This window comes from Stenotrophomonas sp. 62841_Sma (assembly GCF_056482945.1).
Genome location: NZ_CM151224.1, coordinates 2281952 through 2394026, shown reverse-complemented (window position 1 = coordinate 2394026; position 112075 = coordinate 2281952). Strand labels below are relative to the sequence as shown.

Sequence of the window (112075 nt, the reverse complement as noted above, 5' to 3'; positions counted from 1 at the left end):
CGATCACGGCAGCTTCCCGGAGGGCGCAACTGCCGTGCGCTTCACCCCGGTTCCCAGGCCTCATCCGAACCGCGGCTGCAGGAAAGGGAGGGGGGAGGGAGTTCCAATTGCAAATGACTCTCACTACACTTGCGGCATCCCACCCCTTCCGCCGCCTATGGCGGCCAGAACTCCGGCTCCCGACGTGAATTCCCCGCCCCACCTGTGCAGACCGCTGGCATTTGCCCTGAGGGTGATGTGTCCACGCTAGGCCGGGGCACGGGCAGCAACGCGGATCGGGCCTCGTCCACGGAGGCGGGCATTCCGGAAGACGCCTCGCCAATGGGCGGGAACCTCCTTGCGAAAGCCTATGCCCGCTGGCGCGGTCCCATTCTGCGCAGCCTTGCGCGTGTCAGAGGTGCGGACGGTGAGGACGCCCTGCACGACGGTGCAGTCAAATGGCTGGCGGCAAACCCTGCACTGGCCTCGTGCGACCAGCAAGGCGCCTATTTCCGGCGAACGGTGATGAACACCGTGGCCGATGAGTATCGTGAGCACACCGCAGGCCGCCGTCTCCAGACCCTGCCACTGGCAGATGCCGAGGATGCGGGCCAGGCCATCACCAGCGATGAATCACAGTGCCCGTTGCAGCTCAGCGCCCAGCGGCAGCGCCTGGAGCGCCTGCGAGAAGCGCTGGCCGAGCTGCCGGAACGTCAACGCGAGGCCTTCGTGCTCTGCCGCTTCGATGGCCTGACCCAGGAGGACGTGGCCGCTCGCATGCAGATCTCCCGCCGCATGGTAGTCAAGCACCTGTCGCGAGCGGTTGCCTACTGCGAAGTGCGGGTACGCTATGCGTCTCTGACACAGATGCAGGAACTGCATCGTCCGACCAAGGCGGGCGAGGCGTTGGCGCCTGCCATCGATGCTGATTTTCCCTGCCGATGACCGATCTCCCTTCTCCCGCAGGTTCCGACCCGTTTGCCCTGCATGAGGCGGCGGCCGCGTGGCTGGTACGGCGGCAGGATGCGGACTGGCAACCGAAGGACGAGGCGGCCCTGCAGCACTGGCTGGCCGGGAGCGAAGCACATCGACAGGCGTTCGCCGATGTGACCAGAACCTGGCAGGACCTTGGCCACCTGTCACGCCCCGTACTGGCCTCGGACGCGCATGCGGTGATCACCCCAGCAGTGCCTGTCATTCAACGGCGGGGCAGGGCGGGGCGGCGCGCGCGCTCGTGGCGCCTGCCCCGCATTGCGGCGGCTGCCGCCGTGGCGATGCTGGCCTTGGGGTACGTCGGCTACGGTTGGTACGCCGCGCCCAGCTACGTACAGGACGTGGCCACCGGCGCGGGCGAGATACGTGATCTGCAATTGCCGGACGGCTCACGGATTTCGCTCAATGCACGCAGCACGCTGGCCGTGCATTTCTATCGATCCCGCCGTGAAGTGGTGCTCAGCCAGGGCGAGGCGTTCTTCGAGGTCGCCCCGGCGGCCGACCGGCCCTTCACCGTCGATGCCCAGCGCAGCCGGGTGACGGTGGTCGGCACGGCCTTCAATGTGCGCAATGGGCCGGGTGAAGTCGTGGTCAAGGTGCTGCATGGGCACGTGCGGGTGCAGCCGGATCGCGCCGAAGGTGCCTCGCCGGTCAGCCTGCGCGCCGAACAGGGCCTGGCCGTTACCACGCTCACCGCTGCTTATCGCCCCATCGCCGCAAGCGCAGACAGCATTGGCGGTTGGCGCAATGGACGCCTGGTGTTCCGGCGCACCCCGCTGGACGAAGTGGCGCAGGAGGTCGGGCAGTATCTGGGCCATCCCGTCACGTTGGGCCAGCCAGGGCTGAAGTTCCTGCCGGTATCCGGCTACGCAGCCACCGATGCGCCGGCCACCTTCCTGGAAGCACTGCCGGATCTGTTGCCGGTGCAGGTGACCCGCAATGCCCAGGGCGGCTATCGCATCGACGAACGGCCTGTGACCCGCTGACGCCGGAGCGAATATTTCTTCCGGCGCGGGTTCTCACCCCACCGCTATTTTCCGTTTATCCCAGTGAGGCCAGTAGCGGCCAAGCATGATGGAGCGGTAATGGGGTACATGAAGATCAAGCGCGCACTTGTTGCTGGCGCGTTCTCTACGGGGGTACACGCCAAGCGGCTGCCGTTGCTGGCACTGTGCATTTCCAGCGCGCTGGCAGCGCCGGCCATTGCACAGTCGCAGCCGGCTGCACGCGTGCAGTTCAATATTCCGGCGCAACCGCTGGATGCCGCACTGCGCCGCTTTTCCGAGCAGTCCCGGCAGCAGGTGCTGTTCAGCGAATCGGCGGTGGCGGGCCGTCGCGCTCCGGCCTTGACCGGCAGTTACACACCGCAGGAAGCACTGGCGCGCCTGCTGGAGGGCAGTGGCGTGCGTGTCAATGCCACCCGTCCGGGCGTGTTCACCCTGGCGCAGGACGCAGCAGCGCCTGCGCGCAGCAAGGATGCCCAGACCACCCTGCAGACGGTGAACGTGACCGCCAATGCCCCAAGCGATGGCGCTTACACGGCACGTGAACTGAGCCTGGGCAAGCTGGGGCAGAGCATCCGCCAGACCCCGCAGTCGGTCAGCGTGATCACCCGCCAGCAGCTGGACGACCGCAACCTCACCACGCTGGACGAGGCCCTGGCGCAGACCACGGGTGTGACCAAGACCGCCCGCAACTTCGGCAACCACAAGTTCTCGATCCGCAGCTTTACCGTGGACGACAGCAACTATCTGGTCGACGGCGTGGCCGGCATCGTCTATGCCCCCGTGGGTTGGCTGCCGATCGACACCGCGGTACTGGAGCGCGTTGAAGTGCTGCGCGGTGCTGGTGGCATGATGCTGGGTGCAGCCGACCCCAGCGGAGCAATCAACATGGTGCGCAAGCGCCCGCGCGACCAGGCTCATCTGGATCTGGCCGCAACCATGGGCTCGTGGGACAACTACCGCGTCGAGGTGGATGGCGGTGGCCCGCTCAATGCTACCGGCAGCGTGCGCGGCCGACTGGTCGCCGCCTACCAGGACCGCGACTACTTCCAGCGGGGCACCTCATCGAAGACGCCGGTGGCCTATGGGGTGATCGATGCCGATCTGGGCACGGATACCACGCTGACCTTCGGCCTGCGCCATCAGGCCAGTGACACCGACGGCTACTGGCTGTTCGGCCTGCCGCGCTACACCGATGGCGGTGCGCTGGACATCAAGCGTTCCACCTCGCTCATCCAGGACTGGAACCGGCAGGAGGGCTCCGTTGACGAAGCCTTTGCAGAGGCGGAGCACCGCTTCAACGAACGCTGGAAAGCGCGCCTGTCGGTGAACCGTACCGAGTCGGACCTGGACCAGCGTGTCGCGGTTCCGCTGGGCGGAGTGGACCGCGCCACCGGCATCGGTTCGCGCTTCTATGACATCTATTTCAACCGCTCGCGCGTGCGTAGTGATGGCATCGACCTGCACACCACCGGCAGTTTCGACGCCTTCGGCCGCAGCCATCAGCTGCTGCTGGGCGCGATGTGGTCGCGCCAGCGTACCCGCCAGAGCTCGGCGGACCTGGCCATCGACGTGCCGATTGATGTCTACGCACCCGACCACAGCGCCATCGCGCAGCCGCTGCAGCCCGCGTGGGACTGGTCAGAAAACGCCCGCGCCCAGCAGAGCGGCGTGTACAGCAACCTGCGCCTGCAGCTGGCAGAACCGCTGCACCTCACGCTGGGTGGCCGGCTGAGCTGGGTAAAGTACCAGTCCAGCGATGGCTTCACCGGCGCCAAGAGCCGCGACTACGAACAGAAGCACGAATTCACCCCGTACGCCGGCCTTGTCTACGACCTGGGTCCGCAATGGTCGGTCTATGCCAGCTACGCCGATACCTTCCAGCCGCAGAGCTCGTACGTCACCGCGTCCGGCTCGGTGCTGGATCCGGCCATCGGCGCCAACTACGAGCTGGGCGTGAAGGGTGAGTTGAACGATGGCCGCCTGAATGTCTCCGCCGCAGTGTTCTCCATCCGCAAGACCGGCAACGCCGTGGTGGACGAATCCGACCCGGGCAGCTGCCGTGGCTCGCTGGCGTCGTCCGATTGCTACCGTAATGGCGGCAAGCTGCGCAGCAAGGGCTTTGAGCTGGAGGCCAGCGGCGAACTGGCGCCGGGCTGGCAGATGATGGCGGGCTATACCCACGTCACCAGCCGCGACGATGAGGGCGCGACCATCAGCGCCGAGACGCCCCGCCACCTGCTGCGCCTGTCGACGTCCTACCAGCTGCCGGGCAAGTGGAACGCGTTCTCTGTGGGCGGTGGTGTATCGGCACAGAGCAGCTACTCCTATCCGGCCTACGACGACCCGGACTGGCGCATGGGCGCAGCGGGACGTGCCGTGTGGGACCTGCGCGCCGGCTACCGGATCAATCCGCGCTGGAGCGTAGGCGTCAACGTGGCCAACCTGTTCGACACCCGCTACTACGCGATGATCAGCCAGATCCGCCGCGGCAACTTCTTTGGCGAACCCCGCAATGTGATGCTGACGCTGCGCGGCTCGCTGTGACCTTCCGCAGCCGGCAGGGCAACGGCCTGCCCGCCACGGGGCAGGCATGAAAGTGGGCTTCCGGCAGAGCATGTCGTGGCTGCACACCTGGTGCGGCCTCACCTGTGGCTGGCTGTTGTGCGCGATCTTCCTGACCGGCACGCTCAGCGTGTTCCGTGAGCCGATCACGCGATGGATGGAGGCCGGCCCCGTGCCGGCCTCCTCGCCGGCGGTGGACACCGCAACGCAGGCGGTACGTGCGCAGCACTGGCTGACAGCAAATGCCGCCGATGCCAGGTCATGGCAGATCCGTTGGCCTGCCCAGGCGGGCTGGCCACTGGAGCTGTCGTGGGAGGATGGCGACGGCACCGCGCACGAACGCTGGGTGGATGCCGGCACAGGCATGCCACAGCCTCCACCTCGCCTTCGGGAAACCGAAGGCGGGCGCCACTTCATGTCCTTCCACTACACCCTGCACGGCGGCATGGCTGGCTACTGGCTGGTGGGCTGGATCACGGCCTGCATGCTGCTGGCACTGGTGTCCGGCGTGGTGGTGCATAAACGCATCTTCAAGGACTTCTTCACCTTTCGCCCGGGCAAGGGACAACGCAGCTGGCTGGATGCGCACAACCTGAGTGCCGTGCTGACCCTGCCGTTCCTGTTCATGATCGGCTACACCGGGCTGACCTTCTTCTACAGCAGCTATCTTCCGTGGCCGGTGCACGCGGCCTATGGCGATGCCGATGATGCCTATGCGCGCTACGAAGCCGAGCTGTCGCCTGCGCAGCCGGCTCCGCCAGGCATCCTGGTATCCACCGCGCAACTGCCAGACCTGCAGCACCTGCTGGCACGCGCGCAGGCCATCAGCGGGCAGCCGCCGGCATTGATCGTGATCCAGGCGCCCGGCACCGTGCACAGCGTAGTGGAGGTGATCGGTCGCAAGCCCGAGGGGGGTGCGGACAGGCATCTGCTGACCGAGGCCAGCCGGGCGGCGTTCGATGCTGCCAGCGGCACGCTGCTGCAACAGCATGGCGTACACCCGCATGCGATTGGCGCGGTGCAGGTGCATGAGACGATCGAAGCACTGCACAAGGCCGATTTCGGCGGCTGGCCGATGAAGTGGCTGTACTTCATCAGCGGCCTGCTCGGCACGGCGATGATCGCCATCGGCACGCTGCTGTTCTCGATCAAGCGGCGCAAGCGCAGCGAGCATGAGTTCGGCGCGGCCACGGCGGGCATCTACCGCTGCGTGGAAGCGTTCAACGTCGCATCGCTGGCTGGGGTGGCGCTGGCAAGCATCGTCTACCTGTATGGCAATCGGTTGCTGCCATTGGAAATGAGCGGTCGCAGTGCGTGGGAAATACGCATTTTCCTTTTGACCTGCGCGGCCTCGGTGCTACACGCACTGTGGCGCCCACCGCGCCTGGCCTGGATCGAGCAGTTGTGGCTGGCCGCAGCACTGTGCCTGGCACTGCCGCTGGTGAATCTGGCAACCGCCGGGCAGGGGCTGCTGATGTATCTGCAGCGGGGCGCATGGCAGCAGGCCGGCGTGGAGCTGGTCGCACTGGCATTCGGGCTGATGCTGGCAAGAATGGCCCTGATGCTGCAGCGCCGTTGGCCCCGGGCGCAGGAGGCGGCGCGCCCTGCCAAGCCTCCGGCCGGGCGGGAACCGGCCTATCGCTGGCAGGTGGCAAGCCGTGTGCTGGCCGCCTCGCTGGGCGGCTACGTGTTCACCGCCGTTACTGCCGCGTCACTGGCGTTGTTGTTGCCTGTGCTGGTGGGGGTAAGGACAGCCGTTTCGGTCCTGGCCAGTTCACTGCTGGGGTTCGTGCTGTTCATTGCCGTTGCTGTGGGCGTTTTCAGCGCCCGCAGTGTTGGGAGGGTATGGCTGAGTCTGGCGGCAGGGAGTGCCCTGATGGGAGTGTGGGTGGCGATGCTTCAGACAGGGTGAGAGCGCTCCCAACAGGGCAGGCGCCTGCGGTTGCTAGTGCGAACGATTTGCATTTGGTATTATTTAACGCGAAATTAACGCCGCCGCAGCTGCCGCCTAGGGCGCACTTCCTACCGTAGGCCCCCAAATGAACAAGATCGCCACTACTTCCCGCGCCCCGAGGCGCTCTCTGTTGTCCGTGTCCGTTGCCCTCATGCTGGCCTTCCCGCTGGCCGGTCACGCTGAAGCACCGCCCTCGCCAGAAGTCCCCGATGGCAGCGCCACCACGCTCGATGCGGTACGCGTCAACGCCTATCGCACAACCACACACACCTCCGGCGCTACCAAGACCGACACGCCGGTTGCGGAAATGGCCAAGTCGGTCTCGGTCATTGCCCGCGAAGAGCTCGATGCCCGCGGTGTGCAGAACCTCAACGAGGCGATGCGCTACGTGGCCGGCGTGGTTCTGGAGAGCGGCGGCATCGACAATCGCGTCGATGACTTCCGCATCCGCGGCTTCGACGCCGGCAGCTGGAGCAACAACGTCACCGTCGACGGCATGCGAGCGCCGCAGGGTGGCCAGTGGAACCGGACCATGGTGGACAGCTGGAACCTGGACCGTGTCGAGGTGCTGAAGGGGCCGTCGGCCGTGATGTATGGTCAGGTGGCTCCGGGGGGCATGGTCAACCAGGTCAGCAAGACCCCCACGCCCGACCAGCAGCAGGTGCTGCAGGTGGGGTTGGACGGCAACGGCCAGTACAGCAGCGCGTTCGACCTGGGCATCGCATCGGACGACAAGCGTCACCTCGGGCGCCTGGTAGGCCTGTATCGCGACGGCGACACCCAGATCAAGCACACCCAGCAGCAGCACTGGTTCCTCGCCCCCAGCTACACCTTCCAGATGGCCGAGCGCACGCGACTGACGCTACTGGGCCTGTACCAGCGCGACGATGGTGGCTCCACGTACCAGTTCCTGCCGATGAAGGGCACGCTCCAGGCCACCCCCTATGGACGTATGAAGAACACCACGTTCATTGGCGAGCCGAACTGGAACACCTACGACCGCACCATCTGGACGGCCGGCTGGCTGTTCGAGCATGCCTTCAACGAGAACTGGACCCTGAGCCAGGGTGCCCGCCGCACCAACGTGGAATCGACCTTCCGCACCGTGGTGACCAATGGTGGCCTGAACCCGGATGGGCGCACCCAGAAGCGGCGCGCCACGTGGGGCGAGGGCGACTCCCAGGGCGACACGATCGACACGCGAGTTACCGGCAAGTTCCAGACCGGCAAAGCCGAGCACACGCTGCTGGTGGGCGTGGACTGGCAGAAGGCCGATTGGGACGCTGCTCGCGGCGGAATGCGCGATCCGGCGCCGATCGACATCTTCAATCCCGTTTACACCGGTTACGTTCCTGTCACCAACAGCATCGGCTACACCGGTGGTGTGAACCGCCAGACGGGCGCCTACCTGCAGGATCAGATCGCACTCGACAAGTGGCGCTTCACCGTGGGTGGCCGCTATGACTGGACCAAGGACAATACCTGGAGCCAGTCCTATACCGTGGCCAGCAACAGCTTTGGGAAATGGGTGCCCAGCCGGATCAGCAACGAGGCCTTCAGTGGCAATGCTGGCATCCTGTACGTGGCTGACAATGGTCTGACGCCGTATCTCAGCTACGCCGAGTCGTTCCAGCCCTCCGGCAGTTCAGCACTGCAGTCGTACGACCGCACGCCCTTTGATCCGGTCACCGGCAAGCAGTGGGAAGCTGGCGTGAAGTATCAGCCCTCCCACTTCGACGGCCTGATCACGCTTTCCGCCTATGACCTGCGCCAGCAGAACATCCTCACCAACGACCCTGGTAAGAATCGGCAGACCTGTGGCAACGACGGGAACAGCCAGTGCCAGGTCCAGGATGGCGAAGGCCGCGTACGTGGCGTAGAGCTGGAAACCCGCATCACCCCCCTCGATGGCTTCAGCGTGATCGGTGCCGCATCGTGGATGGACTCGGAAGTCACCAAGAGCAACAACGGCTATCAGGGCAAGCAGCTGGCGATGGTTCCGGACTGGACCGCTGCGCTGTGGGGTGACTACACCTTCCAGGGCGGGGCACTCGCAGGCCTCAGCCTTGCCGCAGGCGTCCGCTACAACGGCGAAAGCTACGGCGACAGCGCCAATGTCTACCTGATTCCGTCCTACACGATGTGGGATGCGGCTATCCGTTATGACGTCGGTGCGATCGGGAGTGTGGGCACGCAGTTCGCACTGAACGTCAGCAACCTGACCGACAAGCGATTCGTGACCACGTGCAGCGGTGTCTCGTCGTGCTTCTTCGGCACAGGACGCACCGTCACGGCTACTGCCCGGTTCACCTGGTAACCCTTCCGCCCCGTGACAGGCCAGCCAGGTCACGGGGCTTTCCTATGAGACTTCCAGAATGTCAGTCGTGATGGCAGTGCTGGCTTCAGCCGCGGGTGTGGTTGGGGCATGGCTGTTCTATCTGGCGTCGCCGAAGCAGCAGTGGCGGCACGCCGGCCCCTGGCCTGTCCGTGGGAAATGGATTCCCGGCAGCACCTTCTCGCTGGTCTCGCTGGCCATGTTCTTGTCTTTGATGGGAAGCGGTGCGGCCTTCTTCACCTGGCTGACGATTCTGATGCTGGTCTGGTCGGCCGCGCCCTTCCTGGGCGTCTGGCGCGCTCGACAGCGTGGAGGTGCCCATGGCCGGCCCTGACAAGCTGCAGAGCCGGCACTGGTTCGGGAAGACATGTGCCGGTGTACTGCTGGGCTTTGGGCTCTCCCTGGCCCTGTCCGGCCTGTTCGCGTGGTTCGGACCCGGCGGCATTGATGGCGGGGGCGGCAAGGCCCAGTTCAACATGTGGCTGGTCGCGCTGCTGTGGGCGCCGATCCTGTCATTTGTTTTCCTTTTTCGTAGCAGCGCAAGCGCCTGGCTGTGGCTCGGTGCTGCCAACGTGGTCGCCTTTGGCGCGCTCTGGCTGGCGCGCAGCCATCTGGGCTGACTGGACCTCACATGAAGATCCGCAACGACATCATCAAGGTCTACAAGGACGTGCACATCTGGGTCGGCATCTTTGCTGGCCTGATGCTGTTCGTTGCCTTCTATGCCGGCTCGATCACCATGTTCGAGAAGCCGCTGGAGCGATGGGCAACACCCCCGTCTGCGCTGTCTGCGCCGGTCCCGATGGAACGGGCACCTGAACTGCTGGCCGCGGTGCTCAAGGCGCATCCCGAGGCGGCGAAGAACTACAGCGTGATGGTGCAGACGTCGCCTGAAGCGCCTGCCCGGGTGATCTGGCGAGTACGTGGCGACAAGCCACGGCAGTTCACGGAGTTTGGCGCAAGCTTCGACGCGGAAGGGCGGCTCCAGGTGGAGCAGCTGCGAAAGGCACCGGTGGCGCAGCTTGTCGACACCTTGCATCAGTTCGTCGGCCTGCCGTTCCCTGATGCGATTTCGCGCCCCATCATGGGCATCATTGCGCTGATGTATGCTGTGGCATTGATCTCCGGCGTCATCGTTCTGTTGCCGACGTTGGTGAAAGACTTCTTCGCCGTGAGGGTAGGCAAGAACATCAAGCGCATGTGGCTGGATGTGCACAACGCGCTGGGCATTGTCAGCTTGCCATTCCACCTGATCATGGCCGTGACCTGCGTGGTATTCGCGTTCCACGATCAGATCTACGACATCCAGGACAAGGTGGTTTATCCCAACGGCATCCAATGGGGCGAGGAGCACGATGACCGGCCCGCTCCGGGCGCCCAGCCTCTGCCTGCTCCTGCACTGCTGGAAAAGGTAAAGGCACAGCTGCCGGGCTTTGAGGTCTACAGCCTGGGCTTCCAGCAGAAGGGCAGTGTGGTCGAGGGGCGTGTCACCGGCCTGGATATCCGCTACGGGACCCGTGCCCGCACCTACATGAGTACCCATCTCGATCCGTACACTGGCGTGGTGGACACACATGACCTGCCAGGACACATGGGCGGCTGGGATACGGCGGTCAATGCCTTCTTCATGCTGCACTTCGGCAGCTTTGGCGGGAACCCCGTGCGCTGGATGTACCTGCTCCTTGGGCTTGGCGGTGCGATCGTGTTCTACACCGGCAACCTGCTGTGGATCGAGTCACGACGCAAGAAGCAGCGCGATGCCAACCTTCCCGAGCAGAAGCGATCCACCCGTGTGCTGGGATCGCTGACCATCGGTGTGTCCCTGGGCTGTGTCATCGGCATATCGGCAACACTGGCAGCTACCAAGTGGCTGCCTGGGCTGGTTGCCAATGTCCCGGCATGGCACGAAGGCATCTACTATGCGGCCTTCCTGCTGGCAGTGGCCTGGGCATTCCTGCGTGGGGCCGCGCGCTCCGCTTATGAGCTGCTGTACGTTGGCGCAGTAGTGACGGCACTGATCCCGGTCGGCAGCCTTGCGGCGTTGGCTGGCGTCCCTGGCACCTGGAACCATTCAAGTGCCGGGGTGGCCGTGGACGCGACCGCAATTGTCGCTGCTGCCATTTTCTGGCAACTGGCGAGGCGATCCAGGAAGCGCGCAAAGATGGGCCACAAGGACAGCGTTTGGGCCATCGAAGGAAATGCGACCACAAGGGCAGGGCACATCCAAGCGGCCGGGGAGTAGATCCGTCCTGCCTGCCGTTGGCCGGCCACATTGAATGGGCGGCGGCGGACAGCGTGTATCGCCTGAGAAGGTGTTCTGCAGCCAGCAGATCACGCATTGCAGGATCGTCCGTCACCCACATTCACCCCGCAGCAGCGAAAATGCATCATTGGGCGCGCCCTGGCGCGCGCCACTCACTGCCTGCAGGATCGTAACGATGTCCAACACCCCCTTTGGTGAATCGTCATGCGCTGCCGCCGCCAGCGGTTGCGTCGAGGTGCGTGGTGCACGCGAGCACAACCTCAAGAATGTCGACGTCTCCATCCCGCGCAATGCACTGGTGGTGTTCTCCGGCGTATCAGGTTCCGGCAAGTCATCGTTGGCCTTCGGTACCGTCTTTGCAGAGGCGCAGCGGCGCTACTTCGAGTCCGTTGCGCCGTATGCCAGACGCCTGATCGACCAGGCGGGCGTGCCGGACGTGGATGCCATCGACGGGTTGCCGCCGGCAGTAGCGCTGCAGCAGCAGCGCGGCGCCAGCAATGCACGTTCATCGGTGGGCAGCGTGACTACGCTGTCCAGCCTGGTGCGCATGATGTACTCGCGTGCCGGTGCGTACCCGGCCAACCAGCCCATGCTGTACGCCGAGGACTTCTCGCCCAACACGCCACAGGGTGCCTGCAGCACCTGCCATGGCCTGGGGCATGTCTACGAAGTGACCGAAGCGCTGATGGTTCCGGACCCCTCGCTGAGCATCCGCGAGCGCGCCATCGCCTCCTGGCCGCCGGCATGGCATGGCCAGAACCTGCGCGACATCCTGGTCACGCTGGGCTACGACATCGACGTGCCGTGGAAGAAGTTGCCGAAGAAGGATCGGGACTGGATCCTGTTCACCGAGGAAGCGCCCAGCGTGCCGGTCTATGCCGGTTTCACGCCCGCAGAGACCCGTGCCGCACTCAAGCGCAAGCAGGAGCCCAGCTACATGGGCACCTATACCGGCGCACGCCGCTACGTGCTGCACACCTTTGCCAACACCCAGAGCGCGCTGATGCGCAAGCGTGTTTCGCGCTACATGGAAGGCAAGCTGTGCCCGGCCTGCCATGGAAAACGCCTGAAGCCGGAGGCGCTTTCGGTCACCTTTGCCGGCGTGGATATCGGTGAGTTCATGCGGCTGCCGCTGGACCAGCTGGCGGCGCTGCTGGAGCCCATCGCACAAGGTGATTTCGGCGCGCACAGCAAGGGCGCTCGCACCAGCAGGAGCGCGACACCCCGCGATCGCGCCCGGAGGGCCGCGAGTGGCCAGGCGACCCACGAGGGCGCTCCGGACGTGCGCCTGACCTCGGCCTTGTCCGAAGAGAAGCGCCTGGCAGCACAACGACTGGCAGGCGGAGTCATGGCGCGTGTACGCCAGCTGCGTGACCTGGGCCTGGGCTATCTCTCGTTGGATCGGGCCACGCCCACACTGTCGGCCGGCGAACTGCAGCGCCTGCGGCTGGCCACCCAGCTCAGTTCCTTGCTGTTTGGTGTGCTGTACGTGCTCGATGAGCCCTCGGCCGGCCTGCACCCCGCCGACAGCCAGGCCCTGTACGACGCGCTTGAGCGCCTGCGTGACGGCGGAAACTCGGTATTCGTGGTTGAACACGATCTGGAGCTGATGCGCCGCGCGCAGTGGCTGGTGGATGTGGGGCCGCAGGCAGGGGAACACGGCGGGCGCGTGCTCTACAGTGGCGAGCCCGATGGCCTGCGCCACATCCAGGAGTCGCGCACGGCCCTGTATCTGTTCGATCAGGTGCCCGCACCTGCCAGCCGGCAGCGCAACGCCAGCAGCTGGCTGGAATTGAAGGGCATCCACCGCCACAACCTGCAGGGTGTGGACGCGCAGGTACCGCTGGGGCTGCTGACGGCGGTGACCGGTATTTCCGGCTCCGGCAAGTCCAGCCTGATGGCGCAGGCGCTGCCCGAGCTGTTGCTGCTGCACCTCGGGCATGAGCCTGTGGACGACAGCGCCGATAGCACGCCCACCGACGGCCCGACCGTGATTGAAACGACGCGGGGCACATTGGCAGGCGATGTAAATGCGATCCAGCGGGTGGTGCAGGTCGACCAGAAGCCCATCGGCCGCACGCCACGATCCAACCTGGCCACCTATACCGGGTTGTTCGATCACGTGCGCAAGTTGTTCGCCGCGACACCCGCCGCACGCCGCCGTCGTTTCGATGCGGGCCGCTTCTCGTTCAACGTGGCCAAGGGCCGGTGCGAGACCTGCGAAGGCGAGGGCTTCGTCAGTGTCGAACTGCTGTTCATGCCCAGCGTCTATGCACCGTGCCCCACCTGTCATGGCGCCCGCTACAACGAAGCCACGCTGAAAGTGCAGTGGAACGACCGCAACATCGCCGAGGTCCTGCAGATGACGGTCGACCAGGCGCAGGCGTTCTTCAGCGAGGAAGAGGCCATTGCCCGGTCGCTGCAGTTGCTGCAGGAGATCGGCCTGGGCTACCTGCGGTTGGGCCAGCCGGCCACGGAACTTTCAGGCGGTGAAGCCCAGCGGATCAAGCTGGCCACCGAGCTGCAGCGCAGCCAGCGCGGGCGCACGCTGTACGTGCTGGATGAGCCCACCACTGGCCTTCATGCGTCGGACGCGGACCGGCTGCTGGCGCAGCTGCAGCGGCTGGTGGACGCGGGCAATACGGTGGTGATGATCGAGCACGACATGCGCGCGGTTGCACAGGCGGACTGGGTGATTGATGTCGGCCCCGGCGCTGGCGGGGCAGGGGGCACCATCGTCGCGAAGGGAACGCCGCAACAGGTGGCGCACGCCAAAGGCAGCAGGACGGCACCGTTCCTTGCCAGGGAGCTGGCTCTTATGTAGAGCCGAGCCATGCTCGGCTGACGAAGAATCCACGCACGTGGTTCCAGCACTGCACTCATCAACAGATGCGGGCTATGGACAATCAGGGCATCCACTGCAGTGCAGGTTGTACTCAACGGGCTCGGCGGTGATTCCAGACGCATCCTTCAAGGTAATCCGCTCCCTCCAGGTCAACGGGGGAGGGGGAATGACGGGAGGCGGGTAGAGCACGATGGGGTAGAAGCAGGCCCATGTGTAGTTGAGCGGGGAGGGCATCTTGTCCGGCAACGTTTCCGTGGCGGGTTCGCAGGGCCCGCTCGGGCACACCGGGCGCTCCAGCGTCAACTCTATAGGGAACTTCGGAACTCCCTTGTACGCAACCGGAACGGAAAATGGCCTGAAATAATTTTCAGTGCGATCTGCGATGCCGGTAACTTCAAAGGCCTCCGTCAATACGGAAACGCCAAGTGCTGAAACCCGCTCGATGGGCATGTAGAACAGGTCGTTCTCAAATCCCGTGTCTTCACCGCCCCGGCCGTGAATGACGCCGACGGCCGCATTGTTCGAAAAGACCGGCCCACCGCTGTCACCTTCGACGCTGAGAGGGCCTGGAGAAAGGTTGCGTGCACGGATGTACCTGCCTATGGCCCCATTATGATTGGTTCTTCTCCCATGTGAGGGGAGAGGCTCACGGCCGACCCGCTAGATTGTGGTTGTCGAGACTACAAACTGGGGCCGGCCGTGGCCAAGCTGGATTGTATGCCGTTGTTGGGGGACTGGGCGGGGTATCGCCTGGATGGTTGGAGACGCGAGGTTCGTCATGGGGTCTCGTGGCTGGTACTTTCGCTGCTTCCCGATGGACGCCGCAGGCACCGCTGCAGCGGCTGTTCCAAGTGGGTTACCTCCATCCACGACCATGTGATCCGGCGTATCCGTGATCTGCCTGTTTTCGATGAGCCGGTCGAGCTGGAGGTGCAGCGGCAGCGCGTGGCCTGCCCTCGTTGCGGGCCGAAGCTGGAGCATCTGGACTGGCTGGATCGGCACTGCCGGGTCACGCAACGACTCGCAAAGAGCGTTGCACAGATGTGTGCTACCACGTCGATCCATGCCACAGCCAGATGGCACGGACTGGACTGGAAAACCGTCAAGGCGCTTGATTTCAGGCACTTGCAGCAGACGTTGGGACCGGTGGACCTCTCCGGAATCCGTATTCTTGCAATGGACGAATTCGCGATCCAGAAGGGCCATCGCTACGCCACGGTGATAGTAGAGCCGTCCCGCAAACGAGTGCTATGGGTTGGGCGTGGTCGTAGCCGAGCGGATGTTCGCCCCTTTTTCGAGCTGTTGGGCCGGGAGGGCTGCGAACGTATCCAAGCGGTCGCCATGGACATGAATTCGGCATTCGACCTAGAAGTGAAAGCCCAATGCCCAAATGCCGAAGTGGTCTACGACCTGTTCCATGTGGTGGCCAAATACGGCCGGGAGGTCATCGACAGGGTCCGCGTGGATGAAGCCAACAGGCTGCGCCAGGACAAACCTGCTCGGCGTGTGGTGAAGACCTCTCGCTGGCTCTTGCTGCGCAACCGGCAGAATGTCCCGGCAGATCAACGAGTGAAGCTCAAGGAGCTGCTGGCTGCCAACAAGGCACTACTGACGGCCTATGTGCTGAAAGACGACTTGAAGCAGCTCTGGCGCTACCGTAGCCAGGCTTGGGCAGCAAAAGCGTGGAAGAGCTGGCGACAGCGCGCATTGCGTAGCCGCCTGGAGCCCCTGCGAACGTTTGTCCGTCGCCTACAGCCCTATCTGGCAGGCATTCTGGCTCATTGCCGGTGGCCCCTCGGAACGAATCTGGTCGAGGGGATCAACAACAAGATAAAGGTCATAAAGCGCGTCGCCTACGGATACCGGGACGACGCCTATTTCTTCCTCAAAATCCGAGCCGCCTTCCCCGGAGTTGGGTGAAGAACCTTATGATTGGACCTTGAATTCATATCCTCAATGGTCCCGCATGCGTAGTGGCCATGAATTCCACTCTTGCAGATCACATCCCCCACATGCGTCGAACTGGAGGGGAGTGTGCTGGTTATTTCGAACGTCTGCGACGGACCATTGATCAGGGAGATTTCATTTGTCTGCGCGTGGCGCGGGCCCCTGGGCGGCTCTTTATGCCACTGGATATCGTAGTCGCCTACGTTCTGCTCGCTCTGGAAAACGAGGGGCGCGGCAATGCCCTGATAGGTCAGCGTATTGTCACAGTGACCGGCCGTGAGGACGCCAAGCTCACGATCTGCGTCGAAGACGTTGAAGCCAGTAGTGCAACTGAAGGCAGTACCGGTCAACTTATGGCCGCCGGAGATTGCGGTAGTGACAGTAAAGCCTTTCACTTGCTTGATCGCCATGAAATCGACAGCGCCCAGCAATGGCCGGAGTGCGCGTCTAGCGGCCGCTTCGTCCTTCACGTAAAAGGTCACAATGGACCGCTTGATATCAACGCCCGACTCGAACCCAACCTTCTTTGCGAGAAGCTGGGCCTCTGCCTCCGCCTGGGTCGCCAAGAGCATCTCGAGCGATTGAGCGGAAGTGCGGCCGGTAAATACAGGATCCTGCGTGTACTTTGCCAAGGTCTCTTTCGACCTCTTCGTGAACAGCACTACGATCTTGAATTCTGGCTCATGCTCAACGTACAAGCCACCAAACGTATAATGCCAAGGCGTGTCTGGATATTTTTATGCGCAAATTCATCAAGGCTGCTCCTTTGCCTGGCGCATCAAATGAATCGTCATGAGTGGGCCCGTACAGGCAGCCGGAATGGACGCAGCAAGACTCGAACGGAGCAGTTCACCTCCATGCCCCCCTCCGAATGATGCGGCGGTTCCGAATTCCATTATTTCCCCCGATCGCATGTTCTGCACGCCTACGGGAACGCCGCCCTTCATGGCCAGCGAGTAATCGTGCGGCCATGCTGCAAGATATGCCGTGCCACCTGGATCCACGAAGTAGACACAGCCGTTGATTGGCCTCAACACCCCCCTGAGTAGCCCGGTTGCCAGGACCGCCCCCTGCTCAGGTGAGAGTCTGACAAGCACAAGTGATCGGCCCTCTTTGGCGCCAACCGGCATGATCGCGGCGATGCAGGAGGCAATCATCAAATAAAGGAGAGCCGCAAGCTTTGCTGAAGACCTGCAAGATGCCGTGCACATCCCCACCTCCATGTCACAGCTGATTGTTGGCCCGCCCGGAATCCACTCGCATCTTCAACAATGACGTTACAGCGAAATTGAAGGTATTGACTTTCCCTGGACTTAACCGTGACCACCTTCACGAACGCGTGTTTTCAGATTACCCGCTCGCTCCGTGTAAAGCCGAGTTATCTTGCGAACGAGAGGTAAAGAATTACTGCCAGGTGCCGAGGTTCTGGCATGGCCATTTCCACGCCCTTGCAGCCGGGCCCGGATGAAATTCTGCACCGCCCGAATCCGCACCGAGGCGACTCTGACCGGGAACGGACACGCGGCGGGGCAGAAACACTCTGATGTGAGACGGGCTCCGGCGCGATGCCGGAGCCCCGGTTACTCACTTCTCCTGCAGGAAGTTCAGCAGATCCTGGTTGACCTTGTCCTTGTGGGTGTCGGTCAAGCCGTGCGGCGCGCCCGGATAAACAATCAGCTTGGCGCCCTTGATCAGCTTCGCCGACTGGCGGCCAGAGATGTCGATCGGCACGATCTGATCGTCGTCACCGTGGATCACCAGCGTCGGAACGTCGAACTTCTTCAGGTCGGCGCGAAAGTCGGTGGCCGAGAACGCGGCAATCGAATCGTAGGTGTTCTTGTGGCCACCCTGCATGCCCTGTGCCCACCATGCATCGATCAGCCCCTGCGACACCTTCGCGCCCGGGCGATTGAAGCCGTAGAACGGGCCCGACGGGATGTCCTTGTACAGCTGCGCGCGGTTGTCCATCTGCGCCTTGCGGATGCCATCGAACACTTCCATCGGCAGGCCATTGGGGTTGTCGGCGGTCTTCAGCATGAGCGGCGGCACCGAGCTGATCAGCACCGCCTTCTTCACCCGGCCGGTGCCATGGCGGCCGATGTAGCGCGCCACTTCGCCGCCGCCAGTGGAGAAGCCCACCAGGGTGACATCATGCAGGTCGAGCGTGTTGATCACCGTGGCCAGGTCATCGGCGTAGTGATCCATGTCGTTGCCATCCCAAGGCTGGCTGGAACGGCCGTGGCCACGACGGTCATGGGCGATGACGCGGTAGCCGTGGTTGGCCAGGAAGATCATCTGCGATTCCCAGCTGTCCGAGTTCAACGGCCAGCCGTGGCTGAAGGTAACGACCGGGCCGTCCTTCGGGCCCCAGTCCTTGTAGTAGAGCTGCACGCCATCGGCGGTGGTGATGTAGCTGGCGGTGCGCGCGATGCTGGTGACTGCCGCCGGCTTGGCCGGTTCGGCGGCCTGGGCGGACAGACCGGCCTGGACCGAGAGGGCGAGGGCAGCAACGGCCAGGGTACGGGCAAAGGTGTTCATGCGAGGCGTCTCATGGGTGGGTGGTGAGACGTACTTTGCGACCGAAATCGAGCCTCTGGATGATGACATGTACGAATTTCTTGATAGATCGTCCTGAGCGGATGCACGCACCCGGGAGGTCGCGATGCCGCCCGTTGACAAGGTAGAACGATCGTTCTACCTTGGCGCCGTGAGCACAATCACCACCGATACCCAACAGAAGATCCTGGCCACGGCCGAGGCGCTGATCTACCAGAACGGGATCCACGCCACGGGCATGGACCTGCTGGTGAAGACCTCCGGCGTTGCCCGGAAGAGCATCTACCGTCACTTCGAAAACAAGGACCAGGTGACCGCTGCGGCATTGAACGCGCGCGACGTGCGCTGGCTCACCTGGTTCCAGCAGGAGTGCAACAAGGCCGACACCCCGGAAGCACGCATCCTCGGCATGTTCACCGTGCTCAAAGGGTGGTTCCAGTCCGACGGCTATCGCGGCTGTGCCTTCATCAACACCGCAGGCGAGGTCGGCGACGCCGACGATCCGATTCGCCACATCGCCAAACATCACAAGCAGAAGCTGCTGGATTACACGCTGGAACTCACCACGCAACTGGATATCAAGCAGCCGGAAGCACTGGCGCGGCAGCTGCTGGTTCTCATCGAAGGCGCCATCACCGTTTCACGCGTGATGGGCGACTACGACGCCGCAGACACTGCAAGGGATGTTGCAGCGGTGTTGTTGGAGCAGGCCAGGCGCTGACGCCTGAGTGATCAAAACCCGTCGAAGCACCCCGCTCATCCACTTGATTGGAGGCCCCACCGTGTCCACTGAAGCACCCCGTCCGCCACTTCCCCCGTTCACCCGTGAATCCGCCATCGAGAAAGTGCGCCTTGCCGAGGATGGCTGGAACTCCCGCGATGCCGACAAAGTCGCGCTGGCCTATTCACTGGACACCGAGTGGCGCAACCGCGCCGAGTTCACCCATGGCCGCGAGGAAGCGCGGCAGTTCCTGGCCCGCAAGTGGAACAACGAGCTTGAGTACAGGCTGATCAAGGAGCTGTGGGCCTTCACCGACAATCGTATTGCCGTGCGCTACGCCTATGAGTGGCATGACGACTCCGGCAACTGGTTCCGCTCCCATGGAAACGAGAACTGGGAATTCGGTGCGGATGGCCTGATGCAGCGCCGGTTCTCGAGCATCAACGACATGCCGATCAAGGAAAGCGAGCGCAAGTTCCATTGGCCGCTGGGGCGTCGCCCCGATGATCACCCGGGGCTGTCTGATCTGGGTATGTGAGCACGGGTGGCCGACGTTCGCTTCACCCTCCATTGCGTAACCTGCACGCCGCAGCACGTCATGCCTCACGTTGAGGCATGACGCGCGCCAAGGCTAGAATCGAGTGCTTTCACTCGCAGAACAGGAGGCATGACGCGACCGTGAGGGCATTTCCCATCATCATCGCAGCAGCACTGGCCGCGCCATCGCTCGAAGCGCTCGCGGCCGGCGAAGACCACAATGCAGCGCCCCACTTCGATCTCGGTGGCGCAGTTCGATTCAACTATGGCTGGCTCGATTACGGGCCCACCAGCCGCCTGCAGTTGGAGCTGCTTCGCGCCGACATCGATGCCGGCAGCGGGCCTTTCTCCTTCTCCGCCCAGTACCGTTGGTACGATGGCTTCAACGCCATCCATCACGCCTACGCGGGCTGGCAGTTCACCGACGCCACGCAGCTGAAGACCGGTATCCAGCAGGTGCCGTTCGGGCTGCTGCCCACGGTCTCGCAGAGTTTCTGGTTCGGGTCCGGGTATTACCTGGGCATCGAGGATGACTATGATCCAGGCGTTGTGGTGATTCACCAGACCGGCAATACCACCTGGCACCTCGGCTGGTTCTCAGGTGACGAGTACGGAACCGGGGCGCGCTACGACCGCTATTCCTTCGATGTGGCACAGACCGACGCGTTGCCGTATCGCGAACGGCAGCGGTTCAATGCTCGCGTCGAGCAATCGCGCGACTGGGCAGGCGGCGAGCTGCTGATCGGTGCATCGGCCTTCGCAGGCAAGGTGCAGAACACTCGCAACCGCCGCCATCACGACCATCAGGCCGCGGCCGTCCACGCGCAGTGGAAGCGCGATGGCTGGACCACGCAGCTGCAATGGGCGCGGTACCGCTACAACGTGCCCGGCGAACGCATCGCACTGTCGGCGTTCCAGGCCCCGTTTGAAATCGCGGCCGAGGCCGATGTGCCCAGTGCCAACGTTGCCTATTCCTTTGGCCCGCGCGGCTGGCTGGACGACCTGACCTGCTACAACAACCTCAGCATGACGCGCCCGGTCGGGCACAGTAGCGGGGTGCGCGACTCCTGGCAGAACGTCACCGGTTGCAGCCTGCAGAAGGGCGTGATGCTCACCTATGTCGACTGGATTGCCGGCCGCAACATGTGGTTTGCCGGCGGCGATGGCATCGGCATCAACAACGGCGGCCCATCGCGCTGGCATTCGCGGCTGAACCTCAATATCGGTTTCTATTTCTGAGAGCAGCTGTGAGTCGGCTACGATGCTACGGTCGGCATCGTAGCCGGGGCAGGGGACGCAATGGACATGCAGACAGGGGGCGAACTCGATTCGCCGACCAAGACCGATTCACAGGAACTGACCTTCCACTGGCTCTACCAGCGGGTGCAGGGGCTGGTTGAGCACAGCATCTACCCCAAGGCGGGCAGGGTGGAGACGTGGGCGTTTCGCGTTGGTTTGGCCGCCGCGATCGTCGGCATTCTCTGTGGCCAGCTGCCTGATCGGTGGCTACCCGTCAGTGTGGTGTTGCAAGTGGTTGTTGCGTGCCTGTCGATCGAGATCGGAGGCTTCATTCTTGGAGGCGTTCTGGCCGCCCGCAGAGGCATCCGCCAGTTCAGTCAGCCACGGTTGTCGCACGCCATGGAGATGGACGGCGACTTCGCCCATTGGCAAGCCGTGGTTACTGAGCTTCGCAGTTTCCCTCGCATTGAGCGCGAGCGACGCTTGCGCTACGTCAGCACGCTCCGAACCAATATGATCGAGCGCATGGGCCTGATGTACGGCGGACTGCAACGCCTTGGGCCGTTCCCGCTGTTGATTGCGCTCTACCTGCAGTTCCGGGGATGGAAATGGGGCGACTGGGCTGGCGCTTTCGACGTCAGCCTGGTCGGCGCATTGTTGATCTTCGCCATGTTGCTGCTGTACCTGTTGGGCTGGATGCTGATCAGCATGCGCACCCGCCTGGACACTTACGTGGCCTTGCTCGAGGGCTCCATCCACGAACCTGAGCCGCCGCAGCCCGCGCCTCTGTAGAGTCGAGCCATGCTCGACTACCGCGGGCCACATCGCGCCCCATCAGGGACCTCGCCGGCGAGAATCTGCAGCACCCGATCCATAAGAACAGGCTCCGGCACACCAGCCAGCACCTGTTCCAGATAATCCAATGGCTCCAGCTGCCATTGGAGGATTGCCCGCAACTGCAGAACGGCGGGCGCCCGCTGCTCCGCGTCCAGTGAGACCCGCAACAGCACAAGCTGCGAGCGCCTCTCCAGCCACAACACCGGAACGTCTCGGCAATGAATCTGGAACTCGGCATCTCGATGCCGCTCGACGAACTGGAAGCCCTGTCGTGGCCGAGACCCCACGAACTGCATCGCTTGGCGGCGCAGTTGTGAGAATCGATCGTCGTTGATGCTTTGAAACCCGACAGGCGAGGGCACGGGCGGAGCCGGCCACTGCGCCTGCGCTGCGACCACCGCGACGAGACAGAGCGCGGTGGCCGCCCAGCGATGCCGCGTCACTCATCCGTCCGGACGCACCCGTGTACTGGCGTGTGCCACGAGGCCCAGCCCAGCCATGATCAGCCCCTCCATGACGCGCGGGCCGACGTACTGTTCCAGTTCGCCGTTCTCGCGGGCGCGCTGTGCGGCCAGCAGGATCTCCAGCACCACGCGAAGGCCGGCCAGCGAACAGTCGGTGTCGGCGAGGACGAGCCGTCGGCCGGGCATCTGGTGGCGCTCTGGCCAGGGCTGGCCATCGGACGCAGCGCCGGAGCCGATGCTGTGCAGCAGGGCGATGAGCGTGTTTGGATCCAGTGCGGGGCCGTTGTCCGGTGCGTCGCGGATCGGGTGCGGGGCAGGGGAGTGGGGCTGGGTCATGGCTGGCTCCTTGCGTGCAGGCAGAAGCCGCCACCGATAAAGGTGGCGGACGGTGCATGGTTCGAAACCCCGTGTGTGGATGACCGGGCAGGCGCAAGGCCTCCACGCACCGCCCGCCATAGCTGGCCGACGGATTGCCAGCCGACACCGCGCGTAGCGGTGCCGGCTGGCAAGTGCGAGCAACATCCACACAACCGGGGTTTCGAATCCCGACCACCGATGCACGGTGGCACGGCAAGGAATACGCGGACCTATGCGTGATGCCAATGCAGTAAGGCCGATGCCGACACCACTTTCAACATTTTCAGAATCGTTGCAGACGGCGCAATGAGGCTGGAGCGTTGCGCTGCAAGGCTGTCGGCGATGTCGGCGGCATGGGTCTGCGGACTGTCGGCATCCGCCCGGCGAGGCCATGAGCGAGGCGGATGCGACAGGATTGCCAAAGGCTGCCAGGCGTCAGTAGCCTTTCAACGCGGCCTTGGTCCGCTCCAGCCAGGCGGCATTGTGGCTGCGCGCGTGGCGCGACCAGTGCTGCGCATCATCGATGATGCTGGCGAACAGGCTGCGGGCCTGCTCGCGATCGTCGGGCTGCGGCTGTGCCATCAGCCATTCGGCGTACAGGCAGCGAGCGGCCGCATCGTTTCCGCATTCAACGGCGCGCTCGAATGCGGCGCGGGCGCCTGGCGCCTGGGCAGCAGCCAGTGCCTGCGCGTAAAGCAGGGTCTGTTCCGGCTTGCGGCGCACATCCGGATGGCGGGCGAACAGACCGTCCAGCGTCTCCACCGCAAGCGCGGGCTGCCCGGACTCGAGGCGGGCACGGGCAAGGCCGGTCAGAATGTAGGGGTCGTCGCCCAGTGGCGAGCTTGCGGCCTGCTCAAGCAGGGTTCTGGCTTCCTCCGCCTGGCCGGCATCCAGCAGCGTCATGCCAAGACGAACCCGGTTCTGCACGGTGGGCGTTCGCGACAGGTCAGCGCGTGCGTTACGCAGGTCTTGGCCCGGGTCAATGAGCTGCTTGGCGGAGCGGATTGCCTGCCGCGCGCCGCGCGAGTTGCGGGCTTCCGGGAAGTAGATCGCCAGGAAGTAGACGACGCTGCCAAGCAGCGGGAACGAGAAGAGCAGGATCAGCCAGTAGAGGCTCTGGCCCGAGCGGATGGCGTGCACCGCGAAGTAGATGGCTGCCAGTACGTGGAGTCCGATTCCGATGTAGGGCATGTGCGCCGCCTCGTCCTTGTGGGGGTTGGCACTATAGTGGGCGAGGGGTAGCGCGCCAATGGGGTGGGGTGATCGGGCGTGACGCGTCACGATAATGAGCGAACTATGCGGGCAGAGCGCTGTAGGTTGGCGCAGCTTTGGTAGACCTTTGCGCAGTGATCGTACGTCTGTCACCAATACTGCCGGCGACCGTCAAGGACTCACCTTGGCTGATCCATGTTCTGGTGATGCTTGTCCATGCGCCGACTTCTTCGAAATGGCATGGATCTGAGCGGACAAAAAAGATCACTACCAGCGGAAGCCAGCACACTGTCGCTGCTACTGCTGATGAAAGGTTGAGGGGCGGCCTGGGCCTGGTAGATCGACTGGAGGACAACTATTTCCCATGGGATCCGGCGAAGAAGCTCCCGATTCTTGTCCCCGTGACCGCCGTTCTCGGCGAATTCTGAGCACTTCGGAAGGTGGATCACGCTGGATTTCGCTGTGGCGAATGTTTCGGCGACCGGGGCTGCGCGCTTGGCCGTTCCCGTGCGAGCCTAAGTCATCATCGACCGCCATTCTCGGGCGATGTTGCAGGTCAGGGACCACCCGGTCATATCGCATGGTTCAAGCTGATGGCCTTCAGGGGTGAACATGTGACCAGCTTGGAAGCCGAAACCGGCCCAAGGACCGGTCAAGTCGATACGGTAGTGCGGATCGAACCCGATCATGCCGCGACATCATCCTTGGCCGGGAGCCAGGCCGCAGGCAAGAGCCGCCCCAGCACAGGCCCAGCCATTGCCACACGGAGCCGACAAAGGCCCATACTCGACGGATACAGCATTTCGCATAATGTATACAACGTGTGCGTTATCGAAGCCCGGCACGGCCGTCTGAGCCTTGAGGGGCAGGGCAAAGCCAACAGCCAAACATAGGGCCATCGCAGTTGCTGCCAGTTTGCGCCAAACTGCCTTTTCGTCCGAGCTGATCGCCCTGGCTTCGCCGACAATGCCTAGCACTCGCGCCAGTGGGGTGCCTGTGAGCCCCGCCAGAGTTGCGCATACAACGGCATTCGGCAGCGAAACACCCCGCCTGTAGTTGCTTACAGCAGCAGGCTTGATCCCCAAGGCCTTCGCAAGCTCGGAGTCATTGCTCGACTTCGTGGCGGCCTTCGCCGCGTCCAGCAGCGCATCAATGGTTGACATGGTTTTCAAAGCCCCTTGACTTTGGATTACAAGGGGTATTGAATCACGTCCGGATTCAAAGGGTCTTTGAATCCCCCACCACCGGCACCCCAAGGCTGCTGGCGGGTTCCCTTGGGGCAGGGGCTTGGGGAGGGGTAGGGCACATGGATGCACTTGTCACCGCCGCGCTGCTGGGTTCCGTCGCAGCCGTCTCGTTCGGGGTAGTCAAACTGGTTTCGTGGTGCGTCGGCCGGGTAGGGGAGTCATCCCGCCGTGCTGCACGCGAAACCGCCTTTGTGGCCCAGGCACGCGCCGAGCTGGCCGCTACTGGTTGGACCCCCAATCACGAAACCCTCTATCAGGCCGAAATCGCGGCCACCAAGCGCGGTGATCTGCTGGCAGCTGCTCGCTACGTCGAGCAGCGGGAGATGGCCCATGTGTGAAGTGAATCAGGACGCGCTCACCGTGGTCATTGGGTTTGTCGTCGTCATTTGCGCGGGTGCGTTGGTCAGCCTCGGGCTGGAGTTCGCATGGGACGCGCTGCGCACCTACTGGGGGCGTCGCAATGGCCGTTGATCAGCTTCGCGAGTTCCTCAGTGATCCGCTCGTTGTGGCCTTCATCGGCGGTCTTCTGGCGTCGTTCTTGTACATCGCCATTCTTCACGCGCCGATGGGCAAGGGGGCTGGCAATGGCCGGTGATCGCGCGGTGCTGGCCGGGTCGGGACTCCCCTCGTCTAACAGGGGAGTCAGTGAATTCAGGAACCCCGAGGGAACCTTGACGGTCGGCATTGACTGGTTCTCCGCTTCCATCGATCTGCGCGCAGCGCTGGATGAGGTCGCGTTCCGTGATGGCGACAGCTTCGAGGAAGTCCGCCAGTGGATCGAGTTCTCCCCGGATAACGCCCGTATCGCGGCCCTGCAGGTGTTCTGCTGGTTCTTCGCCGGGCTTGGCCTTGAACTGGATGAAGTGGCGGGCGGCGGTCGCTTCTACACGTGGCGAATCAAGATCATCGACGCGGCCAAGAAGTTCGTCGGCATGATCGAACTGGGCGGCGAAGAGTGCCGCCGCGCGGATGGGACGTATACCGCTCGCGTCGAGCTAACCGGTGATGGATGCAAGGCGATAGGCGCAGCGCGCTGCGGCCATGCGCAGCGGTGGCTGGAGCTTCGAGCGAAGCTCGAAAGCTGCGCCGGAAGGATCACCCGTGTCGACGTATGCGCCGATGACCTGGTGGGTGAGTACCCACTGCGTATGGCGCAGAAGTGGTATGCCGCTGGTGAGTTCGACAACCGTGGCCAGCGCCCTAAGGCGCAGTTGGTGGACGACTACGACAGCGGCGACGGCAAGACGTTCTATGTCGGCGGCAAGAAGTCGGAAAAGCAGCTACGAGTCTATGAGAAGGGCAGGGAACAAGGCGACAAGAGTTCGCCGTGGGTGCGCTATGAGGCGCAGTTCCGCAACTCCAACCGCAAGGAACTGCCGCTCGACATTCTGCGTGATCCGGCCTCCTACCTGCTTGGGGCCTACCCGGTCCTGTCCTTTCTGCGCTGTGTTGCCACGCGCATCGAAATCACGAAAGCCGCCGTTGAAGCGACGTGGAAGAGCGTTCGTCGCCACATCCGTCGCCAGTACGGTGCGGCCCTCAATTTCATCGCCAAGAACTGCCCTGACGATCAGGCGTTGCGGGCGGTAGTCGAATCCTGCACTTCGCCATCGCTGCCGAAGTGGGTCACAGGTGAAACAGCAGCGCACTGGCCCGAAATCGCGGCCGTACAACCAACCTCAAAGGGGTAACTACATATGAGCGTCAAGGTCACTGTCCTGAAGAACGAAATCGACGAACGCGGCGGTAGCTTTAAGAACGATGCCGGTGAGAACGTCGAATACACCACCCGCAAGCAGAAGGCCAAGCTCGAAACCGGCGGTTTCGCATACCCGTTCGATGTGCGCCTTGACAAGGGTCAGCCGGGTTACCCCGAAGGCGAGTACGAGCTCGATATCGAATCGATGCTCCAGGTCAACAAGGGCGTTGCCTCGCTGAGCAAGTTCACCGTGTTGCGTCAGGTTCCCAAGCCTGCTGCGCGCCCCGCAGCGCAGGGGTAAGCCGTGCCAGAGCCGGTCTACATCCAGTCGTGTGCGGTCCAGAACATCGGTGCCGATGGCGTCTGCGCTGTGCCGGTCTGGATCGAAAGCCCTCAGCCAGTCCTACCACCGCTCACGCTGGCTGAGGGTACGCAAGTCGCATTCGCCATCGCGTCTTGCTGGGCACTGGGCGTCGTTTTCAGACAGTTCGCCCGTGTGTCGCGTGAGCGTTTCTAACCCAACCAAGAGAGTACAACCATGAAGATGAACAAGATCGCCAGCAACGTCCTCGACTTCGCCCGTTCCACCGCAGGCAAGGTCGCCACCGGCACCACGGCCATGATCGCCAGCGGTGCCGCGCTCGCCAGTGGCGGCCCGGCCGAGGCCATCACTACGGAAATCACCAGCGGCAAGTCCAGTGTCAATGGCATTCTGGTCGTGCTGGCCGGTGTGCTGGGCCTCTTCCTGCTGTGGTCGATGATCAAGCGCGCCAAGTAACCGGGGGCGGGTGTCGTGCCCGTCTTAGTAGCAATCATGGGGTATCTCGCGACGGCTGCTGAGGTCATCGCGGGAATCCTCTCGATTCTCGCAGCGGTGAAGGGGCTGTTTCTGCTGTGGGGGAACATCAAGCAAGCAAAGTAGGGGCGCACGTCGCCCCTGCTTTTTTGGGGGTCCTATGGGCTATTTCGTGATCGTGGCTGTGCTGGGGGCGCTATGGCTCGCTTTCGACACCTGAGTATTGCCAGCTTACTTGCAATGTTCTTCGGCCTTGCCGCGCTCTCAGCGGGCGTCGCATTTCCTGACACGGCGAATGCTCAGTCGAAGGATTGCACTGATACGTCAGGCGGGTGCGATGAAGGCGAGGCATACGCCGCCGCCTGGGAACACGCGCGCGAAGTATCCAAAAATCCGGCGTGGCCGACCCCATGTGTTCGCAAGTCGAATTCCAACACCTATGTTGGTGCGGCCGGTGGTGACAACTGCTCCGGGAACACCATTTCCACAAAGAGCTTCTACTTCATTGCCAGCTGCTCGACGCGGCTTGATGGTGAAGCCGGAATGATCAACGGAACCCTGTACAGCGGCGGCGTGTGCAACAAGGGTTGCAAGATGCAGCCCAACCTTGACCCGGCCGTGAACTTCAGCATCAGTGATTCCGCCAATCCCAATGGCATCCCGATTCGCCGGGGCACGTGGAAAGCGACGGGCGGGGTCTGCGATAGCGACACTCCGCCGCAGCCGGAAAAGAAGGATGAGTATTGCCACCAAGCTGGCAACTACACAGTCTGCAAATCCAAAGACAGGACCTGTGTTAGTACGGCGAGCGGCTTCCGTACGTGCGCTAGTGATACTGCCAACAAGACTGGGCACACGGAAACGAATACACAGCGAACTGAAGCCGCCTCGATCAGTGCGCCCAACACGTCGCCTAATCCGCCGACCAATCGCCCCGGCGAAGACTGGAAGCCAAGTGGCGGCACAACCAATGTCACGAACAATAACAACGGAAACACGACCAACACGTCGAACTACGTCAACAACGGCAAGCCCAATGGCAATCAGCCAACACCCGGCGACGGCTCGGGGCCGGGGCAGGGCGGTAGTAATGGAAACGGCAATGTGCCCGGTGAGGGCGGTAACGAGGGCAATGGCAACAGCGCTGGTGGTGGCGGGGATTGCAAGACGCCTCCAACAACCAGCGGCGATCCGATCCTCGGCATGATTGCCTCGCAGACCTGGGCAACTCGTTGTGCGACGGAGAAGGGCAATTCCGGAACGGTGACCGGCGACGTCGGCAACTGTGACGCACCGTTCTCGGTGACCGGCGACAGCCTGCAGGCCAACCAGTTGCGCGCTCAGCGCGCTCAGTTGTGCCGTGGCGGTCCGGGGCAGGGCGAGGGGAGTAGCGGCAATCCGCATGAGGGTGCTGAGGACGTTGACGGCCCGGGAAAATGGTCGTGGAAGTTCGACGACAAGCTCATTGATAAGACCGGATTTGGCGGGGGTAGCTGCCCTCAGCTGGGGACGATCGATTTCGGCCGTTTTGGCACTGTGTCGCTGGATGGGCAGACGTGGTGGTGCCCTCTCATTTCTGCACTGCGCGCCGTTATGGTGCTGCTGGGCATGTTCATTTCCTTCCGCATCGTCTTTGGGGATTCGTGATGAGTTCTATATGGGAATGGATCACGCGTGGCGTGAATCTTGTTTGGACCGTGCTTTTCGGCGGCATTGGCCGAATCGTGACGAAGGCGCTTTCTACTGCAGGCATTACGCTGGTATCGGTCAATCAGCTTCTCCCTCAGCTGCGATCTGCCATTGCTGATTACTTCAGTGGCTTGCCAGACTGGGCGCATAACTTCATCGGCGCTGTCGGCTTCGACGTGTTCATGAGCATGATCCTGTCGGCGCTGTCCGTGCGTTTCATGTTCAAGATCATCCCCATGCCTACGGCGCAGGCTCAGCAGCTGGGAGTGACCAAGGAATGATCTACTGGTATACGGGCCAGCCTGGACACGGCAAGACGCTGCATGCGATCGATCACGCGATCGACTTCCGCAATGAGGGCCGCTTGGTCTACGTCTGCAACGTGCGCGGTTTCAAGCACGATGAGGCGCGCATGTTGCCTATGACGCCTGAGCAGTTCTGCGACTGGCCCAACTTTCTTCCCGATGGCGCGGTGTGCGTGGTCGATGAGGCATACGAGCATGGCATGTTGCCCAAGCGTCGGCCCGGCTCGGCGGTTCCGCATCACGTTGAACAGCTGGCAAAGCATCGTCATCGCGGCCTCGACTTCATCTTCGTCAGCCAGTCGCCTGACCGGCAGTGCGACGATTTCGCACAGGATTTGATCGAGCGTCACGTCCACGTGCGTCGGCGCTTCGGCCTGCCATTCGCGCATCTGCGCACGTTCGATCGTTACGAAAAGAACCCGGAAAAGGGTCATCCCCTGATCTTGAAGCGGGTCAAGTTGCCAAAGCGACCGATGGGTCTCTATGAGTCCACGGTGATGGATACCAGTGAGAGAGCTATCCCCTGGTACTACCCGGCAGCGGCAGTGCTGCTGCTCGCGGTTATTGGTGGCGCATGGTGGTCCGTGAATCGTGTGCATGCCCAGCTTTCGGGGGAGCTTGAAACGGGTCAATCGGAGGCAAAGGCGCAGCAAGCGGCGGAGAACGGAGCGGGAGCGACGGTCGCAGCCGCGCCGCAAGCCCAACCCCCGACCATTACCCGCAGCAGCGACTACGTGGCTTGGGTGACGCCACGCGTCGCGGGCCAGCCATGGACGGCACCGGCCTACGACAGCCTGTCGATACCGACGAACCAGCCGCCCCGTGTGTACTGCATGGCATCTGGCGATGGACTGGACGCGAATGGCGATCATCAGATTGGACGGTGCAGCTGCAAGACGGAGCAGGGCACCGCGTACGTGATGGATCAGGAGCAGTGCCGCATGGTCGCCATTAACGGCCAGTACGAGCCGTTCCTCGACACCAATCAGGCCGAGGCTCGCCGGATGAATGATCTTCAGCAGTCGGCGCACTACCAGCAGGAAGCGCGGCGTACCCGTGAGGAAGCGGGCGGGGGGGTGATGCAGCACGTTGAGCGGAGCGTCGGCACCTTCCCTGAGTCAGCGGCCCATTCGAGCAGTAGCTACATGACCACGGCGGCGGGGCCGAACAAGCTATGACCAGTAGCGCACGCGAGCTGTTGAAGTGGCTGGCCGTGATTCTCATGACCGGGGATCACGTCGCCAAGGTCATCTACGGCGGCTACGTGCCAGGTCTCAGCGAGGCGGGCAGGGTAGCGTTCCCTCTGTTCGCGCTGGTGATGGCCTATAACCTCGCCCAGCCCGGCGCTGACGTGGTCAAGTCGGTGCGCAGGCTCGGCGCTTGGGGGCTGATCGCACAGCCGGTGCACGCCTTGGCGTTCGGGTACTGGTTGCCCTTGAACATCCTGCTCACGTTCGCCCTGTGTGCCGCCGCTATCTATGCGGCCGGCCAGCGTAAGTGGGTTGTCCTGGCATTCGCCGCGGTGGTGTTGCCGGCATTCGTGGACTACCAGTGGGCGGGGGTAGGGTTCGTGTTGCTGGCGTGGCTGGCATTCCACCGGCGGCAGTATTGGCTGCTGGTCCCGGCGTTCGCCTCGATCTGCTGCTTCAACGGCAACCTGTGGGCGCTTGCGGCGATTCCGGCGGCGATGGGCCTGTCTCGGGTGGCGTGGCCGGTGCAGCGTGCGCGGTGGGCCTTCTACGGCTACTACGTGGGCCATCTGGCTTTCTTTGTGCTGGTCGCCGTTATACTCGCGCCATGAACCTGCGCCGCTACCTCGAAAAGCCAGGACACGGCTGTCTTTGAGGCGGTAAGCTTCGCCCAGCATCAGGGGGAAGTCATGTTCACAAGGATTGCAGCCGGATTGCTGCTGTGTGCACTTGCCGCGCCTGCGGCAGCCCAGCAGATTTACAAGTGCGTCACGAAGGCAGGGACCGAATACCAGTCAACGCCCTGCGCAAATGGCGAGACGGCCAAGACGTGGACGGTTGAGGTCGCACCTCGATCTGAGGGCGTCGTTGAGAATGAGCGCCGCTTGGACACCATTCGACAGCAGAACTCAGCGTCGATCGCACCTCGGCCCGCACCGACGCGGCCGGTCTACCGGAATGGCGGCGGCGGCGCTCGCCTCCACGTCATTTCTCAGTACAGGGATCCGGAGGCCTGCGAAGCCGCCAAGGCCGAGCGTGAGCGGGTCTTTCGGATGTACGGTACTAACCGACCTTTCGAGATCAGTCGCCAGATGGATGACAAGGTCTGGTCGGCCTGCAAATAGAGGCTGATCAGCGGTTGCCGGGGTGTAGGGGCAGCGCCCCTACGGAGTCGCCTCACACGCGCTGGCGGCGTTTCGGCCCCGGTACCGGCAGGACTGCTGCAGGCGGCTCGGCGTCGGGCCCAGCCATCGCCACCGTCGAACGCTGTTTGCGCTGGCTCACAACGTCCCGAAGATTGACCACAGTGGCAGGATGATGGCGAATGCCGGCGTCCCGATTGCGCCCATTTTTAGAACTGCTGATCGTCGGCGCTGAGCGCGCAGCTTCCATCATCCGGCGCCATTCCTGCGCTTGACAGGCGGTCAGCGAGAGCCAGGCCAGATCCTCGGGCAGTAGCTCGCGGCCTTCAGGGGTGATCAGGCGATCACCTAGGAAAGAAAAACCGGCCCAAGGGCCAGTCAAGTCGATACGGTGGTGCGGGTCGAACTCAATCATGCCGCGATCTCATCCTTGGCCGGGGTCTGAGGTCGAAGGCAAGAGCCGAGCCAGAGGCTCAGCCATTGCCATGTGGAGCCGACGAAGGAATACCAGCGCTGTCCAAAGCGCCTGATACCATTTCGCATAATGTATATTATGTTCCGAACAAGATAGCCACCCGAGCGGCCAGAGCCTCCCAGCCCTCAGATCCCAGACCTCACCCTTGGCCACCTTGCCCACTCAATCCCCACAGCGTCGATAGTCAAACGGAATCCGTAGGATCTTCCCATCATCTCCCGGCCCGGAAATGCTCGCCTTCAGTGCAGCGCCATCCCGCCGGTACTCGATGCGTTTCGGGAAGTCATTCTGCGGATTCTCGAACACCACCCAGTTCGCGCCATGGTCAGCAATGACGAACGTGGTTGCCGCCACGCCATTTGGCTGCACATGCAGGCCAGCCGCTTTGCCTGCAGGCACCAGACGCATGTACTCGAATGACTCCATATCGCCGCGGCTCAACGTGCGCGACATACCAAGCAAAGCGCCGCCGGCCTCGGGCAGCCAGACCTCATCAAGCCTGCGTTCCTCGGTACCGCCACACCAATGCCCGGCCAGCCAGTCGAACTCGGCCGGTGCGGCCATAGCCGCGCCACTTCCCAACGCCAGCCCTGCGCCCAGCACCACCAACGTCGACTTCAACATACCCTGACCTCCTGGATCGGTTGGACGCAGGCTAGCGCCCCAGCCCCGGGGACGCTTGTAAAAATGCGCAGGATGACGTCCGATGCGGCATGGACTACCGCGAGCACCCTGCCCCCGACGACCTGCGCCGTCATGTCCAGTGCCTCTGGTGGCTGCGGGACGAAGCCCCAGGCCATGGGGTGCAGGTCATCTATCCCGATGGCCGGTGCGAGTTGCTGGCGGAACTTGGCGTGCCGCTGCATCTGCACGGGGCAGATGGCCGGATCCGTTCCGATCTGCCGTTCTGTTTCGCCGCACAGCAATGCGGCCCGATCCGCCTGCGAGCCGTCGGCCCGGTGTTCTGCATCGGCGTGCGGCTGCAGCCGGCCGCAAGCGCCTTGATCGCCGGTGCCCGCCTGCGCGGGCTTCGCGACCAGGCACCGGACCTGTACACGCTGGATGCCTCCTTTGCTGAGACCTTCAGTGCGGCCGCACGCGCCAGCGCGGCAAGCAGTACGCCCGAGCCGTTATGGCAGGTGCTGCGGGATTGCTGTGCCAGTTTCACCCTGGACGAGCGCATCGAACAGGCCGTTGCGGAGCTGGATGCAGCGGAAGGCGACCTGCGCATCGCCGAACTGGCGCGGCGGCTTGGCATGTCCCTGCGTGGCTTGCAGTCGCGTTTTCTGGCGGCCGTGGGCATGACGCCGAAAGAATATGCCCGGGTATGCAGGCTGCAGGCTCTGTTGCACACGTTGGATGGAGAAGCCACCAGCATCGCCTCCGCCGCTGCGCGCCACGGCTACAGTGACCAGGCCCATGCCACGCATGACCTGGTGCGATGGACCGGCGTCACGCCCGCTCGGCTGGTCCACGCGCTGCGCGGTGATCGCGGCAGCGACGATGCACTGCGGCTGGCTGCCGCCTTCGTGCGCGGAAGCAGTAGCGGCCACGCACGATAGCCGGGCCCCACCCTCCTGCCCTGCTCCAGAGCCGACTCCATCAGCCAGCGCTTCCCGCCACCCGGATCTGCTCCCCCAGCTCCCGGATACGCGCTTCACCTGCCTCCAGTGCCTGCGGGCTGGTATGGACCGAGTAGTAGCCGGTTGCCAGCGGATACGGATGCCGTGCTGCGGTACCGAACACGAACTCGGTGTCCTCGCGGGCGAAGAACGCGACCTCCTGGCCGCCTTCCTCGAAGACCACCAGTTCACCTGCACCGATCGCTTCGGGTACACGCAGCGAGCCCACGCTCACCGCGGTCCAGGCCACGCCATGTCCCGGCGGCGGTTGGAACCGCCACGATTCTCCCGCCCGCAGTTTCACCGAAAAGTAGTTGATCGGTGCCGGGGCATCGATGGGGCTGCGGGCCGTGCCGTACGCTCCCAGCAATACGGTCACCGAGCCTTCGCTGCGGATCTCGCCAGGAGAGAAGTAGCGGCTGAAGGGCGCGCCCAACTCCAGTGCGGGCGGCAGCGCAAGCCACAGCTGGAAACCGCGCAAGCGATCAGAATCACCGAATCCGCCGCCGTGCCACGCGCCACTGCCGGCCTGCATCCATTCCATCCAGCCGGCCTCGATACTGCCTTGGCGGCCCTGGTCGTCTTCATAGTCGACGGCCCCTTCCAGCAGCCAGGTGAGTGTGGCGATGCCCGAATGCGGATGCAGGCCAAGCGCAGAGGCTTCGGCGCGCGAAAGATCGCGGGCATCGATAAGGTCGAGGAAGACGAACGGCTTGAGACGTTCGCCCAGGTCGGAAGGACTCACCAGCCGGGTGATGGGTCCGTGGCTGCGGCCGCGGGTGCGATGCACGATGCGGCGCACGGAGGCGACCGGAGGCATCGCGGTGGATTCGGAGGGGTGGACGGCAAGCATGGCGTGGTCTCCTTGGAAGCGGGTTTCGAACGTCGCGACGACGTCGTACGCCCAAGGTAGGCACTGAGCACTCATGGCAGTAGCCCGCCAGTTCGGATTTCATTCCTCCATCGCTGGAGCAATAGCTGCCACGCGTGGAAGCGGCAGCGCCTCCCACTCAGGTGCTTACCAGTTGCCCTGCATCAGATGGGTCGTGGCGAAGTCGACAAACGCGCTGGCGGCGCGTGGCAACTGCCGCCGGCTCTGGTAGACCACGAACAGCTCCAGGCCATCAATACGGTAGTCGGGCAGCACCTGGACCAGCGTCCCTTCCCGCAATGGCTGCGCCACCATCGCCTCGGTCAGCAGCGCGATGCCCATGCCGGCCACGCAGGCCTTGGTCAAGGCCAAGGCCGAGTTGGCGCTGAATCGCCCGCGCACTTCGACCTCAGCGGGGCCATCCGGCCCCATCAAGCGCCACTGCGTGCGCCCTGAGCCCGAGGGCACGGCGATACAGTCGTGCGTGGACAGGTCCTCCAGTGCGCTGGGCGCTCCCCGTGCCTCCAGGTAGGCCGGGCTGGCCACCAGCACGGCACGGTTGTTGCCCACCCGGCGCGCGATCAGTGTTGGCCCGGTGACTGCACCTGCACGAATCGCAACATCGATGCCGTCAGCGACCAGGTCGGCGCGCGCATCATTGAGCACGAACTCCAGGCGCACCCGCGGATGGGCCTGCAGGAATGACTGCACCCACTCCAGCTGGAACCAGTTGAAGAAGTCCACCGGCGCGGCAACGCGCACCTTGCCCACCGGCACTTCACTACCCTCGGAAAGCTCCAGGGTAGCGTCCGCCAGCGCCTCGATCTGCTCCACGCTGCGCGCGTACAGGCCCTCACCGGCATCGGTCAGGGTCAGCTTGCGGGTGGAACGATGCAGCAGCCGGACACCCAGCTGCTCTTCCAGCTGCTGGATGCGCCGGCTGGCGGTATTGGAGGGCATGCCGATCCGGCGGGCGGCCTCAGCGAAGCTGCCGGCCTTGGCCACCTGTACGAACAGGGCCACATCATTGAGATCGATCACCCGCGGTCTCCATGCAGACGACCCCCGGTACGGAGGCCCCTGCATTGTGTTGCAAATGGTGTCGCCGCGCTCGGCGCAGCGCCCTTCCCTCATCGGGCCTTGCGCGCATCCAGGCTGAACCGGCCTGCGCCGTTGGCGGCCAGCATCAGGAATGCACCAGCAATGGATACATTCTTGAGGAACATGATCATCTGCGTCTGGTCAGCGACGTTGTTGTGGAACAGGAAGGCGGCAGCCAGGGTGAAGCCCGCCAGCAGCACGGCGACGATCCGGGTCTGCCAGCCGGCAATGATCGCCAGCGCGCCACCGATCTCCGCCAGGATCACCAGCGGCAGCATCAGCGCGGGAACACCAACCGAGGCCATGTACCCCGCCGTGGCCTCGTAGGCGCTCAGCTTGCCGAATCCCGACAGCAGGAACAGTGCGACCAGCAGGAGGCGGCCGAGCAGTTCGACTGCGCCCTGCAGGCGGGTGGAGGACGAGGCACCAAAGGTGGTTGTGGAATAAGTGGACATGTCTGCATTTCCTGGAGGCGTTTTGAAAGAAGAGGGTCGGTGGGCAGCGGCAGGAACGACGACATCATCATTGCCAGCGGGACGCACTCTAGGTGCCCCTTCCACCGCCCACTAGCCGCCCCAGGGGGAATTCACCCGTCCATTCATGGACGAATCCACCCACAGCGGGATTGCTCCCATCCGTGGACGAATGAAATCCGCTGCAATCGGCTAGTGGGGCCCAATGCCCCGAAATAGAGTGCAGCCGTGGCCCATGGCAGTGCGTTCGCCGGGCCCGTCCTACCCTCCACTACGAGAACCGCCATGAATCTCCTGCACATTGATTCCAGCATCCTGGGCCAGCAGTCGGTCAGCCGCCAGCTCACCGCCCAGCTCATCGAGGCGGCCCGCCAACAGCATGGCGACGTGAGCGTGACCTACCGCGACCTCGCCCTGGCACCGGTCGACCACCTTGCTCCGCCCCACCTTGCCGCTGCCCAGGGCGCCCCCATCGAAGCCGATGCCCTGCAGCAGGACGTGGCGCTCGGTGCCAACGATCTGGAGTCCTTCCTGCAGGCGGATGTCGTTGTCATCGGGGCACCGATGTACAACTTCAGCATTCCCAGCCAGCTCAAGGCCTGGATCGACCGCATTGCGATTGTCGACAGGACCTTCCGTTACACCGCACAGGGGCCGGAGGGCCTGGCGGGCGGCAAGCGGGTGCTTATCGCCTCCACCCGCGGCGGCATGTACGCCGGTGATGTGCCGGGTGCGGCCATGGACCATCACGAAACCTACCTGACCAGCCTGTTCGGTTTCCTCGGCGTCACCGACCTGCAGTTCATCCGGGCCGAAGGTCTGGCAATGGGCGACGATGCGCGTGCACAGGCACTGCGGCACGCCCAGCAGGACATCGAGCGCGTCTTCGCCTGATAGCTGTGCCGTCGGCGATACACATCGCCACGGCATTTCAATCCCATTCCGCCCGACGCACCGAAGCCGATGGACAGCGATATCGCTGTCTACAGGAACCGGTGCATCACATATACATCAACCAACCCCAGCGACAGATGCTGGAACGCCGCAGGTAGCGTCCCGACCACGGCGAAGCCCAGCTTCCGATACAGCTCAATCGCTGGCGCATTGGTACTGACCACGTAGTTGAACTGCATGGCCAGAAAGCCTTCCGATCTGGCTCGATCAAGACTGTGCTCCACCAGCGCCCGACCAATGCCGCGCCCTTGCGTCAGCGGATCGACCACGTAGGTGGCGCTGGCCACATGCGCCCCCAGGTCCGGGTAGTTGGCGCCCATTTTGTACATTCCGACCACGCGCCCTTCCAGAACGGCCACAAAGGCCGCCTGCACTCCGGACCAATGGCTCCGAAAGGTGCCGACCTCGAAGGTGCCGGCGAACGGAAGCGAATCCTCCATCGCAATGGCCGCCTTGAAAATCGCCCACATGGCGTCAAAGTCACCGTCGGTGGCAGCTCGGATTTCCATGCGATTCCTCGCGGATCGGCGTAGCGGGCAAGGCGGACACTAGCAGAATCCAGCAAGTGCGCCGGCACCCGCTTCACGCGCCACCGCCATCGGTTCGGCAATAGTTGAGTGAATTCCGGCCCTTAGAGCAGTACATGCCCCCTACTTCCGCGCGCATCCCGCACCGGCTCCGCCGATGGCGCGTCGCTGGCTACATCCTGCTGGGCGTGTACGTTCTCTACCTGCTGGCCGGCAACATCTTCCTCAACACCCCGTTGTTCGACCAGGTCACCAACCGCAAGCCGCACAAGTTCGTGATGACGACCGGCCCGGCCATCACGCTGCTGCCGGGCCATGTGATCGCGTGGAACGTGCACATGCGCGGGCACGTCAACCATACCGTCTACGTACTGCACGCCGAGCGTGCCAGCGCTCGCTTGGCGGTCCTGCCCCTGTTCCGCCGAGAAGTGCGGGTTCCGCGATTGCAGGCCACTGGCGTGTCGGCCGAGATCAGTCGCGTCGAGGACGCCATTCCGTCACCGCCGCGTAGCGACCAGGGCTGGACCCTGCGCTTCGACGCCATCCACAGCGACAGCATCCGCAGTGCCCGGCTCGGCAAGCTGCTGATCATCGGCAAAGGCCAGGGCACGGTCGGGTTCCTCAAGCAGCTGCGCGGCGGCCCATCGGAACTGTTCGATTCCGAGGTCTCGTTCAGCAAGGCAGACACCAGCTATGACGGCGTGCAGCTGCTGGGCGACATGGATCTGACCGCGCGCTTCAGCTATCCGCGGCACTATCGCGACCAGGCGCCCGGCCTGGCCAAGTTGAAGCTGTTGCATGCGCAACTTGAGGTGGATGCGCGCAGCCAGGGCCTGCGCATGGATACGGATGCCACAACGCCAAAGATATCCAGCGCGCCCGTGCCCGGACGCCTGCAACTAGCGGTCCACCTGATCGACGGCCAACTGCAACCCGGTGACCGCGCGCTCTGGCAGGTGCCGCTCTTCCTCGGCGATGGCGCGCCCAATCGCGGCGTGCTGGCCCTGCGGCTCAATGTGGCCAACGACCTGCGCCTGCAGGCCCGCCTGCCGCCACGCCCGGATTCGGCCGCCGGCATCGATGCCGACCTGCACATCACCGGGCGCGAGATTCCCTTCCAGCACCCTGCCCAGCTGCTGGAACGCAGCTCCGGCACCGTGCGCGGCGAATGGACGTTCACCTCGCTCAACTGGATCCCTGCCCTGTTCGTGCGCAAGCCGTGGCTGCAGCTGGATGGCGGCGGCACCCTGAAAGCAGATCTGCGCCTGCGCAATGGCGAACTGATCGAAGGCAGTACCGTGGACATCCCTTCGGCTGCCGCCGTGGCCGAGGTCGCTGGCGTGCGGCTGGCCGGCACGGCCAGTGCGCATGGCGAGCTGAAGGCCGGCAGCCCCACTCAGGCACAGCTGGCGATCCGGCTGCCCCGCTTCACCGCTCGCCCAAGCGAAGCGAAGGATGTACGCCTGTTCGACGGTCGCGACCTGGCCGTGGACCTCACCGGCGATGGCCGCCTGCAGGAACTGCGCAAGGGCGTTCGTGCGCGGTTGCGCTTCAGCCAAGCGACCATCCCGGACCTGGCCGCCTACAACCGCTACCTTGGCTCCCAACAGGTGCGACTGCTGCGTGGCACCGGCCGCCTCAGCGGCGACGCCACGCTCGACACCGATGGCCGCGTCGGTCACGGCACCGCGCGGCTGCTGGGTCGCAATGCCAGCGCCAAGGTGGCGGGCCTGGACATGGGCGGCGATGTCGACGTGAACGCGACGCTTCGCCGCGGGGACTTCAACCAGCGTCATTTCGATCTGTCCGGCACCACCGTGGAGCTGCGCAATGTGCAGGTGGCGGGCACCGATTCCAGCAGCGCGTGGAAAGGCCGTGCTGTGTTCAAGCGGGGCCGCATCGACGCGCAGTCCCCGTTCCAGGTGGACGCTACCACCGATCTGACCCTGAGCGATGCTCGCCCCTTGCTGGCCGTGTTCGCCAAGCGCACCGACTACCCGCGCTGGACGCTGTCCCTGCTGGATTCCGGCCAGGTCGATGCACAGGCCACGTTGCGCTGGCGCCCGGGGCATCTGGTGATCGACGGACTTCAGGCCGAGAATGATCGCCTGTCGGTACGTGCGCGGCTGGATCTGCTGGAGCAGCGCAAGCGTGGCGATCTCTATCTGCGCTGGGGGCTGCTGGGCGCGGGCATCGAGCTTGATGGTGATCAGCGCCAATGGCATCTGGCCAAGGCGCGCGAATGGTTCGATCAGCGCCCTTCGCTGTTGCCGGCTGCCGAAGGTGAAAGCGCCGCGGGTTCCTCGGACTGATCGCCACGGGCTGCATCCATTTGCCGCTTCCGTTCGTATGAGCGGGTAAACGCAGGAAGGAGCGATACGGAATGAAGCGGCGTTCACAGGCTCTGGGTCTTCTGGGATGGGGCGTGATCACCTTTGCGGCGGCCGCAGTCGGCGCATGGGCATCGACATCCGCCGCCAGCTTCTACGCCACTCTCGCCCTTCCCGCCTGGGCACCGCCTGCCAGCGTGTTTGGCCCGGTATGGAGCCTGCTCTACGCCATGATGGCCATTGCGGCGTGGCTGGTCTGGCGCGAACGCGGCTGGCGCAACGCGCAACCGGCCCTGGTGCTCTATCTGGTGCAGCTGGCCGTCAATGCCCTCTGGAGCTGGCTGTTCTTCGGCTGGAAGCTGGGCGCGCTGGCCTTCGTCGACATCCTGATACTGATCGCGCTGGTGTGCGCAACGATCGTTGCATTCGCCCGCATCCATCGTGGTGCGGCGGTGATGCTGCTGCCTTACCTGGCCTGGATATCGTTCGCATCCGCGCTGAACTTCACGGTGTGGCGCGCCAATCCCGGGTTGCTGTGACCCCGTATCAGTGCTCTCAGGCCTGTGCGACGCGCTGCGGCTGCCATGCACGCAGCAACGCCGGCTTGAACGCCTGCTGGCCACAGCCTGTTGGGCATCGCACCACGCGCGCGGCGGTGTGGCTGACCAACCCCTGCCCTTCCTCCGCCTTGAACACCGTGTCGCAGCTCATGCACCGCGCAACCAGCGAGTACAGGTGGAGCAGGCGCCCGCTGGCCGGATCCTGCAGGGCATCCACATCCAGCAGCTCAAACTGGCAGCTGTCGGCAAGCATGCGGTATGGCGTTGAAAGCAAGGTCTGCAGGTTCACGGGGCGTAGTCACTCAGGAATGTGCGTTCACCCTAGGCAAGTGGGTGTCGAGCGCGCGTGCAGCGCACATGTACCTTTCGCGAAACATGCAAGTGCTGTTGGAATGCTCAGATGAAGAATTCAGGTTTGAATGAAACGTTCTTCACACGCACGTACTGGTATGCGAATGCACGATTTTGCGTCACCATCCGTGCATGCCGGATGCAACGCTGGGCCATTCCAGCCATCCACGAATCTTGAGTCCCGCCTTTGATGCCTTCTGCCGAGTCCACGCACGACACTGCCCAGTCCCGTTGTGCGCGCGAACCGATTCATACGCCCGGTGCGATCCAGCCCTACGGCGTGCTTCTGGTCGTTGAACCGCAGTCCCTGCGGGTGCGCGAGCGCGCCGTCAGTCATCCCGGCCTGCTGCAGCAGTTCGGCGAACCGTTGATGCAGCATGTCAGCGAGGTACTGGGCGGCGTGCTGGCGCCCTTCCAGGCGCTGTTCCAGCAGGCCACGGTGGGCAGCAGCGCGCATGTCGGCGCCGTGCACCTGGATGGCCACGGCCGCCATCAATTGTTGGTGCATCGCTCCGCCACCGATCTGCTGATCGAGCTGGAGGCACCGGTTCCCGGCCAGCCGGGTTCGCTGGAAGAACTGTATCCGTCGATCCGCGAACTGATGAACGGCATCGAATCGGCCACCACCGTGGAAGATCTGTGCCAGCTGGCGGCCGCGCACATGCGCCGGCTGACCGGCTTCGATCGCACCCTGGTCTACCAGTTCGATCCCGGCTGGAACGGCATCGTGGTCGCCGAGGATGGCAACGGCCTGTTGCCGTCCTACCTGGACCTGCGCTTCCCCGAGTCGGACATTCCTGCGCAGGCCCGCGAGCTGTACCGCCGCAATCGGGTGCGCCTGATCGCGGACAACAGCTATACACCTACCCCGCTGATGCGGGCCGAGGACCATCGCGACGCGCCGGCTACCGACCTGAGCCTGGCCGTGCTGCGCAGCGTTTCGCCCGTGCACCTGCAGTACATGCGCAACATGGGCACTGGCGCGTCGATGTCGGTGTCACTGGTGCACGAGCGCCAGCTGTGGGGTCTGGTGTCCTGCCACACGGTGCAGCCACGCCGCCTGCCCTACCACGTGCGCACTGCCTGCGAGTTCATGGGCCAGATCCTGTCACTGCAGATCGCCCTGAAGGAGCGTGCACGCGCCATCGAAGAGCGCGTGGCGCGCCGTTCGGTGCTGGTCAAGCTGCTGGCACGCATGGCCGGCGACGAGGATTTCATGGCTGCGCTGCGCCACGATGAAGCCAGCCTGCTGTCGCTGACCGGCGCTGCCGGTGCGGCCATCGTGCACAAGGGCGACTGCATGCGCGTGGGTGAGTGCCCACCCGCCAGCGACGTGCTGGCCCTGGCTGATTGGCTGGCTACCCAGCAGACCGGGCAGGAAACGTACTGCAGTGACCATCTGGCAGCCGACTGGGCGCCCGGCGCGCGCCTGTCCGATGTGGCCAGCGGCGTACTGGCGGTGTCCATTTCGCAACTGCACGACAGCTATCTGATGTGGTTCCGCCCGGAAGTGGTGCGCACCGTGCGTTGGGGTGGCGACCCACGCAAAGCGGCGGCGCCCGGCGTGGCACTGTCCCCGCGCAGTTCATTCGAAGCCTGGAAAGAGACCGTACAGCAACGCAGCCTGCCATGGACCGACGCCGACTGCGATGCCGCACACGAAATGCGCACGGCCATCGTCGATATCGTTCTGCGCAAGGCCGAGGAAATGGCCGAGCTCAACGAGCAGCTGGTCCGCAGCAACAAGGAACTCGAAGCGTTTTCCTATTCGGTCAGCCACGACCTGCGCGCGCCGTTCCGCCACATCGTCGGTTATTCGGAGCTGCTGGGCAGCTCGGCCGGCGAACGCCTCAACGATACCGAGCGCCGCTTCCTGGATACGATCGTGGAGTCGGCCAAATCCGCTGGGACACTGGTGGACGATCTGCTGAGCTTCTCGCAGATGGGCCGTTCCACGCTCGGCCGGGTACGGCTGGATATGGCGGCGCTGGCCGAAGATGTGCACCGGAGCCTGGCTTTGGACTACGCCGGACGCGACGTGCAATGGACGCTGGCGCCGCTGCCGGAGGTGGAGGCCGATCCCACGATGTTGCGTCTGGTCTGGCAGAACCTGCTGGCCAACGCGATCAAGTTCACCCGCGAGCGCGAGCAGGCCGTTATCGAGGTCGGTCACGAGCGCAACGTCGACGAAGACCACTTCTTCGTGCGTGACAACGGCTGCGGCTTCGACATGCGCTACGTGGACAAGCTGTTCGGTGTGTTCCAGCGCCTGCATCACGTCGAAGAATTCGAAGGCACCGGCATCGGCCTGGCCAATGTACGCCGCATCATCGGCCGCCATGGCGGCCGTACCTGGGCCGAGGGCGAGCCCGGCAAGGGCGCCACGATTCATTTCACCCTACCCCGTTCCACAGGAGATCTCCCATGAGGGACCTGCGGCCGATCCTCCTGGTGGAGGACAGCCCCAAGGATGCCGAGCTGACGCTGGCCGCGTTGTCGCGCTGCCAGTTGCTGAACGATGTCATCCATGTACGCGATGGTGCCGAGGCGCTGGATTACCTGCGCTGCGAAGGCAAGTTCGCCGGCGCCATGCACGGCGGCCCGGTAGTGGTGCTGCTGGACCTGAAGCTGCCCAAGGTGAATGGCCTGGAGGTTCTGGAGCAGGTCCGTGGCGATTCGAACCTGAGCAGCACGCCGGTGGTGATGCTGACCTCCTCCCGCGAAGAGCAGGATCTGGTGCGCAGTTACGAACTGGGCGTGAACGCATTCGTGGTCAAGCCAGTGGACTTCAAGGAGTTCTTCGACGCCATCCAGGGGCTGGGCATGTTCTGGGGCATCACCAACCAGCCCCCGCCGCATCGGCCCAACGGCTCGGGGCAGCACAATGCGTGATGGATCGCGCCGCAGCGAGCGCCTGCGCATCCTCATGCTGGAGGACAGCGCGCTTGATGCGGAGCTGATCAGCGCACAGCTGCAGCGTGCCGGCCTCGATTTCGAGGCCGAGCGCCTGTGGACCCGCAATGCCTTCATCGAGGCAATTGAGAATCGCGCCTTCGATGTGATCCTGGCCGATCATGTGCTGCCCGGATTCGACGGCGATGCGGCCCTTGCACTGGCACGCGAGCGGATTCCGCAGACCCCTTTCATCTTCGTCTCCGGCACGCTGACCGAAGAACTGGCGGTGCAGGCGCTGACCCGTGGCGCACGCGATTATGTGGTCAAGCAGCGTCTGCAGCGCCTGCCGGATGCGATCCGTCGTGCGCGGCAGGAGGCTCATGAACGCACCCAGCTTGTGCAGGCGCAGGCCGCACTGAACGACAGCCAGGCGCAGTTGCAGCAGGTAACCGATGCCGTCCCTGCGCTGATCGCCCAGCTCGACACGGGGCATCGCTACCGCTTCGCGAACAAGGCGTTTCTGGACTGGCACGGCGTCAGCCTGGCCGAACTGCTGGGTCGCGCGGCACGGGATGTCAGCGGCATTTCCGCCTTCGAGCACGCCCTGCCCAGCCTGGAGCGGGTACTGCAGGGCGAGCGCACCAGTTTCCAGGTCGAACTGGTCCACCGCAGCGGCGAGTCACGATTCGTGCAGATGGACTGCGTACCGGAGCATGCGGCCGATGGCAGCGTGGTCGGCTACATCTGCATGGGCAGCGATGTTTCACTGTTGAAGCAGGCCGAACTGGCGCTGCGCGAGGACAACCAGGTTCTCGAGCGACAGGTGCAGGCACGCACCGCCGAGTTGAGGGCCAGCAAGCGGCGCCTGCAGGCGATCTTCGAATCCAGCTTCCAGCATCAGGTGCTGCTGGATCTGTCCGGACACGTGGTTGATGCCAATGACGCGTCACTGGCCGCGGTGCTTGCGGACAAGAAGGACACCGTTGGCGCGCGCTTCGGCGAATCGCTCTGGTTTGCCACAACCGATGGCATCAGTGCGCTGATCGACCAGGCCGTCGCCGCAGCCGTACAGGGCCGCAGTTCGCTGCATGCACTGGAACTGGAACTGCCGACCGGGCGGCGCAGCTTCGACTTCTCGTTCCGCCCGCTGCTGGATACCGAAGGCGTGGTCACCGCCGTGGTTTCCGAGGCGGTGGAAACCACCGCGCGGCTTCAGGCAGAACACGCACTGCGCCAGTCGCAGAAGATCGAGGCGGTCGGCCAGCTCACCGGCGGCATCGCCCATGATTTCAACAACATCCTGACGGTCATCTCCGGCAACGTCGAGCACGCCATGCTGCTCAACGAACGCGCCGGAGAACCCGGGGCAATGGTCAGCCGTGCACTGGACAATGCACTGAAAGGCGTCGGCCGTGCCGCTAGCCTGACCCAGCGCCTGCTGGCGTTTGCCCGTCGCCAGCCGCTGCACAGCCAGGCCGCCAACCTCAATGAACGCCTGCTGGACATGCACGACATGCTGCAGCGTGCACTGGGTGAGCTGGTGCAGCTGGAGATCCGCAACGCCGAGGACATCTGGTGCGTGGAAATCGACATCAGCCAGCTGGAGGCCTCCGTACTGAACCTGGCGGTCAATGCCCGCGATGCGATGCCGCATGGCGGCCGGCTGGTGATCGAAGTCGACAACAGCCACCTCGACCACGACTACGCCGCCCTGTTTCCCGATGCAACGCCAGGCGAGTACGTGATGTTGCGGGTGCGCGACAATGGCCACGGCATGGACGCAGCGACCCTGGCGCGCGTGTTCGAGCCGTTCTTCACCACCAAACAGGTTGGCCGCGGCACCGGGCTTGGCCTGTCCATGGTGCATGGCTTCGTCAAGCAGTCCGGCGGCCACGTGCTGATCGACTCGGTGGAAGGCGGCGGTACCAGCATCACCATGATGTTCCCGCGCTCTCCGCTGTCCCTGCCCTGCGAAGCACGCACCCCACAGACCGGCCTGGCGGGTTACTCACCGCGCGAGGAAACCATTCTGGTGGCCGAGGACAATGACGATGTCCGTGCCCACACGGTGGATGCGCTGCGGCTGTTCGGCTACCGCGTGCTGGAAGCCCACGACGGCCCCTCCGCACTGCGGCTGCTGGAACGCCCCGATACCAAGGTGGATCTGCTGTTCTCGGACGTGGTGATGCCCGGCATGTCGGGCTGGGAACTGGTGCACGAAGTACGTGAACGCTGGCCGGAAGTCGCCGTCCTGTTCACGTCGGGCTATCCACGCGACCACGACCAGGTGGGCAGCCAGGGACGCGCCGTTTCATTGCTGCCAAAGCCGTTTACCCGCAGTGATCTTGCAGCGGCGGTCCGCACCGCGCTGGAGGCGACGCCGCACTGAGGTCAGGACGCCGGATCGCGCATGCCAGCGGCGATCCGGTTGATGTCCGCGCACTCCACCTTGGCCGGCGGATGCTCCCTGGCGGCCAGTGCAATCATCGCCTGGCCCAGGGCCAGATTGCTGGTCATCAACGAAGGCGCAATCGCACCGGCCAGCTTCATCAACGGCGCGCCGCCCCAGTACAAGGGCTTCAACAGGGCATGACGGGTGCCGGTTCCCGCGACCGGCCTGACGCCCCCCGGGCGCAGCATCACCGAGCGCACCGGCAGGGCCTGCAAAGCAACTTCGGTCTCGCCCTTGACCCTCAGCGGCATCAGCCGGCTCTGAGGGTCTGCACCCGCACCGGATACATACAGAAAGCATCCCTCGGGATTCGCGGCCGCCCAGGCACGGGCCACCGCCAGCGTGGTGTCCACGGTAACGCGTCGGTACTCGGCCTCGGCGGTGCCGACCGGTGGCGCACCGGCGCAGTAGAGGCATGCATCGAACCCGGCAAGCTCCTCCACCCGCTCCTGGATACGCAGAAAGTCCGGGACAATCAGTTCGCTGCCGGTGCCGCTCAGACTGCCGGGGTGACGGACCAGCGCGGTCAGGCGGGAAACCTGTTGTGAGCGCTGGCAGGCCAGCACCACACCCTGCCCGACCAGGCCAGCGGCACCGGTCAACAGAATCCGCAATGCACCCGTCCCGACCATCATCGCACCCGCCTCAGAGTTTCACGAAACGCTGGATCTTCCGCGCCAGCCAACCGCTGAACACCAACGGCGCATCCAACGCAGACACGCAGATGCACGGCACACCCGGCGCGGTCACCGGCTGGTGCTCCACCTCCTCGTCCAGATCCGCAACGTCACCCGGCGCGAACAGCCCCAGCGCGTCGTTGTAGGAACCGCGCAGGATCTGGGTCAGCTCGCTGCGGCCATGGCTGTGCATGGGCAGGCACTTGCCGGGGGCGATCTTCAGCATGATCAGCGAGGGCATCTGTTCGGCCCGGATGCAGTGCACCCCCGGCGCCATCCAGCGCCAGCGCAGGTCACCCAGCGAGGTGCCAAAGTAGGGATGCAGTGACGCCGGCAGATGATCGGGATCGGCCTCGGGCCGCTCCTTCGGCATAGGGCGCAGGGATTCCGCCATGGCCGTCGGGGTTTCCGTGGCCAGCTGCATCAGCATGGCCTCGCGCAACTGTTCGCGCCGCGTGTCGTTTGCAGGCGGCCGGGTCTGCTCCAGCAGCACCGAACCGATCGCCTCAGCATCGCGCAGGCGCTGACGGCAATGCGGGCACTGCTCCAGATGGGCACCGGCCACGATGCTCAACGGCGCCGGCAACGCGCCGGCGGCATAGCTCATCAAGGTGGATTCGTGCAGGTGGTGGTGCGGATTCACAGCACACCTCCCACTTTCGCCTGCAGTTGCAGGAAGGCACGGCGCAGGTGCGATTTGACCGTCCCCAGCGGCATGCCCAGCGCTTCGGCGATTTCGCTGTGGCTCTTGGCTTCGAAATAGGACATCCGCACCAGCCGCGCCTGCACCGCAGGCAGCTCGTTGATGCGCTGGCGCAGACGCGCCTGGTCGGCGAACTGTTCGGCGCTGCTGCGCTCGATCACATCCAGCGTCGCCGCGTCCTCCACCGCTGCCTGCACCTGCATCCAGCTGCGCTCGCGGCGCACTCGATCGATATGCAGGTTGCGGGCGATGCGATACAGCCACGTACTCAGCGCCCCCTGTGCCGGATCGAAATCGGCGGCCCGCAGCCATAGGCGCAACAGGCATTCCTGCGCCAGCTCCTCGGCTACGGCATCGGGTGCGCCCAGGCCGCGCAGGTACACGCACAGCCGCGGCATGAAGTAGTCGTAGATCCGCATGAAACACTCGCGGTCGCGCAGCCGCGCCACGCCGTCCATGTCACCGGCCCAGTTCGTCGGCTCGCTGCTCGGCTGCTGGGAACTGGACACGGTACGTGCGGTATCGAAGTTGAGGAGTGTGCTGGCGGCGTCAGGGTACATCTGCGTTCGCGGCGGGCGGGTGAAGGTCTGTCCTCTGTACGTGCAGGGGCAGCCATTGGATGCAGTCGGCACTGCGCATCCAACCGGGCGCCCCCGCCGTATGACCTGAGAGACCTACCCTTCCGGATGAACACCATGCGCACTGCCTGGCTGCTGCTGTGCCTGCCCCATGCCGCGCTGGCGGCACCCTGGCTGCGAAGTGAGGGTGTGGCCACCTCCGCGCAGGGCGACATCCTCTACCGTGAAGTGCACTGGCGGCGCGAGGCAACGGAGGGTGCCGAACGCTGGGTGCTGTACCAGTGCCCGGATGGCCAGCCCTTCGCCCGCAAGCATCTTCCCGCCAGCGCCCGCCCGCAGGCACGGAGCTATTCGCTGCAGGACCGCCGCAGCGGCCAGACCGCCGAAGTCGACGCCACTGGCCACTCGGTGTCGATTGCCTGGAAGGAAGATGCCGCCAGCCAGCCGCATCAGCGCCGGCTTGAACTGCCGCCGGACGCGGTGATCGATGCAGGGTTCGACGCCGCGGTGCGCCTGCACTGGCCGGCGCTGCTGCGCGGCGAACGCATCAGCCTGCCCTTTCTGGTGCCGGGGCGGCAGCGCTACTTCCCGGTGCAGGTGCGGCGCATCGGTCCGGTACGTTGGCAGGGTATTGATGGCCAGTCGATCGACGTCAGTCTGGACACCTGGTACGGCGGCATCGCCCCGCGTCTGTCACTGGTCTATGCCAGCACCGACCGCCGCCTGCTGGAATTCCGCGGCACCAGCAACCTGCGCGATGCCCGCGGCAGCTACCCGCAGGTGACGGTGCGCTTCAGCTCGCCAGCTGCCGAGCAGACTGCCGCGGAATGGCAGCAGGCCTGGACGCATCCTCTGGTCGACCGCTGCGCCGTGACGCCCAGGTGAAGTCGAGATTCTTCGCGTCGCAGCGCATCCATTGCACGCGCTGCTGCGTACAGGTAGACACGACACCCGCCGAGATCCCCCAATGGCCTCTGTAACGCCCCTCCCCCGTCGACGCTCGCGCCTGCTGCGTACGCTGCAGCGCTGGATCGACACCGGCAACGTCGCAGAGACCACCGGCGAACAGCCCGGCCGCATCGACTGGTTGCGCGCCGTGCCATTCGCACTGATGCACCTGGCCTGCATCGCTGTGCTCTGGGTCGGAATCTCATGGACAGCGGTGATCGTCGCCGCAGTGCTCTATGCGGTGCGCATGTTTGCCATCACGGCGTTCTATCACCGCTATTTCTCGCACCGGACCTTCCAGGCATCGCGGCCGGTGCAGTTCGTGTTCGCTGTCATCGGCGCCTCCAGCGTGCAGCGTGGGCCGCTTTGGTGGGCCGCCCATCATCGCCATCACCATCGGCATGCCGACCAGCCGCTGGATCCGCACTCGCCACGCGAGGGCGGCTTCTGGCGCAGCCACATGGGTTGGTTCCTGACCCGCGAGGCGTTCGCCACCGATCTGTCACGGGTACCGGACCTGGCGCGCTTCCCCGAACTGCGCTGGCTGGACCGTTTCGATACGGCCGTACCGGTACTGCTGGCCGCAGCGCTGTATGCATTGGGCACCGGGTTGGAGCGCTGGGCACCGGGCCTGCACACCTCCGGCCCACAGCTGCTGGTGTGGGGCTTCTTCATCTCCACCATCGTGCTTTTCCATGCCACGGTCACCATCAATTCGCTGGCGCATCGATTCGGCCGCCGCCGCTTCGACACACGCGATGACAGCCGCAACAACCTCTGGCTGGCGCTGCTCACCTTCGGCGAAGGCTGGCACAACAACCACCACTTCTTCCCCGGCACTGTCCGCCAGGGCTTCCGCTGGTGGGAAGTGGATTTGACCTGGTACGGACTGCGCGCGATGGCGGCCCTGGGCCTGGTCAAAGGGCTCAAGCCCATCCCCGAGTGGGTCCTGGCCAAGGCGAGGTACTGACATGCGCATCGCCGTCATCGGCTCGGGTATCGCGGGGCTGGCCAGTGCCTGGTGGCTCGATGGCCAGCACGACGTCACGCTGTTCGAGGCCAACGACTACCTCGGTGGCCATACCCACACGCACGACGTGCAGGTGGATGGCACACGCATGACGGTGGATACCGGGTTCATCGTGTTCAATCCCCAACACTATCCGCTGCTGACCGCGCTCTTCGACGAGCTGGGTGTGGCTTCGCAGCCGACCACGATGAGCTTCTCGATGCACAGCGAGCGCAGCGGCGTGGAGTACAACGCCACCTCGCTGGATGGCCTGTTCTGCCAGCGCCGCAACCTGGTGTCACCTCGATTCTGGGGCATGCTGGCCGACCTGCGCCGGTTCTATCGGGATGCGCCGTTGCTGCTGGCCGAGGAAGACGGCCCCACGCTCGGCGAGTACCTGCGCAGCCAGCGCTATGGCGAGGCCTTCATCGACGAGCACCTGCTGCCGATGGCCTCGGCACTGTGGTCCTCACCGACCGCCACCGTGCAGGACTTCCCGGCGCGCTACCTGGCCCAGTTCATGGCCAATCACCAGATGCTGCAGATGACCGGGCGCCCGAGCTGGCGGGTGGTCAGCGGGGGATCGGCGCGCTACGTGGATGCGCTGCGCCGCCGCTGGCGGGTGCATGAGCGGCTGCAATGCCCGGTCAGGATGGTCGAACGCATGCCCTGGGGTGCACGCGTGCACAGCGCGGCCGGCGCGGAGGCCTTCGACGAAGTGATCCTGGCCTGCCACAGCGACCAGGCGCTGGCGTTGCTGGCCGACGCCGATGCCATCGAGCGTGAGGTCCTCGGCGCCATCCGCTATCAATCCAACGAGGCCGTACTGCACACCGATGCGTCATTGCTGCCGCGCAACCGCAAGGCGTGGGCGGCATGGAACGCGCACGTGCCAGAGGATCGCGCCGCGCCCTGCACGGTCAGCTACTGCATGAACCTGCTGCAGGGCCTGCCCGGCGATACGCCCCTGGTGGTTACCCTCAACCGCAGCGAGGCAATCGATCCGGCCAAAGTACTGCGTACGCTGCGCTACGCCCACCCGGTGCACGACCATGCCGCAGTGCGCGCGCAACAGCGCTGGGCGGAACTGCAGGGCCGTCGCCATACGTGGTTCGCAGGCGCCTATTGGGGCTGGGGCTTCCATGAGGATGGCATCCGCAGCGCCCGCCGCGTGGTCGATGCCCTGCAGGCCTGCGCTCCACATCGGCTGGCATCCGCCGCGGATGAGGTGGCGGCATGAGTGCCAGCGCGCTCTACATCGGGCAGGTGATGCATCGCCGGCATCATCCGCACCCGCATGCCTTCCGTTACCCCATCGCCCAGCTGCTGCTCGATCTGGACGAACTCGATACGGTGTTCGACGGGCGCTGGTTGTGGTCGGTCAATCGCCGCAACCTGGCCGAGTTCCGCCGCAGCGACTACTTCGGCGATCCCGCACGGCCACTGGCCGATGCCATCCGCGATCACGCTGCCCACACGCTTGGCTACCGGCCGACCGGCCCGGTGCGCCTGCTCACGCATCTTCGCTTTGCCGGGCACGTGTTCAACCCGGTCAGTTTCTACTACTGCTACCAGGCCAACGGCAGCACGCTGGACTGCATTGTCGCCGAGATCACCAACACGCCCTGGAAGGAACGGCACGCCTATGTGCTGCCAGTCGCCACCGCCACGCACGAAGGCAGCTCACTGCGTTGGCAGTTCGACAAGTGCTTCCATGTCTCGCCGTTCATGCCGATGGACTGCGGCTACGACTGGCGATTCAACCGCCCCGACCAGGACCTGCGCGTGCACATGCAGGTCTGGCGGGACGGCGTGCGCCAGTTTGATGCCACCCAGGCCATGCAGCGGCGTGCCTTGGATGGCCGCGGGCTGGCCCGGGTCCTGGCCTGCTATCCCCTGATGACCACCCAGGTGGTGGCCGCCATTCACTGGCACGCACTGCGGCTGTGGTTGAAACGCAACCCGGTACACGACCACCCCACTCTTGCCGAGAAACCGCGATGAACTCGATGACTCCCTGGGTTGCCCTGCCGCGCCCCGGCGCCTTGGACGCGTTCCTGCGCCGCCGCCTGCTGGCCCAGCTTGCCCCCATGCGCGACGGCCGGCTGTGCGTGCGCGATGCACTCGGCGAAGTCTGGCTGGGCGATGCCCGTGGTGAACTGCATGTCGCCGTCACCATCGATGACCCGGCGTTCTATCGCAAGGTTGCTGCGCAAGGCAGCGTGGGCGCAGGCGAAAGCTACATCCAGGGCGAGTGGCACTGCGACGATCTGGTGGCACTGATCCGGCTGCTGGTGCGCAATCGCGATCTGCTCGACGGCATGGAGCGTGGCCCGGCCCGCTTGGGTGGGGGGATGCTGCGGGTCTGGAACCGCCTGCGCCGCAACAGCCGTGAAGGCAGCCGCCGCAATATCGCCGCGCACTATGACCTGGGCAACGACTTCTTTGCCCTGTTCCTGTCGCCGGACCTGATGTACTCGTCGGCGATGTTCGACAGCGAATCCGAGTCATTGGAATCCGCCTCGCGGCGCAAGCTGGACCGCATCTGCCAGCAGCTGCAACTCAAGCCAGGCGACCGCGTGGTGGAGATCGGCACCGGCTGGGGCGGTTTCGCGGTACACGCCGCCCAGCACTATGGCTGCCATGTGACCACCACCACCATTTCCGCGGAACAGCATGCGCTCGCCGCCCAACGCGTAGAGGCAGCGGGCCTGCAGGACCAGGTCACGCTGCTGATGCAGGACTACCGCGACCTGCAGGGCCAGTTCGACAAGCTGGTCTCGATCGAGATGATCGAAGCGATCGGCGCCGAGTACCTGGACACCTACATGGCTACGCTGCAACGCCTGCTCAAGCCGGATGGCGTTGCCCTGCTGCAGGCCATCACCATCGAGGACCATCGCTACGAACAGGCCCGGCGCAGCGTCGACTACATCAAGCGCTATGTATTTCCGGGCAGCTTCATCCCATCGATCAACGCGATCATGGCCGCCAAGACCCGATCCAGCGACCTGCAGCTGATCGCCCAGCAGGATTTCGGCCACTCCTACGCACTGACCCTGCGCGCCTGGCGCCAACGTTTCCTGGCCCAGCTGCCTGCGGTGCAGGCGCAGGGCTTTGATGCACGCTTCTGCCGGCTGTGGGAATTCTATCTGGCCTATTGCGAGGGCGGCTTCCTGGAACGTTCGATCGGCGTCTCGCATCTGCTGCTGGCCCGTCCGGACCACCGGCCCGTCCTCGCTGCGGGCGACAGCCGCTGACATGCGCCGGTTCTGGGCCAATCTGCTTGGCAACCAGCTGGTCTGGCTGTGTGCCGTGGCCGGCGCAGGGCGAGGCTGGCAGTGGCCGGCGCTGCTGGCCGCAACGATCTATATCGGCAGCCAGCTGCTGACTTCACCGCACCCTCGACTGGACCTTCGGCTGATGCTGCTGGCGCTGGCCTGCGCGTGGCTGGTCGACGCCAGTGCCGCCGCCAGCGGCGCCGTGCGCTACGCTGCTGCCCCGCTGGGCTGGACTCCGCCCCTTTGGATCATGGCGTTGTGGGCCGCGTTTGCGATGACGCTGACCACTTCGATGCGCTTCCTGCTGCGCCACCCTGCCCTGCCAGCCCTGTTTGGCCTGTTGCTGGCCCCGCTGGCGTATCTCTCCGCAGCGCGCGGTTTCGAGGCGGTCCGTTTCACTGCGCCGCTGTGGCAGGGCCTGCTGGTGCTGGGTGTGGGCTGGAGCATCGCGCTTTCGCTGCTGTGCATGGCCGCTCGTCGCGGCTCCCGCACCCTCCCGCCGCCCTTGGCAGGAGCACCGTCATGATCAATCTGTTGTGGGTCCTGCTGTATGCCGTACTTGTGATGAGCTGGGGTTGGGCCTGGCAGCGCCGCCATCACAACATCGGCGTGGTCGATGTGCTCTGGGCCAAGGGCATGGGCGCGTCAGCCCTGTTGCTGGCGTGGCTCGGCGATGGTGCGGCGGCGCCACGGATGGCGCTCGGCGTGCTCGGTGGCCTGTGGGGCAGTCGACTCGCCTTGCACCTGTGGCACCGGGTCCGCCACGAACAGGAAGACGGCCGCTACCGTTATCTGCGCGAGCACTGGCAGGGGCACCAAGGCAAGATCTTCGGCTTCTTCATGGCCCAGGCGCTGCTGGTCGTGCTGTTCGCCCTGCCCTTCGTCGCGGTGGCGGCCAATCCGCAGACAAGCATGACGTTGTGGATCGTGGCCGCCGCACTTGTCTGGCTGCTGAGCGTCGGCGGCGAGAGCCTGGCCGACCGCCAGTTGGCCCGCTTCCGCGCCGACCCGGCGAACAATGGCCGAACCTGCCGCGAGGGGCTGTGGCGTTACTCCCGCCACCCCAACTACTTCTTCGAGTGGCTGCACTGGTTCAGCTATGTCCTGCTCGCGGTCGGCTCGCCACTGTGGTGGCTGGCCTGGGCCGGCCCGCTGCTGATGTACGTGTTCCTGCGCTATCTCAGCGGCATTCCCTTCACTGAAAAGCAAGCGCTGCGCAGCCGGGGCGACGACTACCGCGCCTACCAGCGCACTACATCGATGTTCTTTCCCTGGTTCCCCCGTTCTTCCAAGGAGCATTCCGCATGAGCGCGATCCCGTCACTGAATCCGGCCGAAGATGCGGAAACCGGGCTGATCGCCTGGGCCGAACGTGGGCTGGTGCCCGATGCGGCGCTGCGTGCGGGCATCCGCCGCTTGTGCGCGCAACGCCTGCATGAGGAAAGCGAAGGCGGCATCGAAGGCCAATCGGCACGCTTCAGCCAGCGCATCGCCGAGCTGGCCGACAGCCCACTCGCGCTGCATACCGAAGCGGCCAACCGCCAGCACTACGAAGTTCCCGCGGCATTCTTCCAGGCCTGCCTGGGCAAGCGGCTGAAGTACAGCAGCTGCTACTACGCCACCGGGCGCGAAACGCTGGACCAGGCCGAGGACGCCATGCTGGAACTGTACGGCCAGCGCGCCGGACTGGCCGATGGCCAGCAGATACTTGAGCTGGGCTGCGGCTGGGGCTCATTGACCCTGTGGATGGCCGAACGTTACCCGCAGGCGCATATCACCGCCGTCTCCAACTCGCACAGCCAACGCCAGTACATCATGGCACAGTGCCAGGCGCGCGGCCTGGGCAACGTCGAGGTGATGACCCGCGACGTCAACCAGCTTGACCTGCCGACGGCCCGGTTCGACCGCTGTGTCTCGGTGGAGATGTTCGAGCACGTACGCAACTACCAGCGCCTGCTGGCAGGCATCGCACGGTGGCTGAAACCGGACGGTGCACTGTTCGTGCACATCTTCGCCCATCGCACACTGATGTATCCGTTCGAGACAGACGGCGGCGACAACTGGATGGGTCGCCACTTCTTTACCGGCGGACTGATGCCGGCGGCCGACACGCTGCTGCATTTCCAGCGCGACTTGCGCCTGGAGCAACGCTGGCTGCTGGACGGCACCCATTACCAGCGCACGGCCGACCACTGGCTGGCCAACCAGGATGCAGCCCGCGAGCAGGTGATGCCGGTGTTGATCGCCACCTATGGCCAGGTTGCAGCGAAGGTCTGGTGGCAGCGCTGGCGGATGTTCTGGATGGCATGCGCCGAGCTGTTCGGCTACGACGACGGCCAGCAGTGGCTGGTGGCCCACTATCTGTTCCGACCCCGCTGAGGTGCCCGATGCGCATGTTTCCGCTGCTTCCCCTGATCGCGGTCGGCCTGTTCGGTTCCGGCTGCAGTTCCAGCGACACCCGCCCGTTGCCGCGTCCACCGTCGGTGGATGTGCCGCGCTTCATGGGCGACTGGTACGTGATCGCGCATATCCCGTCGCGCCCTGAGCGCGAAGCCTTCGACGCCGTGGAGAGCTATGCCCTGCGCCCCGATGGACGCATCCAGACCACCTTCACGTACCGCAAAGGCAGCTTCGAAGCGCCACAGAAGTCCATGCACCCCATCGGTCGTGTCGAGAAGGAAGGCAACGGCGCGGTCTGGGGCATGCAGTTCATCTGGCCGATCCAGGCTGAGTACGTGATCGCCTGGCTCGATGAAAGCTACCGCCAGACCATCGTGGCACGAAGCAAGCGCGATTACGTCTGGTACATGGCCCGCACCCCGCAGGTGTCGGACAGTGACTACCAGCAGGCGGTCGAGCGGATTGCGGCCATGGGTTACGACACCCGCAAGCTGAGGCGGGTGCCGCAATCGGTGCGATGACGCGGCACCTTCTGCCCGGGTCGATCGTCCTGGAGCATCAGTCGATCATCAATCATTGCAACGTGGTGCACTCGCGACGCGCCCTGCAGATACGATGCTGGGCAGGCCAGCAAGGCCGGAACGGATACACGATCGATGAACAGCCCCGCGGACGATGCCATCACAACCTCCTGGAATGGATTCGAAGTCCGGCAGATCCTTCCGTGCGACCTCGACCTCATCTGCGCTCACCGAGAAGCGATGTTCCGTGAAAGCGGCCGGAGCGAAGAGATCCTTCAGCAGATGGCGGCCCCGTTCCGTACCTGGCTCGAACCGCGCCTGGTGTCAGGCGACTACTTCGGCCATGTCCTTTCCGACAATGGACAACCCATCGCAGGCATTGGCCTGATGCTGATCGACTGGCCGCCCCACCCCGCCCATCCAGAGCAGGACACGCGCGGCTACGTACTCAATGTCTACGTGGAGCCCGGCTATCGGCGTCGCGGCATCGCCCGCCAGCTGATGAAACTGGCCGACCATGCATTCGCCGGACGAGCGGTGGCCTACGCGGTGCTGCACGCTACCACCCAAGGGAAACCACTGTATGCGGATCTCGGATGGGCTGCGACCAGCGAAATGGCCCGCGACCTGCGCAGCGCGAGCGAAGTACCCCGAAGCGCGTGATTGGGTACTGACGATCCACCTCATCAATCGGCGGCATTGAATTGATGGGCTTTACGCATCGATTCTTAGGAATAATCGCAAAATTCAAACAAGTTCGATGCTCGACGCGACAGCGGCGCCAGAATGATCGCCACGCCCTGCGGGCGCCGATCACCTCCCTGCGCATGAATGGATATCCTGCACCGCGCCGACTGCGGCTGGCACTCCTCGACGATCACGAAATCGTCCGCCGCGGCACCGCCCTGCACCTGTCCCGCGACGTTCGCTTCAGCATTGTCGCCAGCCACACCCGCAGCGACGAGCTCATCGGCAGCCTCCGCCAGCTGGCAGTCGATGTCGCCATCGTCGATCTCACCCTGGCGCCTGGCGACCGCAGCAGTGATGAGCTGGTTCCCCTGCTGCGCGAGTGTTTTCCACATATCCCCCTGCTCGCCTTCGCCACGCTGACGCCAACCACCCGCATCGACCACCTGCTGGCGAGCGGCATCTCCGGCGTAGTCAGCAAGTCCGAGCCCCTGGAGATGCTGTCTGATGCCATCGTGCGCATCTCTCAAGGGCTGTGCCGCCTCCCTGCTGATTGCCTGTTCCCGGCGTGCCGCGAGGAACTCAGCCGCAATGAACGCGAAGTGCTGGACCTGCTCCTGGCCGGCCTGACTGTCTCGGAGATCGCGCTGCGCCGCCACCGCAGCGTCAAGACGGTCAGCACCCAGAAGGTCGCCGCCCTGCGCAAGCTCGGGTTGCGTAATGACGTGGAGATCTATGCACTGCGGCAGCAGCTGGAGCTCCAATGAGGCGGCGCGTTCGCCTCCGTCTGCGCACGTCGTGCACGTTGTTGCTGGCCCTGATCCTGCTGCCGGCTGCATCGGCCGAGGATGCACAGTTGCGGAGATGGTCCGCCGGCCGCGAAGTGCGGGTTGCCACCGCGCCATCATTGCGACCGCTCCCCCCAACGCTGGCGGATTCAAGCGCACTGCCCACCCTCGCCCATGGCTATGCCACGCTTGTGGCTCGGCATTCCGGCCTGCGCTTCCGCGATCTCAACTACCCCAGCACGAGCGCAGCGGTCGCTGCCGTCTGCCGGGACGAGGCCGACCTGGTGCTGGTCATGGGCAGCCCCTCGCATCACCCGCTTCCCTGTCCCAACCTGAGGGCCTCCGGCGCCTTCCATGGCGGCAAGACGGTATTGGCTGTGCGTAAAGGCGAGCACCCGCCCCGTGACATTACCGGCGTGAGGGCGCAGCTGCTGGCCGTAGTTGAAGGCGGTCCCTATGCCGACTGGCTGACGATCCACCACCCCCGGATCCACCTCCTGCATCTCCCCGACCGCCATGCGGCCCTGGCCGCTGTTGAAAGCGGCAACGCCGATGCTGCGATCGGCCTGGAAGCAACGCTGCACTCGATGATCCGGCAGCACTTCACGGGAAACCTGCAATTGCACCCGTTCGACAGCGGATTCTCCACCGATCTGCACCTGCTTGTCCGCCGGGAGGACCAGCAGCTGCTGGCGCGCATCGATCAGGCGCTGCGCGCCATCACCCTCGAAGAGCACGCAGGCCTGCTGGAGTTGTGGGCGCAGCAGATGCTGCCCACATCCATCGAGAGCGCACTGGATCGGGTGCGTTCCCCGCTCCTGCTCTGGCTGCTGTGTCTGGCCGCGGCACTCATCGGCCTGCCCGTGCTCTGGCAGGCGTTACGCTGGCGAATCGGCCGCGCGGAACAACGCCTCGGGCGCGCGGCGGGAATGATCAGCCATGAAGTGCGCAATTCCGCGCAGACAGTACTGGCTTCGATCGACCTGCTGAGCCAGTCACACCTGCCCAAGGGGCAGCGTGAACTGCTCGCGGCTGCCCTTGCCGCCGGTCACTCGCTGCGCAGGCTGCTCGATCGCTCGCTGGCGTTCTCGCGCCTTGCCAGCGGCAGCTTCAGGCCGCATCCCACGCCCTGCGACGTCGGCCAACTCTGTGCCCGTGCACTGGAAGCAATCCGGCCGGAGGCACTGCGGAGAGGGCTGTCACTCCAGTCGGATCGCGCGCCCGATCCAGCGCCGGTGGTTGTGCTCGATGCTGATGGACTGCGCCAGATTATCGACAACCTGCTGGGCAATGCATTGAAATTCACCGATGTCGGCGGTATCGAGGTGCGCCTGCAACTACAACCCGCCCTGTCTCCCCGGGAGCTGTTGCTGGATGTGATCGACAGCGGCATCGGCATCGCACCCGCTCAACTGGCGCTTCTGTTCCGACCATTCCAGCAGAACGAGGATGGCCAGAGACGTGGCGGCAGCGGGCTTGGCCTGACGATTGCGCACGAACTGGCCGTTGCCATGGGCGGCAACCTGACCGCACACAGCGTGCATGGGCGCGGCAGCCGCTTCACCCTGCGATTGCCGGTCCGCGCCGTTCACGGCGATCAGCCGCCCATCGAGCCGCTGCAGCAGACGCCACTGACCGGCATCGACCTGCTCCTTGTCGAAGATCATGCACTCAGCCGGCATGTCGTCGCAGAGCAACTGCGTCGGCTGGGCGCCGACGTACGCGCGGTTGCCGATGCCGATGCCGCATTGGCCGAGCATGCGCTACGACCGCGCGGCACGGTCGTACTGGATATCGGGCTTCGCGGCTCGGATGGCTATGCACTGGCGCAGCAGCTGCGTGCGCAGGCACAGGCACCTCTGCGAGTGATTGCCCTGTCCGCCCGCATGGGGCGCCGGCACGCGACACGCTGCCGAAGGGCCGGCTTCGACGCCATCCTGGTCAAGCCGCTGCAGGTTGCGAGCCTGCTGCAGGCGCTGGACCTGCCGCCCTCGGCGCACGGCACTGCGCCCGATGACACCCCTGGCGCCGCGCCGGATTACACTGCGGACATTGCCCATGAGCTGGCCAGGATTGAAGAGGCCGTGCAGGACACCGATGCCTCGACACTGCGCCATCATGCTCACCGGCTGCAGGGAACGCTGCAGATGTGCCGGGCAACGGATCAGGCCGGCACAGCGGCCGACCTGTGGGAACTGGGGCATGAGGCCGCGCCTGACTGGGTCGAGGCGCGGCGACTGCTGCGGGGATTGCAGCAGTGGCACGGCTCCCGCGAGGCGGAAGCCGCACCCTTGGCCTGATCAGGCCGCCAGGCGCTCGACCTGGCGACGGGTCAGGTCATTGAAGCGACCCAGCGACATCAGGTGCTGGTGGATCAGCGCCAGCCAGCCGCTGCGGTGCCACTCGACCACGGTCGCTTCCGGCAGCGCCACGAACTTCTCGACGTCCACCACCAGGAAGCCGTTGAGATTGAACTCGCGGCCATCCGGAGTGCGGACGGTGGCGTTGCGCTCGACCAGCAGGCCGTTGTCGATCAGGGCCTTGGAGAAGGCCTGGGTCTGTTCGTGCTCGCGGGTGTACTGGCCGCAGAACTCCAACGCCTGCTGCACCATGTCGGTGGCCTTGCCGTCCACGAACAGCGGCTGACCTTCGTCACCGCCCTTGACCACGCGCGAGCTCTCTTCGTCGATGCCCAGCAGGAAATCGTTGTCCGCACCGGTGTCGATGAAGATGAAGGGGTGGCGACGCAGGTAGGCCGGGATATAGGCCTCGTCTTCCCACAGGCCGTCCTTGATGAACAGGTTCTGGTCGGAAACACCGACGGCGGCCATCGGCACGGCGGTCGGGCCAGCGAACAGGATCGGGAAGTGGTGCAGGGCCAGCGAGAACTCGCCCAGCACCAGCGGAATGGCGTTGTTGCCGGCGGCAAACTCGAGTCTGCCCGGCAGGATGCGCAGATCGGCATGCACATCGGCCTGCAGCGGCACCGGACGGGTGTAGAACAGGGGGGCGCTGCTCGGCGCCGCTTCGGTGGTGGTGTCGCTGGTGGTCGTCATCTTGGGAACCGTTCGATCATGCGCGCCTGCCATCCCGGGCGCGCCAGCGGGAACAACCTGAATCCCGCATTATCAACAAGCTCGATGACAACGGCCACCCCACCGACGGCCTATTTCAACTGCAGGGGGTAGCGCTGCCAGAGGACGTGGACCAGGAACCCGGCCAGCTCGGTGTCGCGCGCGCTCACAGCAGCGCGGATCTTGTCCAGCAGCACCATGTCCGAGCAGGAGCGCACATCGGCGTGGTTGGCCTGCCCGGCCCGGCGCGCGCGGTAGCGCGCTGCGCGCTGCGCGTCACTCATTGCGTACCCGAACTTGGGCGGACGACCGCGCTTTCGCGGCAGGGTCAGCTCCAGGGTTCCGGGGTCTTTGTCATCACGCATGAGAGGGGTGCGGGCGGCGGCGAGCAACGGGGGGTGCGCAATTTATCGTGAGGCATCACTTTAATCCAGCTTTTTCTGCAGTTTTGTTGCGATGCAGTGCATTATCCCGGTGTCGATGCGAATTCATCCACGCATGGCGTGGATCTACTGCAGGGCCTGCAACCCGATCACCCGGTAGATCCACGCCATGCGTGGATGGGCGCTCCCGACGACAAAAAAAGGGAGCCCGCTCACGGGCTCCCCTCGCCTTTCCTCATGCCGCGCGTACCGGCTCGTAACCATGCAGGTGCGCCTCACTGCTGGCCCGCCCCTGGCTGAGAGACCGCAGCGAGGTGGTGTACCCCACCAGCTGCGCCAGCGGTGCGAAACCACTGACCTCGGCACGACCGTCCTGGTCCTCGATGCGGGCAATACGGCCGTGGCGGCGGTTGAGGTCGCCAACCACGTCACCCACCGACGCTGACGGCGAATGCACCGTCACCGCCATCACCGGCTCCAGCAGTTGCGTGCCACCTTCGGCCAGTGCCGCCTTGACCGCTTCGGCACCGGCACGGTGGAACGCCATCTCCGACGAGTCCTTGGCATGGGTCTGGCCATCGACAAGACTGACCTCGATACCGACCACCGGATGGCCCTGCGGACCTTCCGACAGCGCGGCACGCACGCCCTTTTCCACCGCGGCGATGAAGCTGCGCGGCACCACGCCACCGACGATGCGGTCGTTGAACACGACCTGGTCGTCCTCGCGCGGCGATACATCCAGCACCACGTGCGCGAACTGGCCCTGGCCACCGGTCTGCTTGACCAGCCGCCCCACCACGCCGGCCATCGCACGCAGCGGTGTCTCCTGGTAGGCCACGCGCGGCGAACCTACGCCCACCTCGACCTTCCACTCGCTGCGCAGGCGCTCGACCATCACCTCCAGGTGCAGCTCGCCCATGCCCCAGACCAGGGTCTCCGCCGTGTCGCGATCGGTTTCGACGCGGAACGAGGGATCTTCCTGGGCCAGGCTGGCCAGACCCTGCGCCATCCGGATCAGGTCGGCCGCACGCGCCGGCTCCAGCCGCCACGCCAGCACCGGCGCCTGTGCCTGGATGTTCTCCAGGCGCAGCGGCTGCGCACGCCCGCTCAGCGTTTCACCGCTGACGGCATCCTTCCAGCCCAGCACCGCCACAATATCGCCGGCCACGGCCTGTTCGATGTCGTGAGTCTGGTCAGCCTGCACCCGCACCAGGCGACTGACACGTCGACCCTGCGGATGCTGCGAACTAGCCACGGCATCACCGACCTTCAAGGTCCCCGAGTACAGCCGCACGAAGCTCAATGCGCCGTGCTGCTGGTGGGTGATCTTGAACAGCAGGCCCGCCAGCGGACCGTCTGGATCCGGCGGCAGCACCACCTCGCCGCTCTCGCTTTCAGCAGTGACTGCAGGCCGATCCAGCGGCGACGGCAGGTAATCGACCACCGCATCCAGCAGCGTCTCGATGCCCTTGTCCTTGAAGGCCGCACCGGCCAGCACCGGCACGCCTGCACCCGCCAGCGTCGCCCGTCGGATCGCCGCCCGCAGCAGTTCCGCATCGATCACGCGACCCTCCAGCCAGGCATCAGCCAGCAGTTCGTCGTGATCGGCTACGGCTTCGACCAGCGCATCGCGCTCGGCCTGCCACTGGGCCCGCGCGGCGGCGTCCCACGGGGTCACCGCGGTTACGGCGCCATCTTCCCACTGCAGCACGCGCTCATCGACCAGATCGACCCAGCCGTTGAAGTCGCTTTCGCTGCCCAGTGGCACACCGAGCGCCCACGGCCGCGCCCTCAGCTTGTCCTGCAGCTGCTCCAGCACGCGGTCGAACGAAGCGCCGACGCGGTCCATCTTGTTGACGAACGCGATCAGCGGCACGCGATGGCGACGCGCCTGGCGCCACACGGTTTCCGACTGCGGCTGCACGCCATCCACGGCCGAAAACACAGCCACGGCTCCGTCGAGCACGCGCAGCGAACGCTCAACTTCAATGGCGAAGTCGATGTGGCCGGGAGTGTCGATCAGGGTCAGCCGATGCGGCGGCAGGTCGCGTGGCGCCCACTGCGCCTGTACGGCGGCAGCGCCGATGGTGATGCCACGTTCGCGTTCGATCGCCGAGAAATCGGTGGTCGCGTTGCCATCGTGCACTTCGCCGACGCGATGGATCTCGCCGCTTTTCCACAACAGGCGTTCGGTCAGCGTGGTCTTGCCGGCGTCGATGTGGGCAATGATGCCGAGATTGCGACGGCGGGAAAGGACTTGGGTGTTCATGAGAAAGGTTCCTGCAAAGCCAACTTCGGGGGCCGCGCACCCCGGTTGGCGACAGGGTGCGCGGCTAGCGTTCGGTCTCGGCGATCTGGTGCATGGCACGTTCTCCTTGGGTACTGGGTAGGGCCGACTGGGTAGGGTCGACTGGGTAGGGTCGACTGGGTAGAGTCGACTGTTAGTCGACTCACAAGAAACGAAAACGAAAAGAGCGCCCCGGAGGGCGCTCTGTCGAAGGTCCAGCGATGGCCGATTCAACGGCCTCGTGGGGCTCCAGGCAGACACGCCCGTTCCGCGCTTGCGCGGGTCAGGGTGAAAAACTTCAGGAGCGGCATCCGGTTCATGGGGCGCATTCTAGACCTGCCAATCTGGCGCGCAAGTGAATATTACGCACATAAATAGAACGATGAGGCCGGCAATGACCGGGGTCAGATCCCTTTGCCCAATGCAAAGGGCTCTGACCCCAGCTCAGCTCACTTGCACTCATGCAGCTTGCGCGCCTCAGCTACGGTCGCAGCCTGGTCGTCCCCCATCGAGATCCATCCCTTCAACGACATCGCCGGATCCACCTGCGCCTGGCGCGGGCCGCCATGGACCACCACCTCGGTCCAGCTGCCGACCGGCGCCAGCTCCGACAGTCGCGCCGCCTGGTCGTCTTCGGTGCTGAACATGTCGTCCGGCTCCGCAGGCTTGGCCTTGTTCACGGTCTCGGTCTTGCGCGCCCGGATCCGCAGCGCGCCATCGGCCATGCGCTGGGTAGTGACGTCATGGCGTTCCACCCCGTAGGCCCAGCTGCTTTCACCTGCGCGACGGGTCTCGCTGCCGTCGTCTGCCACCACCACCGAATCCCCCGCCGCTTCGGCCACGGTCGCAAGCGAACCCAGGCCGGACATCATTGCCTGATAGGCAATCATCTGCCGCTGTTCAGCGGCCAGCGCAACGTCACCTGCCTTGCCGGCAGGAATCTGCAGGTACACCGCCTCCCTGCACAGCATCAGCACCTGCTGGTCATCCCAGCTGATGAGCACTTCATCACTGGCGAAATAGCGGGTAGTCACCGGAACCACCGGAGCGCCCCCGCCGGCGGAATACCGGCTCTCGATCAGCGAGGCCTGCTCGCCCGCGCTCATCAGCGACACCGGCGAAGTCGATGCCGCATTGGCGGCGCCTGCGGAGGCGGCCATCACGGCCAGCAGCACGCCACGCGAAACATTACAGATCATTGCATCAGTCCATTGAGAAATTCAGATGCACCATGATAAGTCGAGCAAGGCACGATGCGCCCGTGCGGCCCTGATCAGCTCATTTCCCCGTAGGTGCAGCCTACCGTCACCCATCCCGGTGAATACGAAAGATCAACAATCATCCGTACATGTCGATCACCAGGGAGCGTTTTGTACAGATTGAGTCCTTTCCAGCCATACACTCTTTCCATGGCCTCGGCATCCCAGCGCGATGACATACCCCCGATATGGTTCGCAATGGATCTCCCCCGCTCCATCTCTTCTCCAACGGGCACCGGAATTGCAAGAAGCATCTCCTGAACACCCGAAACATGCACAAGCGTCGAGGATTCTCCCCACGCCATGACAGGAGCCCGAGCCTCCCAGAGCATCAGTGCCGCGCCATTACCTTTCTTGCTCTGACTGAAATCCGTCAGGTCGCCCGCTGCAATCCGATCAGTGAAGTTGTCCAATTCCTGGTGAGTCAGCTGGCACTGCAACAAGCGGGACAGGGTCGACGATACATCCTGCTGCGCTTGAGTCGGAAATGAGAGTCCCATTGCCACGCAGAGTACCGCCGCCCGCGTGCCCCACACTTCATTAAACATCACACCCACACTGAGCACCCCTCTCGAATCTTCGGCGAAGGCCAATCAATGAGGCAGAGCATTCAAGAAGTAAAGCCGATGCTCCGCCCGCCGGAGCATCGCCCGTTGGGCGCAATGTAACTGCCAAAGCAGCAAGCCACTAACGCCGGTCCATTTGCGTCAAAATTGAGAGGCGCAACTACGTGCGCCCTCCACCTTCGCAGGCAGTTCCGGACTACGTCACCACCACCAGCGGCACCCCACGCCTTGGATGCTCCAGCACCACCACATCCTGCTGGTAGACCCGCCGCAGGTTTTCTTCAGTCAGCACCTGCAACGGCGTGCCATCGGCTGCCACCCTGCCCTGCTCCAGCAGCACGATGCGGTCGGCATAGCCCGCGGCCAGATTGAGGTCGTGCAGCACCACGATCACGCACGCACCGGCTTCGGCACAGGCGCGCACACTGCGCAGCGTGCGTTCCTGGTGACGCAGATCCAGCGCTGCGGTCGGCTCATCCAGCAGCAGCAGCGGCGTGTCCTGCGCCAGCACGCGCGCGAACGTGGTCCGTGCCGATTCACCGCCCGACAGCTGCTGCACCTCGCGCAGGCGCAGCGCCTGCAGTTCAGCGGCATCGATGGCCGCTTCCACCTGGGCGTCATCCACGGCTGGATCCGGCGGATGCGGAAGCCGCCCCATCGCCACCACTTCTTCCACACTGAACGCGAAGCGCACGCCGTGCTCCTGCGGCATCACCGCGCGCTCGCGCGCCAGTGGCCCGGCCTTGTAGCTGGTCAGCGGCCGGCCCAGCAGACTGACTTCGCCCGCGTCAGCGCGCAGGTCACCGGCGGCGACCGCCAACAACGTGGACTTGCCCGCGCCATTCGGGCCAACCAGTGCGGTGACCGTACCCGGTTCGAACGCCAGCGAGATGCCGTGCAGGATCTCGCGCTGCTGGCGGCGTACCACCACCTCATGCAGCTTCAGCAGCACGCTCATGGCGCGGCCTTGCGGCGCTGCTGCAACACCAGCCAGAGGAAGAACGGCGCACCCAGCGCGGCCGAGAACAGGCCCAGCGGAATCTCCGCCGGGGGATCGAGCGTGCGAGCCGCGGTGTCGGCCACCACGATCAGCAGTGCGCCCAGCAGGCCGGACAACGGCAGCAGCCAGCGATGGCCCGGACCGACCAGCAGGCGCGCTACGTGCGGCACCACCAGGCCGACGAAACTGATCGAACCGGCAAACGCCACCGCTGCGCCCACCAGCAGCGCACTGAACGCCACCAGACGACGCCGCGTGCGGGTCACATCCAGCCCGAGGTGCTGTGCCTGGCGTTCGCCCAGCGCCAGCATGTCCAGCGGCGTGGCCAACCGCTGCAACGCAAACACGCCGATGGCAAACAACGGCACCACGGCCACCACATCGGCCCAGTTGGCGCGCGCCAGCGAGCCCATCTGCCAGAACACCAGCGACTGCAGCTCGCTCTCGCTGGCGATATATGTAAGGAAACCGATCAACGCCGAGCAGAACGCGGCCATCGCGATACCGACCAGCAGCAGCGTGGCGTTGCCCGAGCCCTTGCCGGGCCGAGCCAATGCGTAGGTCAGGCCGATTGCCAGTGCGCCGCCAGCGAACGCGGCCACCGGCACCAGCCAACCGGCCGCACCGGCAGCGCCCAGCACGATGGCGGCAACTGCACCCAGTGCGGCGCCTTGGCTGACACCGACAATGCCAGGATCGGCCAGCGGATTGCCGAACAGGCCCTGCAGGCTGGCACCGGCCATCGCCAGCGACGCACCGACCATCGCGCCCAACAGGGCACGCGGAATACGCAGCTGCCAGACCACAGCAAGGTCGCGGCTGCTGACCGCCTGTGGATCGAGCAGACCCAGCTTCACCGCCAACGCCTGCATCACCTCCAGCGGCGGCAACCGCAACGGACCCACGGCGAACGAGGCCAGCACTGCCCCCAGCAGTGCCAGCAACGCCACCAGCAACATCGTCCGCCCGCGACGGCGGCGCCGATCCGCCGGACTCATGCCTTCGGCAACGCCGCCAGGGCCTTGGCCAGCGCCAGCGCACCGGCACCGGAGCCCACGCTGGTGTACTTCAGCTGCACATCCGGCATCACCCAGACCCGGTTGGCCTGACCGGCCGGGGTCTGCTTCAGCGTCGGGTACGCCTTCCACAGGCCTTCGGCACCGCCGAACAGCTGCAGGTCATGCTCGGTCACCAGGATCACCTCCGGCGCCGCGGCGACCACGCCTTCATTGCTCAGCTGCGAGTAGTTCTTCACCCCCGCCTCGGTGCCGATGTTGACACCACCAGCCAGTGCGATCAGTTGCGCCGACGCACTGTCGGCACCCGCAACGGTGGGTGAGCCACCGGCGCCGGTGGCCGACACGTGGATCAGTCGTGGCGCATGGCCCAGGCCCTTGCCAATCGCTGCAGCCTCATCGAGCTGGCGCTGCACCTGCGTGGCAAGTGCCTGCCCTGCTTCGGCCAGCCCTAGTGCGGCGGCGACCTTGCGCACCTTGTCCGGTGCCGGCTGCAGGTCATCGATGACCACCGCCGGTTCGCCCACCTCACGCAGTTTCTTCGCCAGCTCGGTGTGGCGGCGCAGGCTGTTGCCGAGGAACAGCGACCCCTGCAGGCTCAGCACGCCCTCCACGCCCGTGGTGCGGTTGAACAGGAACTGGTGCGGGGCAGCCAGGCCGGCCTGGGTGGTGGTATTGGTCGGCGCGGCGAACACCTGCTTGTCCAGTCCCAGCGCCTCGATCACCGCGATCACGTCGTCACCACCGGCAATGATGCGGCTGGTATCGGTCACCTCGACGTCGGCGCCGTCATCGGAATGCACCTTGGCCGGCAGCACTGCCTTCTGGTCGCGCACGGCCGGCATATCGGTGCCAGCCACGCGCTGCCAGCCAGCCGGCAACGCGGCTTCGCCAGCCGCGGTTGCGGCGGCGGCGGGCTCAACCGGCTTGCCGCTATCGGAGGGCGTCGATGAACCGCCACAGGCAGCCAGTGCCAGCGAGACAGCCAACGGAAGCGCACACAGGCGCAGACGGGACGCGATGTTCATGCTCGATCTCCTTGCTGGCGGGGCGACGCGCACGCCGCCCCGCCGTGTGACTTACTGCTTCGGGGTGATGCGGGTGATGCGGTCACCCTTCGGGTCTTCGGCGCCACGCGACTTGTTCACCGCAAACACGTTGCCCTTGCCATCGGCACGGACGTGGTTCGGCAGCGTGCCGCCGTCGAGGTTGGCGACCACCTTGCCGTCACCGTTCACCACGGTGACCGTGCCAGCGCCACGGTTGCTGACGTAGGCCAGGCCGGACGCATCATCGAAGGCGACGTTCAGCGCGCCGGCGCCGACCGGTACATCGTGCAGCACCTTGCCGGCAGCCACGTCGACGATCAGCAGGTTGTCGGTGCCCTGCGAGGCCACGTACAGGCGGTTGCGCGCTGCGTCGAAGGCCACGCCCGAGGCACTGATCGAGTTGCCCAGGTCGATGACCTTCTCGACCTTGCCGCTGGCCACGTCGATCACTGCCGCTTCCGGGGTGCCGATGCTGACGGTGAACAGCTTGCCGCCCTTCTCGTCCAGCACCAGGCTCATCGGGGTGAACTTGCCGTCGTCCACGCCGGACTCCAGCGTCACCGCCGGCAGCTCCTTGAGGGTCTTGGCGTCGAATACCGACAGGTGGTCCTCTCCCGTGGCCGAGGCAAACACCTTGCCGTGGGTGCCATCAACCACCACGTCGCGCGCGTGCGGCACGGCATCGACCGGGAACTGATGGACCAGCGACAGGTCCTTCTGGCGGTAGACCGCGATGGAGTTCTGGCGGGTGTTGGTGACCCACACGTTGCCGTTGGTGTCATCCACGCCGACGCCGTAGACCGCGTACACCGCACCATTGGTGCTGCCCGGCACCTGCGCCGGGGTGATCGCCTTGGTCACCTTCAGCGACTTCGGGTCCAGCTTCAGCAGCTGCGACTGGGTCACCGGCGGGCGGCCCACAGCCGAGGTCACGAACACCGCGTTGCTGGCGGCGCTGTAGGCGGACTGGTACAGGCCCGGCACCAGCTTGTTGGACTGAGTGGCGAACTGCGCCTGGCCGGACAGCGGCAACTGCGGCGAGACGCGCAGCTTCAGCACGGTGGCTGCAGCCGGCTGGCTGGCGCGCACCACCACCGGGTGGGTACCCGGCACGGCATCGGCCGGAATGCTCAGCTGGGTCTTGAAGTTGCCATCGGCATCGACCACCAGCGGCTGCGTGTTGAGCACGCTGTCGCCACGCAGCAGGCTGACTTTCTGGCCCGGCACGAAACCGCGACCGACCACGTCGGCAGTGCTGCCGGGAACCACGTTCTCACCGCGCGAGACGACCTCGCCCTTGAAGGTGGCGTTGGCCGGCTGATCGAACACCGGCTGTGCGGTGGCGGTCACGGCCAGCAACAGGCCAGCGGCGAGAGATGTGAGACGGAAAGACGGACGGAACGACATGGAAGGCTCCTTGCACACGTAGGCCGCGCCACGTGACGCGGGATTCATCGGTTGCCTGGGCCGCTGCACATCGGCAGCCTCGCCTGGGTAGTGGGGTCGCACGCCTTGGCATGCGAAGGGATTCATTCGGCGGCGTTGTCACCGCTATTGGGCGCGCCGTCACCGGCACTGCGGTCGGTCACGCCGTACAGTTCATGAAGCGCGGCATGGAACGACGCAGGCAGCATCGGGCCGTGGCCGAGGCCATCGAACTCGCGGTACTGCACGCGCATGCCCGGCACCTTGGCCAACCGCTCGGACAGCTGCATCGCCGCATCCGGGGTGGCACCACCGATGCGGCGCAGGTGCGCGACCACGCGCGGATTGTTCATGTCGCGCTTGCCGCGATCACCGACACGCTCGGCACCGCCCAGCATCAGCCAGAGCTTTGCTGGCTGGCCATGCACGTTCTGCACGAACTGCTGTTCCGGATCACCCAGCGCCGCGCCCTGGCTCCACCACAGCGACGGACTGGCCGCCAGATAGGACTGGAAGGCGGCGGGACGGGTGTACAGCGCATTGAGCACGAACAACCCACCCAGCGAGTGGCCCCAGAGTGCTTGCTGCTGCGTATCAATGCGTGCGCGGCGCTCGACTTCCGGCTTGATGCGGCGTTCGATCACATCCAGGAACGCGGCAGCACCGCCACCGACCGCCTGGGTCGTACCGCTCTCGTCGTCGGCGCGGTCGATCCACGCGGTGTAGTCGCGGGTGCGCGCCTTGGAATCGATGCGCAGGTCGTTGTCATAACCGATCAGCACCAGTACCGGCGGCGCCTTGCGTGCCGCCAGCTCGGCCAGCAACGGCTGATCCAGCACCATCGCCACGGCATTGCCATCCAGCGCGTACAGCACCGGCAGCGGCGCCTTGCTGGCCTTGGCCGGGATCGCCACATTCACCCGCCAGCGGCGTTGCTGGTCAGGGCTGTCCACCACGAAATGCTCGAAGCGATAACTGGCCGCCGGCTCGTCGAGCACGGTGTGGCCGATCTTCTGCAGCGGATTGCGCTGCTGGGCATGGGCGTACGGGGTGGCCAGGAGCAGACCCATCATCAAGGCGACCAGGCCGCGGGCCAGTGGACCACGGCGCGAAGGCGGGACGAAATGCTTCATCAGCGGCGGCAGAAGCGGCTCACGGCCGCCGGTTCACAAGGGACCGCAGTCTACCTTAAACGCGAATGATTATCACATCGATCGAACGTCACACTGTGTATCACGCGCGCATGAGGGCCTTCGGCACGAAACGAGGCAATGGGCAGGCTGGATTCGCGCCACGGCCATACGGCAAGCTAGGCGGTATCAACAAGAACAGGGACTGTCATAGCGTGTACGCCATTTGCCGCAGCCTTGCCCGAAAAGGGCTCGACACGATTCGCCCACACGTCTTCCCCGTGAGCATACCGACCACCGAGAGGCCCGCGTGCAACATCTGCGGTTTCCGCCTGCGAGCATCCCGCGAGGCCATCGCCGAAAGGGAAACCCGCAGCTGTATTGGCTGCGGATCCACTCTGCGCTTCCGTGCCCTCATGGCAGCCCTGCAGTCGGAGATGGACCAAGCGCGGGAGATCCGCGTGCTTGAGCGGATCCCCAGGCGCGGACAGATCAAGGGAATCGGCATGACCGACGCCCATATCTACACTAATGCCCTGCGGCGCAAGTTCGATTACATCAATACCTACTTCCACAAGCGCCCCATGCTGGACATCCGTCACCCAGCCGCACACTACCTGGGAAAATATGACTTTGTTGTCAGCTCAGATGTGCTGGAACACGTGGATGGGCCCTGCGAGCGCACGCTCGGAAACCTGCGTGCATTGCTGAAGCCGGGCGGGCTGCTTGTGCTCACCGTTCCCTATGGATTTCACGAGGTCACGATTGAGCACTTCCCTGAGCTCAACGACTACCGGATCGAGGGCAAAGGTGCGGATCGGGTTCTTGTCAACATCACCAGCGATGGCAGGGAGCAACGATTCTCTGACCTGTCCTTCCATGGTGGTGACGGCTCAACTTTGGAACTGAGGATCTATTCGTATCCTCACCTGGTGCGATTGCTGGGGGAAGCCGGCTTTGTTGACGTCAAGCTGCACGATAGCCAATACCCGCAATGGGGCATCATCCACGACAGCCTGCTGGGCTTGCCTATAACGGCACGCGCGGCGTAGCGCCGGCAGCGGCCCGGAAACAACGAAGCCGGCGCTATGCCGGCTTCCTTGACCTGTTCCGTAGCGTCGGGCCACGCGCGACTCACGCACTGTCAGGGCCCGGACGGCACCGGTCCGTACACGTTCTCCTGCGGCGTGCCCGGCAGCAGCGAGAAGATCATGATCACAATGCCACCGCCCGGCACCAGCGCCAGCAGGAACAGCCAGCCCGACTGGTTGCAGTCATGCAGGCGGCGCACGGTCACGGCAATCAGCGGCACGATCGTGGCCAGCCACATCACGCCCAGCAGCACCACCATGCCGATCAGGATGCCGGCCAGTGCATCGGGACTGTTGCGCAGGAGGATCGCCAGCACACCGGCCAGCAGCATCACCGCGGTTGCGACCAGGAACAGAAACAGCTGGTACATCCAGTACTCGCGGCGGTTGGCGCGGCCCTCGAACTGGGCGTAGCGCTTCAACGGCAGAATCATTTCCTGCACGGCATCGATCCTTGAAAGAGAAGCCGCGCAGTGTGCCAAATGCACGCGCTATGGACAATGTGGCGACGAACCATGCTCGACTGCCATTGCCCCCTGTAGAGTCGAGCCATGCTCGACTACTGTTCCAGAAGGCACCCGTAGTCCGTCAAAGAGCGGAGTCGAGCATGGCTCGACTCTACATGAACCGGGTCAGCGGCCCTTAGCTGCCCTTGCCGCTTCGCGCTCGGCGCGCAGCCGGTCCAGCTTTTCCTTCAGCTTGATTTCCAGGCCGCGCGGCACCGGGTTGTAGTACACGCGCTCGCCCATCGCATCCGGGAAACCGGTCTGGTCCAGTGCGATACCGCCTTCGGCATCATGGTCATATTGGTACTCGGCACCGTAGCCCAGCTCCTTCATCAGCTTGGTCGGCGCATTGCGCAGGTGCAGCGGCACTTCTTCGGTGCCACTCTCGCGCACATCGGCCTTGGCCTGGTTGAAGGCGGCATAGCCGGCATTCGACTTCGCCGTACTGGCCAGGTACAGCACCAACTGAGCGAACGCGAGTTCGCCTTCCGGACTGCCCAGCCGCTCGTAGATGTCCCAGGCCTCCAGCGCCATGCTCTGCGCACGCGGATCGGCCAGGCCGATATCTTCGATGGCCATGCGGGTCAGTCGGCGCGCCAGGTAGGACGGATCGCAGCCGCCATCGAGCATGCGGGTCAGCCAGTACAGCGCGGCATCCGGGTTGGAACTGCGTACCGACTTGTGCAACGCCGAGATCTGGTCGTAGAACTGCTCGCCGCCCTTGTCGAAGCGACGGGTGCGGTCGGCCAGCACCTGGGTCAGGGTCTGCGGGGTGATGCGACCACCCTCCCCGCCCGCCAGCTCAGCAGCGATTTCCAACAGGGTCAGCGCACGGCGCACGTCGCCGTCGGCGGCGGTAGCGATTTCCAGCAGCAGCTCGGGGGCGACCTCGATGCCCTCCTCACCCAGGCCGCGTTCGCGGTCACCCAGCGCACGCTCCAGCGCCTCGACGATGTCGGTAGGCGAAACACCTTCCAGCACATGCACACGGCAGCGCGACAGCAGTGCCGAGTTCAGTTCGAAAGACGGATTCTCGGTGGTGGCACCGACGAACAGAATGGTGCCGCGCTCGATGTGCGGCAGGAATGCATCCTGCTGCGCCTTGTTGAAGCGATGCACCTCGTCCACGAACAGCACGGTGCGGCGACCTTCGGCAAACCGCTGCGCGGCCTCGGCCAGCACCTGGCGCACCTCCGGCAGGCCGGACAGCACGGCGGAGATGGCGCGGAATTCGGCGTCGGAATATTCGGCCAGCAACAGCGCCAGCGTGGTCTTGCCGCAGCCTGGTGGCCCCCACAGGATCATCGAATGCACGCGGCCGGATTCGACCGCGCGACGCAGCGCGCTGTCCGGCGCCAGCAGGCGCTTCTGCCCGACCATTTCGTCGAGGGTGCGTGGGCGCATGCGCTCGGCCAGTGGGCGCAGATGTTCCCGATCGACGCTCAGCAGATCGGGGCCGGGGAAGGAAGTTGAACGGTGTCTTGCCACCCGCTCATTGTACCGCGAGAGCGTGCCAACCAAGGTTGGCACCCACCAGCGCCAGGCCACAGGAATCGGTAGTGCCGGCCGCTGGCCGGCAGATCAGAAGCGTGTCAACCAAGGTTGACACCCACCAAGGCGTTTCCGCCCAGAGATCAGTTACCGATGACGTCGGTGCCCTTCGGCGGGGTGAAGCTGAAGGTGCCGGCAGCAAAGCCCGGGTTGCGCTTCCAGCCACTGAAGCTGATCACGGTGCGCTGGCCGACCGCATCGGTGATTTCCATCTTGGCCAGGCCCTGGGCGTTGAAGCCCAGCGCGGCGTACTGGAAGCTGGCCTCGGTCTCACGCTTCGGCGACAGCGACAGCCACTGCAGGCCGTCGCGCTGCGCGGCCTCTTCACTGACGTCGTACTGCTGCTCCAGCAGCGCCGGGTTGATCAGCGCGGTCAGCGGGCTGTTCTGCTCTTCCTTGCCCTGCTCGCGCACGGTGGCCTGCTCCAGGTCCGGCTCGTACATCCAGACCTTCCTGCCGTCGGCCACGATCAGCTGCTCGTGCGGACGCACGTATTCCCAGCGGAACAGGCGCGGCGCCGACAGGGCCACGCGGCCGCTGGTCGATTCCTTCACCTTGCCGCGGCTGTCGAACACCTGCTGGCTGAACTGGCCATCCAGGCCCTTCAGGCCACTGGTGAAGGTCTTCAGGTCATCGCGGGCGCCAGCCCAGGCGCTGCCGGCGGCGGCGCAGGCCACGGCCAGGGTGGTGGTGGCAAGGAAACGGCGGAAGCGGAAGTTCATGCGGGAATCCTGTGGGCGCGGGCGCCAGGAAAGGTGGTTGCCAGTGTGCCCAAATAAAGATGAATGGGCGATCAGGGCGACATTATGCCGCCCTGAACGTCCATCGGCGATTCAGCCGCCGGAGCCAGGCAGCTTGCCGTACAGCACCTGACCACGGAAGCCACGACGCACTTCGCGGTACAGCGCGCGGAACGCCGGATAGTCCTGCGGCTGGCACAACGCCTCCGGGCCGCGCACCGCGTTCTGCTGCAGGCGGTGATGCACGATCACGTCCTGGCCCTCGCGGCTCCAGTCCACGCGATACTCGCCGGCGGCGTTGGTGAAACGCTGGCTGGCCGGGATGGCGATGATCGGCGCATTGACCGGGAACTGCAGGCGATAGGTTTCCTCGCGCAGGCTGGCATTGCAGTAGAACGGCGTCTCGTTGGCCGGCGCCGACGCGGTGGCGTACAACCCGCGCACCGACTCGCCACCCGGCGGATCGGGTACGGCCATGCCACCGGCCACGCTGAAGTCGGCGTAGTCCTCGGCCTGGAACGCCATGCGATAGCCGAACGGCCGGGTCAGGTCGACCGGCACGCCCTGGATCTGCAGCTGCCCTCGCCCATCGAAACCGGACGCGGCCATGATCTGCTCTTCAGCGCGCGCACGGTTCTGCGCGTTGAGCTGGGAGAACTGGGCGCGCATGCCGATCTCGGCGTTCTCGCCCAGCTTCGGAATCGTCTCACCGCGCAGGTTGCCGTTGGCGTCGAAGGTGAAGCGCACCTCCATCGAGGTGGCATTGCGCTCCGGCGTATTGGCCGGGGTGCGCGCCAGTGAGGCGTCGCGGGTACGCATCACCGGGGCGCCCAGGTCACCTTCCGGCAACTGCCCGAAGCGCGCCCACGCGGTGGTCGAATCCAGGTACAGATCGAATTCGGGGATGTAGGTGATGGCGTGGTTGAAGCGGCCCAGCACCGGGATCTTCGGCAGCGTCGGGCCGCCGCCGGCACCGATCAGCACCGGCGAACTGGCGATGCCCTTGGCTGCCAGCAGCGCCTCGAGGATCGTCACATGGTCCTTGCAGTCACCATAGTGGTTGTCGAGGATGCTCTGCGCGCTGTTCGGCTCAAGGCCGCCGTTGCCCAGGTACACCGCCACATAGCGGATGTTCTGCGCCACCCAGCGGTAGAGCGCATCGGCCTGCTCGCGGCGGTCGCTGATGCCGGCGGTGACCTGGGCGGCCAGCGCCTGCAGCTCCGGCGTGACCTGCGCGGCCGGGCCGGCCTTGAGCTGGTAGGCGCGACCCATCTGCGACCAGTCACGATAGGTGCTGGCCATGATGTTCGGGCCGAACTCCCAGCCTGCCGCCGACCAGTTCTGCGCCGGCATGGCTTCGCGACGCTGGTAGCGCCAGCGCCACTGTGCCTGTCCGTTCTTCACCGTGGGGCGATCACTGCCCTGCACGCCGCGGCTGTCGACGAACATCGGCAGGTTGGCCGGCGCACTCAGGGTGACCTCGGCGTCCTCGTACTCGGTGAAGACATTGAAGGTCTCCCACAGGCCGAAGTAGCCGGGGAAGTACGGCGTGGCCTGGGTGCGGCGCACCTGGTAGAACAGGCGCGTGCCCGGGGCCAGGTTCGGAAACACGATCACCCGCACCTTGCGGTCGGCATACATCGCCGCCGAGGCGCTGGAATAGCTTTCCTGGGTGTAGATGCGGTCAGCCGGCACGTCGCGGCGCTGGCCGTCGGCGGTGATGGTGTAGGCACCGAGTACTTCCAGCGTCTCCATCTTCTCGCTGTAGCTCAGCCGCACCTGGCTGAACTGCTCGACCGAGGCCTTGGTCTTGAGCAGGACTTCGTAGGTTTCGGTCTGCACATTGCCCGCATCCGGCCGCACCTGGTAGTCGGCGCGGTAACGGACAATGCTGAAATTATTGCTGGCTTCGGTATCGCCGCTAGTGGAAGGCGGCGCCGTGGCGGGCGCGGAGGTGGCGGTGTCTGCCAGTGCCGGGCCGGCAGCCAGGAAGGCTGCCAGCGCCAGTGCCAGCGCGCTTGGTACGGGGTGAAGCATGCGTCGGTTCCTTGGACGTCGTGGGGGATACGTCGGGTCTTACTTCGGCGGCGGCGGTGCCAGCACCGTGCGGTCGCCGTTGTGCTCGGGCGGACTGACCACGCCGGCCGCTTCCATGGCCTCGATCAATCGCGCTGCACGGTTGTAGCCGATCTTCAGCCGGCGCTGCACGCCGGAAATCGAGGCACGGCGGGTCTCGGTGACCACCCGCAGCGCTTCGTCATACAACGGGTCGGACTCATCGCCGGCAGAGCTGTTCTCGGGCAGGCCGGTGGCGCCGACGACCACGCCGTCGCCCATCGTCTGCACTTCGTCCAGTACGCCGTCGACGTAGTCGGCCGGGCCCATCGCCTTGAGGTGTTCGACCACGCGATGCACTTCCTCGTCGGAGACGAAGGCGCCGTGCACGCGCTCGGGCATGGCGGTACCCGGCGGCAGGTACAGCATGTCGCCGTGGCCGAGCAGGGTTTCCGCGCCGGACTGGTCGAGGATGGTGCGCGAGTCGATCTTGGAGCTGACCTGGAAGGCGATGCGGGTCGGAATGTTGGCCTTGATCAGGCCGGTGATCACGTCCACCGACGGGCGCTGCGTGGCCAGGATCAGGTGGATGCCGGCCGCACGCGCCTTCTGTGCCAGGCGCGCGATCAGCTCTTCCACCTTCTTGCCGACGATCATCATCATGTCGGCGAATTCGTCGATGAAGATGACGATGAACGGCAGCGTCTCCAGCGGCCGCGGCGCCTCGCCCAGTTCCGGGTTCGGCTTAAACAGCGGGTCCATCAGTGGCTGGCCGGCGTCCTGGGCTTCCTTCACCTTCTTGTTGAAGCCGGCCAGGTTGCGCACGCCCACCGCGCTCATCAGCTTGTAGCGGCGCTCCATCTCGGCCACGCACCAGCGCAGGCCGTTGGCGGCCTCCTTCATGTCGGTGACCACCGGCGCCAGCAGGTGCGGGATGCCCTGGTAGACGCTCAGTTCGAGCATCTTCGGGTCGATCATCAGCATCCGCAGGTCTTTCGGCGAGGCCTTGAACAGCAGGCTCAGCACCATCGCGTTGACCGCCACCGACTTGCCCGAACCGGTGGTACCGGCCACCAGCAGGTGCGGCATGCGTGCCAGGTCGGCCACGGTCGAGCGGCCGGCGATGTCCTTGCCCAGCGCCAGGGTCAGTACGCTGGCCGACTTGTCGTATTCCTTCGAACGCAGCAGCTCGGAGAGGTAGATCATCTCGCGGGTGACGTTGGGAATTTCCAGGCCGATCACCGATTTGCCCGGAATGACGTCGACCACGCGCACCGACTTCACCGACAGGCCGCGCGCGATGTCCTTGTCCAGCGAACTGATCTGGCTGACCTTGATGCCCGGCGCCGGCTCGATCTCGAAGCGGGTAATGACCGGGCCGGGGTTGGCGCCGACCACCTGGGCGTCGATGCGGAAATCCTTCAGCTTGAACTCGATCTGCCGCGACAGCGCGTCCAGGGTTTCCTTGTCGTAGCCCACCGGCTGCGGCTTGGGGTCATCCAGCAGGGCCAGCGGCGGCAGGTCCGAGCCGTCGCCGTTGACGCCACGGAACATCGGGATCTGCGTGTCGCGCTTGGCCCGGTCACTCTTCTCGATCACCGGTTCCGGGCGCGGCTCGATCTTCACCGGCTCGCGCTTGGCGCGCACCTCGGCATCGGCCTTGCGCACTTCCTGGCGCTCCTCGCGCATCACCCGGGTCTGCTGCCACTCGGTGACTTCTTCCTTCTTGCGAGCCAGCAACGGCGCCAGCGACATCACGCCGCGACCGATCTTCTCCATCACCGTGAACCAGGACAGCCCGGTGGCCAGGGTGATCGAGGCCAAGAGCAGCACCAGCACGAACAGGTTCGCGCCCAGCGCACCGAAGCCCACCGTGAGTGAATTGCCGACCAGCTTGCCGAGGATGCCGCCGGCACTGGAGACATCGCCACTGAACAGGCGGACATGCAGGAAGCCGGTGCCGGCGATCAGGAAACCGACCAGGCCGACCAGGCGCAGCGCCGGGTCCAGATCGTTCTCGCCCTTGCTCTCGCGCTTGAGGCCGAACATGGCAATCCACGCCAGCGCGCCCAGCACCACCGGCAGCAGGAAGGCGATGTAGCCGAACAGCTGCAGCAGCACGTCGGCGATCCAGGCGCCGGCGCGGCCGCCGAGGTTGTGCACCGGCGCAACCACGCTGCCGGTGTGCGACCAGCCCGGGTCGGTCGCTGAATAGGTGAACAGACTGGCCGCCAGATACAGCAGCGCCGGCGCGATGGCGATCAGGCCAAGGTCGCGCCAGAGGCGTTGGCGGCGTGGATTGTCGGTCGTCGCCGCCGCGGCCGTGCGACGTGACGCCTTGCTGTCGTCGGACTTGGAGCGTTCGGGGACCTGCTTCGCCACCTTAGACCATACCTTTGGAATGCGCTGTTAGTGATTGATAATAAATGAGACGGCGTCAGTTTTCAGTTATGCGACATCTGACAGGGCAATCAGAGGGCCGGAACCACTGCTGGATGACGGCGTTCTGTTCATCGGCTTGAATCGCCCTGCCCCAGCCGCCACTCTATGACCAGCCACGGATGCTGCGCAAACATCGCCAGCGCCTTGTCCCATCTACCTTTTCGCGAGTCTACATGAGCACCAGCCTGCCCTCCCGCCACCAGCGCCTCGTCATCCTCGGTTCCGGCCCGGCCGGTTGGACCGCCGCCGTCTACGCCGCCCGCGCCAACCTGAAGCCGGTCGTCATCACCGGCCTGCAGCAGGGCGGCCAGCTGATGACCACCACCGAGGTGGACAACTGGCCGGGCGACGCCCACGGCCTGATGGGCCCGGACCTGATGGCGCGCATGCAGGCCCATGCCGAGCGCTTCGAGACCGAAGTCATCTTCGACCACATCCACACCGCCGACGTGTCGCAGCGCCCGTTCAAGCTGATCGGCGACAGCCACGAGTACACCTGCGATGCCCTGATCATCGCCACCGGCGCCACCGCCAAGTACCTGGGCATCCCGACCGAGGACGAGTTCAAGGGCCGCGGCGTGTCTGCCTGCGCCACCTGTGACGGCTTCTTCTACCGCGACCAGGACGTGGTCGTGGTCGGCGGCGGCAACACCGCCGTGGAAGAAGCGCTGTACCTGTCCAACATCGCCCGCAAGGTCTACCTGGTCCACCGCCGCGACACCCTGAAGGCGGAAAAGATCATGCAGGACAAGCTGTTCAAGAAGGTCGCCGAAGGCAAGATCGAGACCGTCTGGCACCACCAGGTGGAAGAAGTGCTGGGCAATGATGCCGGCGTGACCGGCGTGCGCGTGAAGTCCACCCTGGACGGCAGCACCCGCGACATCGACGCCCACGGCTTCTTCGTGGCCATCGGCCACCACCCGAACACCACTCTGTTCGACGGCCAGCTGGCGATGAACAACGGCTACCTGGAAATCCGCTCGGGCCTGGGCGGCAACGCTACTCAGACCTCCGTGGAGGGCGTGTTCGCCGCCGGTGACGTGGCCGACCAGCACTACCGCCAGGCGATCACCTCGGCCGGCTTCGGCTGCATGGCCGCACTGGACGCCGAGCGCTACCTGGACGCACAGGGCAAGGCCAGCTGAGAGGCGAACCTGCATCCGTAGAGTCGAGCCACGCTCGACTCATGCAAAAGGCCGACGCCAGTGCGTCGGCCTTTCTGTTTCATCTGCCCTATCCTTTCCCCATGCCTTCCCCCCGTTTCCTCGACTCCCTGCAGTCCGTTTCCGCCACCGACTGGGATGCCCTGCACGACGGCCGCAACCCCTTCGTCAGTCATGCCTTCCTTTCCGGGCTTGAACAGCACGGCTGCCTGCGCGAGGACTGGGGCTGGCAGCCCCGGCACTTCACACTGTGGGAGGGCGACCACCTGATGGGCGCCATTCCGGGTTACCTGAAGACCAACTCCCACGGCGAATTCGTGTTCGACCATGCCTGGGCCAACGCGTACGCCCGTCATGGCCGCGACTACTATCCGAAGTGGCTGGGCGCGGTGCCGTACTCGCCGGTCACTGGCCCGAGGTTGCTGGCCCGTCACGATTCAGGGCGCGCCACCTTGCTGTCGGCATTGCGCGAGGCGCTGCCGGCACTGGACGTGTCCTCGGCCCATATCAACTTCCACACCGCAGTGGACGAGGCGCTGTTCGGCGATGACTGGCTGCTGCGCGAGGATGTGCAGTTCCAGTGGCAGAACCCGGGCGACTGGTCCACGTTCGAACAGTTCGTCGGCGCGATGGACCACAAGCACCGCAAGAACATCCGCCAGGAACGGGCCAAGGTCACCCGCCAGGGCATCACCTTCCGCGTGGTGCACGGCGACGAGGCCAGTCGCGCCGACCTGCAGGCGATGTACCGCTTCTACCTGCAGACGTTCCTCGAGTACGGCAACGCCCCGGCACTGACTGAGGCCTTCCTGCGCCATCTGGCGATTTCGCTGGGGCGCGGGCTGGTACTGTTCCTGGCCGAACAGGACGGCGAGCCGATTGCCGGCGCGCTATGCCTGCGCGGTGGAGACACGCTGTACGGCCGTTACTGGGGCGGCGCCACGCTGCCTGGCCTGCACTTCGAGGCCTGCTACTACCAAGGCATCGAGTATTGCCTGCGCGAAGGGCTGACCCGCTTCGAGCCGGGCGCACAGGGCGAGCACAAGCTGGCACGCGGTTTCCTGCCGACGCTGGTGCACAGCCGGCACTGGGTGGCCGATCCGGACTTCGCGGAAGCGCTGCAGGAGTGGTGCCGGCAGGAGCGACAGAGTGTGCGGCGCTACCAGCAGGAGCTGCAGGGGCATGGGCCGTTCCGCGTAGAACCGTAGAGGCACGCTTGCTCGATTGGCGCGGTGCCGAAAAGCGTGCCAACCAAGGTTGGCACCTACCAAGGCAATAGCGAGGGCGCTGTGCTCAGGTGCACTGCCAGAAGTGCCCGCTCACCCGGCACTTCGCACACCAGAACGTGTAGAGCATGCCGCCACTGCCCCAGAGCAGCGCGCCTCCACCGGTGGTCGGCAGTGTCGAATCCAGCTGCATCACGAAGGGCATCTCCTCGCCGCAATCGATGCACGCCGGATACCACGCACTCTGCACCCAGCTCGGCGCGCCGCCCACACGCGACAGGTTCTGCCGATGATTGGACTGGCCCCAGTCCTGTTGCTGCCAGCGCGCGCTTTCGAGCGCCACCAGGCCCACCTCGGCCTGCATCAGGTCGCCACTGTCGGTGGGTGTGTTCGGTACCTCACGGTGCTGGCTGGGGTGGCAGCTGGGCAGGCCGGCCGCATCATGACGATAGAAACGCACGGGCGGGTCTTCCCAGCCGCAGCAGTCCAGGCACAGCCCCAGCGTGATCTCGCCCGACGCGCCCGGCTGCAGCGCGGCAGCATCGGTCCGCAGCAGGCGCTGCAGCGGCGCATGGCAGCTGCCACACAGCGCTTCCAGTGGTCCTCCCATCTGCCCGGCGTGATGCACCTGCCCACCATTCCAGGTCGGGTGCAGGCGCCAGATGCGCCTGCGCCAGCTCGGCTCGTCCGCCTGCTGCGCGCGATGCTGTTCGCGGCCGAAGCGGAAGTGCAATGGCCGCTCGCCATGCAGGCGACGCGGCTGCGGACCTTCGGCGACGCCGGCCCAGTGCGCCCAGACCTCGGCATCCAAGCGCCCCCAGTCGACCAGGTAGCCGCGAGCAATGGCGTAGGTTTCGGGCTGGGCGGCGAGCAGCAGCGCCCTGGCCCGCGCCATTTCGCGATCGTCATCGGCTTCGGCCAGGATCTGCGCCCAATGCGCGGCCGTCGCGCTGGGCAGGCCCTGCCAGACCTGCGTGGCCAACTGCACCTCATCCTCACTGGCGACCGCCAGCAATGCCTCCCAATCGTCCTGCAGCACCTGCGGCGCCTGATAGCTGGCGAACTCCATCACGCTCGTCAACACGTCACCGCGCTCGCCCGCGCGATAGCGGCGCCACGCGTCCGCCGCGACCGCGGGCACCGCGTCATCCGGCAGCAGGTCCAGCGCCATGTCGAGGAAGGCCGAGCCCGGCGAAGGCCGCGCCAGCGCCTGCAGCATCAACTCTCCCAGCTGACGCGGCTGTTCAGTGGCCAGCGACAGCAGCATGCCTTGGCTGTCGTTGCGCGTGCGCGGGGCGTCATGCAGGTCGAGGATGGCGCTGATCGAGTCACTCATTCGGAGGCTCCTTGCCGGTGAACAGTGATGGTGCCAGACATCACGAATCACCACGACGAATACAATGGCCCCATGACCCGCCAGCTGCCCTGGCGCCTGGCCGATGCGCCGGACGCCCCCTTCCCTCCGGCCGAGACCGCACTGCGCCAGCCCGATGGCCTGCTGGCGGTGGGCGGCGATCTGCATCCGGTGCGTCTGCTCAATGCCTACGCCGGCGGTATCTTTCCGTGGTTCAGCGAGGGTGAGCCAATCCTGTGGTGGTCGCCGGACCCGCGCATGGTGTTCCGCACCGACGGCGTGCATCTGTCCAGCCGCTTCCGCCGCCAGCTGCGCAGCAGCACGTGGGAGATCACCGCCGACACCGCCTTCAGCCAGGTGATGCGCGCCTGCGCCGCCGCACCACGCCCTGGCCAGGACGGTACGTGGATCAGCCCGGCGATGGTCGAGGCCTACAGCCAACTGCACGACCTTGGCGTCGCCCATTCCTTCGAAGTCTGGGACCGGCAGACGCTGGTCGGCGGCATCTATGGCGTCGCGATCGGTGCCATGTTCTTCGGCGAGAGCATGTTCAGTGGCGCCAGCGGCGGCTCCAAGATCGCCCTGGCCGCGTTGGCAGCCACCCTGCGTGGCTGGGGCTGGGAACTGATCGATGCCCAGGTGGAGAATCCGCACCTGCTGCGGATGGGCGCCGAGCACCTGCCGCGCGCGGACTTTCTGGAGCGCGTCCGCCAGGCCGTACACCGTGACGGCCGTGAAGGCCCCTGGACACAAGGGGTAGGACGCTTGCCAGCACAGCGTTTGGCCGGGGGTTAACACAAACTTTGCAAGCCGGGCCCATCACGCGTAAAATACCGCGCCTTAGGCCCAGCGTGGCCGTTTTCTGAACCGCACAGGACTACATGTCGAAAGACGATTCCATCGAGTTCGAGGGCACCGTCAGCGAGACGCTGCCGAACACCACTTTCCGCGTTCGTCTGGAAAATGGGCACGAAATCATCGCCCACATCTCCGGCCGCATGCGCAAGAACTACATCCGCATCCTCACCGGTGACCGGGTCAAGGTTGAAATGACCCCGTACGACCTGACCAAGGGTCGTATCACCTACCGCATGAAGTAAGCGGTCGGCGCATTGCGCCACTCCGACAGGGCCGGCCTCGCTGCTGGCCCTTTGTCGTGCGCGGAAGAAAGCGACCGGCACCGAGGCCGCTCGGTTTTCGTCCCTGTCCGAAATACCGCATCGCGCCGCGACTCTAGACTCAACGCGTTCTTCACAGAAGGCGTTGCGCGCATGACCTACCTGATCGTCCTGGACCCCCAGTCCGTCACCAGCCGCTGCTACGCCAGCAAGGGCCCGGACGGCACCTGGTTCGGCCAGCCCTGCCTGGTCTGCACCAGCATGGACGCCTCGCACCCGCTGTACCTGGCCGTGCAGCGCGAGATTCCGCATATGGGCAGCACCCTCAAGCAGCGCCTGCACATTCCGCACGAGGCGGTTGCCTTTGTCATCGAAGACGGCGGCGATCAGGGGCGCCAGCAGGGATTCCGTTCGATCGCGGCCTGAGGCGCCAAAGGTCATCGTGACCGATCTCACCGTGGCTTCGGTCAGCCCTGCTTGCGGCAGATTCGCATTTGCAGCGGCGGCGGCATCCTGGGATCCGATCCAGTCCGGATCGCTACCCCCTGCCCCGCCATGAACCTGTCTCCCCTGCTCATCCCCCTGGCTTTGTCTGCCGTCACCCTGCTGGCGTCGTCCGCCCATGCCGCCGACACCGCGCCGGCACAGTGCGTATCACTGACCGGCGAACAGCAGATCGTTCGCGCCGGCGCCGACAAGAACATCCTGCTTCGCTCCGGCGAAGACCACTATGTCGTGCATTTCCGCAACAGCTGCCCTTCTGCCGTACTGGCCACCCGCCTCGGCTTCAAGACCGACGGCAAAGAAGCTGACGAGCTGTGCAGCGAGGGCCGAAGCGCACTGGACACAGGTCGCGGCAGCTGCGAGGTTGCACGCATCGAGCCGATCGATGCCGAGCGATTCAAGCGTGAGGCGCGCCGCCGCAGCCGCTGACCCCAGACAGGACAAGGGCGGCCGAAGCCGCCCTTGTCGCGATATACGTCAACGCGTCGCGGCAACCAGCGACAACACTCTCGGTTGCGCGCGCTGCCGTGCCAACCAGAGATCGTAGCTGGATTGCAGCCCCATCCAGAAAACCGCAGTACTCACCCCCGCCATCTCAAGGCGGATGGCCAGGTCAGGACTGATGCCCGCCTTGCCGTTCAGAACCCGCGAAAGGGCTACCCGCGACATTGCCAGGCGCTCGGCCGCTTCGGTCACAGACAGATCCATTGGATCAAAGACCATTGCCTTGATCGCCTGCCCGGGATGCGGATGGTGATGAATCATGCGCGGCCTCAGTGATAGTCCAGGTAATCCAGCAGCTCCACGTCGCTGCCGGCGAAACGGAAGGTAATCCGCCAGTTTCCATTGACCCATACAGACCAATGCCCTTTCAGGCCGCCCCGGAGCTTATGCAGACGCAATCCAGGCATGGCCAGATCCTCAGGACCCGAAGCAACATCCAGGATCGACAGGATCAACAACACCTTGCTGGCGTGACTGTGGCGGATTCCACTACTACTGCCGGAACGGTAGAGCCGCTCGAGGCCCCTGTGGCGAAAACCGATGATCATCACTGTATCCTGTATCGTTTCGCGATACAAACAGGGCAACACCCCATCGCGACCAGAAGACAGCATTGGCACCTCCGTTCCGTTCAAGCAAGGCCGCGGACGACAGCCCCACTGGAAACAACAAGGGCGGCCGAAGCCGCCCTTGTCATTTCCAGTCTTTCACGCCAAGCCTATGGCATCAGCTCATTCCACCGTGACCGGCAGCAGCCGCTCCGGCTCGGCCTGGGTCTCGACCACCAGCTCGTCGTCGCGAACATCGATGCTGACCTTGCCACCGTTGACCAGCTTGCCGAACAACAGCTCGTCGGCCAGCGGACGCTTGATCTTGTCCTGGATCACGCGGGCCATCGGGCGGGCACCCATCAGCGGGTCGAAACCATGGTGGGCCAGCCAGTCGCGCGCGGTCGGGGTGGCCGACAGGCTGACGTGCTTGTCCTGCAGCAGCATCTCCAGCTCGATCAGGAACTTGTCGACTACGCGCAGGATGTGCTCGAAGCCCAGCGCCTGGAACTGCACCACCGCGTCGAGGCGGTTGCGGAATTCCGGGGTGAAGCTGCGGCGGATGGTCTCCATCGCGTCGGTGGCATGGTCCTGCTTGGTGAAGCCGATCGAACGCCGCGAGGCCTGCGCCGCACCGGCATTGGTGGTCATCACCAGCACGACGTTCTTGAAGTTGGCCTCGCGACCGTTGGTATCGGTCAGCACGCCGCGGTCCATCACCTGCAACAGGATGTTGAAGATGTCCGGGTGCGCCTTCTCGATCTCATCCAGCAGCAGCACGCAGTGCGGCGTCTTGACAATCTTCTCGGTCAACAGGCCGCCCTGGTCAAAGCCGACGTAGCCCGGAGGCGCACCGATCAGGCGGCTGATCGAATGCGGCTCCATGTACTCGGACATGTCGAAGCGGACCAGTTCGATGCCCAGCTGCAGCGCCAGCTGCTTGGTCACCTCGGTCTTGCCGACACCGGTCGGACCGGCGAACAGGAAGTTGCCGATCGGCTTTTCCGGGTTGCCCAGGCCCGAACGGGCCAGCTTGATCGCCGAGGACAGCGTCTCGATGGCCGGGTCCTGGCCAAAGATCACCATCTTCAGGTTGCGCTCCAGGTGCTGCAGCACATCCTTGTCGGTGGCGCTGACCTGCTTGGTCGGGATACGCGCCATCTTGGCGACGATCGCCTCCACTTCCTCGACGTCGATCAGTTCCTTGCGCTGGCCTTCCGGCAGCAGGCGCTGGCGGGCGCCCGCCTCGTCGATCACGTCGATGGCCTTGTCCGGCAGCAGGCGGTCGCCGATGTGCTTCACCGACAGGTCCACCGCCGCCTGCAGCGCCTCGTCGGAATAGGTCACACCGTGGTGCAGCTCGTACTTGGACTTCAGGCCCTGCAGGATCTCGTAGGTCTCGCCGACGGTCGGCTCGACGATGTCGATCTTCTGGAAGCGGCGGGCCAGCGCCCGGTCCTTCTCGAAGATGCCACGGTACTCCTGGAAGGTGGTCGAGCCGATGCAGCGCAGCTCTCCGGACGCCAGCGCCGGCTTGATCAGGTTGGAGGCATCCATGGTGCCGCCCGACGCCGAGCCAGCACCGATGATGGTGTGGATCTCATCGATGAACAGCACCGCATTGGGCACCTTCTTCAGCGCGGTCAGCACGCTCTTCAGGCGCTTCTCGAAGTCGCCGCGGTACTTGGTGCCGGCCACCAGCGCGCCCAGGTCGAGCGAATAGATCACCGCATCGGCCAGAACGTCGGGCACCGAGCCCTCGACGATGCGGCGGGCCAGGCCCTCGGCGATGGCGGTCTTGCCTACGCCCGCCTCACCCACGTACAGCGGGTTGTTCTTGCGGCGGCGGCACAGGACCTGGATGGTGCGCTCGATCTCGTCGGCTCGGCCGACCAGCGGGTCGATGCGACCGGCCCGGGCCTGTTCGTTGAGGTTGCTGGCGAACTCGGTCAGGGCATCACCCTTCGGCTCGCCCTCCCCGCCTTCGATGCGGCCTTCGCCCTCGGAGGAAGACGACGGCTGCTCGCCTTCCTCGCCCAGCTTGGCGATGCCGTGGGACAGGTAATTGACCACATCCAGCCGGGTGACATCCTGCTGGTTGAGGTAGTAGACGGCGTGCGAGTCCTTCTCGCCGAAGATGGCGACCAGCACATTGGCGCCGGTGACCTCCTTCTTGCCCGAGGACTGCACGTGGTAAACGGCCCGCTGCAACACGCGCTGGAAGCCCAGGGTCGGCTGGGTATCGCGGCCGTCATCTTCGGCCAGGCGGGACACGGAGGCCTCGATGGCCTGCTCCAGCTCCTGGCGCAGGCGTTCGGCGTCGGCGCCGCAGGCCTTCAGTACGGCCTGGGCGGACGGGTTGTCGAGCAGTGCCAACAGCAGGTGTTCGACCGTCATGAACTCATGCCGGGCCTCACGGGCGCGCTTGTAGCACTGGCCGATGGTGTGTTCGAGGTCTTTGCTGAACATGGATTACTCCGGCGGCAGATGGGGACAATATGCGGCCTGACTACGCGATTTCCATCACCCTAGCGGATTGCTGCGTTCAGATGGCGTTATCAGTGCGAATCGCTTGATCTTCATTCACTCCAGGACAGCCCACCCGGCATGAGCGAACCCTACCTGAGCCGCTGGCGATTGCGGCGTGATGGCGCAGCCATCGAAACGCCCCATGCCCAGCTCTGGCCGGTGCTGACCGCCGCCGGCGAGCCGGCCATGCTGAAGATCAGCAGCGAAACCGAAGAGCAGAACAGCCATCGCCTACTGCGTTGGTGGGACGGTGACGGCGCCGCCCGCCTGCTGGCCCACGAGGGGCCGGCGATCCTGATCGAACGTGCCGGCGGCGACTCGCTGCGGCAACGTTCGATCAAGGGCGACGATGACACCTGCACCACGGTCCTGTGCCAGGTCCTGCAACGGCTGCACCGGCCACGGGGCGCACCGCCAGCGGAACTGGTCTGCCTGCGAACATGGTTCGCCGACCTGCTGCAGCCAAGGGCTGCGCTGCCGACACTGCTGGAACAGTGCAGTTCACTGGCGGAGGGCCTGCTGCAGCAGGAACAGGAGATCCGGCCGCTGCACGGCGACCTGCACCACGACAACGTGCTGGATTTCGGCGCGCGCGGCTGGTTGGCGATCGACCCGAAGCGGCTGCTGGGCGACCGCGCGTTCGATTACACGACGATGTTCAGCAATCCGGACCTGTGCGGCCCCGGCATCCATGTGGCCACCCGACCCGAGCGGTTTGCCACCCGGCTGGAACAGGTCGGCGCGCTGGCGGGCCTGGAACGCACGCGCCTGCTGCGTTGGATCGCAGCCAGCGCGGGGCTGTCAGCGGTGTGGTTCCGGGATGATGGCGACCCCGCCGAAGTCGACGAGGCGGTGGCGCGGATGGCGCTGGAGGCGTTGGCGGAGGGCTGATCCCGCGCTCTGGTAGATGCCCACCTTGGTGGGCACGCCCCATCCATTATCGATACAGGCCCCTGCCTTGGTAGGTGCCCACCTTGGTGGGCACACCGGGTCCGGAGTCGATGTGCCCGGACGAAAACCGGCAGCCGGTCAGGCCTTTTCCATCGTGCACAGCAGCGGGTGCTGGTTCATCCGCGAGTACTCGTTGACCTGGGCGACCTTGGTCTCGGCCACTTCGCGGGTGAACACCCCGCACACGCCGCGGCCACGGGTATGGACGTGCAGCATCACCTGCGTGGCCTTGTCCAGGTCCATGCTGAAGAACTGCTGCAGCACGTCCACCACGAAATCCATCGGGGTGTAGTCGTCGTTGAGCAGCATCACCTGATAGAACGGCGGCGGCGCCACTTCCGGGCGCGCGGGCTCCACGGCAACGCCGTGCTCGTGATGGGAATCGGGGGAAGACTCATGGGGCATCTGCCCATTATAGAGGCACGGGCCAGCCTGCGTCGGCCTGCCGCAGATTGGACGGCACGCACGCCCACCGTCACAATTGCACCCTCTCTCAACACTGTTTCACAGGATCTTCATGAAAAGGACCCTTCTTCCCGCCCTGCTGATCGCCCTGGCCGCCGCCGGCTCCGCCGCCGCCGAGACCCAGGCCGACAAGGCCGTGGCCCGCCACCTGGACAAGCTGGGCTATACCTACGAGGTCGACGAGGACGGCGACTACCGCATGGTGTTCGACGTCGAGGGTGATCGCACCCAGATGGTCTACGTGCGCTCGTCGGTGGAAGATTTCGGCACCCACAACATCCGCGAGATCTGGTCGCCGGCCTACAACGCCAAGACCAAACAGTTCCCGGTGGCCGTAGCCAACCGCCTGCTGGAAGATTCGCAGGACGCCAAGATGGGCGGCTGGGTGAAGCAGGACACCACCGCCATGTTCGTGGTCAAGATCGACGCCGATGCCACGGCCGACCAGCTCAGCGACGCCATCGATGCGGCCATCCGCACCGCCGACGCCATGGAGCTGGAACTGACCAAGAAGGACGAGTTCTGAGTTGAACACCACGCCGGACCCGCGCTGGGCACCGCACGCCACTGTCGCCACCGTGGTGGTCGACGGTGGCCGCGTGCTGCTGGTCGAGGAGACCATCGACGGCCGCCAGGTGCTGAACCAGCCGGCCGGCCACCTCGAGCCGGGCGAAAGCCTGGCCGAGGCAGCCCTGCGCGAGACCCGCGAGGAAACCGGCTGGACGGTGCAACTGACCCACTTCATAGGCTGCTACCAGTGGACGGCCGGCGACGGCACCACCTTCCTGCGCTTCTGCTATGCGGCGCGTCCGGTCTCGCACGACCCGGCGCAGCCGCTGGACACCGGCATCGATCGCGCGCTGTGGCTGACCCCGGCCGAGCTGCAGGCCGCTACGGAGCGCCTGCGCAGCCCGCTGGTCTGGCAGGTGGTGGCTGATTTCCTGGGTGGCCAGCGCCATCCGCTTTCGCTGGTCCGGGAGGTCGCATGAGCACTCCGCGCGTGATGGTGGGCGTCTCCGGTGGCGTCGACTCCTCGGTCGCCGCCTGGCGGCTGGTGCAGCAGGGCGAGGCCGTAGCCGGTCTGTTCATGCAGAACTGGGCCGACGACGGCAGCGGCGACTGCCGCGCCGAGGACGACCGCCGCGATGCGGTGGCCGTCTGCGGCCTGCTCGGTATCCCGTTCCACTTCCGTGATTTCTCCAACGAGTACTGGCAGGGGGTGTTCGAGCACTTCCTGGCCGAGTACGCGGCCGGCCGCACCCCGAACCCGGACGTTCTGTGCAACCGCGAAGTGAAGTTCAAGCACTTCCTGGATGCCGCCCGCGAGCTGGGCGCCGAACGCATTGCCACCGGCCACTACGCGCGGGTGACCCAGCGCGGCCACCAGTGGCTGCTGCTGCGTGGCGCCGACCGTTCCAAGGACCAGAGCTACTTCCTGCACCAGCTGGGCCAGGCGCAGCTGGCGGCCACCCTGTTCCCGATCGGCGACCTGGAAAAGACCGACCTGCGCCGGATCGCGCGTGACGTCAGCCTGCCGACCCACGCCAAGAAGGACTCCACCGGCATCTGCTTCATCGGTGAGCGCGACTTCCGCGAGTTCCTCGGCCGCTACCTGCCGGCCAAGCCCGGCCAGATCCTCGACCCGGCCGACGGCAGCGTCATCGCCGAACATCCGGGCGTGTTCTATTTCACCCTGGGCCAGCGCGAGGGCCTGAACATCGGCGGCGTGCGCGGCCGCCCGGCCGCGCCGTGGTACGTGGTCGGCAAGGATGTGGCCAGCAACGTGCTGTACGTGGATCAGGACCGCGACAGCAAGTGGATGCTGTCCGACCGCCTGCGTTCGGAAACCGCGCACTGGATTGCCGGCGCGCCGCCGGCACGGCGCTTCGAATGCACCGCCCAGACCCGCTACCGCCAGCCCGACGAGCCGTGTACGGTCGAGGTGCTGGACGATGGCAGCGTGCTGGTCACCTTTGCGCGCCCGCAGCGCGCCGTTACTCCCGGTCAATCACTGGTGCTGTATGACGGTGATGTGTGCCTGGGTGGCGCGGTGATCGCCGCCACCGATGCGCCGCTGGAACAGCGCCTGCGCACCACCCCCTCCCCATTTGAGGTAATCGCTGCATGAGTTTCACTGTCGACGACCGCGTCCTGGCTTTGGCCGGCATTGCCCAGGCCCTGCAGCAGGTACGCCGCATCGCCGATACCGGCCATTCCGACGCCGCCGCTGTGCGCACCGCCGTGGACAGCGTGTTCCGCGTCGATGCCTCTTCGCCGCAGGAGGTGTTCGGTGACCGCCACGCATTGAAGGCTGGGCTGCGCCTGCTGCACAACTACTTCCGCAGCCAGGGCCAGGACCCGATCCTGCCCAAGCTGGCCCTGTCGGTGCTGCAGCTGGAGCGCCGCTTCGTGCAGGACGGCACCACCGTGAACAAGGTCGCCTCGGGCATCGAACGCGCCCAGCGCCAGGCCATCGAGCTGGGCGACAGTGGCCACCCGGACGTGCTGGCCAACCTGGGTGGCCTGTACGCCGACACCATCAGCCACCTGAAGCCGCGGGTGATGGTGCAGGGCAACCCGCATTACCTGGGCCAGGCCGGTGTGGTTGCCGAGATCCGCGCCCTGCTGCTGGCCGCGGTGCGCTCGGCGGTGCTGTGGCGCCAGCTGGGCGGCAGCTACTGGGACTTCCTGTTCAGCCGCAAGGCGATGATCGAGGCCGTGGACCGGCAGCTGGCCTGAGCCTCATGGGGTCGGATCCCTTTCCGGCACGGAAAGGGCTCTGACCCCGAAGCCGCCGAGGCGTCGGAAAACCGGCGCATTCAGAATGCACTTCGAGGCATTTCGACGTTAAAGAGAAAGGGGGTACGGCCGATACATCCTCCGTGCACCTCCCGAGAACGTCCATGTACTCACGCATTTTCATCCGTCTGGCCGCCCCCCTGGCTCTGACCCTGCTGCTCCCCTTCGCCATCGGTTTCGAATGGCCGGCCGCCCTGCGCTGGGCGATCCTGACCACGATGACGCTGAGCTGGCTCGGCTTTGCGTGGTGGACCACCCGCGCCCAGGCGCACCGTTCCCCGGAACACGCCCGTGTCCTGCGTGAGCAGGACCAGCTGCTGACCGAACTGCGCAACTTCGTCGGCAACGAGATCGACGGTTCGCGCGGCGAAGTGGAACGCGCCCGTGACCTGATCCGCCAGGCGGTGTCCAGCCTGGGCGGCAGCTTCGACGCCATGAACCGCAAGTCGCGCCAGCAGAGCCAGGCCCTGTCGCGCATCGTCGATCGTGCCGGTGATGAAGGCAATGCCGGCCTCGACGTTGCCCGTTTCGCCCAGCACGCCAGCAACCGCATGGAACAGCTGGTGGAAGCATTGGAACAGGTGAGCGGCCAGAGCAGCACCACCGTGCAGCACATCGACCAGATGGCACAGCACCTGGATGGCATCTTCGCGCTGCTGGAAGACGTCAAGTCGATCGCCGACCAGACCAACCTGCTGGCACTCAACGCCGCCATCGAAGCCGCGCGTGCCGGTGAAGCCGGTCGTGGCTTCGCGGTGGTCGCCGACGAAGTGCGCAACCTGTCCGAGCGCTCGACCACGTTCAACGAGCAGATCCGCAAGCTGGCGCACAGCTCCAAGGACGCCATTGCCAAGGTGCGCGAGACGGTCTCGCACATGGCCTCGCGTGATATGGACCGCTCCCGCGAAGCGCGCCAGGAAGCGGCGGCGATGCTCGATAACGTCGCGCAGATCAATGCGTCGCTGGGTGATGGCATGCGCGAAGTCTCCGACTGCGCCCGTTCGATCGATGGCAGCGTGGCCGAAGCCGTGCGCGCCCTGCAGTTCGAAGACATCGCCACCCAGGCGCTGGGCGGCGTGCACACCCACCTGGACCGCCTGACCGCGATCAACCGCGAAGCGGTGGCCCTGCAGGAACTGCTGCACCGCAATGGCGGCGTGTTCGACGAAGAGATCGCCACCGCCCTTCAGCGCACCGGCAGCCGCCTGCGGGAACTGCGCAGCGAATGGGAACGCCCGCCGCACAAGCCGGTTGCCCAGCAGAGCATGGGCGCCGGCACCGTCGAGCTGTTCTGATCCTGATGTCCGCTGCCGCCGCCGGCAGCCCGCAAGGCCCCGGTTCGTCCGGGGCCTTTGCCTGTGACCCGCCGTTGGATGCATCCTGTACACGTACCATGACCCTGATCCGCGCCCTGCCCTCCCTCGCCGACACCGAGCGCCCGCGCAACGCGAGCGTGCGTGAGCAGCTGCAGCAGCTGGAAGAGGTGGCACGTGAGGAGATCCGCGAACTGCAGCAGCTGGCCGATGCGCGGCCTGGCCCGTCACGGGCGGATGAGGCGCTGCTGGGACTGGCGTGGGACCTGGGGTTGGATGGGGAAGCCTTGAGGTAGACCCACGCCATGCGTGGATGGCCTTCACCACCACCCGCTCCAAACCCATGGCATGATCCGCCCATGCCACCTACGGCTGGACACGGAGTGTCGTCGCATGAGCACCACGTTCATGACCTGGCTGGGATTTGCTGTAATGGTGTTCATCGCGGTCACCTTCACCTGGCGCCCCGCCTACGCCACTTTGCGGCCACCCCGGCATAGACCTGTCGCATTCCTGTTCGGCAGCCTGCTCTTCATGCTGATGGCCTTTCTATTTGCCTGGGCGCCGGCAACTGCCATCAACACCGGGCATGTTCATCTGAGCCATCACCGGTCCGGCACCATTGATGCATGGCGGGACATCGAGCCGATGACCTTCTGGCTGATCATCATCGCGGAGTACGTGTTCGGGCTGTTGATCGCCAGCTATTCCATTGCAGGCATCGCATTGATGAAACGGTAGATCCACGCCATGCGTGGATGCATGCGATCGCCCTTCCACCCTTTCGGACTTGTTGCATGGTGTGGATCACAGGCCCGGGGCACACTCGTCACTCTCCCTCCCTGGTGGCCGCATGGCATTCAATCCGGAAGAAGCGCGAGAAACCTTCGAACAGTTTCTGATCATCATGGACGATCAGATTGAATGGCTGATCGAACAAGCACAGCTCCGCGGCGTCGACCTTGACGGCAGCCTGGAGAGCCTTGATCGCCTGGAGACGCTGTACACGACGATGGCTGCAACGCAGTCGGAGGACGAACAGGATGGCCTGAGGATTGTGTTTGCACGATATCTGGGCGATGTAGTGTGGGAGCATCACGGCGGCAAATGGACCCTTCCACTGGATGATCCAAAAGACATCAATTTCAACATGCCGGTTATCGTGGGGCACTCATCCTGCCCGTGGCTGGAATTCAATCCCATCCATACGATGCATTGCTATGCCCTACGCCCAAAGGCTGGAATGCTCCGAAGCATCGTCGCGCACAGTGTTGATCCACAGATTCTGGATCTCAGCGATCTGGTGGAAGACGATTGAATCCAGGAGACTGCTCGATTCACTGGACCGCCCCGCGAGGACGGTAGCTGGTTCCGGGCAACATCCACGCACGGCGTGGATCTACTGGCGTGGCGTATTCGCTATGGCATGATGCCCCGGTCCCGTTCATGGAAGACCGATGGCCATCGCCCTGATCGCATTGCTGCTGATCGAAGTCCTGCTGCTTGTGCTGTGGGCGCCGTTCTTCTTCCGCACCGGCATCGTACTGTTCAATCAGCGCATCGCCGCTACGCCGGCAGAGCTGGCGCAGCTTTCGCTGGCCGGGTTGGAGCATGATCTGCCGGCCGATACCTGGCTTCGCCTGGTATTCCGCGCGCTGCCGGACGGCAGTGTAGCCTTTCGCGAGAGCTTCACACCGAGCTTTGGCGGCCGCTACTTTCCGCTGATGCGCGGGCGGGTGATGATCGACGCGCGACGCAGGGAGGTGCGGGTGGTCGGGCTGTGCAGCTGGTTCGCGCTGGGCCTGACAGTGATGCTGGTGCCCATCATCCTGGTCCGCCCGGCTGCGTCGCCGATGCTGGTGGCCCTGCTGCTGTTCTACATGGGCTATTTCATCCAGCGCCGACGCTATGCACGTGTGGTGGAAGCAGTGCGCGCACGGCTTCGCTCCGAATATCCGCAGCGAATGGTTGCCGCATCGCAGTAGATCCACGCCATGCGTGGATGATCGCGAGCACCGGCATCCGTGTCGACCAAGGTCGACACCTACCAGAGCGGTGCGTCGGCGTACGGCGATCCCGCCGGGCAAGGCCCGGCGCCAACTTCAGCGTGCCAGCACGACCTCGCTGGCAGCGTCGGTGCGCCCAGGCGCCGGGTGCTGCTGCCGCAGCCACTGCGCCAGGTCGCGCGGGCTGAGCGGGCGCGAATACAGGTAGCCCTGAATCTCGTCGCAGCCCTGGCGCCGCAGCATGTCTTCTTCCTGGTGCGTTTCCACGCCCTCGGCCACCACCTTCATGCCCAGCGCGTGACCCAGGTGCACGATGGCCTGGGTCACTTCGGCCGTGCCTGAGTCATGCAGCATGCCCTGCACGAAACTGCGGTCGATCTTCAGGCGCCCCACCGGGAAACGGTTGAGGTAGTTCAGATTGGAGAAGCCGGTACCAAAGTCATCCACCGCCAGTGGCACACCATGCCGTTCCAGCACGTCGAAGCAGTGGCGCAGGATGTCGGTGTCACGGATCAGCGCCGACTCGGTCAGCTCCAGTTCCAGCCTCTGCGGCGGCCAGCCATGGGCATGGCAGATCTCGATCACGCGTTCGGCGAAACCGCGGTCGCGCAGCTGCACCGCCGACACATTGACCGCGATGCGGTCGAAACACAGGCCGGCCCGGTCCCAGGCGATCGCCTGGCGGCAGGCTTCATTCAGCACCCAGTCGCCGATGCGCACGATTTCGCCGCACTTCTCTGCAATCGGAATGAACTCGGCCGGGCTGCAGTAGCCGATGCCGGGACGATGCCAGCGCAGCAGTGCCTCGATCGCTGGTGGCTCGCCCTGGTGCGCATGCAGCAGCGGCTGGTAGGCCAGGCTGAACTCTTCGCGTTCGATCGCCCCGTGCAGGGCATGCTCCAACTCGAGCTTGCGCTGGATGCGGGCCAATGCGTCCTGGCTGTAGTACTGGTACGTGTTGCGCCCCGCTTCCTTGGCCGCGTACATCGCGGCGTCGGCGGCACGCAGCAGTGAATCGAAATCGGTCTGCGCATCACCCAGCATCGCGATGCCGACGCTGGCACCGACCTTCAACGTGGTCTCGCCACGGCGTAGCGGCTCGGCCAGCGAAGCGATCAGCTTGCGCGCCACGTGGCCGGCGTCTTCCGGCTCGGCCAGGTCGCGCAACACCACGATGAACTCGTCGCCACTGAAGCGGCCGAACAGGTCGTTGTTGCGAAGGTTCTGGTGCAGGCGGGTGGCGGCAGCCTTCAGCAGCGCATCACCGGTGGCATGACCGAAGCTGTCGTTGATGGTCTTGAAGCCGTCCAGATCAATGAACAGCATCGCCAGCGAGGTGCCGCGGTCGCGCGCTTCCTCGATGGCTTCTGCCGTCTGCTCGCCGAGCAGCACACGATTGGGCAGACCGGTGAGCAGATCGTAGTGCGCCAGCAGCTCGATGCGCTCGTTGGCCTCGCGCTCGCGGGTGATGTCACGGAACAGGACCACGAACCGAGGCGGCAGGCCGTCACGGCGATCCAGCTCGATCAGTACCTGCACCCACACGCGCAGGCCAGACTGGCGGTAGAAGCACAGGTCCAGCTGTTCGGGCAGTCCACCCGCAGCGATCCGGCCCAGCGCCGCCTCGAAGGCATTGCGCGAATCCTCGGTGTACAGCGCCAGCGCCTGGTCGAGGGTGATCGGCTCCTTGCGTAGGCCGTGGATGCGGTAGCACTCCTCGGTCCACTGCATATGCCGGGTCTGCACTTCGATCTCGCAACCGCCGATGCGGCCCAGTGCGGAGACACGGTTCAGCAGCTCGGTGCGCCAGCGGATCAGTGCGTCGGTCTGGTGCTGTTCGGTAATGTTCTGCACCTGGCCGAGCAGGCGCTTGGGCTGGCCATCGGTGTCCAGCAGCGGCTGCATCCACAGCCGCAGATGCTGCGACGGTTCGTTGCCCCGGGTCAGTTCCAGTTCGATGTTGGCGGCCCGGCCATCGCGCCACAAGCGTCGCCATGCTGCGCGTAGCGCACCACGCGAGCGCGGATGCAGCTGCTTCAGCCAGCGCCGCTGGCCGGGTACGGCCCCCTGCTCCAACGCCAGCAGCGAACGCAGCTCCGGCGACCACCAGAAATGACCGCTGTTGGGGTCGAACGACCAGCTGCCCATGCTGGCGATGCGCTGGGCCTCGCTCAGGTGCAGCTGCTGTTCCTGAAGCAGCCCTTCCAGCTGCTTCTGTTGTTCGATATCGGTATGCGTGCCGACCATGCGCAGCGGCTGGCCATCGGCGGTGCGCGCGACCACGCGCCCGCGGTCCAGTACCCAACGCCACTGGCCGTCGCCCTGACGGAAACGGAACTGTGCGCTGTACTGTTCGCTCAAGCCACGCAGATGCTCATCCAGTGCAGCCCGCACCTGTGCGATGTCCTCGCTGTGCACGCGGGCCAGAATCTCGGTAGCGGTTTCATCGCCCAGTGCCGGGGTGCGCACCACACGGTCGCTGGGAATGTCCCAGTCCCAGAGGCTGTGCCCGGCGCTGTCCAGCGCCAGCTCCCAGCGCCCACCGCCGCCGAGCGGCACCGGCTCTGGAATGCTCAGCGTGAAGGCCAGCAGGTTGCCGGCGCCATCATGCACGGCGCGCAGGTGGCCGTCGTAGTGACCGTGCGGGCCACCCGGCAGCGTGCAGGCCACGATGCCGCCATCGGCGGCCATCAGGCGCAGATCTTCCAGCATCGGCGCATACGCAGCCACGGTCGCCGGCAGGCCATGCTCGCGCGCAGCCGGATTGGCCGCCAGCGGGCGGCCCGTGCGGTCGACGATGACCAGCGCCGACGCAAGCGGGTGCTGCAGCAGGCTGGCGATGATCCCTTGGTCCACGCGATCTTGCTCCGGATGACACGCCCGTCAGCGGGGCACGCAGTGGTTAACGGCGCCTGCGGCGGATAATTGAGTGGTCTGGGCGCACCTGCGCGGTAAGATGGCCGGCGCCCCTTTCTTCCGCCCTGTCCATGCCCGCAGAACCGACCGGCAACGCCCCAGTTCCCGACCCGCGGATGGCGCAGGCGCTGAGCCGCGACCGGCGCCGGGTGGTGCTGAGCTACCTGGCGATGGCGCTGGCCTGGATGATCTCCACCGACAGTGCAGTGCAGGCACTGGTGCCCGACCCGCAGCAGGCGGCCTTGTGGCAGGGCCTGAAGGGCTCGTTCTTCGCCCTTGCCAGCGCGGGCCTGCTGTATCTGCTGCTGCGCCCGCTGGCCGAGCATGTGCTGCACACCCATGCACGCCAGCAGGCCTCGGAGCTGCGCCTGCGGCAGATGTTCGAAGGCAACCCCGGCCCGATCCTGGTCTACGACCTCGATACGCTGGCGATCCTCGATGCCAATCCGGCGGCCTGTACGGCCTTCGGCTGGGACCGTGACGAACTGCTGGAGCAGACCATCGATTCGCTGTGGCCGCCAGGCCAGGACCTGGCACTGCAGACCAAGCTGGAGGCGATCCGCGAGGCACCGGAGGAACTGTGCATCCTGCGTACCCAACTGCAGCTGCGCGACGGCTCCCTGCGCCAGATGGAACTTCGCTCCAATGCCATCAGCTATGACGGCCACAACGCCCGCCTGCTGATTGCCATCGACCGCACCGCTGAAGACCTGGCCCAGCTGCGCCGTGACCAGGCGCTGGCGCGGGTCGAAGAAGCCCACGAGCTGGCGCGCATCGGCGCCTGGGAACTGGACCCCTCCACGGGACTTGGCCGCTATTCGAACCAGGTCTATCGCTTGCTCGGTCGCCGCCCGCCCGAGGCGCGGCGCTGGCATCGCTTCGACGAACTGCTGGTGCCGGCCGACCCGGCCACCGCCACCCAGACCGAACAGCTGCTGGCCGAGCTCTGCTCCGGCGAGCCGGTCCAGGTGGACGTGCTGTTGCCGTTGCTGTCGATGGATGGGCGCGCCTTGATGGTGCATCTGCGTGCGGCCAGCGGCATCGACGAGGCCGGCCGCAACCGCGTGCTGGGCACCCTGCAGGACGTGACGGAGCGCGAGCAGTCGCGACGCCTGCTGCGCGAGCGCGAGGAACAGTTCCGCGAGCTGGTACGAGTACTGCCCGACGGCGTGGTCATCCTCTCCGACGAACACGTGCTGTACGCCAACGCCTGGGCCGCCAGCCTGTTCGGCTATGGCAGCCACACCCTGCTGGGCGAACCCCTGTCAGCACTGGTGGACAGCGCCGATCTGGCCCGCGTGCGCAGCCAATTGCGTGCAGGCCAACCACACCTGGGGCCCGGTCACAGCAGCGTGGTGGCGATGCAGCGCGCGGATGGCCGCAGCTTCCATGCCGGCCTGGCGGTGGGCGAAGTGCGTTATGGCGGACGCGACTGCAAGCTGCTGATCGTGCGCGACCTGAGCGATTCCGAACGCACCCGCACTGCACTGGAAACCAGCAACCGTGAGCTGCAGGCGATGGCCGGCCGACTGTTCTCGCTGCAGGAAGACGAACGCCGCGCGATCTCGCGCGACCTGCACGACGACATCGGCCAGGCGATCACAGCGATCAAATTGTCCGCGTATGCCGCTCAGGACGAGGACGATCCTCAGCGCCGCGGCGAAGACCTGGCACAGATCGTCAGCCTGGCCGATACCACGGTGGCCAAGCTGCGCGACATCTCTACCCTGCTGCGCCCGCCACAGTTGGACGCGCTGGGCCTGGAAGCAGCCCTGAGCTGGCAGGCACGGGTGCTGTTCCGTTCCTCGCCGGTGGAACTACTGGCCGAGATCGAACCGCTGCCACAACGTCCTGACAACAGCATCGAGCAGGCCTGCTTCCGCATCGCGCAGGAGAGCCTGACCAATGCCCTGCGCCACGCCCGCGCCAGCCAGGTACAGCTGCAGCTGCGCGATGTCGGCCAGCGCGGCCTGCACCTGCAGATCCGCGACGACGGCGAGGGTTTCGACCCCGATGGTCCGCGCGGGCTGGGCCTGATCGTGATGCGTGAACGTGCGCAGAGCGTCGGTGGCCATGTGCGGATCGAATCCGCGCATGGTGAAGGCACCCTGATCGACGTTCACCTCCCCTACCAGGCGGCCAGCATGGCCGCCGTTGAGTCACCGGACTACTGAGCCTATGTGGAATCCCAACCAGCCCCCGGTCAGCATCGATGATGCGCCTGATCGCCTTGGCGCCGGCAACCCCGAGCTGCAGGCGATGGTCGCCGAGGCGGCCTCGGGCGGCACCGCACTGATGTTGATGCACGTGGACATCGACCACTTCGCCTCGGTCAACGAAAACATGAGCGCCGAGGTGGGTGACCAGGCCCTGGTGCTGGTGGCGCAGCGGTTGCAGTCCTACCTGCGTGGTCGCGGCAAGCTGTGGCGCCACGGCAGCGATGAGTTCCTGATCGCAGTGCCACGCACCGCCGACGTGCCATTGCCGGAGGACTTCGCCGAGGAGATCCGCCAGCAGATGGAGCTGCCGCTGTCGGTGCTGCCGTACACCTTGTTCATGACCGGCAAGCTGGGCGTCAGCCTGTGCCCGGACCATGCCAGCAGCACCTCGCGCCTGCTCGATCACGCCGAGGATGCGCTGTACCAGGCGGCCCGCGAAGGCGGCAACGCGGTGCGCATCCACGCCGTGGATACGCCACCGAGCGCGCACAGCGAAAGCATCATCGCCCGCCAGATCGTGGACGCCATTCCCAACGGCGAACTGAAACTGCGTTACCAGCCGCTGGTCAGCGCCCGCGATGGCCACGTGGTCGGCATGGAAGCGCTGCTGCGCTGGCAGTCACCGACGCTGGGGATGCTGGTGCCGGAGCGCTTCATGCGCACCGCCGAGCGGCTGGGCATCATCGTGCAGATCGGCACCTGGGTGCTGGAAGGCGCACTGAAGCAGGCACGCCTGTGGCGCGACCAGGGCTTCGACGACTTCACCATTGCGGTGAATGTCTCCACGCTGCAGTTGCTGCGGCCCAACTTCTTCGCTGAAGTCATGGGCCTGATCCAGGCCGCGGGCGTGCCGGCACAGATGCTGACGCTGGAGATCAACGAAAGCGCGCTCACCAACAACGTCAACTTCGTGCACGAGACGCTGGCCAATCTGCGCAACGAAGGCATCAGCCTGAGCCTGGACAATTTCGGCACCGGCGATTCCAGCCTGAGTGCACTGGTCCGCTACCCTGTGGACAAGCTCAAGATCGACCGCAGCTTCATCAAGAGCGCGCCGGCCGGCAACCGTGAGGCGGCCATCGCCCGCGCGATCATCGCCATGGGCCACCAGCTGGGCATGACCGTGATCGCCAACGGTGTGGAATCGCAGGCCCAGCTGGGCTTCCTTCGCCGCAACGACTGCGATGTGTTCCAGGGCTATCTGTTCGGCGAACCGATGTCGGCCGATGCCGCCGGCATGACCCTGCGCCGCCGCTACCTGCGTCCGGAAGCCTTTGCCGAGACCCGTCCCGACCGCACGCTGCTATTGCTGGACGACGAAGAGAACGTACTGCGCTCACTGGTGCGCCTGTTCCGTCGCGACGGCTACCGCATCCTGGCCGCCGGCAACGTGCGCGATGCGTTCGACCTGCTGGCAATCAATGACGTGCAGGTGATCCTGTCCGACCAGCGCATGAGCGACATGAGCGGCACCGAGTTCCTGGGCCGGGTGAAGATGCTGTACCCGGACACGATCCGCCTGGTGCTGTCCGGTTACACCGATCTGAACACCGTGACCGACGCGATCAACCGCGGCGCGATCTACCGCTTCCTGACCAAGCCGTGGAACGACGACGAGCTGCGCAAGCACATCCACCAGGCGTTCCGCACCTATGAGGAACAGCGCCGCAGCAACGCCGGTCCGGCGCCGGTGGAAAGCGGAGATGGCGGCGAGGATCGCCCATTGCGGTAACGATCCCCTCTGGTAGCGCCGGCCGCTGGCCGGCTGTTCTGGATGTCGGGTTCAATGAGGTTGCCGGCCAGCGGCCGGCACTACCCGAAGCGCGAATCCAGGTCGGGGACAAGCCCTGGTAGAGCCGGCCGCTGGCCGGCTGCTCTCGATGCCCAGTTCAATGAGGTTGCCGGCCAGCGGCCGGCACTACCCGAAGCGCGAATCCAGGTCGGGGACAAGCCCTGGTAGAGCCGGCCGCTGGCCGGCTGCTCTCGATGCCTGGCTCAAAGGGGTTGCCGGCCAGCGGCCGGCACTACCCGAAGCGCGGACCCGGTCGGGGACAAGCCCTGGTAGAGCCGGCCGCTGGCCGGCTGCTCTCGATGCCGGGTCCAATGAGGTTGCCGGCCAGCGGCCGGCACTACCCTGAGCGGTCAGCGCGGCTGCTTCACCGGCAGCACCACGCGGAAGCGCGAGCCCACGCCCGGGGTGCTATCCAGGTCGATGCGGCCGTGGTGCTTGTTGATGATGCTGTAGGAGATCGACAGGCCCAGGCCGGTGCCGCTGCCGACCGGCTTGGTGGTGAAGAACGGATCGAAGATGCGCTGGCGCAGTTCCGGCGAGATGCCGCCGCCGGTGTCTTCAAACTCGACCCACACGTGATCGCCATCGACGCCGGTGCGCACGGTGATCGTGCCGCGCTCGGCGATGGCGTGGCCGGCGTTGAGCAGCAGGTTCATGTAGACCTGGTTCAATTCCGACGGCAGGCACTCCACCAACGGCAACTGGCCGAACTCCCGCACCAGGGTGACCTTGTACTTCAGCTCGTTCCAGATGATGTTGATGGTCGATTCCAGGCCCGCGTGCAGGTCGACCAGCTTCCACGACTCGTCGCGGCCGGAATACGAGAAGTCCTTCAGATCACGCACGATGCGCGTCACCCGCTCGATGCCTTCGCGCGACTCGGCCATCAGCTGCGGCAGGTCGCGGCTGATGAAATCGATGTCCAGGCGGTCACGGATATCGTCGATCTCCGGGATCAGCGCCTTCGGGTCCGGCGCCCGCAATGCGCGCTCGTAGGCTTCGATCACGGTGAACAGGCTGCGCAGGTACTCCTGCAGGCTGCCCAGGTTGGAGTGCACGTAGCCGATCGGGTTGTTGATCTCGTGCGCGACGCCTGCGGCGAGCTGGCCGATCGAGGCCATTTTCTCTGACTGCAGCAGTTTTTCCTGGGTACCGTTGAGGCGCAGGTAGGCCTGCCGCAGCTCTGCATGACGCTGCTGCAATTCGCGTTCGTAGTCTTCCTGGCCTTCGATATGGCGGAACAACGCCAGGAAGTGCCCCTGGCCGACCGGGCCGTGGTGATACAGATGGGCGATGACCACGCCCTCGCCCAGCGGCAGGCTGCCGTTCCAGTGACCATGCTGGCGCGCCTGCTCCAATGCATCAGGCGGCAGCAGTTCACGCAGGCGCTGCGGCGGTGGCAGGCCGCCGCCCTCACCGCTGGCCAGCAGGTTCTGCGCGGCCGGGTTGGCCAGGGCCACCTGCCCGTCTTCGGTGAACAGCAGCAGCCCTTCGCGCAGGCGCTCAAGCAGCGCCTGCAGCACCGGCTGCGGCGGAAGGGGGGCGGTAACCAGGGCGTTGGCAGCGGACACGGCGACTCGGGGCATTCGAACAGGCGCCCAATATACGCGGTCGTGCGGCGGGCATCAGCCCGCGGGGGTGGGATGTGCGACCGCCGTCGCGTCAGGCGATGGCGAGTGGGCGCCGCGCAGTGACCGTATGCGACTGGCCCTTGGCATCATAGGAGGAGGAGGCCTCGGTACGCCCGAGCTGGCGCAGCGCCCAATCGACCTCGCGGCGCCGGCGCGACAGCAGCACACCATTGGCACGGTTGCGTTCGGCCAGCTCCTGGAGGTGATCCCCCTCACCAAGCGGCGGCGTGCCTTCCAGTGCACGCAGCGCCTCCAGCTTGGCACCGGTCGCCCGGATCAGCGCGTGTACGTCATGATCGACCAGCGCCTGACGTTCAACGTCAAGCGCCTGGGCCAGCCGCTGCAGTTGTTCGCTCATCGGCGCGGTCATCCGTGCAGCTGCTGATCCAGCTCAAGCATGCGCGATGCGATCGCGTCCGGATTGATCTTGTAGGTGCCGTTCTGCAGCGACTCGCGCACTGCGGCCACACGCTGGGCGTCGATTGCCGGGGCGGTGGTCAGCTCACGCTCGATGGCCTGCAGATTGGTGGCCTCGCCGGTCAGGCGCAGGCTGTCGGCCGCTTCGACCGGGCGCGCCGCCGCATCGGTGCTGACGCCGGGCTTGTTGGCCGGGGTCGTCACGCTGCGCAGTGCCTGGGGGACCTGCAGGTTGCCGTCGATTTTCTGGCTCATGGGGTGTCCTGGAGTTGCCGTTCACAAGGGATAACGGCCGCAGGGCCGTGATCTTTAGGGATATTTTGCGGTAAATCAACGCGCCACGATTACGTCACCGGCGGCATCGACCGTGCCCTGCACGATGCGCCGCGAGGACAGGTTCTCCACCGAGACCCGTTCGTTTTCACCGGCATCGCCCATCGCACGGCCTGCAATACGGACCTCGACCGAGCCGCGACGCGAAACCAGGGCCACATTGTCTCCTCGCTTGATGAGACGCTGCACCACCAGATCGTTGTTCGACAGCAGGGCTCCGGCCTGCAACGGACGGCGGGCGATGCGGCCGATCGCTGCATTCGGATCGGCCAGCACCGCACCGGCAATCCGGGCGGCATCACGCTGGGCAGTGGTGATATCGGCGGCGGTGAGGGTTTCTCCAGTGCCGATTCCGCGGTTGAGCACCAGCACGGTCTGGTTGCGCCGCACTTTTACTGGCACGAACAGGCGCCACCCGCCGGCATCGGGGCAGCTGACTTCAACCGTGGTGTTGGCGGTGGGCTGCACCTGCAGCGCGCCACCACACCTGGGCAAGCGCAGCGCATCGGCCACCTGAGCCTCGCCCTCGCTGCCTGCCGGCAGCGTCGACAACGCGGCGGTGCGGATACTGGCCACCGGCTGCCAGTCGGCGGCAACCGCCCACGGCGAGGCCAGGGCCAGCGCGATGGCGAAGAGCGATGTGACCCGGCGCATGGCGCCTCCTGTCGATGGGATCTGGCCCAGGTGCGTGCAAGGGGTGTGCCAGAGGGGCTTGTGTAGAGTCGAGCTTGCTCGACTGCTTTCATGACCAGTCGAGCAAGCTCGACTCTACAGAGGCAGGGTCGAGCATCGCTCGACTCTACAAAAGCGCTCAAGTTCGGCGCCTACCCCGCCGATACAGCAGCCATGTCCCATGACCTGCTCAACCGGATCGACCAGCGGACCCGACTGGCCGGCCACAATCGCCTGGCGCTGCTGCTGTTCCGCCTCGGCGGACGTCAGCTTTTTGGCGTCAATGTCTTCAAGGTGCAGGAAGTCCTGCGCCGCCCGGAGCTGTTCCAGGTGCCCGGACTGCCCAGCCAGTTCGCCGGCGTGGCCGACGTCCGTGGCCGCTCGGTGCCGGTGCTGGACCTGGGCCTGGCCATCGGCCACCCCGAGCGTGAGCCCGATGCGGACACCTCGCCCGGCTACCTGGTCGTCACCGAATTCAACCGTTCGATCCAGGGTTTCCTGGTCAGCGGCGTGGAGCGCATCGTCAACATCGCGGTGGAAGACATCCACCCGCCACCGGAACTGGGCGCCGAATCGAGCTATCTGACGGCGGTGACCCGCTTCCAGGGCGAGTTGATCCAGGTGATCGACGTTGAAAGCGTGCTGGCCGATATCGCCCAGGTACGCGGTGAAGCAGTACTCGACCCGGCGATGGCAATGCCCGCCGACGGCCCGCAGCTGCAGGTGCTGGTGGTGGACGACTCTCGTGTAGCCCGCCAACAGATCCGCAGCGTGCTGGACCAGCTTGGGGTGGGCGCCACCCTGCTTTCCGACGGCAAGCAGGCGCTGGACCACCTGCTGCAGATCCAGGCCTCGGGCGAGAACCCCGCCGAGCGCTACGCCATGGTCATCTCGGACATCGAAATGCCGGCCATGGACGGCTATACGCTGACGACGGAAATCCGGCGCCATCCGGGCCTGTCCGGCCTTTACGTCCTGCTGCATACCTCGCTGTCGGGCGTATTCAACAATGCGATGGTCGAGCGCGTCGGCGCCAACGCCTTCGTCGCCAAGTACTCGCCGCACGAACTGGCCGACTTCGTGCTGGACCGCCTGCGCAAGGTCGCGATGGCGGCCTGAGGCCTCTGATCCGGTAGTGCCGGCCGCTGGCCGGCAACCGCGGACAATCCGGGAAGCCGGCCAGCGGCCGGCACTACCCTCTCGAATTTGGCACACCCCTTGCAGCTTCCCGGGCAACGTTCCTGTGGGAGTGCACCGTGCGCAACCTGATTACCGACTACCTGGGCGTCCACGCCCAGGCCATGCCGTTGCGCGAACAGCGGATGAAGCTGATCGCCAGCAACCTCGGCAATGCCGACACTCCCGGCTACAAGGCCCAGGATCTGGACTTCGATGCCGCCCTGCGCCACGCCCAGGGGCAGGATGCCAATGGCCTGATGGCCACCACCCACGAGCAGCACTACGAGATCAGTAGTGGCCTGAACCCGTTCCAGATCGCGCGCGAAGGCGTGCAACCCAGCCTGGACGGCAACACCGTCGATCCCGATGCCGAGCGTGCCGCCTATGGCCGCGCCGCACTCGAATACCGCGCCTCGCTCAGCTTCGTCGAGAGCAAGGTGCGTTCCATGCTGACTGCGATCACGGGGCAATAAGCCATGAGCAACCTGCCGATCTTCGATATCGCCGGCTCCGCGCTGCAGGCGCAGTCGGTGCGCATGAGCACCATCGCCTCCAACCTCTCCAACGCCGACACCGTCGCCGGTTCCGCCGATGCCGTGTACAAGCCGCTGGAACCGATCTTCCAGGCAGTGACCAGCAAGAACGATCCGAACATCACGTCGGTGAAGGTCAAGGAGATCACCCAGAGCGAAGCCGCGCCGATCAAGCGCTATGAACCGGGCCACCCGCTGGCCGACGGTGATGGCTACATCTACCAGCCCGATGTCGATCCGGTGGCGCAGATGGTCAACCTGATCTCGACTTCGCGCAATTACCAGGCTGGCGTGGAGATGCTGACCACCGCCAAGGAACTGGCCCTGGCGACCTTGACCATGGGCCGCTGAGGCCCGCAGCACCGGATACCACCATGACCACCGCCGTCAACAACCAGACCAACCAGGACGTCTACGCCGCGCTCGGCCTGAACGCCCCGAACAGCAACGCCACCAAGAAGAAGAACACGCTGGACCAGGCCGATTTCCTGCGCCTGATGACCGAGCAGCTGCAGCACCAGGATCCGCTGAAGCCGATGGACAACACGCAGATGGTTGCGCAGATGGCGCAGATGTCCACCGTGCAGGGCATCACCGATCTGAACAAGACGGTGAAGGGTTTCCAGGAATCGATGGCCAGCGACCAGGTGCTGCGCGGTGCCGCTCTGGTTGGCCACCAGGTACTGGTGCCGTCGGAAAAGCTGGTACTGGAAAAGGAAGGCAGCGTCGAAGGCACGGTGGCTGCGCCCTCGGCCGGCATCGTGACCGTCGACATCACCGATGCCAACGGCACCAAGGTCACCTCGCTGAGCGTAGAAGCCAAGGCCGCTGGCGAAACCGCGTTTCAGTGGGACGGCAAGGACGCCAACGGCAAGCGCATGGAACCGGGCAAGTACTCCATCGTCGCCAACCACGTCGACACCGCCGGCAAGAGCACCAAGCTGTCCACCTTCGTGCAGGCCCCGGTGGAGAGCGTGACCGTCGGCTCCGACGGCCTGTACCTGAATCTCAAGGGCCTGGGCACGGCCCCGATCGACTACGTGCTCCGCGTCAGCTGAGCCGCACATTCCGCATCTACCAGGAGCATCCCATGGGCTTCAACGTCTCCCTGTCCGGCATCAATGCCGCCAATACCGACCTGAGCGTCACCGCCAACAACGTCGCCAACGTCAATACCGCCGGCTTCAAGCAATCACGCGCCGAGTTCGCTGACCTGTTCGCCTCCACCAGCTACGGCCTGTCGAAGAACCAGACCGGCTCGGGCGTGCGTGTTTCCAACGTGGCCCAACAATTCATCCAGGGCCACAACGAGCAGACCGGCCGCAGCCTGGACATGGCGATCTCCGGTGAGGGCTTCTTCACCATGAACATGAACGGCTCGCGCGTGTACTCGCGTGCCGGCAACTTCCAGACCGATTCCGCCGGCTACGTGATCAACCCGCAGGGCGCGCGCCTGCAGGTGTTCGCGCCGAACGCCGATGGCACCAACTTCGATGCAGGCCGCCTGGTGGACCTGCAGCTGCTGACTACCGACAGCGCGCCGAAGCAGACCAGCGAAGTGAAGGTCGGTTTCACCCTGCCCGCCAACGCCAAGCAACCGACGGTCACCAATTTCGATCCGACCGACTCGAACAGCTACAACCACTCCAGCGGCGGCATCACCGTGTACGACTCGCTGGGCGTGAGCCACATCCAGGTTTCGTACTTCGTGAAGGGCGCCAACCCCAACGAGTGGACCGTGCGCAACTACGTGGATGGCCAGCCGGCCGGCGCACCGACCCCGGTGACGTTCGACAACAGCGGCAAGCTGACCAATCCTGCCAACGGCAAGGTCAGCCTCGGCACCTTCACCCCGACCACCGGCGCGGGCCAGCTGAACATGACGCTGGATATCAGCGGCTCGACCCAGTACGGCGAGAAGTTCGCGCTGCGCAACACCCAGCAGGATGGCTATGCCGCCGGCAAGCTCAACGAGATCACCGTATCGGAAACCGGCGTGGTCTATGCCCGCTACTCCAACGGCGACGACAAGCCCCTCGGCCAGGTCGCACTGACCACGTTCAACAACACGCAGGGTCTGGAGCAGAAGGGCAACAACCTGTGGGTGGAGACGTTCGAGTCGGGCACCCCGCGCACCGGCATGCCGGACACCTCCAACCTCGGCAAGATCCAGGCCGGCTCGCTGGAAGCATCCACCGTCGACCTCACCGAGCAGCTGGTCAACATGATCACCGCGCAGCGCAACTTCCAGGCCAACGCGCAGATGATCACCACGCAGGACCAGATCACCCAGACCGTCATCAACATCCGTTGATGACCTGCTGACCCCGTCACGGAACTCCCCGCATGGATAAAGCCCTTTACGTGGCGATGACCGGTGCCCGCGCCTCCCTGCAGGCGCAGGGTACGCTCAGCCACAACCTCGCCAACTCCGACACCCCCGGCTTCAAGGAAGCGCTGGCCAACACCGAAGCCTTCCCGATCCGTGGCCCGGGCTTTGCCTCGCGGGTGGATGCGCTGCATGTCGACGCCGGATTCAACCGCACGCCCGGTTCGCAGCACATCACCGGCAAACCGCTGGACCTGTCCCTGCAGACCGGCACCTGGCTGGCCGTGCAGTCCAGTGACGGCAGCGAGGCATACACGCGCGGCGCGGCGTTGTCGGTGACGCCGAACGGCCAGCTGGTGACCTCCAGCGGCCGCCCGGTACTGGATGACAACAACAACCCGATCGCCATTCCGCCCTACCAGGCGATGGAGATCGGTGCCGACGGCACGCTCTCGATCATCCCGCAGGGCGAAGGTCCGCAGACCATGGCGCAGATCGGTCGCATCAAAGTGGTGCAGGCACCGGATGAACGCCTGGAGCGTGGCCTGGATGGCCTGTTCCGCAACACCGACCCGCTACAGCCGTTCGCACCGGCACAGGGCACGGCCGTGCACAGCGGCCAGCTGGAAGGCAGCAACGTGGATGCCGCTGGCGCGCTGGTGCAGATGATCCAGCTGCAGCGCCAGTACGAAATGCAGGTGCAGGTGATCAAGCACGGCGACGAAAACGCGCGCAGCGCCAACAGCATGCTGCGCCTGGGCAACTGACGGAATTCCGGCGCCGGTTGATGCCAGCGCTGGCACACCGCTTGCACACCCGATACCAAGGGCCGCACCACGCGGCCGGCTTCACCAGACAGGACATCGAAGATGAACCAGGCATTGTGGATCGCGAAAACCGGACTGGATGCGCAGCAGATGCGCATGTCGGTGGTTTCCAACAACCTCGCCAACACCAACACCACCGGCTTCAAGCAGGACCGTGCCAGTTTTGAAGACCTGCTGTACCAGCAGGTGCGCCAGCCCGGCGGCTCCTCGTCGGCGCAGACGCAGCTGCCCACCGGCCTGCAGCTGGGTACCGGCGTGCGCGTGGTCGCCACCGCCAAGAACTTTGAACAGGGTGGCCAGCAGCAGACCGGCCGCGCCCTGGACGTGATGGTCAATGGCCGCGGCTTCTTCGAAGTTCAGATGCCTGATGGCAGCTCGGCCTACACCCGTGATGGCTCGTTCAAGATCAATCAGGACAGCGAGCTGGTCACCAACAGCGGCTACCCGGTGCAGCCGGGCATCCAGATTCCCGAAGGCGCGCAGTCGGTGACCATCGGCACCGATGGCACCATCAGCGTGAAGATGGCCGACGGCGCCGCCTCGGTGGAAGTCGGCGCACTGACCCTGACCGACTTCGTCAATCCCGCTGGCCTGCAGGCACGTGGCGAGAACCTGTTCCTGGAGACCACTGCGTCCGGCCCGGCACAGAACGGCAACCCCGGCCTCAACGGCCTCGGCACTGTGGTGCAGGGCGCGCTGGAAGGCAGCAACGTCAACGTGGTGGAAGAGCTGGTGTCGATGATCGAGACCCAGCGCGCCTACGAGATGAACGCCAAGGCGATCTCCACCACCGACTCGATGCTCGGTTATCTCAACAACAAGCTCTGACCGGCCAAACCGGGAAATTGCCATGTCGCCCATTTCCAACTTCGCCCGCACTGCTCTCGCCTGCGCCGTGGCCGCCCTGCTCGGTGGCTGCGTGATCGCGGGCGACGTGCGCCCCTACCCGACGATGGCACCGATCCAGCCGATCATGCCGCCGCAGGCACAGCCGACCGCCGGCGCGATCTACGCTGCCGGCCCGACCCTGCAGCTGTATTCGGACCGGCGCGCGCGCGATGTTGGCGACCTGTTGACCATCACCCTGCTGGA

The 112075-nt window shown here is 65.2% G+C and carries 113 protein-coding genes and 1 pseudogene (2 of these 114 cut by a window edge); 72 read left to right on the top strand and 42 right to left on the bottom strand.

Features of this window, described 5'->3' with window-relative positions; genetic code table 11:
• The 11 genes from ACZK5G_RS11200 to ACZK5G_RS11150 form a co-directional block, all read left to right on the top strand.
• Nucleotides 1-117, top strand: partial view of a DUF3313 family protein gene (locus ACZK5G_RS11200; RefSeq protein ID WP_478466441.1) — the 3' portion only. The gene continues 564 nt to the left of window position 1, outside the view; only the last 117 of its 681 coding nucleotides appear in the window; its start codon lies beyond the left edge, outside the window; the stop codon is at nucleotides 115-117.
• A gap of 120 nt (nucleotides 118-237) precedes the next feature.
• Nucleotides 238-924, top strand: coding sequence for an RNA polymerase sigma factor (locus tag ACZK5G_RS11195; protein ID WP_182266073.1), 687 nt, complete (start codon nucleotides 238-240; stop codon nucleotides 922-924).
• Entirely contained in the window at nucleotides 921-1958 is a 1038-nt protein-coding gene (locus ACZK5G_RS11190) for a FecR family protein (protein WP_478466439.1), read from the top strand. Before ACZK5G_RS11195 ends, ACZK5G_RS11190 begins: the two co-directional genes overlap by 4 nt.
• A 108-nt stretch (nucleotides 1959-2066) precedes the next feature.
• Nucleotides 2067-4523 carry a TonB-dependent siderophore receptor gene (locus ACZK5G_RS11185; RefSeq protein ID WP_478466437.1) on the top strand — a complete coding sequence of 819 codons (2457 nt, stop codon included), beginning with the start codon at nucleotides 2067-2069 and terminating at the stop codon, nucleotides 4521-4523.
• A gap of 46 nt (nucleotides 4524-4569) precedes the next feature.
• Complete coding sequence (locus ACZK5G_RS11180) at nucleotides 4570-6453, top strand: PepSY-associated TM helix domain-containing protein (RefSeq protein WP_478466435.1); 1884 nt, start codon at nucleotides 4570-4572, stop codon at nucleotides 6451-6453.
• Nucleotides 6454-6631: 178 nt separating this feature from the next.
• A complete protein-coding gene (locus ACZK5G_RS11175; RefSeq protein WP_478466433.1) occupies nucleotides 6632-8812 on the top strand; it encodes a TonB-dependent siderophore receptor in 2181 nt (726 codons plus the stop codon).
• A gap of 58 nt (nucleotides 8813-8870) precedes the next feature.
• Entirely contained in the window at nucleotides 8871-9164 is a 294-nt protein-coding gene (locus ACZK5G_RS11170) for a hypothetical protein (protein WP_182266068.1), read from the top strand.
• Nucleotides 9151-9450: a hypothetical protein gene (locus ACZK5G_RS11165; RefSeq protein WP_040007713.1), complete on the top strand. Its 300-nt coding sequence runs from the start codon at nucleotides 9151-9153 to the stop codon at nucleotides 9448-9450. Before ACZK5G_RS11170 ends, ACZK5G_RS11165 begins: the two co-directional genes overlap by 14 nt.
• 11 nt (nucleotides 9451-9461) lie before the next feature.
• Nucleotides 9462-11072: a PepSY-associated TM helix domain-containing protein gene (locus ACZK5G_RS11160; RefSeq protein ID WP_414491875.1), complete on the top strand. Its 1611-nt coding sequence runs from the start codon at nucleotides 9462-9464 to the stop codon at nucleotides 11070-11072.
• A 196-nt stretch (nucleotides 11073-11268) separates the two neighbouring features.
• Nucleotides 11269-13917, top strand: coding sequence for an excinuclease ABC subunit UvrA (locus tag ACZK5G_RS11155; RefSeq protein WP_478466430.1), 2649 nt, complete (start codon nucleotides 11269-11271; stop codon nucleotides 13915-13917).
• A gap of 738 nt (nucleotides 13918-14655) precedes the next feature.
• Nucleotides 14656-15858: an ISL3 family transposase gene (locus tag ACZK5G_RS11150; RefSeq protein WP_049422456.1), complete on the top strand. Its 1203-nt coding sequence runs from the start codon at nucleotides 14656-14658 to the stop codon at nucleotides 15856-15858.
• Here ACZK5G_RS11150 and ACZK5G_RS11145 read toward each other — a convergent pair.
• The gene (locus ACZK5G_RS11145) at nucleotides 15813-16547 is read right to left on the bottom strand and encodes a chymotrypsin family serine protease (RefSeq protein ID WP_478466428.1); all 735 of its coding nucleotides are present in this window, start codon (nucleotides 16545-16547) and stop codon (nucleotides 15813-15815) included. The two genes, ACZK5G_RS11150 and ACZK5G_RS11145, sit on opposite strands and share 46 nt — an antisense overlap.
• Nucleotides 16548-17469: 922 nt before the next feature.
• Nucleotides 17470-18423, bottom strand: coding sequence for an alpha/beta fold hydrolase (locus tag ACZK5G_RS11140; protein WP_478466426.1), 954 nt, complete (start codon nucleotides 18421-18423; stop codon nucleotides 17470-17472).
• 124 nt (nucleotides 18424-18547) lie between these two features.
• On the opposite strand from ACZK5G_RS11140, the gene ACZK5G_RS11135 reads away from it, so the two are divergent.
• The 4 genes from ACZK5G_RS11135 (at nucleotide 18548) to ACZK5G_RS11120 (ending at nucleotide 21730) form a co-directional block, all read left to right on the top strand.
• Complete coding sequence (locus ACZK5G_RS11135; protein WP_478466425.1) at nucleotides 18548-19162, top strand: TetR/AcrR family transcriptional regulator; 615 nt, start codon at nucleotides 18548-18550, stop codon at nucleotides 19160-19162.
• 61 nt (nucleotides 19163-19223) lie between these two features.
• Entirely contained in the window at nucleotides 19224-19700 is a 477-nt protein-coding gene (locus ACZK5G_RS11130) for a nuclear transport factor 2 family protein (RefSeq protein WP_478466423.1), read from the top strand.
• A 77-nt stretch (nucleotides 19701-19777) separates the two neighbouring features.
• Complete coding sequence (locus ACZK5G_RS11125; RefSeq protein ID WP_478466422.1) at nucleotides 19778-20938, top strand: hypothetical protein; 1161 nt, start codon at nucleotides 19778-19780, stop codon at nucleotides 20936-20938.
• A gap of 60 nt (nucleotides 20939-20998) precedes the next feature.
• On the top strand, nucleotides 20999-21730 hold the full coding sequence (locus ACZK5G_RS11120) for a hypothetical protein (RefSeq protein WP_478466420.1): 732 nt from the start codon (nucleotides 20999-21001) through the stop codon (nucleotides 21728-21730).
• Nucleotides 21731-21747: 17 nt separating this feature from the next.
• On the opposite strand, the gene ACZK5G_RS11115 is transcribed toward ACZK5G_RS11120, so the two are convergent.
• The 5 genes and pseudogenes from ACZK5G_RS11115 to ACZK5G_RS11095 form a co-directional block, all read right to left on the bottom strand.
• Nucleotides 21748-22218 carry a hypothetical protein gene (locus ACZK5G_RS11115; RefSeq protein WP_478466418.1) on the bottom strand — a complete coding sequence of 157 codons (471 nt, stop codon included), beginning with the start codon at nucleotides 22216-22218 and terminating at the stop codon, nucleotides 21748-21750.
• Nucleotides 22219-22575, bottom strand: a complete 357-nt coding sequence (locus ACZK5G_RS11110) for a hypothetical protein (RefSeq protein WP_478466416.1) — start codon at nucleotides 22573-22575, stop codon at nucleotides 22219-22221.
• 456 nt (nucleotides 22576-23031) lie between these two features.
• Complete coding sequence (locus tag ACZK5G_RS11105; RefSeq protein WP_182267861.1) at nucleotides 23032-23787, bottom strand: tetratricopeptide repeat protein; 756 nt, start codon at nucleotides 23785-23787, stop codon at nucleotides 23032-23034.
• Nucleotides 23788-24329: 542 nt separating this feature from the next.
• Nucleotides 24330-24497 (bottom strand): annotated as a pseudogene (locus ACZK5G_RS11100) (DUF3653 domain-containing protein); the annotation flags it as partial.
• 9 nt (nucleotides 24498-24506) lie between these two features.
• Nucleotides 24507-24971, bottom strand: coding sequence for a DUF3693 domain-containing protein (locus tag ACZK5G_RS11095; RefSeq protein ID WP_478466415.1), 465 nt, complete (start codon nucleotides 24969-24971; stop codon nucleotides 24507-24509).
• 143 nt (nucleotides 24972-25114) lie between these two features.
• On the opposite strand from ACZK5G_RS11095, the gene ACZK5G_RS11090 reads away from it, so the two are divergent.
• The 11 genes from ACZK5G_RS11090 to ACZK5G_RS11040 all read left to right on the top strand — a co-directional run bounded on the left by ACZK5G_RS11090 (nucleotide 25115) and on the right by ACZK5G_RS11040 (nucleotide 31858).
• Nucleotides 25115-25393, top strand: a complete 279-nt coding sequence (locus ACZK5G_RS11090; RefSeq protein ID WP_478466413.1) for a hypothetical protein — start codon at nucleotides 25115-25117, stop codon at nucleotides 25391-25393.
• A complete protein-coding gene (locus ACZK5G_RS11085; RefSeq protein ID WP_478466411.1) occupies nucleotides 25386-25526 on the top strand; it encodes a hypothetical protein in 141 nt (46 codons plus the stop codon). Before ACZK5G_RS11090 ends, ACZK5G_RS11085 begins: the two co-directional genes overlap by 8 nt.
• The gene (locus tag ACZK5G_RS11080; protein ID WP_478466409.1) at nucleotides 25516-25650 is read left to right on the top strand and encodes a hypothetical protein; all 135 of its coding nucleotides are present in this window, start codon (nucleotides 25516-25518) and stop codon (nucleotides 25648-25650) included. Before ACZK5G_RS11085 ends, ACZK5G_RS11080 begins: the two co-directional genes overlap by 11 nt.
• Nucleotides 25640-26746 carry a replication initiation factor domain-containing protein gene (locus ACZK5G_RS11075; RefSeq protein ID WP_478466407.1) on the top strand — a complete coding sequence of 369 codons (1107 nt, stop codon included), beginning with the start codon at nucleotides 25640-25642 and terminating at the stop codon, nucleotides 26744-26746. Before ACZK5G_RS11080 ends, ACZK5G_RS11075 begins: the two co-directional genes overlap by 11 nt.
• A gap of 6 nt (nucleotides 26747-26752) precedes the next feature.
• Entirely contained in the window at nucleotides 26753-27055 is a 303-nt protein-coding gene (locus ACZK5G_RS11070; RefSeq protein ID WP_478466405.1) for a single-stranded DNA-binding protein, read from the top strand.
• Between the two features lie 237 nt (nucleotides 27056-27292).
• A complete protein-coding gene (locus ACZK5G_RS11065) occupies nucleotides 27293-27532 on the top strand; it encodes a hypothetical protein (RefSeq protein WP_478466403.1) in 240 nt (79 codons plus the stop codon).
• Between the two features lie 258 nt (nucleotides 27533-27790).
• Nucleotides 27791-29197: a hypothetical protein gene (locus tag ACZK5G_RS11060; RefSeq protein WP_478466401.1), complete on the top strand. Its 1407-nt coding sequence runs from the start codon at nucleotides 27791-27793 to the stop codon at nucleotides 29195-29197.
• A 32-nt stretch (nucleotides 29198-29229) separates the two neighbouring features.
• Complete coding sequence (locus ACZK5G_RS11055; protein ID WP_478466399.1) at nucleotides 29230-29520, top strand: DUF2523 family protein; 291 nt, start codon at nucleotides 29230-29232, stop codon at nucleotides 29518-29520.
• The gene (locus ACZK5G_RS11050; RefSeq protein WP_478466397.1) at nucleotides 29517-30722 is read left to right on the top strand and encodes a zonular occludens toxin domain-containing protein; all 1206 of its coding nucleotides are present in this window, start codon (nucleotides 29517-29519) and stop codon (nucleotides 30720-30722) included. The genes ACZK5G_RS11055 and ACZK5G_RS11050 overlap by 4 nt, the downstream gene beginning before the upstream one ends.
• Nucleotides 30719-31345: a TraX family protein gene (locus ACZK5G_RS11045; protein WP_478466395.1), complete on the top strand. Its 627-nt coding sequence runs from the start codon at nucleotides 30719-30721 to the stop codon at nucleotides 31343-31345. The genes ACZK5G_RS11050 and ACZK5G_RS11045 overlap by 4 nt, the downstream gene beginning before the upstream one ends.
• 78 nt (nucleotides 31346-31423) lie before the next feature.
• Nucleotides 31424-31858, top strand: coding sequence for a DUF4124 domain-containing protein (locus ACZK5G_RS11040; protein ID WP_478466393.1), 435 nt, complete (start codon nucleotides 31424-31426; stop codon nucleotides 31856-31858).
• A 52-nt stretch (nucleotides 31859-31910) separates the two neighbouring features.
• Here ACZK5G_RS11040 and ACZK5G_RS11035 read toward each other — a convergent pair whose 3' ends face one another.
• Complete coding sequence (locus ACZK5G_RS11035) at nucleotides 31911-32291, bottom strand: DUF3653 domain-containing protein (protein WP_478466391.1); 381 nt, start codon at nucleotides 32289-32291, stop codon at nucleotides 31911-31913.
• Nucleotides 32292-32513: 222 nt separating this feature from the next.
• Nucleotides 32514-32975 carry a DUF6265 family protein gene (locus tag ACZK5G_RS11030; RefSeq protein WP_478466390.1) on the bottom strand — a complete coding sequence of 154 codons (462 nt, stop codon included), beginning with the start codon at nucleotides 32973-32975 and terminating at the stop codon, nucleotides 32514-32516.
• A gap of 89 nt (nucleotides 32976-33064) precedes the next feature.
• On the opposite strand from ACZK5G_RS11030, the gene ACZK5G_RS11025 reads away from it, so the two are divergent.
• Entirely contained in the window at nucleotides 33065-33913 is an 849-nt protein-coding gene (locus tag ACZK5G_RS11025; protein ID WP_478466388.1) for a helix-turn-helix domain-containing protein, read from the top strand.
• Nucleotides 33914-33953: 40 nt separating this feature from the next.
• Here the strand turns inward: ACZK5G_RS11025 and ACZK5G_RS11020 are convergent, their stop codons facing one another.
• The 3 genes from ACZK5G_RS11020 to ACZK5G_RS11010 all read right to left on the bottom strand — a co-directional run bounded on the left by ACZK5G_RS11020 (nucleotide 33954) and on the right by ACZK5G_RS11010 (nucleotide 36400).
• The gene (locus ACZK5G_RS11020; RefSeq protein WP_478466386.1) at nucleotides 33954-34826 is read right to left on the bottom strand and encodes a pirin family protein; all 873 of its coding nucleotides are present in this window, start codon (nucleotides 34824-34826) and stop codon (nucleotides 33954-33956) included.
• Nucleotides 34827-34991: 165 nt separating this feature from the next.
• A complete protein-coding gene (locus ACZK5G_RS11015) occupies nucleotides 34992-35885 on the bottom strand; it encodes a LysR family transcriptional regulator (RefSeq protein ID WP_478466384.1) in 894 nt (297 codons plus the stop codon).
• Nucleotides 35886-35974: 89 nt separating this feature from the next.
• Nucleotides 35975-36400: a DoxX family protein gene (locus ACZK5G_RS11010; RefSeq protein WP_478466382.1), complete on the bottom strand. Its 426-nt coding sequence runs from the start codon at nucleotides 36398-36400 to the stop codon at nucleotides 35975-35977.
• A 303-nt stretch (nucleotides 36401-36703) separates the two neighbouring features.
• On the opposite strand from ACZK5G_RS11010, the gene ACZK5G_RS11005 reads away from it, so the two are divergent.
• The gene (locus ACZK5G_RS11005) at nucleotides 36704-37312 is read left to right on the top strand and encodes an FMN-dependent NADH-azoreductase (protein ID WP_478466380.1); all 609 of its coding nucleotides are present in this window, start codon (nucleotides 36704-36706) and stop codon (nucleotides 37310-37312) included.
• 89 nt (nucleotides 37313-37401) lie between these two features.
• Here the strand turns inward: ACZK5G_RS11005 and ACZK5G_RS11000 are convergent, their stop codons facing one another.
• Nucleotides 37402-37881, bottom strand: coding sequence for an N-acetyltransferase family protein (locus ACZK5G_RS11000; protein WP_478466378.1), 480 nt, complete (start codon nucleotides 37879-37881; stop codon nucleotides 37402-37404).
• 134 nt (nucleotides 37882-38015) lie between these two features.
• Between ACZK5G_RS11000 and ACZK5G_RS10995 the strand changes: the two genes are divergently transcribed.
• A complete protein-coding gene (locus ACZK5G_RS10995; RefSeq protein ID WP_478466376.1) occupies nucleotides 38016-40211 on the top strand; it encodes an AsmA family protein in 2196 nt (731 codons plus the stop codon).
• Between the two features lie 71 nt (nucleotides 40212-40282).
• Nucleotides 40283-40768 carry a TspO/MBR family protein gene (locus ACZK5G_RS10990; protein ID WP_478466374.1) on the top strand — a complete coding sequence of 162 codons (486 nt, stop codon included), beginning with the start codon at nucleotides 40283-40285 and terminating at the stop codon, nucleotides 40766-40768.
• A gap of 16 nt (nucleotides 40769-40784) precedes the next feature.
• On the opposite strand, the gene ACZK5G_RS10985 is transcribed toward ACZK5G_RS10990, so the two are convergent.
• Entirely contained in the window at nucleotides 40785-41078 is a 294-nt protein-coding gene (locus ACZK5G_RS10985; RefSeq protein WP_121503249.1) for a hypothetical protein, read from the bottom strand.
• Between the two features lie 252 nt (nucleotides 41079-41330).
• Here ACZK5G_RS10985 and ACZK5G_RS10980 point away from each other — a divergent pair, with 252 nt between their 5' ends.
• From ACZK5G_RS10980 to ACZK5G_RS10970, 3 genes are read left to right on the top strand one after another with little or no spacing between them, the layout of a single operon-like run.
• Nucleotides 41331-43568 carry an ATP-binding protein gene (locus ACZK5G_RS10980; RefSeq protein WP_478466372.1) on the top strand — a complete coding sequence of 746 codons (2238 nt, stop codon included), beginning with the start codon at nucleotides 41331-41333 and terminating at the stop codon, nucleotides 43566-43568.
• Nucleotides 43565-44032: a response regulator gene (locus tag ACZK5G_RS10975; RefSeq protein WP_121503247.1), complete on the top strand. Its 468-nt coding sequence runs from the start codon at nucleotides 43565-43567 to the stop codon at nucleotides 44030-44032. The genes ACZK5G_RS10980 and ACZK5G_RS10975 overlap by 4 nt, the downstream gene beginning before the upstream one ends.
• Nucleotides 44025-46424: a response regulator gene (locus tag ACZK5G_RS10970; RefSeq protein WP_478466370.1), complete on the top strand. Its 2400-nt coding sequence runs from the start codon at nucleotides 44025-44027 to the stop codon at nucleotides 46422-46424. Before ACZK5G_RS10975 ends, ACZK5G_RS10970 begins: the two co-directional genes overlap by 8 nt.
• Nucleotides 46425-46426: 2 nt before the next feature.
• Here the strand turns inward: ACZK5G_RS10970 and ACZK5G_RS10965 are convergent, their stop codons facing one another.
• From ACZK5G_RS10965 to ACZK5G_RS10955, 3 genes are read right to left on the bottom strand one after another with little or no spacing between them, the layout of a single operon-like run.
• The gene (locus ACZK5G_RS10965; RefSeq protein WP_478466512.1) at nucleotides 46427-47119 is read right to left on the bottom strand and encodes a Rossmann-fold NAD(P)-binding domain-containing protein; all 693 of its coding nucleotides are present in this window, start codon (nucleotides 47117-47119) and stop codon (nucleotides 46427-46429) included.
• A 13-nt stretch (nucleotides 47120-47132) separates the two neighbouring features.
• The gene (locus ACZK5G_RS10960) at nucleotides 47133-47807 is read right to left on the bottom strand and encodes a ChrR family anti-sigma-E factor (RefSeq protein WP_478466368.1); all 675 of its coding nucleotides are present in this window, start codon (nucleotides 47805-47807) and stop codon (nucleotides 47133-47135) included.
• Nucleotides 47804-48427 (bottom strand): sigma-70 family RNA polymerase sigma factor, encoded by a 624-nt coding sequence (locus ACZK5G_RS10955; protein WP_032127329.1) that lies wholly within the window; start codon nucleotides 48425-48427, stop codon nucleotides 47804-47806. Before ACZK5G_RS10955 ends, ACZK5G_RS10960 begins: the two co-directional genes overlap by 4 nt.
• Nucleotides 48428-48562: 135 nt before the next feature.
• Between ACZK5G_RS10955 and ACZK5G_RS10950 the strand changes: the two genes are divergently transcribed.
• The 12 genes from ACZK5G_RS10950 (at nucleotide 48563) to ACZK5G_RS10895 (ending at nucleotide 60378) form a co-directional block, all read left to right on the top strand.
• The gene (locus ACZK5G_RS10950) at nucleotides 48563-49330 is read left to right on the top strand and encodes a hypothetical protein (protein ID WP_478466366.1); all 768 of its coding nucleotides are present in this window, start codon (nucleotides 48563-48565) and stop codon (nucleotides 49328-49330) included.
• 82 nt (nucleotides 49331-49412) lie between these two features.
• Nucleotides 49413-50363, top strand: a complete 951-nt coding sequence (locus ACZK5G_RS10945; RefSeq protein WP_478466364.1) for an acyl-CoA desaturase — start codon at nucleotides 49413-49415, stop codon at nucleotides 50361-50363.
• Between the two features lies 1 nt (nucleotide 50364).
• The gene (locus tag ACZK5G_RS10940) at nucleotides 50365-51642 is read left to right on the top strand and encodes an NAD(P)/FAD-dependent oxidoreductase (protein WP_478466362.1); all 1278 of its coding nucleotides are present in this window, start codon (nucleotides 50365-50367) and stop codon (nucleotides 51640-51642) included.
• Nucleotides 51639-52406, top strand: coding sequence for a DUF1365 domain-containing protein (locus tag ACZK5G_RS10935; RefSeq protein ID WP_478466361.1), 768 nt, complete (start codon nucleotides 51639-51641; stop codon nucleotides 52404-52406). The genes ACZK5G_RS10940 and ACZK5G_RS10935 overlap by 4 nt, the downstream gene beginning before the upstream one ends.
• Nucleotides 52403-53662: a class I SAM-dependent methyltransferase gene (locus ACZK5G_RS10930; RefSeq protein ID WP_478466360.1), complete on the top strand. Its 1260-nt coding sequence runs from the start codon at nucleotides 52403-52405 to the stop codon at nucleotides 53660-53662. The genes ACZK5G_RS10935 and ACZK5G_RS10930 overlap by 4 nt, the downstream gene beginning before the upstream one ends.
• A gap of 1 nt (nucleotide 53663) precedes the next feature.
• Nucleotides 53664-54209: a DUF2878 domain-containing protein gene (locus ACZK5G_RS10925; protein WP_478466358.1), complete on the top strand. Its 546-nt coding sequence runs from the start codon at nucleotides 53664-53666 to the stop codon at nucleotides 54207-54209.
• Nucleotides 54206-54991, top strand: a complete 786-nt coding sequence (locus ACZK5G_RS10920; protein ID WP_478466356.1) for a DUF1295 domain-containing protein — start codon at nucleotides 54206-54208, stop codon at nucleotides 54989-54991. Before ACZK5G_RS10925 ends, ACZK5G_RS10920 begins: the two co-directional genes overlap by 4 nt.
• A complete protein-coding gene (locus ACZK5G_RS10915; RefSeq protein WP_049399333.1) occupies nucleotides 54988-56061 on the top strand; it encodes an SAM-dependent methyltransferase in 1074 nt (357 codons plus the stop codon). Before ACZK5G_RS10920 ends, ACZK5G_RS10915 begins: the two co-directional genes overlap by 4 nt.
• 8 nt (nucleotides 56062-56069) lie before the next feature.
• Nucleotides 56070-56603: a lipocalin family protein gene (locus ACZK5G_RS10910; RefSeq protein WP_049421983.1), complete on the top strand. Its 534-nt coding sequence runs from the start codon at nucleotides 56070-56072 to the stop codon at nucleotides 56601-56603.
• A gap of 135 nt (nucleotides 56604-56738) precedes the next feature.
• Nucleotides 56739-57266: a GNAT family N-acetyltransferase gene (locus tag ACZK5G_RS10905; RefSeq protein ID WP_032127338.1), complete on the top strand. Its 528-nt coding sequence runs from the start codon at nucleotides 56739-56741 to the stop codon at nucleotides 57264-57266.
• A 44-nt stretch (nucleotides 57267-57310) separates the two neighbouring features.
• Complete coding sequence (locus ACZK5G_RS10900) at nucleotides 57311-58057, top strand: LuxR C-terminal-related transcriptional regulator (protein ID WP_478466354.1); 747 nt, start codon at nucleotides 57311-57313, stop codon at nucleotides 58055-58057.
• Nucleotides 58054-60378 (top strand): ATP-binding protein, encoded by a 2325-nt coding sequence (locus ACZK5G_RS10895; protein WP_478466352.1) that lies wholly within the window; start codon nucleotides 58054-58056, stop codon nucleotides 60376-60378. The genes ACZK5G_RS10900 and ACZK5G_RS10895 overlap by 4 nt, the downstream gene beginning before the upstream one ends.
• Here the strand turns inward: ACZK5G_RS10895 and ACZK5G_RS10890 are convergent, their stop codons facing one another.
• The 10 genes from ACZK5G_RS10890 to ACZK5G_RS10845 form a co-directional block, all read right to left on the bottom strand.
• Nucleotides 60379-61134 (bottom strand): SapC family protein, encoded by a 756-nt coding sequence (locus ACZK5G_RS10890; RefSeq protein WP_279911945.1) that lies wholly within the window; start codon nucleotides 61132-61134, stop codon nucleotides 60379-60381.
• 110 nt (nucleotides 61135-61244) lie between these two features.
• Entirely contained in the window at nucleotides 61245-61517 is a 273-nt protein-coding gene (locus ACZK5G_RS10885) for a hypothetical protein (protein ID WP_005409616.1), read from the bottom strand.
• Nucleotides 61518-61770: 253 nt separating this feature from the next.
• Nucleotides 61771-63807: an elongation factor G gene (fusA, locus tag ACZK5G_RS10880; RefSeq protein WP_478466351.1), complete on the bottom strand. Its 2037-nt coding sequence runs from the start codon at nucleotides 63805-63807 to the stop codon at nucleotides 61771-61773.
• 467 nt (nucleotides 63808-64274) lie between these two features.
• Nucleotides 64275-65024 (bottom strand): hypothetical protein, encoded by a 750-nt coding sequence (locus ACZK5G_RS10875; protein ID WP_164079842.1) that lies wholly within the window; start codon nucleotides 65022-65024, stop codon nucleotides 64275-64277.
• 74 nt (nucleotides 65025-65098) lie between these two features.
• Nucleotides 65099-65677 (bottom strand): hypothetical protein, encoded by a 579-nt coding sequence (locus ACZK5G_RS10870; protein WP_232528340.1) that lies wholly within the window; start codon nucleotides 65675-65677, stop codon nucleotides 65099-65101.
• 169 nt (nucleotides 65678-65846) lie between these two features.
• Entirely contained in the window at nucleotides 65847-66608 is a 762-nt protein-coding gene (locus ACZK5G_RS10865) for a heme ABC transporter ATP-binding protein (protein ID WP_478466349.1), read from the bottom strand.
• Nucleotides 66605-67648, bottom strand: coding sequence for a FecCD family ABC transporter permease (locus ACZK5G_RS10860; RefSeq protein ID WP_478466348.1), 1044 nt, complete (start codon nucleotides 67646-67648; stop codon nucleotides 66605-66607). The genes ACZK5G_RS10865 and ACZK5G_RS10860 overlap by 4 nt, the downstream gene beginning before the upstream one ends.
• Nucleotides 67645-68694, bottom strand: a complete 1050-nt coding sequence (locus ACZK5G_RS10855; protein WP_121503232.1) for a heme/hemin ABC transporter substrate-binding protein — start codon at nucleotides 68692-68694, stop codon at nucleotides 67645-67647. Before ACZK5G_RS10855 ends, ACZK5G_RS10860 begins: the two co-directional genes overlap by 4 nt.
• 51 nt (nucleotides 68695-68745) lie before the next feature.
• Complete coding sequence (locus tag ACZK5G_RS10850; RefSeq protein ID WP_065723255.1) at nucleotides 68746-70122, bottom strand: YncE family protein; 1377 nt, start codon at nucleotides 70120-70122, stop codon at nucleotides 68746-68748.
• A 122-nt stretch (nucleotides 70123-70244) separates the two neighbouring features.
• Nucleotides 70245-71273 carry an alpha/beta hydrolase gene (locus ACZK5G_RS10845; protein WP_478466346.1) on the bottom strand — a complete coding sequence of 343 codons (1029 nt, stop codon included), beginning with the start codon at nucleotides 71271-71273 and terminating at the stop codon, nucleotides 70245-70247.
• A 278-nt stretch (nucleotides 71274-71551) separates the two neighbouring features.
• On the opposite strand from ACZK5G_RS10845, the gene ACZK5G_RS10840 reads away from it, so the two are divergent.
• Nucleotides 71552-72322, top strand: coding sequence for a class I SAM-dependent methyltransferase (locus ACZK5G_RS10840; RefSeq protein ID WP_329893003.1), 771 nt, complete (start codon nucleotides 71552-71554; stop codon nucleotides 72320-72322).
• 92 nt (nucleotides 72323-72414) lie between these two features.
• Here the strand turns inward: ACZK5G_RS10840 and ACZK5G_RS10835 are convergent, their stop codons facing one another.
• The 5 genes from ACZK5G_RS10835 to ACZK5G_RS10815 all read right to left on the bottom strand — a co-directional run bounded on the left by ACZK5G_RS10835 (nucleotide 72415) and on the right by ACZK5G_RS10815 (nucleotide 79595).
• Nucleotides 72415-72804, bottom strand: a complete 390-nt coding sequence (locus ACZK5G_RS10835) for a DUF805 domain-containing protein (protein ID WP_106548556.1) — start codon at nucleotides 72802-72804, stop codon at nucleotides 72415-72417.
• A gap of 189 nt (nucleotides 72805-72993) precedes the next feature.
• Entirely contained in the window at nucleotides 72994-74271 is a 1278-nt protein-coding gene (locus ACZK5G_RS10830) for a replication-associated recombination protein A (RefSeq protein WP_014037159.1), read from the bottom strand.
• Nucleotides 74272-74501: 230 nt separating this feature from the next.
• The gene (lolA, locus tag ACZK5G_RS10825; protein ID WP_024958744.1) at nucleotides 74502-75140 is read right to left on the bottom strand and encodes an outer membrane lipoprotein periplasmic chaperone LolA; all 639 of its coding nucleotides are present in this window, start codon (nucleotides 75138-75140) and stop codon (nucleotides 74502-74504) included.
• A gap of 111 nt (nucleotides 75141-75251) precedes the next feature.
• Entirely contained in the window at nucleotides 75252-77195 is a 1944-nt protein-coding gene (locus ACZK5G_RS10820) for a DUF3857 domain-containing protein (RefSeq protein WP_478466344.1), read from the bottom strand.
• Nucleotides 77196-77234: 39 nt separating this feature from the next.
• On the bottom strand, nucleotides 77235-79595 hold the full coding sequence (locus tag ACZK5G_RS10815; protein WP_032127351.1) for a DNA translocase FtsK: 2361 nt from the start codon (nucleotides 79593-79595) through the stop codon (nucleotides 77235-77237).
• Between the two features lie 233 nt (nucleotides 79596-79828).
• Between ACZK5G_RS10815 and trxB the strand changes: the two genes are divergently transcribed.
• Nucleotides 79829-80800, top strand: a complete 972-nt coding sequence (trxB, locus tag ACZK5G_RS10810; protein ID WP_014037154.1) for a thioredoxin-disulfide reductase — start codon at nucleotides 79829-79831, stop codon at nucleotides 80798-80800.
• Nucleotides 80801-80901: 101 nt separating this feature from the next.
• Complete coding sequence (locus tag ACZK5G_RS10805; RefSeq protein ID WP_478466343.1) at nucleotides 80902-82026, top strand: GNAT family N-acetyltransferase; 1125 nt, start codon at nucleotides 80902-80904, stop codon at nucleotides 82024-82026.
• A gap of 85 nt (nucleotides 82027-82111) precedes the next feature.
• Here ACZK5G_RS10805 and ACZK5G_RS10800 read toward each other — a convergent pair whose 3' ends face one another.
• On the bottom strand, nucleotides 82112-83380 hold the full coding sequence (locus ACZK5G_RS10800) for a hypothetical protein (RefSeq protein ID WP_478466341.1): 1269 nt from the start codon (nucleotides 83378-83380) through the stop codon (nucleotides 82112-82114).
• Nucleotides 83381-83452: 72 nt separating this feature from the next.
• Between ACZK5G_RS10800 and aat the strand changes: the two genes are divergently transcribed.
• From aat to ACZK5G_RS10780, 4 genes are all read left to right on the top strand, one after another.
• Nucleotides 83453-84193, top strand: coding sequence for a leucyl/phenylalanyl-tRNA--protein transferase (aat, locus tag ACZK5G_RS10795; protein ID WP_478466340.1), 741 nt, complete (start codon nucleotides 83453-83455; stop codon nucleotides 84191-84193).
• 86 nt (nucleotides 84194-84279) lie between these two features.
• Nucleotides 84280-84498, top strand: a complete 219-nt coding sequence (gene infA / locus ACZK5G_RS10790) for a translation initiation factor IF-1 (RefSeq protein ID WP_005409596.1) — start codon at nucleotides 84280-84282, stop codon at nucleotides 84496-84498.
• A gap of 171 nt (nucleotides 84499-84669) precedes the next feature.
• Nucleotides 84670-84942: a hypothetical protein gene (locus ACZK5G_RS10785; protein WP_049399363.1), complete on the top strand. Its 273-nt coding sequence runs from the start codon at nucleotides 84670-84672 to the stop codon at nucleotides 84940-84942.
• A gap of 129 nt (nucleotides 84943-85071) precedes the next feature.
• Nucleotides 85072-85449, top strand: a complete 378-nt coding sequence (locus tag ACZK5G_RS10780) for a hypothetical protein (protein ID WP_478466338.1) — start codon at nucleotides 85072-85074, stop codon at nucleotides 85447-85449.
• Between the two features lie 48 nt (nucleotides 85450-85497).
• On the opposite strand, the gene ACZK5G_RS10775 is transcribed toward ACZK5G_RS10780, so the two are convergent.
• The 3 genes from ACZK5G_RS10775 to clpA form a co-directional block, all read right to left on the bottom strand.
• Nucleotides 85498-85785 (bottom strand): HigA family addiction module antitoxin, encoded by a 288-nt coding sequence (locus ACZK5G_RS10775; protein WP_032127356.1) that lies wholly within the window; start codon nucleotides 85783-85785, stop codon nucleotides 85498-85500.
• Nucleotides 85786-85793: 8 nt separating this feature from the next.
• The gene (locus tag ACZK5G_RS10770) at nucleotides 85794-86072 is read right to left on the bottom strand and encodes a type II toxin-antitoxin system RelE/ParE family toxin (protein ID WP_125895706.1); all 279 of its coding nucleotides are present in this window, start codon (nucleotides 86070-86072) and stop codon (nucleotides 85794-85796) included.
• A 183-nt stretch (nucleotides 86073-86255) separates the two neighbouring features.
• Complete coding sequence (gene clpA, locus ACZK5G_RS10765) at nucleotides 86256-88541, bottom strand: ATP-dependent Clp protease ATP-binding subunit ClpA (RefSeq protein WP_049421950.1); 2286 nt, start codon at nucleotides 88539-88541, stop codon at nucleotides 86256-86258.
• A gap of 138 nt (nucleotides 88542-88679) precedes the next feature.
• Here clpA and ACZK5G_RS10760 point away from each other — a divergent pair, with 138 nt between their 5' ends.
• Complete coding sequence (locus ACZK5G_RS10760) at nucleotides 88680-89492, top strand: APH(6) family putative aminoglycoside O-phosphotransferase (RefSeq protein ID WP_478466336.1); 813 nt, start codon at nucleotides 88680-88682, stop codon at nucleotides 89490-89492.
• Nucleotides 89493-89630: 138 nt separating this feature from the next.
• On the opposite strand, the gene clpS is transcribed toward ACZK5G_RS10760, so the two are convergent.
• Nucleotides 89631-89957, bottom strand: coding sequence for an ATP-dependent Clp protease adapter ClpS (clpS, locus tag ACZK5G_RS10755; RefSeq protein WP_006444529.1), 327 nt, complete (start codon nucleotides 89955-89957; stop codon nucleotides 89631-89633).
• Nucleotides 89958-90069: 112 nt separating this feature from the next.
• On the opposite strand from clpS, the gene ACZK5G_RS10750 reads away from it, so the two are divergent.
• The 9 genes from ACZK5G_RS10750 to ACZK5G_RS10710 all read left to right on the top strand — a co-directional run bounded on the left by ACZK5G_RS10750 (nucleotide 90070) and on the right by ACZK5G_RS10710 (nucleotide 96114).
• Nucleotides 90070-90543 (top strand): hypothetical protein, encoded by a 474-nt coding sequence (locus ACZK5G_RS10750; RefSeq protein ID WP_032127360.1) that lies wholly within the window; start codon nucleotides 90070-90072, stop codon nucleotides 90541-90543.
• A gap of 1 nt (nucleotide 90544) precedes the next feature.
• Nucleotides 90545-91006: an NUDIX hydrolase gene (locus tag ACZK5G_RS10745; RefSeq protein WP_071227431.1), complete on the top strand. Its 462-nt coding sequence runs from the start codon at nucleotides 90545-90547 to the stop codon at nucleotides 91004-91006.
• Entirely contained in the window at nucleotides 91003-92145 is a 1143-nt protein-coding gene (mnmA, locus tag ACZK5G_RS10740; RefSeq protein WP_478466334.1) for a tRNA 2-thiouridine(34) synthase MnmA, read from the top strand. Before ACZK5G_RS10745 ends, mnmA begins: the two co-directional genes overlap by 4 nt.
• Nucleotides 92142-92756, top strand: a complete 615-nt coding sequence (hflD, locus tag ACZK5G_RS10735; protein ID WP_478466333.1) for a high frequency lysogenization protein HflD — start codon at nucleotides 92142-92144, stop codon at nucleotides 92754-92756. Before mnmA ends, hflD begins: the two co-directional genes overlap by 4 nt.
• Before the next feature lie 164 nt (nucleotides 92757-92920).
• Nucleotides 92921-94111: a methyl-accepting chemotaxis protein gene (locus ACZK5G_RS10730; protein WP_121503221.1), complete on the top strand. Its 1191-nt coding sequence runs from the start codon at nucleotides 92921-92923 to the stop codon at nucleotides 94109-94111.
• Nucleotides 94112-94209: 98 nt separating this feature from the next.
• Nucleotides 94210-94425: a hypothetical protein gene (locus ACZK5G_RS10725; RefSeq protein ID WP_197615473.1), complete on the top strand. Its 216-nt coding sequence runs from the start codon at nucleotides 94210-94212 to the stop codon at nucleotides 94423-94425.
• 97 nt (nucleotides 94426-94522) lie between these two features.
• On the top strand, nucleotides 94523-94870 hold the full coding sequence (locus tag ACZK5G_RS10720) for a hypothetical protein (protein ID WP_478466330.1): 348 nt from the start codon (nucleotides 94523-94525) through the stop codon (nucleotides 94868-94870).
• Nucleotides 94871-94982: 112 nt separating this feature from the next.
• Nucleotides 94983-95447, top strand: a complete 465-nt coding sequence (locus ACZK5G_RS10715) for a hypothetical protein (RefSeq protein ID WP_478466328.1) — start codon at nucleotides 94983-94985, stop codon at nucleotides 95445-95447.
• A gap of 139 nt (nucleotides 95448-95586) precedes the next feature.
• Nucleotides 95587-96114, top strand: coding sequence for a hypothetical protein (locus ACZK5G_RS10710; protein WP_478466327.1), 528 nt, complete (start codon nucleotides 95587-95589; stop codon nucleotides 96112-96114).
• A 117-nt stretch (nucleotides 96115-96231) separates the two neighbouring features.
• Here the strand turns inward: ACZK5G_RS10710 and ACZK5G_RS10705 are convergent, their stop codons facing one another.
• Nucleotides 96232-98991 carry a bifunctional diguanylate cyclase/phosphodiesterase gene (locus ACZK5G_RS10705; RefSeq protein WP_478466325.1) on the bottom strand — a complete coding sequence of 920 codons (2760 nt, stop codon included), beginning with the start codon at nucleotides 98989-98991 and terminating at the stop codon, nucleotides 96232-96234.
• A 131-nt stretch (nucleotides 98992-99122) separates the two neighbouring features.
• Between ACZK5G_RS10705 and ACZK5G_RS10700 the strand changes: the two genes are divergently transcribed.
• Both ACZK5G_RS10700 and ACZK5G_RS10695 read left to right on the top strand, forming a co-directional pair.
• Complete coding sequence (locus ACZK5G_RS10700) at nucleotides 99123-101225, top strand: sensor histidine kinase (protein ID WP_478466323.1); 2103 nt, start codon at nucleotides 99123-99125, stop codon at nucleotides 101223-101225.
• Between the two features lie 4 nt (nucleotides 101226-101229).
• Nucleotides 101230-103002: an EAL domain-containing protein gene (locus ACZK5G_RS10695; protein WP_032127372.1), complete on the top strand. Its 1773-nt coding sequence runs from the start codon at nucleotides 101230-101232 to the stop codon at nucleotides 103000-103002.
• A 410-nt stretch (nucleotides 103003-103412) separates the two neighbouring features.
• On the opposite strand, the gene ACZK5G_RS10690 is transcribed toward ACZK5G_RS10695, so the two are convergent.
• The 4 genes from ACZK5G_RS10690 to flgA all read right to left on the bottom strand — a co-directional run bounded on the left by ACZK5G_RS10690 (nucleotide 103413) and on the right by flgA (nucleotide 106097).
• Nucleotides 103413-104633 carry an ATP-binding protein gene (locus tag ACZK5G_RS10690; RefSeq protein ID WP_019337422.1) on the bottom strand — a complete coding sequence of 407 codons (1221 nt, stop codon included), beginning with the start codon at nucleotides 104631-104633 and terminating at the stop codon, nucleotides 103413-103415.
• Between the two features lie 91 nt (nucleotides 104634-104724).
• A complete protein-coding gene (locus ACZK5G_RS10685; RefSeq protein WP_049399388.1) occupies nucleotides 104725-105063 on the bottom strand; it encodes a flagella protein in 339 nt (112 codons plus the stop codon).
• Nucleotides 105060-105365: a flagellar biosynthesis anti-sigma factor FlgM gene (gene flgM / locus ACZK5G_RS10680; protein WP_019337421.1), complete on the bottom strand. Its 306-nt coding sequence runs from the start codon at nucleotides 105363-105365 to the stop codon at nucleotides 105060-105062. The genes ACZK5G_RS10685 and flgM overlap by 4 nt, the downstream gene beginning before the upstream one ends.
• A 75-nt stretch (nucleotides 105366-105440) precedes the next feature.
• The gene (gene flgA / locus ACZK5G_RS10675) at nucleotides 105441-106097 is read right to left on the bottom strand and encodes a flagellar basal body P-ring formation chaperone FlgA (protein WP_049421927.1); all 657 of its coding nucleotides are present in this window, start codon (nucleotides 106095-106097) and stop codon (nucleotides 105441-105443) included.
• Between the two features lie 192 nt (nucleotides 106098-106289).
• On the opposite strand from flgA, the gene ACZK5G_RS10670 reads away from it, so the two are divergent.
• The 8 genes from ACZK5G_RS10670 to flgH form a co-directional block, all read left to right on the top strand.
• On the top strand, nucleotides 106290-107234 hold the full coding sequence (locus ACZK5G_RS10670) for a chemotaxis protein (protein ID WP_049421926.1): 945 nt from the start codon (nucleotides 106290-106292) through the stop codon (nucleotides 107232-107234).
• Between the two features lie 137 nt (nucleotides 107235-107371).
• Nucleotides 107372-107767 (top strand): flagellar basal body rod protein FlgB, encoded by a 396-nt coding sequence (flgB, locus tag ACZK5G_RS10665; protein WP_005409576.1) that lies wholly within the window; start codon nucleotides 107372-107374, stop codon nucleotides 107765-107767.
• A 3-nt stretch (nucleotides 107768-107770) separates the two neighbouring features.
• A complete protein-coding gene (gene flgC / locus ACZK5G_RS10660) occupies nucleotides 107771-108178 on the top strand; it encodes a flagellar basal body rod protein FlgC (protein WP_010485892.1) in 408 nt (135 codons plus the stop codon).
• 23 nt (nucleotides 108179-108201) lie between these two features.
• Nucleotides 108202-108885, top strand: coding sequence for a flagellar hook assembly protein FlgD (locus ACZK5G_RS10655; protein ID WP_049421924.1), 684 nt, complete (start codon nucleotides 108202-108204; stop codon nucleotides 108883-108885).
• Nucleotides 108886-108917: 32 nt separating this feature from the next.
• Nucleotides 108918-110141: a flagellar hook protein FlgE gene (gene flgE, locus ACZK5G_RS10650; protein WP_107431886.1), complete on the top strand. Its 1224-nt coding sequence runs from the start codon at nucleotides 108918-108920 to the stop codon at nucleotides 110139-110141.
• Nucleotides 110142-110173: 32 nt separating this feature from the next.
• Nucleotides 110174-110923: a flagellar basal body rod protein FlgF gene (locus ACZK5G_RS10645; RefSeq protein ID WP_478466321.1), complete on the top strand. Its 750-nt coding sequence runs from the start codon at nucleotides 110174-110176 to the stop codon at nucleotides 110921-110923.
• Nucleotides 110924-111025: 102 nt separating this feature from the next.
• Nucleotides 111026-111811, top strand: coding sequence for a flagellar basal-body rod protein FlgG (gene flgG / locus ACZK5G_RS10640; RefSeq protein ID WP_005409571.1), 786 nt, complete (start codon nucleotides 111026-111028; stop codon nucleotides 111809-111811).
• A gap of 22 nt (nucleotides 111812-111833) precedes the next feature.
• Nucleotides 111834-112075: the 5' end (the start) of a flagellar basal body L-ring protein FlgH gene (flgH, locus tag ACZK5G_RS10635; RefSeq protein WP_010485899.1), read on the top strand. The gene runs 451 nt beyond the window's last position; only the first 242 of its 693 coding nucleotides appear in the window; it begins with the start codon at nucleotides 111834-111836; its stop codon lies beyond the right edge, outside the window.

Excerpts from the sequence above, each read along its gene's own strand:
- ACZK5G_RS11190 (WP_478466439.1), top strand. The coding sequence starts at position 921 with ATGACCGATCTCCCTTCTCCCGCAGGTTCCGACCCGTTTGCCCTGCAT.
- ACZK5G_RS11185 (WP_478466437.1), top strand. The coding sequence starts at position 2,067 with ATGAAGATCAAGCGCGCACTTGTTGCTGGCGCGTTCTCTACGGGGGTA.
- ACZK5G_RS11180 (WP_478466435.1), top strand. The coding sequence starts at position 4,570 with ATGAAAGTGGGCTTCCGGCAGAGCATGTCGTGGCTGCACACCTGGTGC.
- ACZK5G_RS11170 (WP_182266068.1), top strand. The coding sequence starts at position 8,871 with ATGTCAGTCGTGATGGCAGTGCTGGCTTCAGCCGCGGGTGTGGTTGGG.
- ACZK5G_RS11165 (WP_040007713.1), top strand. The coding sequence starts at position 9,151 with ATGGCCGGCCCTGACAAGCTGCAGAGCCGGCACTGGTTCGGGAAGACA.
- ACZK5G_RS11160 (WP_414491875.1), top strand. The coding sequence starts at position 9,462 with ATGAAGATCCGCAACGACATCATCAAGGTCTACAAGGACGTGCACATC.
- ACZK5G_RS11155 (WP_478466430.1), top strand. The coding sequence starts at position 11,269 with ATGTCCAACACCCCCTTTGGTGAATCGTCATGCGCTGCCGCCGCCAGC.
- ACZK5G_RS11150 (WP_049422456.1), top strand. The coding sequence starts at position 14,656 with ATGCCGTTGTTGGGGGACTGGGCGGGGTATCGCCTGGATGGTTGGAGA.
- ACZK5G_RS11140 (WP_478466426.1), bottom strand. The coding sequence starts at position 18,423 with ATGAACACCTTTGCCCGTACCCTGGCCGTTGCTGCCCTCGCCCTCTCG.
- ACZK5G_RS11135 (WP_478466425.1), top strand. The coding sequence starts at position 18,548 with ATGCCGCCCGTTGACAAGGTAGAACGATCGTTCTACCTTGGCGCCGTG.
- ACZK5G_RS11125 (WP_478466422.1), top strand. The coding sequence starts at position 19,778 with ATGACGCGCGCCAAGGCTAGAATCGAGTGCTTTCACTCGCAGAACAGG.
- ACZK5G_RS11120 (WP_478466420.1), top strand. The coding sequence starts at position 20,999 with ATGGACATGCAGACAGGGGGCGAACTCGATTCGCCGACCAAGACCGAT.
- ACZK5G_RS11110 (WP_478466416.1), bottom strand. The coding sequence starts at position 22,575 with ATGACCCAGCCCCACTCCCCTGCCCCGCACCCGATCCGCGACGCACCG.
- ACZK5G_RS11105 (WP_182267861.1), bottom strand. The coding sequence starts at position 23,787 with ATGCCCTACATCGGAATCGGACTCCACGTACTGGCAGCCATCTACTTC.
- ACZK5G_RS11095 (WP_478466415.1), bottom strand. The coding sequence starts at position 24,971 with ATGTCAACCATTGATGCGCTGCTGGACGCGGCGAAGGCCGCCACGAAG.
- ACZK5G_RS11090 (WP_478466413.1), top strand. The coding sequence starts at position 25,115 with ATGGATGCACTTGTCACCGCCGCGCTGCTGGGTTCCGTCGCAGCCGTC.
- ACZK5G_RS11085 (WP_478466411.1), top strand. The coding sequence starts at position 25,386 with ATGTGTGAAGTGAATCAGGACGCGCTCACCGTGGTCATTGGGTTTGTC.
- ACZK5G_RS11080 (WP_478466409.1), top strand. The coding sequence starts at position 25,516 with ATGGCCGTTGATCAGCTTCGCGAGTTCCTCAGTGATCCGCTCGTTGTG.
- ACZK5G_RS11075 (WP_478466407.1), top strand. The coding sequence starts at position 25,640 with ATGGCCGGTGATCGCGCGGTGCTGGCCGGGTCGGGACTCCCCTCGTCT.
- ACZK5G_RS11070 (WP_478466405.1), top strand. The coding sequence starts at position 26,753 with ATGAGCGTCAAGGTCACTGTCCTGAAGAACGAAATCGACGAACGCGGC.
- ACZK5G_RS11065 (WP_478466403.1), top strand. The coding sequence starts at position 27,293 with ATGAAGATGAACAAGATCGCCAGCAACGTCCTCGACTTCGCCCGTTCC.
- ACZK5G_RS11060 (WP_478466401.1), top strand. The coding sequence starts at position 27,791 with ATGTTCTTCGGCCTTGCCGCGCTCTCAGCGGGCGTCGCATTTCCTGAC.
- ACZK5G_RS11050 (WP_478466397.1), top strand. The coding sequence starts at position 29,517 with ATGATCTACTGGTATACGGGCCAGCCTGGACACGGCAAGACGCTGCAT.
- ACZK5G_RS11045 (WP_478466395.1), top strand. The coding sequence starts at position 30,719 with ATGACCAGTAGCGCACGCGAGCTGTTGAAGTGGCTGGCCGTGATTCTC.
- ACZK5G_RS11040 (WP_478466393.1), top strand. The coding sequence starts at position 31,424 with ATGTTCACAAGGATTGCAGCCGGATTGCTGCTGTGTGCACTTGCCGCG.
- ACZK5G_RS11035 (WP_478466391.1), bottom strand. The coding sequence starts at position 32,291 with ATGATTGAGTTCGACCCGCACCACCGTATCGACTTGACTGGCCCTTGG.
- ACZK5G_RS11030 (WP_478466390.1), bottom strand. The coding sequence starts at position 32,975 with ATGTTGAAGTCGACGTTGGTGGTGCTGGGCGCAGGGCTGGCGTTGGGA.
- ACZK5G_RS11025 (WP_478466388.1), top strand. The coding sequence starts at position 33,065 with ATGGACTACCGCGAGCACCCTGCCCCCGACGACCTGCGCCGTCATGTC.
- ACZK5G_RS11020 (WP_478466386.1), bottom strand. The coding sequence starts at position 34,826 with ATGCTTGCCGTCCACCCCTCCGAATCCACCGCGATGCCTCCGGTCGCC.
- ACZK5G_RS11010 (WP_478466382.1), bottom strand. The coding sequence starts at position 36,400 with ATGTCCACTTATTCCACAACCACCTTTGGTGCCTCGTCCTCCACCCGC.
- ACZK5G_RS11005 (WP_478466380.1), top strand. The coding sequence starts at position 36,704 with ATGAATCTCCTGCACATTGATTCCAGCATCCTGGGCCAGCAGTCGGTC.
- ACZK5G_RS11000 (WP_478466378.1), bottom strand. The coding sequence starts at position 37,881 with ATGGAAATCCGAGCTGCCACCGACGGTGACTTTGACGCCATGTGGGCG.
- ACZK5G_RS10995 (WP_478466376.1), top strand. The coding sequence starts at position 38,016 with ATGCCCCCTACTTCCGCGCGCATCCCGCACCGGCTCCGCCGATGGCGC.
- ACZK5G_RS10990 (WP_478466374.1), top strand. The coding sequence starts at position 40,283 with ATGAAGCGGCGTTCACAGGCTCTGGGTCTTCTGGGATGGGGCGTGATC.
- ACZK5G_RS10980 (WP_478466372.1), top strand. The coding sequence starts at position 41,331 with ATGCCTTCTGCCGAGTCCACGCACGACACTGCCCAGTCCCGTTGTGCG.
- ACZK5G_RS10975 (WP_121503247.1), top strand. The coding sequence starts at position 43,565 with ATGAGGGACCTGCGGCCGATCCTCCTGGTGGAGGACAGCCCCAAGGAT.
- ACZK5G_RS10970 (WP_478466370.1), top strand. The coding sequence starts at position 44,025 with ATGCGTGATGGATCGCGCCGCAGCGAGCGCCTGCGCATCCTCATGCTG.
- ACZK5G_RS10965 (WP_478466512.1), bottom strand. The coding sequence starts at position 47,119 with ATGGTCGGGACGGGTGCATTGCGGATTCTGTTGACCGGTGCCGCTGGC.
- ACZK5G_RS10955 (WP_032127329.1), bottom strand. The coding sequence starts at position 48,427 with ATGTACCCTGACGCCGCCAGCACACTCCTCAACTTCGATACCGCACGT.
- ACZK5G_RS10950 (WP_478466366.1), top strand. The coding sequence starts at position 48,563 with ATGCGCACTGCCTGGCTGCTGCTGTGCCTGCCCCATGCCGCGCTGGCG.
- ACZK5G_RS10945 (WP_478466364.1), top strand. The coding sequence starts at position 49,413 with ATGGCCTCTGTAACGCCCCTCCCCCGTCGACGCTCGCGCCTGCTGCGT.
- ACZK5G_RS10940 (WP_478466362.1), top strand. The coding sequence starts at position 50,365 with ATGCGCATCGCCGTCATCGGCTCGGGTATCGCGGGGCTGGCCAGTGCC.
- ACZK5G_RS10935 (WP_478466361.1), top strand. The coding sequence starts at position 51,639 with ATGAGTGCCAGCGCGCTCTACATCGGGCAGGTGATGCATCGCCGGCAT.
- ACZK5G_RS10930 (WP_478466360.1), top strand. The coding sequence starts at position 52,403 with ATGAACTCGATGACTCCCTGGGTTGCCCTGCCGCGCCCCGGCGCCTTG.
- ACZK5G_RS10925 (WP_478466358.1), top strand. The coding sequence starts at position 53,664 with ATGCGCCGGTTCTGGGCCAATCTGCTTGGCAACCAGCTGGTCTGGCTG.
- ACZK5G_RS10920 (WP_478466356.1), top strand. The coding sequence starts at position 54,206 with ATGATCAATCTGTTGTGGGTCCTGCTGTATGCCGTACTTGTGATGAGC.
- ACZK5G_RS10915 (WP_049399333.1), top strand. The coding sequence starts at position 54,988 with ATGAGCGCGATCCCGTCACTGAATCCGGCCGAAGATGCGGAAACCGGG.
- ACZK5G_RS10910 (WP_049421983.1), top strand. The coding sequence starts at position 56,070 with ATGCGCATGTTTCCGCTGCTTCCCCTGATCGCGGTCGGCCTGTTCGGT.
- ACZK5G_RS10905 (WP_032127338.1), top strand. The coding sequence starts at position 56,739 with ATGAACAGCCCCGCGGACGATGCCATCACAACCTCCTGGAATGGATTC.
- ACZK5G_RS10900 (WP_478466354.1), top strand. The coding sequence starts at position 57,311 with ATGGGCTTTACGCATCGATTCTTAGGAATAATCGCAAAATTCAAACAA.
- ACZK5G_RS10895 (WP_478466352.1), top strand. The coding sequence starts at position 58,054 with ATGAGGCGGCGCGTTCGCCTCCGTCTGCGCACGTCGTGCACGTTGTTG.
- ACZK5G_RS10890 (WP_279911945.1), bottom strand. The coding sequence starts at position 61,134 with ATGACGACCACCAGCGACACCACCACCGAAGCGGCGCCGAGCAGCGCC.
- ACZK5G_RS10885 (WP_005409616.1), bottom strand. The coding sequence starts at position 61,517 with ATGCGTGATGACAAAGACCCCGGAACCCTGGAGCTGACCCTGCCGCGA.
- fusA (WP_478466351.1), bottom strand. The coding sequence starts at position 63,807 with ATGAACACCCAAGTCCTTTCCCGCCGTCGCAATCTCGGCATCATTGCC.
- ACZK5G_RS10875 (WP_164079842.1), bottom strand. The coding sequence starts at position 65,024 with ATGATCTGTAATGTTTCGCGTGGCGTGCTGCTGGCCGTGATGGCCGCC.
- ACZK5G_RS10865 (WP_478466349.1), bottom strand. The coding sequence starts at position 66,608 with ATGAGCGTGCTGCTGAAGCTGCATGAGGTGGTGGTACGCCGCCAGCAG.
- ACZK5G_RS10860 (WP_478466348.1), bottom strand. The coding sequence starts at position 67,648 with ATGAGTCCGGCGGATCGGCGCCGCCGTCGCGGGCGGACGATGTTGCTG.
- ACZK5G_RS10855 (WP_121503232.1), bottom strand. The coding sequence starts at position 68,694 with ATGAACATCGCGTCCCGTCTGCGCCTGTGTGCGCTTCCGTTGGCTGTC.
- ACZK5G_RS10850 (WP_065723255.1), bottom strand. The coding sequence starts at position 70,122 with ATGTCGTTCCGTCCGTCTTTCCGTCTCACATCTCTCGCCGCTGGCCTG.
- ACZK5G_RS10845 (WP_478466346.1), bottom strand. The coding sequence starts at position 71,273 with ATGAAGCATTTCGTCCCGCCTTCGCGCCGTGGTCCACTGGCCCGCGGC.
- ACZK5G_RS10830 (WP_014037159.1), bottom strand. The coding sequence starts at position 74,271 with ATGCGCCCACGCACCCTCGACGAAATGGTCGGGCAGAAGCGCCTGCTG.
- lolA (WP_024958744.1), bottom strand. The coding sequence starts at position 75,140 with ATGAACTTCCGCTTCCGCCGTTTCCTTGCCACCACCACCCTGGCCGTG.
- ACZK5G_RS10820 (WP_478466344.1), bottom strand. The coding sequence starts at position 77,195 with ATGCTTCACCCCGTACCAAGCGCGCTGGCACTGGCGCTGGCAGCCTTC.
- trxB (WP_014037154.1), top strand. The coding sequence starts at position 79,829 with ATGAGCACCAGCCTGCCCTCCCGCCACCAGCGCCTCGTCATCCTCGGT.
- ACZK5G_RS10805 (WP_478466343.1), top strand. The coding sequence starts at position 80,902 with ATGCCTTCCCCCCGTTTCCTCGACTCCCTGCAGTCCGTTTCCGCCACC.
- ACZK5G_RS10800 (WP_478466341.1), bottom strand. The coding sequence starts at position 83,380 with ATGAGTGACTCGATCAGCGCCATCCTCGACCTGCATGACGCCCCGCGC.
- aat (WP_478466340.1), top strand. The coding sequence starts at position 83,453 with ATGACCCGCCAGCTGCCCTGGCGCCTGGCCGATGCGCCGGACGCCCCC.
- infA (WP_005409596.1), top strand. The coding sequence starts at position 84,280 with ATGTCGAAAGACGATTCCATCGAGTTCGAGGGCACCGTCAGCGAGACG.
- ACZK5G_RS10785 (WP_049399363.1), top strand. The coding sequence starts at position 84,670 with ATGACCTACCTGATCGTCCTGGACCCCCAGTCCGTCACCAGCCGCTGC.
- ACZK5G_RS10780 (WP_478466338.1), top strand. The coding sequence starts at position 85,072 with ATGAACCTGTCTCCCCTGCTCATCCCCCTGGCTTTGTCTGCCGTCACC.
- ACZK5G_RS10775 (WP_032127356.1), bottom strand. The coding sequence starts at position 85,785 with ATGATTCATCACCATCCGCATCCCGGGCAGGCGATCAAGGCAATGGTC.
- ACZK5G_RS10770 (WP_125895706.1), bottom strand. The coding sequence starts at position 86,072 with ATGATCATCGGTTTTCGCCACAGGGGCCTCGAGCGGCTCTACCGTTCC.
- clpA (WP_049421950.1), bottom strand. The coding sequence starts at position 88,541 with ATGTTCAGCAAAGACCTCGAACACACCATCGGCCAGTGCTACAAGCGC.
- ACZK5G_RS10760 (WP_478466336.1), top strand. The coding sequence starts at position 88,680 with ATGAGCGAACCCTACCTGAGCCGCTGGCGATTGCGGCGTGATGGCGCA.
- clpS (WP_006444529.1), bottom strand. The coding sequence starts at position 89,957 with ATGCCCCATGAGTCTTCCCCCGATTCCCATCACGAGCACGGCGTTGCC.
- ACZK5G_RS10750 (WP_032127360.1), top strand. The coding sequence starts at position 90,070 with ATGAAAAGGACCCTTCTTCCCGCCCTGCTGATCGCCCTGGCCGCCGCC.
- mnmA (WP_478466334.1), top strand. The coding sequence starts at position 91,003 with ATGAGCACTCCGCGCGTGATGGTGGGCGTCTCCGGTGGCGTCGACTCC.
- hflD (WP_478466333.1), top strand. The coding sequence starts at position 92,142 with ATGAGTTTCACTGTCGACGACCGCGTCCTGGCTTTGGCCGGCATTGCC.
- ACZK5G_RS10730 (WP_121503221.1), top strand. The coding sequence starts at position 92,921 with ATGTACTCACGCATTTTCATCCGTCTGGCCGCCCCCCTGGCTCTGACC.
- ACZK5G_RS10725 (WP_197615473.1), top strand. The coding sequence starts at position 94,210 with ATGACCCTGATCCGCGCCCTGCCCTCCCTCGCCGACACCGAGCGCCCG.
- ACZK5G_RS10720 (WP_478466330.1), top strand. The coding sequence starts at position 94,523 with ATGAGCACCACGTTCATGACCTGGCTGGGATTTGCTGTAATGGTGTTC.
- ACZK5G_RS10715 (WP_478466328.1), top strand. The coding sequence starts at position 94,983 with ATGGCATTCAATCCGGAAGAAGCGCGAGAAACCTTCGAACAGTTTCTG.
- ACZK5G_RS10710 (WP_478466327.1), top strand. The coding sequence starts at position 95,587 with ATGGCCATCGCCCTGATCGCATTGCTGCTGATCGAAGTCCTGCTGCTT.
- ACZK5G_RS10700 (WP_478466323.1), top strand. The coding sequence starts at position 99,123 with ATGCCCGCAGAACCGACCGGCAACGCCCCAGTTCCCGACCCGCGGATG.
- ACZK5G_RS10695 (WP_032127372.1), top strand. The coding sequence starts at position 101,230 with ATGTGGAATCCCAACCAGCCCCCGGTCAGCATCGATGATGCGCCTGAT.
- ACZK5G_RS10685 (WP_049399388.1), bottom strand. The coding sequence starts at position 105,063 with ATGACCGCGCCGATGAGCGAACAACTGCAGCGGCTGGCCCAGGCGCTT.
- flgM (WP_019337421.1), bottom strand. The coding sequence starts at position 105,365 with ATGAGCCAGAAAATCGACGGCAACCTGCAGGTCCCCCAGGCACTGCGC.
- flgA (WP_049421927.1), bottom strand. The coding sequence starts at position 106,097 with ATGCGCCGGGTCACATCGCTCTTCGCCATCGCGCTGGCCCTGGCCTCG.
- ACZK5G_RS10670 (WP_049421926.1), top strand. The coding sequence starts at position 106,290 with ATGTCCCATGACCTGCTCAACCGGATCGACCAGCGGACCCGACTGGCC.
- flgC (WP_010485892.1), top strand. The coding sequence starts at position 107,771 with ATGAGCAACCTGCCGATCTTCGATATCGCCGGCTCCGCGCTGCAGGCG.
- ACZK5G_RS10655 (WP_049421924.1), top strand. The coding sequence starts at position 108,202 with ATGACCACCGCCGTCAACAACCAGACCAACCAGGACGTCTACGCCGCG.
- flgE (WP_107431886.1), top strand. The coding sequence starts at position 108,918 with ATGGGCTTCAACGTCTCCCTGTCCGGCATCAATGCCGCCAATACCGAC.
- ACZK5G_RS10645 (WP_478466321.1), top strand. The coding sequence starts at position 110,174 with ATGGATAAAGCCCTTTACGTGGCGATGACCGGTGCCCGCGCCTCCCTG.
- flgG (WP_005409571.1), top strand. The coding sequence starts at position 111,026 with ATGAACCAGGCATTGTGGATCGCGAAAACCGGACTGGATGCGCAGCAG.